This is a genomic window from Nonomuraea angiospora, from assembly GCF_014873145.1.
In the GTDB taxonomy this organism is placed as follows: Bacteria; Actinomycetota; Actinomycetes; order Streptosporangiales; family Streptosporangiaceae; genus Nonomuraea; species Nonomuraea angiospora.
Genome location: NZ_JADBEK010000001.1, coordinates 1,983,384 through 2,096,990 on the forward strand (window position 1 = coordinate 1,983,384; position 113,607 = coordinate 2,096,990).

The 113,607-nt window shown below is 72.6% G+C and carries 99 protein-coding genes and 1 pseudogene (2 of these 100 running past the window's edge); 40 read left to right on the forward strand and 60 right to left on the reverse strand.

Features of this window, described 5'->3' with window-relative positions; all coding sequences use genetic code 11:
- On the reverse strand, positions 1-481 hold the 5' portion of the coding sequence (gene uidA, locus H4W80_RS09065; protein WP_192784675.1) for a beta-glucuronidase. The gene continues 1,265 nt to the left of window position 1, outside the view; the window shows 481 of its 1,746 coding nt (coding positions 1-481); its start codon is at positions 479-481; the stop codon falls past the left edge of the window.
- Positions 481-1,671: a family 1 glycosylhydrolase gene (locus H4W80_RS09070; RefSeq protein ID WP_192784676.1), complete on the reverse strand. Its 1,191-nt coding sequence runs from the start codon at positions 1,669-1,671 to the stop codon at positions 481-483. Before H4W80_RS09070 ends, uidA begins: the two co-directional genes overlap by 1 nt.
- A gap of 85 nt (positions 1,672-1,756) precedes the next feature.
- Here H4W80_RS09070 and H4W80_RS09075 point away from each other — a divergent pair, with 85 nt between their 5' ends.
- From H4W80_RS09075 to H4W80_RS09090, 4 genes are all read left to right on the forward strand, one after another.
- Positions 1,757-2,389, forward strand: coding sequence for a TetR/AcrR family transcriptional regulator (locus tag H4W80_RS09075; RefSeq protein ID WP_192784677.1), 633 nt, complete (start codon positions 1,757-1,759; stop codon positions 2,387-2,389).
- Positions 2,390-2,583: 194 nt separating this feature from the next.
- Positions 2,584-3,921: a cellulase family glycosylhydrolase gene (locus tag H4W80_RS09080; RefSeq protein ID WP_192784678.1), complete on the forward strand. Its 1,338-nt coding sequence runs from the start codon at positions 2,584-2,586 to the stop codon at positions 3,919-3,921.
- Positions 3,922-4,002: 81 nt separating this feature from the next.
- Entirely contained in the window at positions 4,003-5,202 is a 1,200-nt protein-coding gene (locus tag H4W80_RS09085) for an ROK family transcriptional regulator (protein WP_192784679.1), read from the forward strand.
- 48 nt (positions 5,203-5,250) lie between these two features.
- Positions 5,251-5,976 carry a FadR/GntR family transcriptional regulator gene (locus H4W80_RS09090; RefSeq protein ID WP_192784680.1) on the forward strand — a complete coding sequence of 242 codons (726 nt, stop codon included), beginning with the start codon at positions 5,251-5,253 and terminating at the stop codon, positions 5,974-5,976.
- Here the strand turns inward: H4W80_RS09090 and H4W80_RS09095 are convergent.
- Both H4W80_RS09095 and H4W80_RS09100 read right to left on the reverse strand, forming a co-directional pair.
- Complete coding sequence (locus H4W80_RS09095) at positions 5,973-7,412, reverse strand: pectinesterase family protein (protein ID WP_192784681.1); 1,440 nt, start codon at positions 7,410-7,412, stop codon at positions 5,973-5,975. The two genes, H4W80_RS09090 and H4W80_RS09095, sit on opposite strands and share 4 nt — an antisense overlap.
- A gap of 65 nt (positions 7,413-7,477) precedes the next feature.
- Positions 7,478-8,953 (reverse strand): RICIN domain-containing protein, encoded by a 1,476-nt coding sequence (locus H4W80_RS09100; protein WP_192784682.1) that lies wholly within the window; start codon positions 8,951-8,953, stop codon positions 7,478-7,480.
- 375 nt (positions 8,954-9,328) lie between these two features.
- On the opposite strand from H4W80_RS09100, the gene H4W80_RS09105 reads away from it, so the two are divergent.
- From H4W80_RS09105 to H4W80_RS09115, 3 genes are all read left to right on the forward strand, one after another.
- The gene (locus tag H4W80_RS09105; RefSeq protein WP_192784683.1) at positions 9,329-13,168 is read left to right on the forward strand and encodes a Pls/PosA family non-ribosomal peptide synthetase; all 3,840 of its coding nucleotides are present in this window, start codon (positions 9,329-9,331) and stop codon (positions 13,166-13,168) included.
- On the forward strand, positions 13,165-14,436 hold the full coding sequence (locus H4W80_RS09110; RefSeq protein ID WP_192793365.1) for a M1 family metallopeptidase: 1,272 nt from the start codon (positions 13,165-13,167) through the stop codon (positions 14,434-14,436). The genes H4W80_RS09105 and H4W80_RS09110 overlap by 4 nt, the downstream gene beginning before the upstream one ends.
- A gap of 109 nt (positions 14,437-14,545) precedes the next feature.
- Positions 14,546-14,842, forward strand: a complete 297-nt coding sequence (locus H4W80_RS09115) for a DUF3817 domain-containing protein (RefSeq protein WP_318786770.1) — start codon at positions 14,546-14,548, stop codon at positions 14,840-14,842.
- Between the two features lie 16 nt (positions 14,843-14,858).
- Here H4W80_RS09115 and H4W80_RS09120 read toward each other — a convergent pair whose 3' ends face one another.
- Positions 14,859-15,902: a cation diffusion facilitator family transporter gene (locus H4W80_RS09120; protein ID WP_192784684.1), complete on the reverse strand. Its 1,044-nt coding sequence runs from the start codon at positions 15,900-15,902 to the stop codon at positions 14,859-14,861.
- A 310-nt stretch (positions 15,903-16,212) separates the two neighbouring features.
- Between H4W80_RS09120 and H4W80_RS09125 the strand changes: the two genes are divergently transcribed.
- Positions 16,213-16,782 (forward strand): DivIVA domain-containing protein, encoded by a 570-nt coding sequence (locus tag H4W80_RS09125; RefSeq protein WP_192784685.1) that lies wholly within the window; start codon positions 16,213-16,215, stop codon positions 16,780-16,782.
- 285 nt (positions 16,783-17,067) lie between these two features.
- Positions 17,068-18,216 carry a ZIP family metal transporter gene (locus H4W80_RS09130; protein ID WP_192784686.1) on the forward strand — a complete coding sequence of 383 codons (1,149 nt, stop codon included), beginning with the start codon at positions 17,068-17,070 and terminating at the stop codon, positions 18,214-18,216.
- Between the two features lie 214 nt (positions 18,217-18,430).
- Here H4W80_RS09130 and H4W80_RS09135 read toward each other — a convergent pair whose 3' ends face one another.
- Positions 18,431-20,413 (reverse strand): bifunctional copper resistance protein CopD/cytochrome c oxidase assembly protein, encoded by a 1,983-nt coding sequence (locus tag H4W80_RS09135; protein WP_192784687.1) that lies wholly within the window; start codon positions 20,411-20,413, stop codon positions 18,431-18,433.
- A gap of 183 nt (positions 20,414-20,596) precedes the next feature.
- Between H4W80_RS09135 and H4W80_RS09140 the strand changes: the two genes are divergently transcribed.
- On the forward strand, positions 20,597-22,558 hold the full coding sequence (locus H4W80_RS09140; protein ID WP_318786771.1) for a glycoside hydrolase family 84 protein: 1,962 nt from the start codon (positions 20,597-20,599) through the stop codon (positions 22,556-22,558).
- A gap of 44 nt (positions 22,559-22,602) precedes the next feature.
- Here the strand turns inward: H4W80_RS09140 and H4W80_RS09145 are convergent, their stop codons facing one another.
- Positions 22,603-24,513 (reverse strand): glycoside hydrolase family 35 protein, encoded by a 1,911-nt coding sequence (locus tag H4W80_RS09145; protein ID WP_192784688.1) that lies wholly within the window; start codon positions 24,511-24,513, stop codon positions 22,603-22,605.
- 83 nt (positions 24,514-24,596) lie between these two features.
- Here H4W80_RS09145 and H4W80_RS09150 point away from each other — a divergent pair, with 83 nt between their 5' ends.
- The 9 genes from H4W80_RS09150 to H4W80_RS09190 all read left to right on the forward strand — a co-directional run bounded on the left by H4W80_RS09150 (position 24,597) and on the right by H4W80_RS09190 (position 34,471).
- The gene (locus tag H4W80_RS09150; protein WP_192784689.1) at positions 24,597-25,610 is read left to right on the forward strand and encodes a LacI family DNA-binding transcriptional regulator; all 1,014 of its coding nucleotides are present in this window, start codon (positions 24,597-24,599) and stop codon (positions 25,608-25,610) included.
- Between the two features lie 205 nt (positions 25,611-25,815).
- Positions 25,816-27,138 (forward strand): carbohydrate ABC transporter substrate-binding protein, encoded by a 1,323-nt coding sequence (locus H4W80_RS09155; protein ID WP_192784690.1) that lies wholly within the window; start codon positions 25,816-25,818, stop codon positions 27,136-27,138.
- Position 27,139: 1 nt separating this feature from the next.
- The gene (locus tag H4W80_RS09160) at positions 27,140-28,045 is read left to right on the forward strand and encodes a carbohydrate ABC transporter permease (protein WP_318786772.1); all 906 of its coding nucleotides are present in this window, start codon (positions 27,140-27,142) and stop codon (positions 28,043-28,045) included.
- Between the two features lie 11 nt (positions 28,046-28,056).
- Positions 28,057-28,923: a carbohydrate ABC transporter permease gene (locus tag H4W80_RS09165; protein WP_192784691.1), complete on the forward strand. Its 867-nt coding sequence runs from the start codon at positions 28,057-28,059 to the stop codon at positions 28,921-28,923.
- 29 nt (positions 28,924-28,952) lie between these two features.
- Positions 28,953-29,132 (forward strand): DUF6903 family protein, encoded by a 180-nt coding sequence (locus H4W80_RS09170; protein WP_192784692.1) that lies wholly within the window; start codon positions 28,953-28,955, stop codon positions 29,130-29,132.
- Between the two features lie 20 nt (positions 29,133-29,152).
- A complete protein-coding gene (locus H4W80_RS09175; RefSeq protein WP_318786773.1) occupies positions 29,153-30,541 on the forward strand; it encodes an alpha-L-fucosidase in 1,389 nt (462 codons plus the stop codon).
- 146 nt (positions 30,542-30,687) lie between these two features.
- Positions 30,688-31,680, forward strand: coding sequence for a hypothetical protein (locus H4W80_RS09180; RefSeq protein WP_192784693.1), 993 nt, complete (start codon positions 30,688-30,690; stop codon positions 31,678-31,680).
- A complete protein-coding gene (locus H4W80_RS63485) occupies positions 31,677-34,049 on the forward strand; it encodes a discoidin domain-containing protein (RefSeq protein ID WP_192784694.1) in 2,373 nt (790 codons plus the stop codon). Before H4W80_RS09180 ends, H4W80_RS63485 begins: the two co-directional genes overlap by 4 nt.
- Positions 34,050-34,240: 191 nt before the next feature.
- Positions 34,241-34,471 (forward strand): hypothetical protein, encoded by a 231-nt coding sequence (locus tag H4W80_RS09190; protein WP_192784695.1) that lies wholly within the window; start codon positions 34,241-34,243, stop codon positions 34,469-34,471.
- Here H4W80_RS09190 and H4W80_RS60420 read toward each other — a convergent pair.
- A complete protein-coding gene (locus tag H4W80_RS60420; RefSeq protein ID WP_225963332.1) occupies positions 34,452-34,700 on the reverse strand; it encodes a hypothetical protein in 249 nt (82 codons plus the stop codon). The genes H4W80_RS09190 and H4W80_RS60420 overlap by 20 nt on opposite strands.
- Entirely contained in the window at positions 34,697-34,876 is a 180-nt protein-coding gene (locus tag H4W80_RS60425; protein ID WP_225963333.1) for a hypothetical protein, read from the reverse strand. Before H4W80_RS60425 ends, H4W80_RS60420 begins: the two co-directional genes overlap by 4 nt.
- An 89-nt stretch (positions 34,877-34,965) precedes the next feature.
- On the opposite strand from H4W80_RS60425, the gene H4W80_RS09200 reads away from it, so the two are divergent.
- The 3 genes from H4W80_RS09200 to H4W80_RS09210 all read left to right on the forward strand — a co-directional run bounded on the left by H4W80_RS09200 (position 34,966) and on the right by H4W80_RS09210 (position 37,021).
- Complete coding sequence (locus H4W80_RS09200) at positions 34,966-35,592, forward strand: TIGR04282 family arsenosugar biosynthesis glycosyltransferase (RefSeq protein WP_192784696.1); 627 nt, start codon at positions 34,966-34,968, stop codon at positions 35,590-35,592.
- A complete protein-coding gene (locus H4W80_RS09205; RefSeq protein ID WP_192784697.1) occupies positions 35,589-36,200 on the forward strand; it encodes a class I SAM-dependent methyltransferase in 612 nt (203 codons plus the stop codon). Before H4W80_RS09200 ends, H4W80_RS09205 begins: the two co-directional genes overlap by 4 nt.
- Positions 36,201-36,328: 128 nt before the next feature.
- The gene (locus H4W80_RS09210) at positions 36,329-37,021 is read left to right on the forward strand and encodes a glycoside hydrolase family 12 protein (protein ID WP_192784698.1); all 693 of its coding nucleotides are present in this window, start codon (positions 36,329-36,331) and stop codon (positions 37,019-37,021) included.
- 7 nt (positions 37,022-37,028) lie between these two features.
- Here the strand turns inward: H4W80_RS09210 and H4W80_RS09215 are convergent, their stop codons facing one another.
- Positions 37,029-37,655, reverse strand: a complete 627-nt coding sequence (locus tag H4W80_RS09215) for a TetR/AcrR family transcriptional regulator (RefSeq protein WP_192784699.1) — start codon at positions 37,653-37,655, stop codon at positions 37,029-37,031.
- An 84-nt stretch (positions 37,656-37,739) separates the two neighbouring features.
- Between H4W80_RS09215 and H4W80_RS09220 the strand changes: the two genes are divergently transcribed.
- Positions 37,740-38,942 (forward strand): cytochrome P450, encoded by a 1,203-nt coding sequence (locus H4W80_RS09220; RefSeq protein WP_192784700.1) that lies wholly within the window; start codon positions 37,740-37,742, stop codon positions 38,940-38,942.
- A 72-nt stretch (positions 38,943-39,014) separates the two neighbouring features.
- A complete protein-coding gene (locus H4W80_RS09225; RefSeq protein WP_192784701.1) occupies positions 39,015-39,914 on the forward strand; it encodes a CHRD domain-containing protein in 900 nt (299 codons plus the stop codon).
- 52 nt (positions 39,915-39,966) lie between these two features.
- On the opposite strand, the gene H4W80_RS09230 is transcribed toward H4W80_RS09225, so the two are convergent.
- The 23 genes from H4W80_RS09230 to H4W80_RS09340 form a co-directional block, all read right to left on the reverse strand.
- A complete protein-coding gene (locus H4W80_RS09230) occupies positions 39,967-41,262 on the reverse strand; it encodes a hemolysin family protein (RefSeq protein ID WP_192784702.1) in 1,296 nt (431 codons plus the stop codon).
- Positions 41,263-41,327: 65 nt separating this feature from the next.
- Entirely contained in the window at positions 41,328-43,865 is a 2,538-nt protein-coding gene (mgtA, locus tag H4W80_RS09235) for a magnesium-translocating P-type ATPase (RefSeq protein WP_192784703.1), read from the reverse strand.
- On the reverse strand, positions 43,849-44,211 hold the full coding sequence (locus H4W80_RS09240; RefSeq protein WP_192784704.1) for an ArsR/SmtB family transcription factor: 363 nt from the start codon (positions 44,209-44,211) through the stop codon (positions 43,849-43,851). The genes mgtA and H4W80_RS09240 overlap by 17 nt, the downstream gene beginning before the upstream one ends.
- 19 nt (positions 44,212-44,230) lie before the next feature.
- Positions 44,231-44,494 carry a Sec-independent protein translocase subunit TatA gene (tatA, locus tag H4W80_RS09245; RefSeq protein ID WP_192784705.1) on the reverse strand — a complete coding sequence of 88 codons (264 nt, stop codon included), beginning with the start codon at positions 44,492-44,494 and terminating at the stop codon, positions 44,231-44,233.
- Between the two features lie 82 nt (positions 44,495-44,576).
- Positions 44,577-45,281 (reverse strand): AfsR/SARP family transcriptional regulator, encoded by a 705-nt coding sequence (locus H4W80_RS09250; protein ID WP_192784706.1) that lies wholly within the window; start codon positions 45,279-45,281, stop codon positions 44,577-44,579.
- 263 nt (positions 45,282-45,544) lie between these two features.
- A complete protein-coding gene (locus H4W80_RS60430) occupies positions 45,545-49,540 on the reverse strand; it encodes an eCIS core domain-containing protein (protein ID WP_225964658.1) in 3,996 nt (1,331 codons plus the stop codon).
- Between the two features lie 2 nt (positions 49,541-49,542).
- A complete protein-coding gene (locus H4W80_RS09260) occupies positions 49,543-50,865 on the reverse strand; it encodes a DUF6519 domain-containing protein (protein WP_192784707.1) in 1,323 nt (440 codons plus the stop codon).
- Between the two features lie 10 nt (positions 50,866-50,875).
- Positions 50,876-52,942 (reverse strand): phage tail protein, encoded by a 2,067-nt coding sequence (locus H4W80_RS09265; protein ID WP_192784708.1) that lies wholly within the window; start codon positions 52,940-52,942, stop codon positions 50,876-50,878.
- On the reverse strand, positions 52,939-55,425 hold the full coding sequence (locus H4W80_RS09270; RefSeq protein WP_192784709.1) for a putative baseplate assembly protein: 2,487 nt from the start codon (positions 55,423-55,425) through the stop codon (positions 52,939-52,941). Before H4W80_RS09270 ends, H4W80_RS09265 begins: the two co-directional genes overlap by 4 nt.
- Positions 55,426-55,530: 105 nt before the next feature.
- Positions 55,531-58,116, reverse strand: a complete 2,586-nt coding sequence (locus tag H4W80_RS09275; protein WP_192784710.1) for a putative baseplate assembly protein — start codon at positions 58,114-58,116, stop codon at positions 55,531-55,533.
- Positions 58,113-58,481, reverse strand: coding sequence for a GPW/gp25 family protein (locus tag H4W80_RS09280; protein ID WP_192784711.1), 369 nt, complete (start codon positions 58,479-58,481; stop codon positions 58,113-58,115). Before H4W80_RS09280 ends, H4W80_RS09275 begins: the two co-directional genes overlap by 4 nt.
- Positions 58,478-58,822 carry a hypothetical protein gene (locus tag H4W80_RS09285; protein ID WP_192784712.1) on the reverse strand — a complete coding sequence of 115 codons (345 nt, stop codon included), beginning with the start codon at positions 58,820-58,822 and terminating at the stop codon, positions 58,478-58,480. Before H4W80_RS09285 ends, H4W80_RS09280 begins: the two co-directional genes overlap by 4 nt.
- Before the next feature lie 14 nt (positions 58,823-58,836).
- Positions 58,837-59,424 carry a phage baseplate assembly protein V gene (locus H4W80_RS09290; protein WP_225963335.1) on the reverse strand — a complete coding sequence of 196 codons (588 nt, stop codon included), beginning with the start codon at positions 59,422-59,424 and terminating at the stop codon, positions 58,837-58,839.
- A gap of 10 nt (positions 59,425-59,434) precedes the next feature.
- A complete protein-coding gene (locus H4W80_RS09295; protein WP_192784713.1) occupies positions 59,435-60,544 on the reverse strand; it encodes an ATP-binding cassette domain-containing protein in 1,110 nt (369 codons plus the stop codon).
- The gene (locus tag H4W80_RS09300; protein ID WP_192784714.1) at positions 60,534-60,848 is read right to left on the reverse strand and encodes a LysM peptidoglycan-binding domain-containing protein; all 315 of its coding nucleotides are present in this window, start codon (positions 60,846-60,848) and stop codon (positions 60,534-60,536) included. The genes H4W80_RS09295 and H4W80_RS09300 overlap by 11 nt, the downstream gene beginning before the upstream one ends.
- Positions 60,848-61,528 (reverse strand): hypothetical protein, encoded by a 681-nt coding sequence (locus H4W80_RS09305; protein WP_192784715.1) that lies wholly within the window; start codon positions 61,526-61,528, stop codon positions 60,848-60,850. Before H4W80_RS09305 ends, H4W80_RS09300 begins: the two co-directional genes overlap by 1 nt.
- Positions 61,525-61,758: a hypothetical protein gene (locus tag H4W80_RS09310; protein ID WP_192784716.1), complete on the reverse strand. Its 234-nt coding sequence runs from the start codon at positions 61,756-61,758 to the stop codon at positions 61,525-61,527. Before H4W80_RS09310 ends, H4W80_RS09305 begins: the two co-directional genes overlap by 4 nt.
- Positions 61,755-63,959, reverse strand: a complete 2,205-nt coding sequence (locus tag H4W80_RS09315; RefSeq protein WP_192784717.1) for an ATP-binding protein — start codon at positions 63,957-63,959, stop codon at positions 61,755-61,757. The genes H4W80_RS09310 and H4W80_RS09315 overlap by 4 nt, the downstream gene beginning before the upstream one ends.
- Positions 63,956-65,143 (reverse strand): Pvc16 family protein, encoded by a 1,188-nt coding sequence (locus H4W80_RS09320; RefSeq protein WP_192784718.1) that lies wholly within the window; start codon positions 65,141-65,143, stop codon positions 63,956-63,958. The genes H4W80_RS09315 and H4W80_RS09320 overlap by 4 nt, the downstream gene beginning before the upstream one ends.
- Before the next feature lie 67 nt (positions 65,144-65,210).
- The gene (locus tag H4W80_RS09325) at positions 65,211-65,882 is read right to left on the reverse strand and encodes a hypothetical protein (protein ID WP_192784719.1); all 672 of its coding nucleotides are present in this window, start codon (positions 65,880-65,882) and stop codon (positions 65,211-65,213) included.
- Positions 65,879-66,517: a hypothetical protein gene (locus H4W80_RS09330; protein ID WP_192784720.1), complete on the reverse strand. Its 639-nt coding sequence runs from the start codon at positions 66,515-66,517 to the stop codon at positions 65,879-65,881. Before H4W80_RS09330 ends, H4W80_RS09325 begins: the two co-directional genes overlap by 4 nt.
- An 11-nt stretch (positions 66,518-66,528) precedes the next feature.
- Positions 66,529-67,059, reverse strand: coding sequence for a phage tail protein (locus H4W80_RS09335; RefSeq protein ID WP_192784721.1), 531 nt, complete (start codon positions 67,057-67,059; stop codon positions 66,529-66,531).
- 25 nt (positions 67,060-67,084) lie between these two features.
- Positions 67,085-68,581: a phage tail sheath family protein gene (locus H4W80_RS09340; RefSeq protein ID WP_192784722.1), complete on the reverse strand. Its 1,497-nt coding sequence runs from the start codon at positions 68,579-68,581 to the stop codon at positions 67,085-67,087.
- Between the two features lie 154 nt (positions 68,582-68,735).
- Here H4W80_RS09340 and H4W80_RS09345 point away from each other — a divergent pair, with 154 nt between their 5' ends.
- Positions 68,736-69,212, forward strand: coding sequence for a DUF3592 domain-containing protein (locus H4W80_RS09345; protein WP_192784723.1), 477 nt, complete (start codon positions 68,736-68,738; stop codon positions 69,210-69,212).
- Positions 69,213-69,259: 47 nt separating this feature from the next.
- Here H4W80_RS09345 and H4W80_RS09350 read toward each other — a convergent pair whose 3' ends face one another.
- The 4 genes from H4W80_RS09350 to H4W80_RS09365 all read right to left on the reverse strand — a co-directional run bounded on the left by H4W80_RS09350 (position 69,260) and on the right by H4W80_RS09365 (position 72,298).
- Complete coding sequence (locus H4W80_RS09350) at positions 69,260-69,787, reverse strand: pyridoxamine 5'-phosphate oxidase family protein (protein WP_192784724.1); 528 nt, start codon at positions 69,785-69,787, stop codon at positions 69,260-69,262.
- Positions 69,788-69,902: 115 nt separating this feature from the next.
- Positions 69,903-71,270 (reverse strand): cytochrome b, encoded by a 1,368-nt coding sequence (locus H4W80_RS09355; protein ID WP_192784725.1) that lies wholly within the window; start codon positions 71,268-71,270, stop codon positions 69,903-69,905.
- A 170-nt stretch (positions 71,271-71,440) separates the two neighbouring features.
- On the reverse strand, positions 71,441-71,977 hold the full coding sequence (locus H4W80_RS09360) for a hypothetical protein (protein WP_192784726.1): 537 nt from the start codon (positions 71,975-71,977) through the stop codon (positions 71,441-71,443).
- Between the two features lie 75 nt (positions 71,978-72,052).
- Positions 72,053-72,298, reverse strand: coding sequence for a hypothetical protein (locus H4W80_RS09365; protein ID WP_192784727.1), 246 nt, complete (start codon positions 72,296-72,298; stop codon positions 72,053-72,055).
- Between the two features lie 57 nt (positions 72,299-72,355).
- Between H4W80_RS09365 and H4W80_RS60435 the strand changes: the two genes are divergently transcribed.
- Complete coding sequence (locus H4W80_RS60435; RefSeq protein WP_225963336.1) at positions 72,356-72,481, forward strand: helix-turn-helix domain-containing protein; 126 nt, start codon at positions 72,356-72,358, stop codon at positions 72,479-72,481.
- 10 nt (positions 72,482-72,491) lie between these two features.
- Here the strand turns inward: H4W80_RS60435 and H4W80_RS09370 are convergent, their stop codons facing one another.
- Genes H4W80_RS09370 through H4W80_RS09380 form a run of 3 tightly spaced genes read right to left on the reverse strand, consistent with a single transcriptional unit; the run spans position 72,492 to position 79,472 of the window.
- Positions 72,492-73,007 (reverse strand): hypothetical protein, encoded by a 516-nt coding sequence (locus H4W80_RS09370; RefSeq protein WP_192784728.1) that lies wholly within the window; start codon positions 73,005-73,007, stop codon positions 72,492-72,494.
- 31 nt (positions 73,008-73,038) lie between these two features.
- Complete coding sequence (locus H4W80_RS09375) at positions 73,039-79,089, reverse strand: NUDIX domain-containing protein (protein ID WP_192784729.1); 6,051 nt, start codon at positions 79,087-79,089, stop codon at positions 73,039-73,041.
- Positions 79,089-79,472: a YbaB/EbfC family nucleoid-associated protein gene (locus tag H4W80_RS09380; RefSeq protein ID WP_192784730.1), complete on the reverse strand. Its 384-nt coding sequence runs from the start codon at positions 79,470-79,472 to the stop codon at positions 79,089-79,091. The genes H4W80_RS09375 and H4W80_RS09380 overlap by 1 nt, the downstream gene beginning before the upstream one ends.
- 99 nt (positions 79,473-79,571) lie before the next feature.
- Between H4W80_RS09380 and H4W80_RS09385 the strand changes: the two genes are divergently transcribed.
- A complete protein-coding gene (locus tag H4W80_RS09385; protein ID WP_192784731.1) occupies positions 79,572-79,877 on the forward strand; it encodes a hypothetical protein in 306 nt (101 codons plus the stop codon).
- Positions 79,878-80,088: 211 nt separating this feature from the next.
- Here H4W80_RS09385 and H4W80_RS09390 read toward each other — a convergent pair whose 3' ends face one another.
- The 8 genes and pseudogenes from H4W80_RS09390 to H4W80_RS09420 all read right to left on the reverse strand — a co-directional run bounded on the left by H4W80_RS09390 (position 80,089) and on the right by H4W80_RS09420 (position 88,242).
- Positions 80,089-81,399, reverse strand: a complete 1,311-nt coding sequence (locus tag H4W80_RS09390; protein WP_192784732.1) for a serine hydrolase domain-containing protein — start codon at positions 81,397-81,399, stop codon at positions 80,089-80,091.
- 9 nt (positions 81,400-81,408) lie between these two features.
- The gene (locus tag H4W80_RS09395; protein WP_192784733.1) at positions 81,409-81,969 is read right to left on the reverse strand and encodes an SMI1/KNR4 family protein; all 561 of its coding nucleotides are present in this window, start codon (positions 81,967-81,969) and stop codon (positions 81,409-81,411) included.
- A gap of 38 nt (positions 81,970-82,007) precedes the next feature.
- Entirely contained in the window at positions 82,008-83,249 is a 1,242-nt protein-coding gene (locus H4W80_RS09400) for a metal-dependent hydrolase family protein (RefSeq protein ID WP_192784734.1), read from the reverse strand.
- Positions 83,246-84,052: an ABC transporter ATP-binding protein gene (locus tag H4W80_RS09405; protein WP_192784735.1), complete on the reverse strand. Its 807-nt coding sequence runs from the start codon at positions 84,050-84,052 to the stop codon at positions 83,246-83,248. The genes H4W80_RS09400 and H4W80_RS09405 overlap by 4 nt, the downstream gene beginning before the upstream one ends.
- On the reverse strand, positions 84,045-84,998 hold the full coding sequence (locus tag H4W80_RS60440) for an ABC transporter ATP-binding protein (protein ID WP_225963337.1): 954 nt from the start codon (positions 84,996-84,998) through the stop codon (positions 84,045-84,047). Before H4W80_RS60440 ends, H4W80_RS09405 begins: the two co-directional genes overlap by 8 nt.
- A 142-nt stretch (positions 84,999-85,140) precedes the next feature.
- Positions 85,141-85,728: pseudogene (locus H4W80_RS64445) on the reverse strand (ABC transporter permease); the annotation flags it as partial.
- Positions 85,715-86,731: an ABC transporter permease gene (locus H4W80_RS09415; RefSeq protein ID WP_192784736.1), complete on the reverse strand. Its 1,017-nt coding sequence runs from the start codon at positions 86,729-86,731 to the stop codon at positions 85,715-85,717. The pseudogene H4W80_RS64445 and the gene H4W80_RS09415, both read right to left, overlap by 14 nt.
- Positions 86,732-86,736: 5 nt before the next feature.
- Positions 86,737-88,242 carry an ABC transporter substrate-binding protein gene (locus H4W80_RS09420; RefSeq protein WP_192784737.1) on the reverse strand — a complete coding sequence of 502 codons (1,506 nt, stop codon included), beginning with the start codon at positions 88,240-88,242 and terminating at the stop codon, positions 86,737-86,739.
- Positions 88,243-88,532: 290 nt separating this feature from the next.
- Between H4W80_RS09420 and H4W80_RS09425 the strand changes: the two genes are divergently transcribed.
- Complete coding sequence (locus H4W80_RS09425; RefSeq protein WP_192784738.1) at positions 88,533-89,627, forward strand: Lrp/AsnC family transcriptional regulator; 1,095 nt, start codon at positions 88,533-88,535, stop codon at positions 89,625-89,627.
- A gap of 48 nt (positions 89,628-89,675) precedes the next feature.
- Positions 89,676-90,929, forward strand: a complete 1,254-nt coding sequence (locus tag H4W80_RS09430) for an amidohydrolase (RefSeq protein WP_192784739.1) — start codon at positions 89,676-89,678, stop codon at positions 90,927-90,929.
- Here the strand turns inward: H4W80_RS09430 and H4W80_RS09435 are convergent, their stop codons facing one another.
- A complete protein-coding gene (locus H4W80_RS09435) occupies positions 90,930-92,060 on the reverse strand; it encodes an acyl-CoA dehydrogenase family protein (RefSeq protein WP_192784740.1) in 1,131 nt (376 codons plus the stop codon).
- A gap of 136 nt (positions 92,061-92,196) precedes the next feature.
- Between H4W80_RS09435 and H4W80_RS63490 the strand changes: the two genes are divergently transcribed.
- Both H4W80_RS63490 and H4W80_RS09445 read left to right on the forward strand, forming a co-directional pair.
- Positions 92,197-93,654 (forward strand): PAS domain-containing sensor histidine kinase, encoded by a 1,458-nt coding sequence (locus H4W80_RS63490; RefSeq protein ID WP_192784741.1) that lies wholly within the window; start codon positions 92,197-92,199, stop codon positions 93,652-93,654.
- Between the two features lie 95 nt (positions 93,655-93,749).
- Positions 93,750-94,238, forward strand: coding sequence for a flavin reductase (locus tag H4W80_RS09445; RefSeq protein ID WP_318786774.1), 489 nt, complete (start codon positions 93,750-93,752; stop codon positions 94,236-94,238).
- 14 nt (positions 94,239-94,252) lie between these two features.
- On the opposite strand, the gene H4W80_RS09450 is transcribed toward H4W80_RS09445, so the two are convergent.
- Positions 94,253-94,885, reverse strand: a complete 633-nt coding sequence (locus H4W80_RS09450; protein WP_192784742.1) for a response regulator transcription factor — start codon at positions 94,883-94,885, stop codon at positions 94,253-94,255.
- A gap of 137 nt (positions 94,886-95,022) precedes the next feature.
- Here H4W80_RS09450 and H4W80_RS09455 point away from each other — a divergent pair, with 137 nt between their 5' ends.
- The 3 genes from H4W80_RS09455 to H4W80_RS09465 all read left to right on the forward strand — a co-directional run bounded on the left by H4W80_RS09455 (position 95,023) and on the right by H4W80_RS09465 (position 98,257).
- Positions 95,023-96,108 (forward strand): Gfo/Idh/MocA family protein, encoded by a 1,086-nt coding sequence (locus tag H4W80_RS09455; RefSeq protein ID WP_318786775.1) that lies wholly within the window; start codon positions 95,023-95,025, stop codon positions 96,106-96,108.
- Positions 96,105-96,512, forward strand: a complete 408-nt coding sequence (locus H4W80_RS09460; protein WP_192784743.1) for a gluconate 2-dehydrogenase subunit 3 family protein — start codon at positions 96,105-96,107, stop codon at positions 96,510-96,512. Before H4W80_RS09455 ends, H4W80_RS09460 begins: the two co-directional genes overlap by 4 nt.
- Positions 96,513-96,610: 98 nt before the next feature.
- Positions 96,611-98,257 carry a GMC family oxidoreductase gene (locus H4W80_RS09465; RefSeq protein ID WP_225963338.1) on the forward strand — a complete coding sequence of 549 codons (1,647 nt, stop codon included), beginning with the start codon at positions 96,611-96,613 and terminating at the stop codon, positions 98,255-98,257.
- Between the two features lie 78 nt (positions 98,258-98,335).
- Here the strand turns inward: H4W80_RS09465 and H4W80_RS09470 are convergent, their stop codons facing one another.
- Positions 98,336-99,271 carry an NADP-dependent oxidoreductase gene (locus H4W80_RS09470; RefSeq protein WP_192784744.1) on the reverse strand — a complete coding sequence of 312 codons (936 nt, stop codon included), beginning with the start codon at positions 99,269-99,271 and terminating at the stop codon, positions 98,336-98,338.
- A gap of 212 nt (positions 99,272-99,483) precedes the next feature.
- Here H4W80_RS09470 and H4W80_RS09475 point away from each other — a divergent pair, with 212 nt between their 5' ends.
- The 5 genes from H4W80_RS09475 to H4W80_RS09495 are packed head-to-tail and all read left to right on the forward strand — an operon-like array spanning position 99,484 to position 105,896.
- Entirely contained in the window at positions 99,484-101,052 is a 1,569-nt protein-coding gene (locus H4W80_RS09475; protein ID WP_192784745.1) for an ABC transporter substrate-binding protein, read from the forward strand.
- A gap of 14 nt (positions 101,053-101,066) precedes the next feature.
- Positions 101,067-102,014, forward strand: coding sequence for an ABC transporter permease (locus H4W80_RS09480; RefSeq protein ID WP_192784746.1), 948 nt, complete (start codon positions 101,067-101,069; stop codon positions 102,012-102,014).
- A 2-nt stretch (positions 102,015-102,016) separates the two neighbouring features.
- Positions 102,017-102,886 carry an ABC transporter permease gene (locus H4W80_RS09485; protein WP_192784747.1) on the forward strand — a complete coding sequence of 290 codons (870 nt, stop codon included), beginning with the start codon at positions 102,017-102,019 and terminating at the stop codon, positions 102,884-102,886.
- Complete coding sequence (locus H4W80_RS09490) at positions 102,883-105,021, forward strand: ABC transporter ATP-binding protein (RefSeq protein ID WP_318786776.1); 2,139 nt, start codon at positions 102,883-102,885, stop codon at positions 105,019-105,021. Before H4W80_RS09485 ends, H4W80_RS09490 begins: the two co-directional genes overlap by 4 nt.
- On the forward strand, positions 105,018-105,896 hold the full coding sequence (locus H4W80_RS09495; protein ID WP_192784748.1) for a sugar phosphate isomerase/epimerase family protein: 879 nt from the start codon (positions 105,018-105,020) through the stop codon (positions 105,894-105,896). The genes H4W80_RS09490 and H4W80_RS09495 overlap by 4 nt, the downstream gene beginning before the upstream one ends.
- Before the next feature lie 3 nt (positions 105,897-105,899).
- On the opposite strand, the gene H4W80_RS09500 is transcribed toward H4W80_RS09495, so the two are convergent.
- On the reverse strand, positions 105,900-106,694 hold the full coding sequence (locus H4W80_RS09500) for an IclR family transcriptional regulator (RefSeq protein ID WP_192784749.1): 795 nt from the start codon (positions 106,692-106,694) through the stop codon (positions 105,900-105,902).
- A 124-nt stretch (positions 106,695-106,818) separates the two neighbouring features.
- Between H4W80_RS09500 and H4W80_RS09505 the strand changes: the two genes are divergently transcribed.
- Positions 106,819-107,628, forward strand: a complete 810-nt coding sequence (locus tag H4W80_RS09505) for an alpha/beta fold hydrolase (RefSeq protein ID WP_225963339.1) — start codon at positions 106,819-106,821, stop codon at positions 107,626-107,628.
- On the opposite strand, the gene H4W80_RS09510 is transcribed toward H4W80_RS09505, so the two are convergent.
- The 8 genes from H4W80_RS09510 to H4W80_RS09540 form a co-directional block, all read right to left on the reverse strand.
- Positions 107,629-108,453, reverse strand: a complete 825-nt coding sequence (locus tag H4W80_RS09510) for an IclR family transcriptional regulator (protein WP_192784750.1) — start codon at positions 108,451-108,453, stop codon at positions 107,629-107,631.
- Between the two features lie 70 nt (positions 108,454-108,523).
- Positions 108,524-109,474, reverse strand: coding sequence for a quinone oxidoreductase family protein (locus H4W80_RS09515; RefSeq protein ID WP_192784751.1), 951 nt, complete (start codon positions 109,472-109,474; stop codon positions 108,524-108,526).
- The gene (locus H4W80_RS09520; protein WP_192784752.1) at positions 109,471-110,364 is read right to left on the reverse strand and encodes an alpha/beta fold hydrolase; all 894 of its coding nucleotides are present in this window, start codon (positions 110,362-110,364) and stop codon (positions 109,471-109,473) included. Before H4W80_RS09520 ends, H4W80_RS09515 begins: the two co-directional genes overlap by 4 nt.
- Before the next feature lie 13 nt (positions 110,365-110,377).
- Complete coding sequence (locus H4W80_RS62560; RefSeq protein WP_264085971.1) at positions 110,378-110,503, reverse strand: hypothetical protein; 126 nt, start codon at positions 110,501-110,503, stop codon at positions 110,378-110,380.
- Positions 110,500-111,348 (reverse strand): alpha/beta fold hydrolase, encoded by an 849-nt coding sequence (locus H4W80_RS09525; RefSeq protein WP_192784753.1) that lies wholly within the window; start codon positions 111,346-111,348, stop codon positions 110,500-110,502. The genes H4W80_RS62560 and H4W80_RS09525 overlap by 4 nt, the downstream gene beginning before the upstream one ends.
- 9 nt (positions 111,349-111,357) lie before the next feature.
- Positions 111,358-112,650, reverse strand: coding sequence for a M20 family metallopeptidase (locus H4W80_RS09530; protein ID WP_192784754.1), 1,293 nt, complete (start codon positions 112,648-112,650; stop codon positions 111,358-111,360).
- A complete protein-coding gene (locus H4W80_RS09535; protein ID WP_192784755.1) occupies positions 112,647-113,585 on the reverse strand; it encodes a DODA-type extradiol aromatic ring-opening family dioxygenase in 939 nt (312 codons plus the stop codon). The genes H4W80_RS09530 and H4W80_RS09535 overlap by 4 nt, the downstream gene beginning before the upstream one ends.
- Positions 113,585-113,607: the end of an aromatic ring-hydroxylating dioxygenase subunit alpha gene (locus tag H4W80_RS09540; protein ID WP_192784756.1), read on the reverse strand. The gene runs 1,192 nt beyond the window's last position; the window shows 23 of its 1,215 coding nt (coding positions 1,193-1,215); its start codon lies off the right edge, out of view; the stop codon is at positions 113,585-113,587. Before H4W80_RS09540 ends, H4W80_RS09535 begins: the two co-directional genes overlap by 1 nt.

Here is a 113,607-nt window from a genome sequence, read left to right on the forward strand (position 1 = left end):
GGCCCGCGTAGTTGTAGAAGTCGTGCAGGTACGTCTGCCTGCGCCGCCCGTCGGCGGAGACGGTGATCGTGCCGGGCGGGATCGTCGTGCCGGTCAGCTCGTTGTTGACCCCGATGGTGAGGCGGAACTCCTGCCCCCCGCGTACGTGCTCGGTGATGTCGGCCTCGAAGGGCGTGTAGCCGCCCACGTGCTCGGCCACCAGCACGTCGTCGACGTAGACCCGGCCCTGGTGGGTGGCGGCGTCGACGCGCAGGACGACGCGCTCGCCGGCCCAGCCGCGCGGCACCCGCACCTGCCGCTGGTACCAGGCCCAGCCCACGTGGTCGCGGATCGCGCTGTCGGTGAACAGGTCGTTGTAGCTGGCCGGGACCGCCGCCTCCAGCGTGGTGTCGAGCGGGCCGGGGCCGCCGTCGAGGGCGAACCGCCAGAGCCCGTCGAGGTTGACCAGCTCGCGGGTGGGGGTGGAGCGCGGCTTCAGCATCAGATCTCCCCTCGGCGGGCGACCTCGCCCAGCCAGGCCAGGCTCGGCTTGGGGTGGCGCTCGAACGTCGTGCGGTCGACCGCGATGAGACCGAAGGTCGGCTCCCAGTGGCCCCACTCGAAGTTGTCCAGCGCGGTCCAGTGGAGGTAACCGCGCACGTCGATGCCGTCGTCCATGGCGGCGAACAGGTGGCCGAGGGCCTCGGAGGTGTAGGCGATCCGCCGGGTGTCGTCCGGGGTGGCGATGCCGTTCTCGGTGACGAGGACGGGCGTGCGGCCGGTCGCCTCCCAGGCGTGCCGGACGGCGATGCCGATGGCGTCGGGCCGGTAGGCGTTGCCGGTCATCGTGTTGTCCGGGTGCTGAGGGTGCGGGACGACGCCGTTCTCGTCGACGGCCTGGCTGGAGTAGGACTGCACGCCGATGAAGTCGTCGCCGCGGGCGGCCTCCAGGTAGAGGTCCTCGCGGACGTGACGCACCTCGCGCAGTTTGTCCTCGTTGCCCGGGGTCGCGGTGAGCGCTTGGCAGGCCACCGTCCAGCCGACGGCCGCCCCGGTGTGCTGCTTCAGGATCGCGCGGGCCGCGTGGTGGGCCTCGGCCAGCCGCTCGCCTATCTCCGGGTCGGGGTCGGGGAGCACCGGCCGCGCGGCGCCCTCGACGGTGGGGCTCATCCACTCCTCGGTGGACCGGTGGGTGGCCTGCGCGTCCCGGGCCATTCCGATCATGAGGGCGAGCATGTTGGGCTCGTTCATCGTGCACACCCACTCGACGCCGTCGAGGATGCTCGTGGCCTGCCGCACGTACGTCTGGAAGCGCTGGACGGCGTCGTCGGCGAGCCAGCTGAACCAGCGCGGGTTCGTGAAGTGGTGCAGCGTGATGACGGGGGTGAGACCCAGGTCGAGAGCGGTGTCGATCATCCGGCGGTAGTGGGCGAGCTCGGCTCTGGAGAACTCCCCGGGGACCGGCTCGACGCGGGCCCACTCGATGCCGAAGCGGTAGGCGTTGAGCCCGGCCTCGGCCAGCAGGCGCATGTCCTCGGCGAAGCGGTGGTAGCTGTCGACCGCGTCGCCGCTGCGCTGCATGCCGGGCATCGCCTGTTCGAGGGCCCACCAGTCGCTGTTGACGTTGTTGCCTTCCACCTGGTGCGGGGCGGTCGCCGCACCCCAGAGGAAACCGGAGGGGAGCTGGGGCATGGTTGAGTTCCTTGCTCGAGACCATGGGTGTCGGCGACACGCTAGCATGAAAACCGAATCGCGATACTAATTTGGAGGGGCGCCCATGATGGCATCCGGCAACCGCGGCCCGTACGCGAAGACGGCGGCGGTGCGCCGGCGCGTGCTCCAGGCCTGCGTGGACGCGTTCGGCGAGACCGGCTTCTACGGCGCCACCATGAAGGACATCGCCAAGCGCGCCGGCATCAGCCACACCGGGCTGCTGCACCACTTCCCCCGCAAGGAGGACCTGCTCCTGGGAGTGCTGGAGCTGCGTGACGAACGCGGCACCGAGTTCCTGGAGGCGGCCAAGGTGCTGGACCCGGCCGCCGACCCCGTCGAGACCCTGAAAGGCATGATCGCCGTCATCGTCGACAACGAGCTGCAGCCGGGGCTCATGGAGCTGCACTGCGTCGTGTCGGGCGAGGCGACCTCCCCCGACCACCCCGCGCACGCCTACTACGCCGACCGCTACCGCAACCTGCGCCGCTTCTACGCCGACACCTTCACCGCCCTGGCCGAACGCGACGGCCTGCGCCCGGCGATCGACCCCGAGACGCTGGCCACCATGACCATCTCCCTCATCAACGGCCTGCAGGCGCAGTGGCTCTTCGACCGCGACTCCGTGAAGGTCGAGTCGGCCATCCGCGAGTTCTTCCTCTCGGTCATTCCGGGGCTGCCCCGCGCGGCCCTGTCATGAGCGGACTTATTTAACGGCTGAAACTTTCAGGCGATCCCCTGCCTCCCCCGGGCCGGTCGTCGCAGGCAGGGACGTGGATCGGCGCCCCGCGCGGGCCGGGCGTGATCCTCGGCGCTTCTCCGGCCCGAGGCGGCTCTATAGCGTGTGGGGCGCTTCCCGCCCCGGATGGCCGGGGCCCGACCACGAGGTAGGTCATGAGGAGAAGGCTTCTCGCGCTCGGCGTCGCCGTGCTCGCGGCCGTCGCGTCGGTCCTGGTGTACGTCCAGTCCGCGTCCGCGGCCGCGGGCCTGCACGTCAGCGGCACGAAGATCGTCGAGGCCAACGGCCGCGAGTTCATCATGCGGGGCGTCAACCACCCCCACGTCTGGTACACCGGCCAGACCAGCTCGTTCGCCAACATCAAGGCGCTCGGCGCCAACACCGTGCGCGTCGTGCTCGGCAGCGGCAAGCGGTGGGGCCCGTCCACCGACGTCGCCAACGTCATCTCCCTGTGCAAGCAGAACAAGCTGATCTGCGTGCTGGAGGTGCACGACACCACCGGGTACGGCGAGGAGGGCGCCGCCGCCTCGCTGGACGAGGCGGCCGACTACTGGATCAGCCAGAAGAGCGCGCTCGCCGGCCAGGAGAACTACGTCGTCATCAACATCGGCAACGAGCCCATCGGCAACACCAACGCCGCCCAGTGGACCGCCGCCACCTCCAACGCGATCAAGAAGATGCGCAGCAACGGCTTCGAGCACCTGCTCATGGTCGACGCCCCCAACTGGGGCCAGGACTGGCAGTACGTCATGCGCGACAACGCCCAGACGATCCTCGACGCCGACACCCGGCACAACACCGTGCTGTCGATCCACATGTACGCCGTCTTCAACACCGCCGCCGGCATCGTCGACTACCTCAACCGGTTCCAGGCGAACGGGTGGCCGCTGGTCATCGGCGAGTTCGGCTGGCGCTTCAGCTCCAGCGAGGTCGACCACGAGACGATCCTGGCCGAGGCGCAGTCGCGCGGCCTCGGCTACCTCGGCTGGTCCTGGAGCGGCAACACCGACCCGATCCTCGACATGGCGACCGGCTTCGACCCCAACCAGCTCACCACCTGGGGCCAGCGGATCTTCAACGGCGCCAACGGCATCAAGGCGACCGCCAAGGAGGCCACGATCTACGGCGGTTCGCCCGGGACCCCCACTCCCACCCCCACTCCCACCCCCACACCCACCCCCACGCCTCCCTCCGGCGCCTGCTCGGCCACCTACCAGGTGACCGGCCAGTGGGGCGGCGGCTTCCAGGCCGAGGTCCGGGTCACCGCGGGCAGCTCGGCGATCAGCGGCTGGACGGTGACGTGGACCTTCGCCAACGGCCAGACCGTCACCAACGCCTGGAACGCGACGGTCACCAGCAGCGGGTCCAACGTGACCGCCCGCAACATGAGCTACAACGGCAGCCTCGGCGCCGGAGCCACCACGGCCTTCGGGTTCCTGGGCTCGTGGAACGGCAGCAACAGCGTCCCCACGCTGACCTGCGCCGCCCGCTGACGGGACAACGCGACAGCGGCCCGGGCCGGGCACACCGGCCCGGACCCCGCTTTCTTCAGCACCCGAAGTAAGGGAGAGCGAGTGGCCGGGAGGCCGAGAACCCGCGGGATCGTGCTCGACCGCATCCGGGCGGCGCGCACCATCAGCCGGATCGAGCTCGCCGCCGAGTCCGGGGTCACGCCCGCGACCATCACCCAGGTCGTCCGCGAGCTCATGGACCACGGGCTGGTCGTCGAGGTCGGGCGCGGGGCCTCGACCGGCGGCAAGCCCCGGACGCTGCTGCAGCTCAACCCGCGGGCCCGGTACGCGGTGGGCGTGCTGCTGGAACGCAACACCTGCGTCGTCGTCCTCGTCGACCTGACGGGCCGGCCGGTCGCGCGGACCTCGTTCCCCGGCACGGCGCTGCTGCCTCCCGGGCAGGGCCTCCCGCTGGTGGCCTCGCGCGTGAACGCCCTGCTCGACACCGCAGGAGTCGATCGCGGGAAGGTGCTCGGGGTGGGGCTGGCGACGTACGGACCGCAGGACCGGCGGGCGGGCGTGCTGCTGACCCACCAGCCGACCGCCGAATGGTTCGGGCACCCGGTCGCGCCGCGCCTGTCGGAGATCCTGGGCCTGCCGGTGCTGCTCGACAACGACGCGGCGGCCGCGGCGATCGGGGAGTACTGGCTGGGGGCGGTGGAGACGCCCGCGTTCGGGTGCCTCTACATGGCCAGCGGAATCGGCGGGGGCGTCGTCGTCGACGGCGAGCTGTACCGGGGCAGCTCCTCCAACGGCGTCGAGATCGGCCACATCACCGTCGACCTCGACGGGGGGCCGTGCGGCTGCGGCAACTACGGCTGCCTCGGCAACTACGCCGACCCCACCGCGGTGGTCAAGCAGGCGCTGGAGGCGCCGGGCCTCGGCCGGCGGCTGGGGCTCGACCCCGGCGACACCGACGTCATGGCCGCCTTCGGCCGCATCGCGACCGCGGCGCAGGCCGGGGACCCGGCGGCGCGTACCCTCATCGAGCGCTCCGCCCGCCACCTGGGCACCGCCGCCGTCACCATGACGGGCCTGTTCGACCTCGACACGATCGTGCTCGCCGGGCCCAGCCTCGCCGCGGCGGCCCCGATCTACCAGTCGGTCGTCCAGGAGGAGGTGCGGCGGCGCACCTTCGCCCGGCGCGCGCACCCGGTGCGGGTGGTCTCCTCGGTCAGCGGCTCGGACGCGGCCGCCATCGGCGGGGCCGTGCTCGTCCTCCAGGGCGAGCTGGCCGCCCTGGAGCTGCACCCCCTCGATTAATATGATTACTTTTTGGTGCAGGCGGATCGGCATGGCATGATTTCCGGCATGGAGGAGATCGGAAGGGCCGGCGCCCACGACCGCGTGGTCGTCAGTCTCGGCACGGCCATCGTCAACGGCGGCATCGGCCCGGACGAGGACCTCGACGTGGTGGCGCTGCAGGAGCGGTTCGGAGTGAGCCGGACGGCGGTGCGGGAGGCGCTGCGCGTGCTCGCCGCCAAGGGGCTGGTGGGCGCGCGGCCCCGGCGCGGCACGTTCGTCGCGCCGCGCGAGCAGTGGGCTCTGCTGGACACCGACGTGCTGCGCTGGCGCTTCGCCGCCGGGGTGGACGAGGTGTTCCTCGACGAGCTGGGCGAGGTGCGCCTGACGATCGAGCCCGCGGTGGCGCGCATGGCCGCGCTGCGGCGTACCGACCGGGACCTGGCGGCGCTGGAGGACGCTCTGACCGTCATGCGCGAGGCCGCCGGCCGGCCGACCGGCGACCAGGTCGAGGCCGACCTGGCCTTCCACCACGCCCTGCTGCGCGCGGCGCACAACGAGCTGATGGCCCGGATGGCGACCGCGATCGAGGCCGGGTTGCGGCTGCGTGACCAGTTCGTGCACGCGACCCTCACCAGCGAGTCCGCCGACAAGCACGCCGAGGTCCTGCTGGCCGTCCGCCGGCAGCGCCCGAAGGCGGCCGAGACCGCGATGCGAGCGCTCATCGAGCGCTCGATCGCGGACGTCGACATCGCCAAGAAGATCCACGCCGAACAGGCCGGCCACGAGCGTTAGCCGGCGGGGTTCCAGCCGTCGCCCCCGGCCAGGTACTTCTGGGGCGTGTAGTTCGCCGCCTGGGCGTCGCTGAGCTGCGGGCGGTTGGCGTTGGCGGTCGCGCCGGCGCCGTTGTTGCGATATTCGAGGAAACGGGCGTTCTTCCAGGAGTTGGAGGACATGTCCGTCCACGGCTGCCCGGTCGCGATCGTCGCGCTCAGCGTCGACTCCCGGTAGAGCACCTGCGCGTCGGGGCGCCACGGCCGTCCGAGGGTGGTGGTGTTGTTCGTGGCGCCGGTGACGCGCGACTTGTAGAACAGGAAGCCGTACGTCTTGGCCGCCGCCGTGCTGGCCGCGGTGACGGGGCCGCCCGTGCTGCGCTTCTCGTAGATGTCGCAGCTGTGGAAGACGATCGTGCCGCCGCCGAAGATGAAGTCGACGGTCCCCTCGACGTAGGAGTTCTTGACGTACGCGCGGGCCGAGTCGTTGACGAGCAGGGTGTCCTGGTCGCCCAGGATGCGGACGTTCGTCAGCGTGGTGCGGTCGCCGTCCAGCCGCAGCGCGACGGCCTGCGCGCCGCTGGGGACGGTGCTCTCGTCGAGGTCGTTGGAGAACGTCAGGTTGGTGGCGGCGGCGTCCCGTGCCGAGATCAGCGCGGTGTAGCTGCCGGAGGTGCCGTGGGTGTAGGCCGAGCGGTTGTTCACGATGAGGGTGTCCGACGGCGACGAGCCCAGGCCCTGCAGCGTCACGTACGGCTTGTTGACGGTGACGATCTCCCGGTAGGTGCCCGGCTTGATGGTGATCACCACCTGGCTGGTGTTGCCCGACGGCACCGCGTCGATCGCCGCCTGAACGGTCCGGTAGCGGCCGGTGCCGTCGGAGGCCACCGTCGGAGTGGCCGATCCGGAGACGGAGGTGAAGGACCACTGCATGCGGGCGACGTCGGAGCAGGTCTCCTGGACGATCGGGTTGTTGCCCGCCGTCGAGCCGTCCTTGTCGCTCACGCACAGGCCGGTCGCGACGCTCTTCACCAGGTACTTGCCGGAGGCGGCCGACGAGGGCGTGAAGGTCCACTGCTGGTTGGTCTTGCCGCCGTCGCCGCAGCCCCACTGCTGCAACTGGGTGCCGGAGACCGTCGAAGCACCCGGCACGTCGACACACCGGCCGCTGCCGCCGTTGACCAGGTTGAACGCGCTCCCCCGCGCCACCGCCCTGAACTGCTGATCGGCGGCGGAGGCGGCGCAGGCGGTCTGGACGAGCAGGGCGCCGTTGTCGGCCGAAGCGCCCGTCACCTGGACGCACTTGCCGCTCGCCCCGGACGCCAGCGTGTACACGACGCCGTCGGCCGGGGCCGCCGCCTGCGCCGGTCCGGTGGAGACGGTCAGGACGGTGACGGGCACCGCCAGCACGACCGCGATCTTCGCGGCGCGTGACGGTGCGTGGATGCCGTGGCGCATGGTCGGGTCCTTTCCTGAGGTGGGGGGTGCCCCGGGCCGGCGCCGGGGCCGGCCCGGGGCGTGGGTCACAGGCCGATGTTGGCCTGCGGGCCCGCGTAGGTGCGAAGGAGCGCCGGGACCTGCGCCGCGGGGTCCAGCGTGTAGGAGTAGAAGGAGGACGGCGTGAAGGCGGAGCCGCCGGTCTCCCGCTGGCCCGTCGAGTTGACCACGATGCTGCCGCTCTGGCGGAGCTCGGCGGCATCGTCCCTGTAGTAGGGGTCCTTGACGTTGTCGTAGTAGCTGTTCTCGATCACCATCTTGGTGGCGCCGCGCGAGTAGTTGCCGTAGCCGGTGATGTTCTGCAGGTAGTTGTTGTACAGGTGGGCGTAGGCGACGTTGTCGGTGCTGGGGTTGCGCTGGTTGTTGTCGTGGATCCAGTTGTGGTGGATCGTCATCCGCGCCGTGACGTTGTCGGTCCAGCCGATGCCGAACGCCTTGTTGTTCTCCGACAGAACGTTCCAGGACACGGTGAGGTAGCTGGTGTCCTTGCGGCTGTCGATCAGCCCGTCGTTCATCCGGGTGATCGTGTTGTGGTCGATCCAGACGTGGTGGGCGGTGTCGAGCTGGATGCCGTCGTAGTCGTACAGCTTGTCGTCGGGGTCGTCGTCGGCCATCCGGGTGTCGCGGATGGTCAGGTTGCGGATGATGACGTTGCTGACGCCGGAGCCGAGGAAGAAGCCGCCGTTGACGATGTGGCCCCGGGTGCCGACGCCGACGATGGTCTTGTTGGAGGCGACCTTGATCTCGGTGCCGTACGGCGTGACGGTGACGGCGCCGTTGACCTCGATGACGTACGGGTCGGCGGCGGTGGCGTACTTCACCAGGTCGGCATAGGTGGTGACGGTGACCGTGGGGCCGGCCGCGCCTCCGGTGGTGGTCGTCAGGCCGCTGCCGCTGGTGGCGGCGAACCCGTCGGCGTTGTCGGACCAGACCCGGCCGCCGGACGAGGTGGGGTTGACCGACCATTGCATGCGGGCCACGTCGGAGCAGGTCTCCTGGACGATGGGGTTGTTGCCCGCCGTGGAGCCGTCCTTGTCGCTCGCGCACAGCCCGGTGGCGACGCTCTTCACCAGGTACTTGCCAGAGGTGGCGGAGGGGGTGAAGGTCCACTGCTGGTTGGTCTTGCCGCCGTCGCCGCAGCCCCACTGCTGCAACTGCGTGCCCGGGACCGTGGACGCGCCCGGCACGTCGACACACCGGCCGCTGCCGCCGTTGACGAGGTTGAAGGCGCTCCCCCGGGCCACGGCCTTGAACTGCTGGCCGGCGGCCGAGGGAACACACGCGGTCTGGACGAGCAGGGCGCCGTTGTCAGCCGAGGAGCCCGTCACCTGGACGCACTTGCCGCTCGCCCCCGACGCCAGCGTGTACGAGGCGCCGTCGGCCGGGGCCGCCGCCTGCGCCGGTCCGGCGGAGGCCACCAGCGCGGTGGCGGTGACCAGGACGGCGGCCGCGGGGACGCCGATCGATCGGGTGCGGCCTTTGATGGTTGTGAGCAGATTCATTGATCGCATCCTCGAAGGTCGAGAGGAATCTCCGCTTCGGACGAATCAGCGCGCTTGACAAAATCGCCGCCCTCCGCGTCAGTGCGCTGAGGTTACGACCGCGTTTCCGATTACGTCAATCCATGAAACAAACAGGTGACACCTGGTCGAACCCCTGTTTTCAGCGACGCTGACGCCCTGTCAGCCCGGCCTTCCGGCGTTTTTCGCTGGTCATTGCAGGAGCCGTGGCGTCGCCCGGGCAGACCGTCATCCGAAAAATTTCGACGATTCGGCGGTGCGCCGTCCTGAAACTTTCCCCGGCCCCCGGAGGGCCTGCTCCGCAACTTTGGGGGCGTACCCTGGCATGTCACCCGTCGTCCATCCAGGGAGCACCGCTTGCGCAGCAATCCGGCCGATTTACGCCTGAGGGCCGCGACCGCGGTCTACCCGGCGGGCGTTCTGGCACCGCCGCCCCGCACCCTCATCGACGTCCTCGACGAGACCGCGCGCCGCCACCCGCACGCGCCGGCGATCGACGACGGCACCGTGGTCCTCGACTACCGTTCGCTGCGCACCGAGGTGGACCGGCTGGTCGCCGGGCTGGCCGAGGCCGGGGTCGGCCGCGGCTCCCGCGTCGGCGTGCGCCTCGCGTCGGGGACCGCCGAGCTGTACGTGTCCATCCTCGCCGTGCTCGCCGCCGGCGCCGCCTACGTGCCCGTCGACGCCGACGACCCGGCCGAACGCGCGGAGACCGTCTTCGCCGAGGCCGGCGTGGACGCGATCGTCTCCGGGGAGCTCACGGTGACCGGCACGCCGGACCGGGCTCCCGCGCCGCCCGAGCCGGGCGACGACGCGTGGATCATCTTCACCTCCGGCTCGACCGGCAAGCCGAAGGGCGTCGCGGTGACGCACCGCTCCGCCGCCGCGTTCGTGGACGCGGAAGCGGGGCTGTTCCTCCAGGAGCGGCCGCTCGGCCCCGGCGATCGGGTGCTGGCCGGGCTCTCGGTGGCCTTCGACGCCTCCTGCGAGGAGATGTGGCTGGCCTGGCGGCACGGCGCCTGCCTCGTGCCCGCGCCCAGAGCCCTGGTGCGCACCGGGATGGACCTGGGCCCGTGGCTGGCCGCCCACCGGATCACGGCCGTCTCGACCGTGCCCACGCTGGCCGCGCTCTGGCCGGCCGAGCACCTCGACGGCATCCGGCTGCTCATCTTCGGCGGCGAGGCCTGCCCGCCCGAGCTGGCCGAGCGGCTGGCCGTGCCGGGGCGCGAGGTGTGGAACACCTACGGCCCCACCGAGGCCACCGTGGTGGCCACGGCGGCGCCGCTCACCGGCGACGGCCCGGTCCGCATCGGCCTGCCCCTCGACGGATGGGACCTCGCGGTCGTGGACGGCTCGGGCGAGCCGGTGGCCATGGGCGAGACCGGCGAGCTGGTGATCGGCGGCGTCGGCCTGGCCCGCTACCTGGACCCGGCCAAGGACGCCGAGAAGTACGCGCCGCTGCCCTCGCTGGGCTGGCCGCGCGCCTACCGCAGCGGCGACCTCGTACGCGCCGAGCCCGAGGGCCTCGTCTTCGCCGGCCGGGCCGACGACCAGGTGAAGCTGGGCGGCCGCCGGATCGAGCTGGGCGAGGTGGACGCCGCGCTGCAGGCGCTGCCCGGGGTCGCGGGCGCGGCCGCCGCCGTCCGCACCGCCGGCGGCGGCCACCAGGTGCTCGTCGGCTACCTCGTCACCGAGCCCGGCTTCGACCTCGGGCAGGCGCGCGAACGGCTCGCGGACACGCTGCCCGCGGCCCTGGTGCCGCGTCTGGCGCCGGTCGACTCGCTGCCCACGAGGACCTCGGGGAAGATCGACCGGGCGGCGCTGCCCTGGCCGCTGACCGAGCCGGCCGCCGCGCAGGTCGCGCTGAGCCCGGCCGAGGCGCGGCTGGCCGGCCACTGGACCGCGGTCCTCGGCGTGCCGCCGAGCGGCCCCGACGCCGACTTCTTCACCGACGGCGGCACCAGCCTGGCCGCGGCCCGGCTGGTGTCGGTCCTGCGCGCCGACCATCCGGACGTGGCCGTGGGCGACGTGTACGCCCAGCCGACGCTCGGCGGGCTGGCCCGGCTGCTGTCCGGCAGGGGCGAGGCCGAGCCGGACCGGCCGCCGGTGACCCCGATGCCCGGGCGGGCCGCGCTGGCCGAGTCGGCGCTCATGGTCGTGCTGCTGAGCGCCGGCGCGGTGCGCTGGATCGTGCTGCTCGCCGCGCTCGGCAACCTGCTCGCGCCCCCGTGGGCCCCGGCGTTGTCGTGGTGGTGGGTGGCGCTGGGCGCGCTGCTGTTCGTCACCCCCGCGGGGCGGATGGGCCTGTCCGCGGGCGTGGCCCGGCTGGTGCTGCGCGGCGTGCGGCCCGGCGCCTACCCGCGCGGTGGCGGCGTGCATCTGCGGGTGTGGTTCGCCGAGCGGTTCGCCGAGCGGCTCGGCGTGCCCGACCTGGCCGGGGCGCCGTACATGGCGTGGTACGCCCGGCTGCTCGGCGCCCAGGTGGGCGCCGACGCCGACCTGCACTCGCCGCCGCCCGTCACGGGGCTGCTCAAGCTCGGCAGGGGCGCCTCGGTCGAGCAGGAGGTCGATCTCAGCGGCTACTGGTACGACGGCGACCTGCTGCGCGTCGGCGAGATCCGGATCGGCGCGGGCGCGACCGTCGGCTCCCGCTCGACGCTGCTGCCCGGCACCAGGATCGGGAAGAACGCCCAGATCGCTCCCGGATCGGCGGTCGCCGGCACCGTACCGGCGGGACAGCACTGGGCCGGCGCGCCGGCGTTCCGGCAGGGCAAGTCCCGCCGCTCGCGCCCGGCGGAGCGGCCCGCCCGCTCCCGCTTCTGGGCCGCCGTGTACGGCGTGAGCGCCATGGTGCTCAGCCTGCTCCCCGCCGTCGCGGCCGCGGCCGGGCTCGCGGTCCTGGCCGCGTTCGCCGGCGACGCGTCCACGATCGGTGCCGCCCTGGCCGCCGCCCTGCCGGGCGTGCCGGCCGCGACCCTCGCGGGCATGGCGGCCTTCGCCCTGGTCACGCTGGTCAGCGTGCGGCTGCTCGGGCTGGGCCTGCACGCGGGCCGCCATCCGGTGCACAGCCGCCAGGCGTGGCAGGCGTGGGCGACCGGAAGGCTGATGGCCTCGGCGCGGGTCTGGCTGTTCCCCCTGTACGCCAGCGTCCTGACGCCCGTGTGGCTGCGGGCGCTCGGCATGAAGGTGGGCCGCGGCGTCGAGCTGTCCACGGTGCTGGCGCTGCCCACGATGACGTCCGTCGGCGACGGCGCGTTCCTGGCCGACGACACGATGGTGGCCCCGTACGAGCTGGACGGCGGGTGGATGCGCATCGCCTCCGCGCGGATCGGCAAGCGCGCCTTCCTCGGCAACTCGGGGATGACCGCGCCCGGCCGCAAGGTGCCCAAGGACGGCCTGGTCGGCGTGCTGTCGGCGACGCCGAAGAAGGCCAGGTCCGGCTCGTCGTACGTGGGCATGCCGCCCATGGAGCTGCGCCGCACCGCCGAGGACGCCGACCGCAGCCGCACCTACGACCCGCCCGCCCGGTACAAGGCCGCCAGGGCGCTGGTCGAGGCGTTCCGCGTCGTGCCCGCGATGTGCGCGGTCGCGCTCGCGGTCCTGGTGGCCGCCGCGTTCGAGTGGCTGGCGGCGAGCCACGGCTTCGCCCTGACGCTCGCGCTGGGCGGCGTGGTGCTGCTGGTCGCGGGCGTGGCCGCCGCCCTGGTCGCGACGGCCGCCAAATGGGCGCTGGTCGGGCGGATCCGGGCGGGCAGCCAGCCGCTGTGGAGTTCGTTCGTGTGGCGCAACGAGCTGGCGGACAACTTCGTGGAGGTGCTGGCGGCGCCGTGGTTCGCGCAGCCGTGGCTGGGGACCGCGCCGCTGAACGTGTGGCTGCGTTCGCTCGGGGCGCGTATCGGGCATGGGGTCACCTGTGACACGTACTGGCTGCCGGAGGCGGATCTGGTGACCCTGGGTGATGGCGCCTGCGTCAACCGGGGCTGCGTCCTGCAGACCCACCTGTTCCACGACCGGGTCATGAACATGGACACCGTGACCCTCGACGCGGGCGCGACGCTGGGCCCGCACGGCGTGGTGCTGCCCGCCGCGCGGGTGGGCGCCGACGCCACGATCGGGCCGGCCTCGCTCGTCATGCGGGGGGAGTCGGTGCCCGGCCGTACGCGCTGGTTCGGCAACCCCATCTCGGCGTGGCGATGACCCCGTACTTCGCCGGGCACGGCGACCACCGCTACATGGTGTCGCGCTACGACCTGGCGCTGAAGTACCGGTTGGCGAACAACCGGCTCGAGGGCACGGCCCTGCTCACGGTGACGGCCGCCGAACCCCTCAGCGTGCTCGACCTGGACCTCGGCCGCTTCCGGGTCGAAGGCGTCACCGTGGACGGCATTCCCGCCCGCCACGCGCACGGCCAGGGCAAGCTGCGGATCACGCTGCCCTGGTCGCTGGCCGCGGGCGCCGTCGCCGGGGTCGAGGTCCGCTACGCGGGCAGACCGGTGCCGGTGGCCAGCCCGTGGGGCGGGCTGGGCTGGGAGGAGCTGTCCGACGGCGCGCTGGTCGCCGGGCAGCCCATCGGCGCGCCGTCCTGGTTCCCGTGCAACGACCGGCCCGGGGACAAGGCGACGTACCGGATCTCCGTGACGACCGCGTCGCCGTACCGGGTCATCGCGAACGGGGTGCTCACCGAGCAGCGCCGCGCGGGCGGGAACACGACCTGGGTCTACGACCAGGCCGAGCCCATGGCGAGCTATCTGGCCAGCGTGCAGATCGGGCGCTACCGGGTCGCGGAGGTCGCGGGCACCCAGGTGGCGCATCCGGCGCGCCTGGCCACCCGCATCCGGCACGACTTCGGCCGGCAGGGCGAGATGATGGCGGTCTTCACCGACCGGTTCGGGCCCTATCCGTTCGGCGGCTACGTCGTCGTCGTGACCGATGACGAGCTGGACATCCCGGTCGAGGCGCAGGGCATGTCGATCTTCGGCAGGAACCACGTGGACGGGCGGCGCGGGTTCGAGCGGCTGGTGGCGCACGAGCTGGCGCACCAGTGGTTCGGCAACAGCCTCACGTTGTCGCGCTGGAGCGACATCTGGCTGCAGGAGGGGTTCGCCACCTACGCCGAATGGCTCTGGTCGGAGGCCTCAGGCGGGCAGCCCGCCGCCGCCCACGCCCGGCGCTGGCACCAGCGCCTCACCGCCCTCCCGCAGGACTTCGTGCTGACCGACCCCGGGGTGGGCACGCTGTTCGACGACCGCGTCTACAAGCGGGGGGCGCTGACCGTGCACGCGCTGCGCCGGACGCTGGGCGACGAGGTCTTCTTCCCCATGCTGCGCGACTGGACGGCGGGGCGGCGGCACGCGAACGTCACCACCCCGGACTTCGCCGCGCACGTCCAGCGGCACGCCGGCCGGCCGGTGGGGCCGCTGCTGGCGGCCTGGCTGCACGACAAGCCCCTGCCCCCGCTCCCCTGACGGGCTCCCCGCGTCCTTCCGGGACCTTCCGGGACCTTCCGGGACCGATGATCAGGCTGTGCTCTACGACCTGTAGAGTAAGCGCGATAATCGGACGAAAGGGTGGATTGTGCTGCGCTGGTTTCGACTCGTGGCGGTGGCCGAGGCGTGCTCGTGGGCGGGGCTGCTGGTCGGGATGTTCTTCAAGCACGTGACCCAGACCGGCGAGCTCGGCGTGAAGGTGTTCGGGCCGATCCACGGCGCGCTGTTCGTGCTGTACGCGGCCGGGGTGATCCTCTCGGCGCGGGAGGCGGGCTGGAGCCGGGGCGCCGTGGTGCTGGGCCTGGTGTGCGCGGTGCCGCCGTTCACCTCGGTGTGGTTCGAGCGGCGGATGGCGGCGCGTACGGCGGCCGGGCAGCTCGCCTGACCGCCGGCGGCGTCCGTCACTCTCCCGGCGCCGTGCATCGGTGGCCGGTGCGGCCGTCGCCGGCCGCCATCTCGTCACGGCGCAGGGAGTGGTGGGTGGGGCCGTGCGGGTCGGCGCAGTGCTGCACGAGCCGGCGCAGGGCGCCGTCGTCGTCGAAGGCGTGGCTGCCGGGCGAGGCGTGGTCGACCTGCAAGGTGGTGTGCATGATGCCGGGGCCCTCCCGGAGCAGGCACTCGGCCGCCAGGCGCGCGGCGTGGCAGTCGGCGCCGGGGGTGACCAGCACGTGCGCCGACAGGGCGGCGTACCCGGAGGTGACCTCCCAGATGTGCAGGTCGTGCACCTCGACCACGGTGTCCAGGGCGGCGATCTGGCGGCCGACCTCGGCGGGGTTCACCTCGGCCGGGGCGGCCTCCATGAACACCCGTCCGGCGGCCCGCACCAGGCCCCATCCCGCCTTGGACATCAGAGCGGCGACCATCAACGCGGCGATGGCGTCGGCGCGGGCCCAGCCCGTGAGCCAGACGATTACGCCGGCCAGCGTGGTGGCGATGAAGGCGTACAGGTCGTTGAGGATGTGCTGGAAGGCGCCCTCGACGTTGAGGCTGGAGCGGTCGGCCCGGGACAGCAGCCAGGTGGCGGCCACGTTCACGGCGATGCCGGCCAGCCCGGTGACCACCACGAACAGCCCCTCGACGTGCGGCGGCTCGATCAGGCGGCGGACGCCCTCGACGGTGAAGTAGGCCGCGAGCAGCAACAGGGTGATGCCGTTGGCCTGGGCGGAGATGATCTCGGCGCGCTTTAGGCCATAGGTGAAACCGTCGCGCGGCGGACGGGCCGCGATGCGCATCGCGACCAGCGCCAGCACGATCGCCATCGCGTCGGTGAGCATGTGGCCGGCATCGGAGATCAGCGCCAGCGACCCGGCGATCACCCCGATCACGACCTCGACGGCCATGAAGGCGGCGATCAGGGCGAGCGCGCCGCCGAGATGGCGCCGGTCCGCGTGCGCGCTGACGCCGTGCCCATGGCCGTGCCCGTGGTGCCCGTGGTTATCAGACATGCGCCGAGCTCCTTCCTCTCCTCGCTTCTACACATGAACATCTGATCAGGTGTTTAAACCGAATGTAGCGTGTCAATTACTCTGCGTATAAGAGAAGGGAATCGCGATGACCACCGACCCCCACCACCATCACGACGAGGCGGCCTGCCCGGCCCACCCGGACGAGCCTGCGGACGAGAGCGCGGCCTGCTGCCACGACGATCACGACCCCGACCAGGAGTAGCCCCCCGCGGGTGTGCCCGCCGCCACGGCGGCGGGCACACCCCGCCGCTTCCAGCGCCCACGGCGAAAGGTTCGGTGACGGCCCGCCATGCATGTCACACACGAAGAGCACGACCACGGCCCCGTTCTCCCCCACAGCCACGCGTCGGCCGGCGGAGCGCCCGTCCCGCTGCCCGTCCAGGGGAACGTGCCCGGCCAGTTCGCGCTGCTGACCGCCCCCATGGTGCACCACCAGGTCTTCACCGTGGTACGGCTGCGTTCGGGCTACGACCTGGCCGAAGTGGACACCTTCCTGGCGCACGTGGAGACCACGCTCAGCCTGCTCTGGCAGGACAACGCCCGCCTGCGCGAACGGCTGTCCACGCCGCCCACCGGCGTCGGGGGAGAGACGATCGCGGCCGCCCGGCGGGAGGCCCGGCGGATCGTGGCCGCCGCCCACGAGGACGCCGAACGGCTGCGCGGCGAGGCCGCGGCGGCCGCCGACGCGCTGGCCCAGGCCGCCCGCCTGGCCATCGGGGAACGGCTCGACGGCGTGATCGCCGACCATGGCCGGCACCTGCACGACACCCTGCGCGCCCTGCTGGACGACATCGTCGCACCCCCACCCGGGGAAACGGCGGCCGTACGCGCGCATGACGACCCCGCCGAGCCCGACTGACACCGGGCCCGACCGACACCGCCCCTGACCGACACCCCGCCTGACCGACACCGCCCCTGACCGACACCCCGCTCGACGGACACCGCCCCTGACCGACACCGGGCCCGACCGACACCGGGCCCGACCGACACCGGGCCCGACCGACACCGCCCCTGACCGACACCGGGCCCGACCGACACCGGGCCCGACCGACACCGGGCCCCGGCCAGAAGTCGTCTCCTTTCCGCAGCGCTGTCACCTCGCCCGAAATGAGCACCGCTGTCACCTCGCCAGAAAGGCTGCGCCATGTTCGTGCCGCTCGCAGGCCCGGCATCATCGGTGGCCACGCAGGAGCCGATGCCGGGCTGGGCGACCTGGGCCGCCGTGGCCCTGGTCGCGCTGTCCACGCTCACCGGCGCCTACCTGGCCCGGCGCAACACCGCGAGCGTCAGTGTCTGGCTGGCCGTCGCCTCGGCCCTGATGCTCGTCACCGCCCTGGTCGACCTGCTGCCCGATGCCTGGGAGGAGGCCGAGGCCACCGGCGTGCCGCTGTGGGTGGTGGGGCTGGCCGGGGTGTTCGGGTTCGTGGTCATCACGTACTTCACCCGCAAGGGGTGCGGCCACCAGCACGACGAGGGCGGTTCCGGCGGCCGGCACGCGCCCGGCGTGCACCGGCGGGTGAGGCAGGCCGTGAGCGCCGCCGTCTACGGCGGGGTGGGGACCGCCGCCGCGCTGTCCCTGCACCGCATGATCGAGGGCGCCACCCTGGCGCTGGCCGCCTCCGCCGTCGTGGTGGCCGCCCTGGTGGTCCACTCGGCCAGTGAAGGGCTCGCGCTGACCGCCCTGCTCGACCTGGCGCGCAAACGGCTCGCACCGTGGCTGACGGTCTCCTGCCTCGCCCCTGCGACCGGCGTCGTGCTGGCCACCGTGGCGCCCCTGCCGCCGCAGAGCGTGCCGATCCTGCTCGGCATGATCACCGGCGTGCTGCTGCGTACCGCGCTGATCGGCCTGACGATAGCCCGCGACAGCCGGCGGCTCTCGCGGCGGCACCTGATCCTCGCGGCCACCGCCGTGGCGGCCATAGGCGGCCTGTTGGTTTCGGCGCAGGCCCTCCTGTCCGCCGGTCGCTCCGAGGGGGCGGCGCCCGTCGCCGCCGCTCCGCTGCCGCGCCCGAGCGCGGCGCCGCTCTCCCGGCAGCTGACCCCGGCCGAGCTGCGCGCCGCGGTCGCGACCGGACGGATCGGCCTGGAGTCCCTGCTGTCCCGCAGGGACGCGACCACCATCGGGGCCGACGCCGCGACCCTGCTCCGCGTCCTGCCGGGGCACGCCCCCGACGAGATCACCGAAACCCTGCGGAAGGCGAAGATCGACGGTGGCGCCACCATCGGCGACCTCACCCTGCGCCAGCGTCACCTCCTCCTCGCCGCCCTCAGCGACGCGCCGCCGGCCCGATGACCCGAGGCCGAGGTGATGACGCGAGGTTGAGCTGTTGACCCGAGGCCGAGCCAATGACGCGAGGTTGAGCTGTTGAGCCGAGGCCGAGCTGTTGGCCGTCGGACCGGGCGACAGCCCGAGGTCCAGGGCCTGGAGCGTGCCGCTGACGGCCGCCCGCCGTCGAGTCCTGCGTCGCCACGTGGTCGCCGGCCCGCTTGAGCTCCGAGCACGCGCGTCACGGCCTTGGAGCGTGCCGCGCCAGGCGTACGGCCAGGAGGGCGAGCGGGAGCAGCGGGACGAGCAGGTGGACGGCCCCGGCCAGCTGCTGGTCGGTGAAGAGGTCCGGCGCGCCGTCGGGGCCCACCAGGTAGAACCAGTCGGCCGCGACCGGCGGGCCGAGCAGCAGGTACGCCCCCACGGCCAGCTGTACCAGCAGCACGCCGCCCAGCAGCCCGGCACGCAGCGGCCGGGAGACGGGGCGCGGCACCGGGTCCGCGCCCGCCAGCACCCAGAAGACCAGCAGCCCGCCGCCCAGGAACAGGGCCATGGTGAGCAGGTGAGCGGCGTGGCCGGCCAGCGACCAGGCCAGCCAGCCGGTGCGGTACAGCAGCGGGAACGCCACCATGTACGCCGCCGGGAGAAGGGCGAGGAAGCTCAGCCTGCGCTTGCGGAGCCAGGCGCCGAGGTCGCCGTACTGGGAGGACTCCGTGGTGGCCCGGGCGGCGAGGGTGAGCGGGGCGCCGAGGCAGAGTAGGAGAGGCGCGACGACGGCCAGCACGACGTGCTGCAGGGCCTGGACCGACAGCATCGCCCGCGCGTAGCCGCCGATCCCGGAGAGCAGGACCAGCGCCAGGAGGGCCAGGCCCGCGTACCAGGCGAGCGTGCGGCCGAGCGGCCAGTCCCCCGCGCGGCGCACGCCGACCAGGTATCCGACGGCGGGCAAGGCCAGGCAGAGCAGGATCAGCGGGTCCGGGCGGAGCTCGGTGAGCAGCGCGCCAGGTGTGAAGGGCGGCAGGTCGTACTCCAGCAGGCGCTCATGCGCGTCCGCGACGCCCGGGGGCGGGGGCGGCGGCGGAGTGCGGGACAGGCCGACGGCCAGGCCGATGGCCGCCATCATCACGATCAGCTCACCCGCCGCCAGCCGGACGAAGACGTGGCGCACGCTCCGATCGGCGACGTGCGCGACTGTACGGCTCCGGTCGGCGACATGCGCGACCGTACGGCTGCGGTCTGCGATGTGCGCGACCGTACCGCTGTGGTCGGCGACGTGCGTGCCCGTGCCGCTACCGTCGGCGACGCTCGCGACCGTACCGCTGCGGTCTGCGACATGCGCGACCGCACCGCTACCGTCTGCGGCGCGCGCGACCGTGCGGCTGCGGTGGGTCCAGCCGAACAGGCCGAGCAGCACGAGTGCGGCGGTCTTGGCCAGCAGGAACTGCCCGTACTCGGTCCGCCAGAGGTCGGACACGGCGCTCAGCCGCACCCACGCCCCCACCGCCCCGGAGACGGCCACCGCCGCGAAACAGCACAAGGCGATCGTGCTGAACCGGGACAGCACGGCCCGCAGGTCGCCGGCGCGGCGGAAGTGGATGAGGACGGCGCCCAGCCCGCCGACCCACAGCGACACCGCGATCAGGTGGACCGTCAGCGCGGAGACCGCGACGTCGTGATCGGCGGCCGAGGCGGCGTGCCCGACGTAGGCGGGCGGCAGCAGCCCGAACGCGGCGATCGCCAGCGCGACCCACCCGGGCAGGCGCGGCAGCCGGGTGGCCAGGACGACCATGGTGATCGCGCCCAGCACCGGCAGCAGGGCCCGCGCCTGCGGGATGGTCAGGCCGTATTGCAGCAGGCCGGGATCGGCGAGCAGGTCCGTGACGGGCAGCGGCAGCACGTACGACATGGTCAGCGGGTAGCTCAGGGCGGCGGTGACCGCCCATCCCAGCGCCCACCACCGGGCCGCTCGCAGGCAGGCCCCCTTCTCGGGCGAGCCGGCCGGAGCCAGGACGACGGCGGCCAGCAACGTTCCCAGGGTGGCCACCGCGCACAGGTCGTAGCAGAGCTTGACCAGCGGCAGGGCCCACTCGGTGACGGGGCCGGCGGTGGGCAGCCCCGCGATCGCCGGCTCCGCCCCGGCACCCCCGAACCGCACCGCCGCGACCAGCACCACGACGCCCGCCGCCACCACCGAACCGGCATAGACCCGCGTCGCTGCCCTCATATTCATCGGATACGCGGAGGGGCGCAGACCGGTTCATTGGCAGGGTTTGCCGGACATGTCCCACATTGCAACTCTTGACAGTAAAGATCCGGATATTAGGGTGATGATCAGGTTGCCGGTCTAGACCGCGCGGAGAAAGGCGCGCCCCGACTCCCCCATGGGTATAGACCAGTGGAGACTTTCGTGAGAAGACGCAAGATCACCCCTGCGGCGTGCCTCGCGCTGGCCGCGACCCTGTGTGCGGGAGCGCTCCTGCCCGTCCCCGCGGCCCAGGCCGCTCCCGTCCCGCCCTTACCCTCGGTGTCGCCCACCCCGCAGTCGCTGACCGGCACCGGCGCCGCCGCCGTCGTCACCGGCCGGGTGCTCGTGGTCGCCGACGGCCAGACCGACCCCGCCGCCCGCGACCGCCTCGTACGGGAGCTCAGGGCGCACGGCGCCGACCGGGTGGACACGGTAGCCCCCGACAGGATCCCCGCGGGCACGTCCGGCCTGCTCAAGGTCCGCCTCGGCCCCGGGGCCCGCCCCGACATCGCGCAGGCGCTCGGCGGCGCGGTCGTGCCCGGCCAGGCCGAGGGGTACGCGTTGCGGGTCTCGGGCGGCACCTCGCGCCAGATCGCGCTCGGCGGCAAGGACGCCGCGGGCCAGTTCTACGCCGTGCAGACACTGCGCCAGCTGTTCGTCCCGTCCGGCGGCGGCTGGAAGGTGGCGGGGGTCCAGGTCAGCGACTTCCCGTCCATGCCGCTGCGCGGCACCATCGAAGGCTTCTACGGCGCGCCGTGGACCCACGCCGAACGCCTCGACCAGATGGACTTCTACGGCGACGTCAAGGCCAACACCTACATCTACGCCCCCAAGGACGATCCCTACCACCGGGACAAGTGGCGCGATCCCTACCCGGCGGACAAGCTCGCCGAGCTGGGCGAGCTGGTGGCGCGGGCCGGCGCGAACCACGTCCGCTTCACCTTCGCGCTCTCCCCCGGCGTGTCGATCTGCTACTCCGACCGCGCGGACCGCGACACCCTCAAGCGGAAGCTGCAGGCGCTCTACGACCTGGGCGCCAGGGCGTTCTCCATCCCGCTGGACGACATCAGCTACACCCGCTGGAACTGCGCGGCGGACGAGACGGCCTACGGCGCGGCCGGACGCACCGCGGCCGCCAAGGCCCAGGTCGATCTCCTCAACGACCTGCAGCGCGACTTCATCGCCAGCCACGAAGGCGCCCGGCCGCTGCAGATGGTGCCCACCGAGTACGGCGACCTCACCGACACCACGTACAAGCAGACCCTGCGGGCCTCCCTCGATCCCTCGGTCGAGGTGATGTGGACCGGCACCGACACCGTGCCGCCGGAGATCACCAACGCGCAGGCCGAGAAGGCGGCGCAGCTGTTCGGGCGCAAGGTCTTCGTCTGGGACAACTACCCGGTCAACGACTACGGCAACACCAGTGGCCGGCTGCTGCTGGCGCCCTACGACAAGCGTGAGGGCGGCCTGGCCGCGCACCTGTCCGGCATCGTGGCCAACCCGATGAACCAGCCGTACGCGAGCAAGGTCGCGGTCTTCGGCGCCGCGGACTTCACCTGGAACGACAGGGCGTACGACGCGAGGAGGAGCTGGCCGCGCGCGATGGCCTATCTCGCGGGCGGCGACCAGGCGGCCACGGCGGCCCTGCTGGTCTTCGGCGACCTGGAGCACCTGGCTCCGACGTTCGGCGGCACGCCGTGGCAGACCCAGGCGCCCGAGCTCGCCGCGCGGGTGGCGGCGTTCTGGCAGGCGTGGGACGCCGGGCGGCGTACCCAGGCGATCAGCGCGCTGAGGCCGTACGCGAAGGCCATCGCCACGGCGCCGGCCACCATCCGGGGCGGAGCGGTGGAGAAGGGCTTCACCGACGACGCCGCGTCCTGGCTGGACGCCACCGAGCTGTGGGGCCGGGCGACGGTGGACATGCTGGACGCGCTCCAGGCCCGGGAGGCCGGGGACGAGGCCAAGGCGGCCGCGTTGCTCGCCGAGTCGCGCGAGCTGCAGCGGCAGGCCCGCGCCGTGCGGGTCAGCCCGCCGCGCAACCGCTGGGGCGCGGCCCAGCCCCAGGTGGGCGACGGGGTGCTCGACGTCTTCCTGGCCGCGGCCGACGCCCGGCTCCAGCGGTGAGCGGCGCGGGTCGGCCGAACTCCTCACGGTGAGCGGCCCTCGGGTCAGCCGAACTCCTCGACGTACTCCTCAGGAGGGCCCAGCTCGGGGCGGTCGCGCAGCTCCAGGGTCGCGCCGAGCCGTTCCAGCTCGAGGACCGTCACGGTGTTCTCGCCCGCGCGGAGCAGCGGCGCCGGGCAGTACAGCGTGACCTGCGGCCCGATGTCCCAGTAGCGGCCGAGCAGAAAGCCGTTGACCCAGACGAGGCCCCGCCGGGATCCCGGCAGGGCCAGGAAGGTGTCCGCGGGCGTCTCGACGTCGACGGTGGCGACGGCGAACCCGGCCCCGGCGTGCTCGGACGCGGGGCCTGTGTGCTCGGGGGCGGGGCCCGCGTGCTCGGACGCGGGGCCTTTGTGCTCGGGGGCGGGGACTGCGGCGAGGGCGTGGGTCAGTTCGGCGGTGGACCACTCCTGCAGGGCGATCGGCGTGCTGTCCCAGCCCTGCACCATCCGCCGGTCCACGAGGACCGGGCCGCGCAGGCCCTTGTGCCGGCCGATGCCGGGCCCGTAGTTCACCCGGCCGAGGCTCTCGACCAGGACCTCCAGGTGGACGGCGGCGCCGGTCCCGCGTACCGGCAGCTCCGGATGGTCAGGGCCGGCGACGCCGAGGAAGGCGCCATCGGCGAAGACCAGGGCCCGGTCGCGCACGTCGGTGAGGACGAGCCGGTGCTCGCCCGCCGGGACACGCGGGCGCGCGCTGTGCAGGACCATGCCCGCGTCGAGCCCGAGCCGCTCGAACGAGGCCGGGCGCGGCCCGGTCGAGGTGGGCGCCGGCACGGCACGCAGGCCGGCGAGCAGACCGGCGCGGTGGACGAGCGGGACGGACGACGGCGGCAGCGTCGGCGTCCGCGCGGGCATCCGCACGGGTCCGCGCGCGCCGAGCGCCTCCCGCACGGCGAAGAACTTGGCTGTCAGCGTGCCGTCCTCGGCCACCGGCGCGTCGGAGTCGTAGCTGGTCACGGTGGGCTGCAACCGGCCCTCGTGCTCGTTGGCACCCGCCCAGAGCCCGAAGTTGGTCCCGCCGTGCGCCATGTAGATGCTCACGCTGCCGCCGTCGGCGACGATCTGCTTCAGCGCGTCCACGACGCTGCCGGGCTCGCGAACGTGATGACGCTCGCCCCAGTGGTCGAACCAGCCGTTCCAGAACTCGGCGACGACGAACGGCTCCTCCGGCCGCCGCTGCGCGAGCAGCCGCCGGGCGGCGTCGGGCTTGGAGCCCAGGGTGACGGCCGCCAGGGTCCCCGGCAGGGTGCCGCCGTCCAGCATCAGCTCGGTGGGCCCGTCGGCGGTGAACAGCAGCTCCCCGATGCCGCGCTCGACCAGGGCCTCGCGGTTCCAGCGCAGGTACGCCTGGTCGTCGCCGAAGCTGCCGAACTCGTTCTCCACCTGCACCGCCACCACGGGCCCGCCCTCGGCGGCCTGGAGCGCGGCGATGCGCGGGACCAGCTCGTCGAACCAGCGGCCGACCGCCGAGGTGAACGCGGGGTCGGAGCTGCGGATCGCGACGTCGCGGCCGGTGAGCCAGCTCGGCAGGCCGCCGTTCGACCACTCCGCGCAGATGTACGGGCCGGGCCGGACGACGACGTCGAGCCCCTCCTCCCCCACCGTGCGGATGAACCGCTCGACGTCCCGCCACCCGTCGAAGCGCGGCGCCTCGTCCTCGCGCGGCTGGTGGAAGTTCCACGCGACGTACGTGTCCACCGTGTTGAGCCCGAGGTCGGCGAGCCGGCGGATGCGGTCCCGCCAGAGGTCGGGGTGGACGCGGAAGTAGTGCAGCCCCCCGGACAGGATGCGATGGGGTACGCCGTGCCGGTACAGGCGGCCCGCGCGCCAGGTGAGCGCGCTCTCATCAGCCAGGGAGGCGGTCGTGGTCGTCGTCGGGGCCGGCGAGAGGTCCGGCGCGGGCAGCTCGATCACGGTGGCAGAGCCTATGTTATCGATGCCATACGTAACAAGGGCGATAGGATCCTGCTGACAGCAGGCCGCAAGAGGGGAGCGCCATGACGAAAGCCACCGAGCGGCCCACGAGGCAGCCGAGCATGGCTGACGTGGCCAGAGCCGCCGGGGTGTCGGCGCAGACCGTCTCGCGCGCCCTGCGCGACTCGCCGAACGTCAACCCGGAGACCAGGAAACGCGTGCTCGCCGCCGTGGAGCGGCTCGGCTACCGCTTCAACAACGCCGCCCGCGTGCTCTCCTCCGGGCGCAGCCACACCATCGGGCTCGTGCTGCTGCAGTCCGGCGGCTACTACTCGCGCTCGGCGGTGACCGCCGGCGTCGAGGCGGCCGCGGGCGCCGCCGGCTACGCGGTGAGCATCGCGACCATCGCCAGGCTCGACACCGGACTGATGGAGCGGTCCCTGTCCAAGCTCGCCGACCAGGGCGTGGACGGCATCGTGATCGCCGTGCCGCTCATCTCGGTGACGCAGAAGATGGAGGACATCACCCGGGACATCCCCACCGTCACGCTCGACGGCTCCCGCACCGCGAGCGCCCGGGTGCTCGGGATCGACCAGAAGGAGGCGGGCCGCCTCGCCACGCGGCACCTGCTCGACCTCGGGCACCGCCAGGTGTGGCACGTGTCCGGCCCCGACGAGTGGATCGAGGCGCGCCAGCGGCGGCAGGGCTGGCAGGAGTGCCTGGCCGCGGCCGGGATCCAGGCGCCGCCCCCGCTGGAGGGCGACTGGTCGCCCGACTCGGGATACCGGCAGGGTCAGGTCCTCGCGATGATCCCGGACGTGACCGCGGTCTTCGCCGCCAGCGACGAGATGGCCTTCGGGGTGATCCGCGCGCTGCGCGAGCACGGCCGGTCGGTGCCCGGCGACGTGTCCATCGTGAGCGTCGACGACATCGCCCTGGCGGCCTACTGCCACCCGCCGCTGACGACCGTGCGCCAGGACTTCTACCGCTCCGGCGCGGCGGCCGTCGCCCTGCTGCTGGGCGGCGAGGCCACCGAGGCTCTCGCCACCGCGTCACTGTCGGTGCGCGACTCCACGGCGCCGCCGCGTCGCCACTGAGCCATGTCGCGGTTGTCCGCAAAGTGCCTCTTGCGCCTTCATGTTATCGATGCCACTGTAACAACGTCCGGACCCTGCCGAGAGATCCACATCCCCGGCCGGCGGCGCGGCGCCCCGTCGTCGTGACCCCGGCGCCGCCGTACTCCGGACTCGTTCCTCCGCCCCACCCAGGTGGGCAGCCGTCCACGGGAAGGACCCCAGAACCATGAGGAGATCACTCGTCCTCGTGAGCGCCGCGATCTCGGCGCTCGGACTGCTCACCGGCTGCTCGGCCGACGGGGACGGCTCGGGCTCCGGCAAGACGACCCTGAGCGTCGCCGCCCTCGAAGGCGGTTACGGCCGGGACATGTACGCCCAGGTCATCGAGGCGTACAAAGCCTCCCATCCCGGCGTCGACGTGCAGTTAAAGATCTCGAAGAGCATCGAGGACGAGATCACGCCGAACATGAAGGCCGGGCGCTTCCCGGACGTCGTGGTGCTCGGCCAGGGCCGCAAGGCCGCGCTCACCGAGACGCTCATCAAGGACAAGGCCCTCGAGGACCTGACGCCCGTGCTCAAGGCCAAGGTCCCCGGCGAGGACAGGACCGTCGGCGACAAGCTCATCGACGGCATCGTCGGCAACCTCAACACCAACCCGTACGGCACCGGCCAGACGTACACGATGCCGATGTACTACGCGCCGAGCGGGCTCTTCTACAACAAGGGACTGTTCGCCCAGAAGGGCTGGAAGGTCCCGGCCACCTGGGACGAGATGTTCGCGCTCGGCGAGAAGGCCAAGCAGGAGAAGATCTCGCTGTTCACCTACCCGACCGCCGGATACCTCGACGCGTACTTCTTCGCCCTCCTCGCCGACGTCGGCGGGGAGCAGTTCTACACCGACGTCATGACGTACAAGCAGGGCGTCTGGCAGACGCCGCAGGCCCGGCAGGCGCTCGACCTCACCACCCGGCTGCTGAAATACGCCGCGCCGACCACGGTCGGGTACGCCAACGAGCAGGACTTCACCAAGAACCAGCAGTCGATCCTCGACAACAAGACGCTGTTCATGCCGAACGGAACCTGGGTCGTCGGCGAGATGAAGGACGCCCCGCGCGCCGCCGGCTTCGAGTGGGGCCTGACGCCGCTGCCGCCGGTCACCGTGGGCGGCAAGCGCTACATCACGACGTCGGTGGAGTCGGTCTGGGTCCCGGCCGCCGCCAAGAACAAGGACGCGGCGAAGGAGTTCGTCGCCTACCTGTACTCCGACGAGGCGGCGAAGATCTTCGCCAAGTCGAACGCCATCCAGCCCATCAAGGGCATCGCGAGCGGCCTGTCCGGGGAGAACGCCGAGTTCTACAAGGTCTACGACGAGACGACGGTCGAGGCGCTGGTCGGCGGCTTCGCGAGCACCGCGCCCGTCGAGGGCGTCGACATCAAGGCCACTCTCTTCGACACCGCCAACAGCATCATCAGCGGCGACAAGACCGAGGACCAGTGGCAGGCCGCGCTCAACGACGCCAGCGAGAAGCTGCGCCAGGCGGGTGGGTGAGGTGACCGAGAGCAGCCCGGCGCGGCGGCGCGGCAACGGCGTCTTCGTGCTCGCCTGCCTCCTGCCCGCGCTCGTGCTCTTCGCGGTGTTCATGATCGTCCCGACCCTGAACGTGTTCCGGATGTCCCTCTACACCTGGAGCGGCTTCTCCCCTGACATGCGTTTCGTCGGGTTGGGCAACTTCGCCCGGCTGCTCGACGACGCGCAGTTCGTCCGCGCGTTCCAGAACACCGTCGCGCTCCTGGTCGTCGTGACCGTCGTGACGATGGGCACGGGCCTGTTCCTCGCGGCCATCATGACCCGGCAACGGCTGCGGGGCCGGACGGTGTACCGGTTCGTCCTGTACGTGCCGAGCGTGCTGTCCGTGGTCGTGATCGCGGCGATCTTCTCCGCGATCTTCGACCAGAAGAACGGCCTGCTCAACGGCACCCTGCGGCTGCTGTCGCTCGACGGCCTGCAGCAGATCTGGCTCGGCGACCAGCAGCTCGTGCTCTGGTCCGTCGCGATCGCGATGGTCTGGCAGTCGCTCGGCTACTACATGGTCCTCTACATGTCCGGCATGGCGAGCATCCCGGAGGAGATCTACGAGGCCTCCGCGCTCGACGGCGCGTCCGCGGGGCGGCAGTTCTTCGCCATCACGCTGCCGCTCATCTGGCAGAACCTGCGCACGACGCTGACGTTCTTCGTCATGAGCGCGGTCAACCTCAGCTTCGTCCTGGTCCGCGCGATGACCGGCGGCGGGCCCGACGGCTCCTCCGAGGTCCTGCTGAGCTACATGTACAAGCAGGCGTACACGAACTCGTCGTACGGCTACGGCATGGCCATCGGCGTCGCCGTCTTCGCCTTCTCGTTCTTCGTGTCGCTGCTGGTCAGCCGGGCGACGCGGCGCGAGCCCCTCCAGTTCTGAGGACCGCCACCATGACCACGATCAAGCGCGCCGGAAGGCCGCTGACCTACGTCCTCGTCACCGCGATCGCCCTGGCCATCGCGGTGCCGGTCGGCTGGGTGCTGCTCGCCTCGCTCAAGGAGAAGGGCGAGTTCTACGGCAGCCCCTGGACGCTGCCGGAGGGCCTGCACCTCCAGAACTACGCCGACGCGTTCGTCACCGCCCGCATGGGCCAGTACTTCTTCACCTCGGTGCTGGTCACGGTGCTCGGGCTGGTGTTCGTCGTGGCCGTCTCCGTCCCGGCGGCCTACGTCATCGCCCGGTACGAGTTCCGCGGCCGCGGCCTCGTCGAGCTCGCCATGCTCGCCGGGCTGTTCGTCAACGTCAACTACATCGTCGTGCCGATCTTCCTCATGCTCGTCGGCTGGGACCGCGCGCTCGCCGGCGTGTTCCCCGACGGCTTCTTCATCGACAACCCCGGCGTCCTCTCGCTCGTCTACGCGGCCACGTCGATCCCGTTCACCATCTACCTGCTCACCGCGTACTTCCGGTCGATCCCGGCCGACTACGAGGAGGCCGCGGCCCTGGACGGGGCCTCCCGCCTCCAGGTCATGGTCAGGGTGATGCTGCCGATGGCGCGGCCGGCGCTCACCACCGTGATCCTGTTCAACTTCCTGGCCTACTGGAACGACTTCATCATCGCGCTCACCCTGCTACCCGGCGAGGGCAAGACGCTGCAGGTGGGCCTGCTCAACCTGATGACCGCGCAGAAGGCGGCGGCCGACTACGGGCGGCTGTACGCCGGCATGGTCATCGTGATCGTCCCCGTCCTCGTCCTCTACGCGCTGATCCAGCGCCGGCTCATCGAAGGCATGGCATCCGGCGGCGTGAAGGGCTGACCGGCCCGTTTCCCAGAGAGGAAACCGTCTTGAAGGATTCGACGCGCAGCGTGCTGCTCGTCACCGCCCGCACGCTCGTCGCGGCCGGCTGCGTCGCCGTCGTCGTCGCCGCCCGTACGACGGCCGGGTGGGGCAGCCTCGCGATCATGCTCGCGGCACTGGTCGGGCTGCTGGCCGTGCTGGCCTCGTACAACCGGCGGTTCCGGTGACTACTCGGACACTGGCGGCGGTGCGGCCGAGCGAGCGCCAGCTCGCGTGGCAGGCGATGGAGTTCTACGGCTTCGTCCACTTCGGCATGAACACGATGACGGACCGGGAGTGGGGCGAGGGCCACGACGACCCGGCGGCCTTCGACCCGGCCGGGCTCGACGCCGACCAGTGGGTCAGGGCGCTCAAGGCCGCCGGGATGACCGGCGTGATCCTCACCTGCAAGCACCACGACGGCTTCTGCCTGTGGCCGAGCGACGTCACCTCCTACTCGGTCGCCGCGTCGCCCTGGCGCGGCGGGCGCGGCGACGTGGTCGCGGAGGTCTCGGAGGCGGCGCGGCGGCACGGCCTGCGGTTCGGGATCTACCTGTCGCCCTGGGACCGCACCGAGGCGTCCTACGGCAGCGGGAGCGCGTACGACGACTTCTACGTCGCCCAGCTCACCGAGCTGCTCACCCGGTACGGGCCGGTGTTCACGGTGTGGCTGGACGGCGCGAACGGCGAGGGCCCCAACGGCAGGCGCCAGGTGTACGACTGGGAGCGGTACTACGCGGTGGTCCGCGAGCTGCAGCCGGACGCGGTCATCAGCGTGTGCGGGCCCGACGTCCGCTGGTGCGGCAACGAGGCCGGGAGCACCCGCCCCGACGAGTGGAGCGTCGTCCCGCGGGCCCTGCTGGACGCCGAGCGGATCGCGGACCGCTCGCAGCAGGCGGACGACGGCACGTTCGCCCGGCTGGTCCGCAGTGACGACCTCGACCTCGGCAGCCGCGCCGCCCTGGCGGGGCACGAGGACGACCTGGTCTGGTACCCGGCGGAGGTGAACACCTCGATCCGGCCCGGCTGGTTCCACCACCCGGCCGAGGACGGCATGGTCCGCCCGGCGGAGGAGCTGTTCGGCATCTACCTGCGGGCCGTCGGCGGCAACTCCTGCTTCCTGCTCAACGTCCCGCCCGCCCGCGACGGGCTGCTGCGGGACGCCGACGTGGCGGTGCTGGAGCGGCTCGGGCGGCTCGTCGAGGACTTCCGGGCGCGGCGCGTATCGGCGACCGCGACGGTGTCGTCCGGTACGGCGGGCGACGTCGCCACCGCGTGGCCCGGCGGGGGCGGTACGCCGTGGCGTCCGGACGCCGCCGACCCCCTGCCGGGCGTGCGGCTCGAGTTCGCGCGGCCCCGCACGGTCGAGGCGGTCGTGGTGGGCGAGGACATCACGGAGGGGCAGCGGGTCGAGCACGTCGTCGTGCGGGGCCGCCGGGACGGGCGGTGGACGACGCTCGCGCAGGCGAACGCGGTCGGCTACCAGCGCATCCTGACGTTCCCGCCGGCCGAGGTGGACGCCGTGCTGGTCGAGATGCCACAGGCCCGGGACACCCCCGTCGTCGCCCACGTGACCGCGATCGGAGCAACGCCATGAAGGCCGTCCTCACGAAGAGCCCCGCTGGAAAGGCCACCGCCGGAAGGGGCACCGCCGGAAGGAACCCCACCCGAAGGAACGCCGCAGGAAAGGCCCCCGCAGGCGCTCGTAGGCGGTCACCCCGCGCGGCCGTCCTCCTCGCCGCCGTGGTGGCCGCCCTCGCCGCGCTGGTGCTCGGCGGCGCGGCGCTCGCCCAGCGCACCGACGAGGTCGCCTCCCTCGACGGCCACGCCGTCACCCGCGACGAGCTGCTCTTCCACATGCGCCGCCTCACACCCCAGGTGGAGAACGAGTTACGCAACCAGTACCGGCTCCAGGGCGCGATCGACTGGAACGCGAAAACCGGCGACCAGACCGCCCTCCAGCGGCTCGCGGCCCGCGCGCTCGACGAGATCCGGCGGGACAAGACGGCGCTCCTCCTCGCCCAGGAGCAGCCCCTGATCGGCTCCGTCGACCACGCGGGCTTCCTCGCCGAGCTGGCCGCCGAGAACGAGCGGCGCGCCGACGCCATCGCCAGGGGCCAGGTCGTCTACGGCCTGGCGGAGTTCTCCCCCGAGGAGTACTACACGCACCGGCTCACCGGGCTCACGACGGGCCTGAAGCAGCGGCTCAGCGCGAACGGCCCGCTCCGGGTGGGCGACGCCGAGGTCCGGCGGGCGTTCGACGCCGACCGGGACTCCTGGAGCGCCAACGCGACCACGTACACGTACGCGAAGCTCGTGGTGCCGGTGCCCGACGGCGCCTCCGCCGGCTACCCGGCCCGGCTCCAGCGGCGGGTGGCCGCCGCCGGCCGGCTGGCGGAGCTCGCGGACCGCGAGCCCGGCGCCAGGCTCACGACCGCCACGCAGCACGGCGGCGGCTCGGCCGCCCACGACCAGGAGCTCATGGCCGTGCTGGGCAAGCTCGCGCCGGGCCAGGTCTCCGGCCCGGTCCCGGGCACCGGCCAGATCACGTACTACCAGCTCAACGGCAAGACCGTCGACGAGGACGCGGCGTTCGCCGAGTACTCGCGGCGGATCCGGCAGTCGCTCATCGAGGAGAAATTCGACCAGTTCCTCCAGCGCCGGGTGGACAGCAGCGTCTTCAAGGTCGACACGGCGGCGGTGGACGCCATCAACGCAGAGGATGTTCAACAGTGAAACCTGTCGGTACCGCACCCCCCGCCCCATCGCCCGCGCCGGCCCGCCGGCGGCCCGTGGCCCGGGCGCTCCGCGCGGGCCTCACCGCCCTGTTCTCCGCGCTGCTCGCCGTGCTGCTCGCGGGATCGCTCGCGCCCGCCGCGAGCGCCGCCAAGACCCCCGACCGCTCCTCCCCCGCCGCCGCCAAGAAGGCGGACTTCCCGGGCAACACGCCGAACCCGACGGGCGGCAAGGACTACTTCATCGACGCCACGACCGGCCGCGACAACGCGGCCGGGACCTCGCCGCAGACCGCCTGGCGCACCCTGGCCAAGGCGAACGCGACGACGTTCAAGCCCGGCGACCGCATCCTGCTCAAGGCCGGCGAGCAGTGGAACAACGAGCAGCTGTGGCCGAAGGGCTCCGGCGGCGCGGGCAAGCCGATCACCATCTCGGCCTACGGCGACCCGCGCGCCCGCCGGCCCTACATCGCGACGAACGGCAGGGTGCCGAGCCCCTTCCGGGCGGACGGCACGAAGAACCCCGACACGGTCGGCCGGACCGGCGCCATCGTGCTGCGCAACCAGCAGTACTTCGAGATCGACAACGTCGAGCTGTCCAACGACGACAACTTCGCCACCGACATCACGACGGGGACCTACGTCCGCGACGGCATCATGGTCTCCATCAACGCCGACCTGCTGCCGGCCGGCGCGGACAGCGTCATGGACCACTTCCGGATCTCCAACGTGTACGTCCACGACCTCGACGGCCCGAGCACCTGGCAGAAGATCCACTACGGCGGCGTCAACTTCCAGGTCTTCGGCAGCAAGAGCTACAAGTCGTACGGCACCGGCGGCCACCACTTCAAGGACGTCCGGATCGAGAACAACACCTTCGTGAAGGTCGAGCTGCACGCCGTGCAGTTCTCGTTCAACTGGTTCGCCGCCGACGGAGCCGACGCCGGCCAGTACGACGAGAGCGGGAAGTTCCACGAGGGCTGGGAGCAGCTCTGGGTGCGGACCCGCGACCTGTACAGCCGTGACGTCTACATCGGCCACAACTACGCGGAGAGCGTCGGCCAGGGCGCGTTCCAGTTCGCCAACGCCAAGAACATGACCGTCGAGTACAACGAGGTCAACGGCTTCCTCAAGCGCTACAACGCGGTGTCCTGCGGCCTCTACCTGTGGGCGGGCGCCGACTCGGTCATGCAGTTCAACGAGGTCTACGGCGGCCCGGACAACGAGTACGACGGCACCCCGTGGGACCTGGAGTACACCAACTTCAACGTCACCTACCAGTTCAACTACTCGCACGACAACGCCGCGGGCTGGATGGCGTACATGGGCAACAGCTCCAACTCGGTCGCCCGCTACAACCTGAGCGTCAACGACAACGGCGTGCTGGTGAAGAACATGTTGTCGACGAACTACTCGCCGACCTACTTCACGAACAACACCTTCGTGTACGACGGCGCGGACCTCGACTACGTGCACGACGAGACGTTCCTGAGCACCGTCTACTTCCTCAACAACATCTTCTACAACACCTCCGCGACGAGGCCGACGCCCTGGTACCGCCGTACCGGCGCGCTGCGCCAGGCGGTGTTCTCCAACAACGACTACTACGAGGCCGGCGGCACCCACTCCACCCAGGAACCGGCCGACCGGGCCGGCCTGCGCGCCGACCCGAGGTTCGTCGGCGACCCGGCGAAGTACGTCACCGGAGCGGGCGTGGACCGGATCCGGACGGCCGCCGCGCACTTCAAGCTCCGCGACGACTCCCCGCTCATCGACGCCGGCCGCTACAACCCCCACCTGGGCACCGAGGACTTCCTCGGCACCCACATCTACTACGGCAACGCGCCGGACATCGGCATGGCGGAGAGCCCGATCGGCGAGAAGGTCGCCAACCCGGTGGACGACGACCCCATCGAGAACGAGCCCGGAGACGGCCGGGTCAACCTGGCCCTCGGCAAGCCGGTCACCGCCGGCTCGACCCACCCCGGCCAGAACGGCACACTCGTCGCGAGAAACCTGACCGACGGCGACCCGGCGACCCGCTGGGCGGCGGCCGACGACGCGACCTACCCGATCACGCTCGACATCGACTTCGGCGCGGCCACCACCTTCGACGAGGTCTACCTGGACGAGTACACCGATTCGGGCACCAACCCGCGGGTCCAGACGTTCGACCTGCAGCGGTGGGACGCCGGGACCGGCGCCTGGGTGACGTTCGCCAGTCGCGCCGACGGCATCGGGCACGACCGGTCCGTGACCGGCTTCGGCAGCGTCACGACCTCCCGGCTCCGGGTGTCGCTCACCGGGAAGGTGCCGGGCGAGGTGTACACCCCGACGATGACCGAGATCGCCGTCTACCACGCCGCCTAGCTGTGGTGACGCGGGCGGGTGGCTGCCACCCGCCCGCTCGGATCGCAGACCGCGACTGCGGGACCCGGGCGCGCAGGCGCCCCGGGCATAGGCCCGCAAACCCGGACACCTTGCCTGACCTGCAACAACACTCCGAACAACCACCGACAACCGAGCATCAAACCCGGCAGACCACAACACCGGGGAGCACCATGAGAACTGGAACGAGAGCAGCCCTCGCCGTCATCACCGGCGCCCTCACCACCACCGCCACGTTCCTCGTCACCGCCGCCCTCAGCCCCGTCCCGACCCCCGCCCGGCCCACCCTCCAGCCGCCCAGGCCCCACTGCGCCACCGGCCACGGCACCTGGCACCCCATCAAACGGGCGTGCCGCCGCGACCCCGTCGGCCGGGTTCGCGAACTCAGCCCAGCTCGGCCATGACCCGCCGCATGTCGGCGACGGCCCGCAGGGTGCCGCGCACGGTTCCGGTCACTTTGGAACGTCCGGTCCTGGGCAGGTAGTCCACGTCCACCTCGGCGATCCGCCAACCGGCCGCGGCGACCCTCAGGACCATCTCCAGCGGGTAGCCGAACCGGCGGTCCGTCAGCCCCAGCTCCAGGAGCCGGCTGCGCACGGCCGCCCGCATCGGCCCGAGGTCGTGCAGCCTCACCCCGGTGCGGCGGCGCAGGGTGTGGGCGAGGGCGGCGTTCCCGAGCCGGGCGTGCCAGGGCCAGGCGCCCGCGCTTCGCGGCCGGCGGCGCCGAGGACCAGGTCGGCGTCACCGCCGAGGACGGGCGCGGCCACGCCGGGAAGCCGGCGGGGGTCGAGCGAGGCGTCGGCGTCCATGAAGCAGACGACGTCGCCGGCCTGGTCGAGCGGCGGCTGTCAGCAACTCGTAAGGATTGAGCATGTCACGCCGCCCTACTGTCGATCACATGGCCCAGATCATGATCATCGCCAAGGAGCCGGTGGCCGGGAGGGTCAAGACCCGGCTGACCCCGCCGTTCAGCCCTGAGCAGGCCGCCCGCCTCGCCGAGGCCGCTCTCCACGACAGCCTCATCGCCGTCTCGGGAACACCCGCCGGCCAGCGACTGCTCGCCCTGGACGGGCTGCCGGGCAGCTGGCTGCCCCCGGGATTCGTGGTGATCCCGCAGCGCGGCTCGGGCTTGGACGAGCGTCTGGCGGCGGCGTTCTCGGACGCCTACCGGCTCCGGCCGGAACCCGTCGTACTGATCGGCATGGACACGCCGCAGGTGACGCCCGCTCTGCTGGACGAGGCGGCGCGGGCCTTGGACAGTCGCGACGCGGTGTTCGGCCCGGCCTCGGACGGCGGCTTCTGGCTGCTCGGCCTGCGTGAGCCGGACGCCTCCCTGCTGCTGGGGGTGCCGATGTCGCACCCGGAGACCGGCAAGCTCCAGCTCGACCGCCTCGATCGGGCCGGGCTGTCCGTCCATCTGCTGCCCGAGCTGACCGACGTCGACACCCCTGCGGACGCCCCCGAGGTGGCCGCGCAGGCACCCGATTCCCGCTTCGCCGCCGTACTGCGGGAGACGGGCCGATGATGGGGCAGATCTACGCCGACGCGCTCGCCGGGGCGGCCGCCGAGATCGAGTACGTGGACGGCACCCGCGTCGTGCTGGAGGCCACGCGCTGGTTCGAGCCGATCGAGGGCGACGAGTCCCTCCTGCGCAGGTGCGCAGGCCCGGCCCTGGACATCGGCTCGGGTCCGGGCCGGCTGACCGTCGCGCTGAACCGCCGCGGCGTGCGCGCGCTGGGCATCGACATCACGCCTCGCGCCGTCGCCCACACCCGCAGAGCGGGCGGCTTCGCCCTGCTCCGGGACGTGTTCGACGAGGTCCCGGGCAGCGGCCGGTGGGCGACGGCGCTCCTCGCCGACGGCAACATCGGCATCGGCGGCAACCCCGAGCTGCTGTTGCGCCGGGTGCGGCAGCTGGTCCGGCCGGGCGGCACGGTGCTGGTCGAGGTCGCCCCGCCGGAGGTCAGGAGCCGCGTCGACCGGGTGCGGCTGCACCACGGCGCGCTCGTCGGCGACTGGTTCGGGTGGGCGGTGGTGTCGGTGACCGACATCCGCCGTGTGGCCCGTGCCGGTGGGTTCCCGGCCGTGGACTGCTGGACGTCTCACGGTCGCTGGCTGGCCTGCCTGAGCTAGCGTCCCCGGCGGCCAGGGCGACCTCCTCCTCAGCGAAAGTTTCACCCGGGGTTGACTGAAGGAGTCAGAATGCTTTTTAGTTTGGATGCCAGCCAAACTAAAACACAGGCAGGCAGAAGGGATCCAGCATGCGCAAGATCGTGCGTTCCGCCGTCCCCGTTTGCGTACTGGCGATGGTCACCGTCCTCTTCGCCCCGCCCGCGCTGGCCGCCACCTGGTCCTCCACCGACCGGTGGGGCACCTGGTCCAACGGCGGCTACACGCTCTACAACAACATCTGGGGCAGCGGCGCCGGACCGCAGACCATCTGGGCGAACTCCTACAGCAACTGGGGCGTGTGGGCCAACCACCCCAACACCGGCGGGGTGAAGTCGTACCCGAACGCCACCAGGTACGTCGGCAAGCGCGTCAGCGCCCTCGGCAGCGCCACCAGCAGCTTCAACGTCACCGTGCCGAACGGCGGCTCGTACACGACGGCGTACGACATCTGGGACTCGGCCAACGCGTACGAGATCATGCTCTGGATGAACAAGCACGGCGCCGTCGGCCCAATCGGCTCGCGCCAGACCGGCGCCACGGTGGGCGGCCACAGCTGGGACGTCTACCGCGGCAGCAACGGCGCCAACCAGGTCTTCTCCTTCGTCAGGACCGGCAACACCAACTCCGGCACCGTGGACATCAAGGCGGTGCTCAACTGGCTGCGCACCAACGGCTGGATGGGTGACGTGACGCTCGGCAACGTGCAGTTCGGGTACGAGATCACCTCCTCCAGCGGCGGGATGGACTTCGTCACCAACAGCTTCTCGGTGTCCGCCGGCTGACCGATCCCTACGCCTGGGGGCGGTCGTCCCCGCGGTAGACGGCCATCAGCAGCGGGCGGGTCAGGTCCGCCATCTCGGCGGGCGAGCGCGGGCAGCCGTGCTGGAGCCAGTCGGTGGCCACGCCGATGAGCGCGCCCGCCGTGAACGCGGCGGGCACGTCATGCGGGGTCTGCACGGTGTAGTCGGTCGGGGTGTCGTCTCCGGTGGCCTTGCGGCGCGCGCCGACGTAGGCCGCGACGGTGGCGTGGCGGCGCACGTGGTCGATGACGCGCGCGCTGCCCTGCGGCCCGAGCACGCTGCGGTAGAGGCCGGCGTGCTCGTCGAGGTGGGCGAAGAAGGTCAGCAGCGTGTCGGGGGCGTCGTCCGGGACGTCCCGGACACCGGGGTCGGGGATGGCCTCGATCAGGTCGTCGATCATCGTGGTGCACGCCGCCTCGGCGAGCTCGTGCACGTCACGGTAGTGGTCGTAGAACGTGGAGCGGCTCACCCCGGCGCGTTCGGCGACGTCGGCGACGCTGATCCTGGACAGGTCGCCGTCCTGGACGAGGCCGATCAGCGTGCGTTGCAGGGCCGCCTGGGTGCGACGCACCCGCGGGTCGCTCAGGTCGCTCTTTCTGTCTCTGGTGGGGGCCACGCCTCAGTGTACTGTGCCCTACATCTGTAGGTTAGCCTACAGATGTAGGGAAATTTGGGAATGGCACGCTGATTGGGGACAACCGTGACCTCTGACTCCGCTGAGACGCTCCAGATCACCCGCACCTGCCCGTACGCACCGCCCGAGCAGCACCTTCGCCTCCTGCGTGAGCAGCCGGTCACCGAGGTCACGCTGCCCGGCGGTTCGAGCGCCTGGGTCGCCGCCCGGTATGAGGACATCCGTACGGTCCTGAGCGACCCGCGTTTCAGCGCCGACCGCCGCCATCCCAACGCCCCCAGGCTGAACGGCGAGACGGCGCCCGGCGAGTCGCCGCTGCCCAAGATGATGCTGGAGATGGACCCGCCCGAGCACGGTCCGGCGCGGCGCGCCGTGATCGGGGAGTTCACCCTCCGGCGCATCGCGGCCCTGCGGCCGCGCATCCAGCAGATCGTGGACGAGCACCTCGACGCCATCCTGGACGGCCCCCGCCCGGTCGACCTGGTGCGGGCGTTCGCCCTGCCGGTGCCCTCGCTGGTGATCTGCGAGCTGCTCGGCGTGCCGTACGAGGAGCACGACTTCTTCCAGACGCACTCCGCCCAGTTGCTCAACCGCGCCGCCACGCCGCAGGAGCGCCAGCACGCCTCCTTCGAGCTGGCCGTCTACCTGGACAAGCTGATCAGGGCCAAGGCGGAGGACCCGACCGACGACCTGCTCGGCCGCCAGGTGGTCAAGCAGCGCGAGAGCGGCGAGGTGGACCATGGCGCGCTGCTCAGCCTGGCGTTCCTGCTGCTGATCGCCGGGCACGAGACCACGGCCAACATGATCTCGCTGGGCACGTACATGCTGCTGCGCCACCCCGACACGCTCGCCGCGCTGCGCGCGGACCCCAGCAAGACGCCGGGCGCGGTCGAGGAGCTGCTGCGGCACTTCACCATCGCCGAGTTCGCGATCATGCGGGTGGCCACCGAGGACGTGGAGCTCGGCGGCACGGTCATCCCCGCGGGGTCAGGAGTGCTCACGCTGGCCAACGCCGGCAACCGCGATCCGGAGGTGTTCGCGGACGCCGACGCGTTCGACATCGAGCGTGACGCCCGCAGCCACCTGGCCTTCGGTTACGGCCCGCACCAGTGCCTGGGCCAGAACCTCGCCCGCGTGGAGCTGGAGATCGTCTTCGACTCGCTGTTCAGGCGGATCCCGGGGCTGCGGCTGGCCGTGCCCGCCGAGGAGCTCTCGTTCAAGGACGAGGCCAGCGTCTACGGGATGCACGAGCTGCCCGTCACCTGGTGACGCGTTGAACCAAGTTCATGAATCGGCCCGTACCTCCCAGGAGTAAGCAATCACCTAACCAAGGGCCGATTCATGAACAAGCGCACCCTCGTTCTTCCTGGCCTGGCCGTCACCACCGCACTGGTCGCCGCTCCCGTGCCACCGGCCGCCGCGCAGACCAGTACTCCCGTCTACCTGGCCGCCAGCCTCGCCGGCAAGCACGAAGTGCCCGCACCCGGCACCAAGGTCGGCGATGACGACGGCAGCGCGCTCGCGGTCTTCCGCATCCACGGCAACCGCGTCGACTACGCCGTCCGCTGGAGCAACGTCAACGCCCCCAGCGGCTTCCACATCCACAAGGGCAACGCCGGCCAGAACGGCGAGGTCAAGATCCCCTTCATCACCACCGCCCTGCCGCCCCAGCTCCACGCCATCAAGGGCACCGTCATCGTCAAGGACCTCAACCTCCTCGGCCGCATCCTCAACAACCCCCAGGGCTGGTACGCCAACCTCCACAACGCCGACTTCGCCGGCGGCGCCGTACGGGCCCAGCTCCAGCGGATCCGTCCCGTCGCCCTGGAGAGCATCCTGGCCCACGGCTTCGGCCGCACCCTGACCACCCGCGCCGACGGCAAGCAGGAGATCCCCGCCCCCGGCACCAAGGTCGGCGACCGCGACGGCCGCGCCGCCTGGCTCGTCCAGCCCGAAGGCGACCGCGTCTGGTTCGCCGCCACCTGGAAACACGTCGCCACCCCCACCGCCGCCCACGTCCACCGCGCTCCCAAGGGCAAGAACGGCCCGGTCGTCGTCCCCTTCTTCGAGGCCAAGGACGGCCTGCCGCCCAGCGTCAACGGCCTCGCCGGCAGTTCCAAGACCGACACCGCCACCGCCCGCCGGATCTGGAACAACCCCAAGAACTGGTACGCCAACCTGCACAACGCCAAGTTCCCCGGCGGAGCGGTCCGCGGCCAGCTCTACCGGGGCGACTGGTAGAGGGCTTTCCTCGGCCCGGCGCGGGTGCGCTGGGCCGAGAGGCCGCTCCGGCCTACGCGTCCTGTTCCGCGGCGTCGGGCACGGGGACCGGATGCAGGCGGACCTGCGTGATCGCGTGGCGTTCGACGCCGAGGACCTCGATGCGCCAGCCGGCCACGGTCACCGACTCGCCCGGCGCGGTCGGCACCCGCCCGAGCTCGGCCAGGACCAGGCCCGCGACGGTGGTGTAGTCGCCCTCCGGCTGCCCCTCCAGGTGCACGCCCACGTCCGGCAGGTCGTGCACCGGAAAGCCGCCGGGCATCGTCAGCGTCCCGTCGTCGCCGTGCTGGACGGTCTCCAGGTCGCTGTCGGTCTCGTCGTAGATCTCGCCGACCACCTCTTCGAGGAGGTCCTCCAGGGTGACGATGCCGTCCACGGCGCCGCGCTCGTCGACGACGAGGGCGAACTGCTGGCGTTCGGCCTTGAAGCGGCGCAGCGCGTCGGAGACGTGCAGGCTCTCGGGCAGGACGAGGGCGGGCCGGGCGGCGTCCGCGGCGACCTCGGCGTCCTGGGTGAGCAGGTCGCGCAGGTTGGCGATGCCGAGCGTGTCGTCCAGGTTACGCCCGCGCACGACCGGCGCGCGCGAGTGCCCGGAGGCCGCCAGCTCGGCCGCGGCCTGCCGGAGCGGGGTGCCGGCCTCGATCGCGAACACCTGGCGCGGGGGCACCAGGACCTCGCGCAGCACCCGCTCGGTGATCTCGACGGCTCCGGAGATGATCAGCCGCTGCTCCGGGGTGAAGCCGCGATGGACGCTGACCAGATCGCGGATCTCCTCGGGGCTCATCTCCTCCCGGTGCAGGTCGGGGTCCCCGCCCATCAGCCGGACCGTCAGGTCGGTGGACTTGCCGAGCGCCCAGATGACCGGCCGCGAGATGCTCCCCAGCACGCTCAGCGGACGGGCGACCAGCAGCGCCCAGGTCTCCGCGCGCTGCATCGCCACCCGCTTGGGCGCCAGCTCGCCGAACACCAGGGTGAGGAACGTCAGCACCAGGGTGACGAGGATGATCGCCACCGGTCCGGCCGCGCCGCCGAGGAAGCCGAGCAGCGGCACCAGGGGTTCGGACAGGGTCACCGCCGCGGTGGCCGAGGCGAGGAACCCGGCCAGCGTGATGCCGATCTGGATGGTCGCCAGGAACTGGTTCGGGTCGCGGGCCAGCTTGGCCAGCACCCGTCCTCCGCTGCTGTGCTGCTCCAGGCGGCGCAGCTGGCCCTCCCGCAGGGAGACCAGCGCGAGCTCGCTTCCCGCGAACGCCGCATTGATCACGATGAGGACCGCGACCAGGGCGAGTTGCACCCAATAACCATCCACGAAAGGGGTTCCTCCAGACGCCATGACACTTGCCGTATTGCGCAACTATAAAACAAGTGCGGCGTTCACGGCGTTCGGCGGCCTCTGTCCCTGAATCTCCGGCGGGTGATGACCAGCAGCGTGCCCCCGTACAGGACGACCACCGCCAGCAGCCACAGGTAGCTCGTGGCGGGCAGCGCGACCAGCCCGAACGCGTCCGCCAGCGGCGAGAGCGGCAACAGCAGGCCGACCGCGGCGAGCGCGCCCGTCGCCAGCCCGAGCGGGCGCGACACCCCGCTGATGGGGCGCAGCAGCAGCATGATGACGGCCTGGGTGAGCATGTTCTCGATGAACCAGCCGGTGTGGAAGGCCGGCGCCCCCTCCACGCCGAGGACCCAGGTCAGCACCGCGAACGTGACGAGGTCCGCCACGGCGTTCAGGGCCCCGAACCCGGCGACGAAGCCCAGGAGGGCACGTGGCCGGAGCCGGAGGGGGCGGCGCAGGACGTCCGGGCCGGCCCGGTCGAAGGCGAGGGCGAGCTGCGCGGCGTCGAAGCACAGGTTCTGCACCAGCACCTGGACGGGCAGCATCGGCAGGAACGGCAGCGCCAGCCCGGCCGCGAGCATCGCGATCACGTTTCCGAGGTTGGACGACAGCGCGATGCGCAGGTAGGTGACGATGTTGCCGGTGCTGCGCCGCCCGGCGACGACCGCGTGGTCGACCGCGGCGAGATCCTTGGCCGCCAGCACGACGTCGGCCGCCTCCCGCGTGACGTCCACCGCGCCCCTCGGGCAGATGCCGACGTCGGCGGCGCGCATGGCGGCCAGGTCGTTGACGCCGTCGCCGAGGAAGCCGACCGTGTGGCCGCGGGCGCGCAGCGCGCGTACGACCCGCGCCTTCTGCTCGGGGGTGCAGCGGGCGACCACCGTCGCCCGGCCGACGGCCTCGGCCAGCTCGGCGTCGGACAGGTCCGCCAGCTCGCCCGCGTTGACCACCGCGCCCACGCTCAGGCCCAGGTCCCGGCAGGTACGGGCGGCGGTCGCCGGATGGTCGCCGGTCAGCACCTTGGGCGTGATCCCCCGGCGGGAGAGCGCCGCCAGGGCGCCCGGCGCCTCCGGCGACGGCTCGTCGGCCAGCGTGACGAAGCCGGCGAAGCGGAGCCCGCGCTCCTCGCCCAGGCGGTGGACGGCGGGGCGATCGGCAGGGCGGTCGGCCGTGGCGACCGCGAGCACCCGCAGCCCCTCCTCGGCCAGCCGGTCGGCCAGGCGGGCGGCACGCAGGCGGTCCGGCGGGCTGAGCGTGCAACGTTCCAGCACCGGCTCCACGGCGCCCTTGACCACGACGCGGTGCGCCTCGCCGTCGCGGACGAGCGCGCACGAGATGCGGCTCACCGGATCGAACGGCGAGGCGTCCACGCCCTCGACGTCCCCCTGGTCGGGCGCGCCGAGCAGGATCGCCTCGTCCAGGGAGTCGGGCACCGGCGGGTCGGCCAGGTGCAGCGTCCAGAAGCTGTTGATCGCGGCCCAGCGCAGCACCTCGGGATCCGGGCCGCCGTCCGGGCCGATGGAGTCACGGAGCACGGGACGGTCTCGGGTGAGAGTGCCGGTCTTGTCCATGCACAGCACGTCGATCGCGCCCACGTCGTGCAGCGCGGCCAGCCGCTTGACGATCACGCCGCTGCGCGCCAGCAACGCCGAACCCCTGGCCAGGGCGGTGGTCACGACGACGGGCAGCATCTCGGGCGTGAGCCCGACGGCCACCGCGACCGCGAACGGCAGCGCCTCCAGTCCCCGGCCGCGCAGGACCGCGCCGGCCACCAGCGCCACCGGCGGGATGATCACCATGAGCCGGACCAGCGTCCAGGAGATGCCGTTCACCGAACGGTCGAACGCCGACGGCCTGCGCGCCGGCGCGGCGGAGGAGCCCGCGAGCATCGTGTCCGCGCCGGTGGCCGCCACCACCGCCAGCGCGCTCCCCGAGACGACGCTGCTGCCCTGCCGGCACAGGTGATCGTCCCCCTCGGGCAGGTCGAGCGCCCGCTTGGGAACCGGGGCCGACTCCCCGGTCAGCGGCGCCTGGTGCACCGTCAGACCCCTGGCGCGCAGCAGCCGCACGTCGGCCGGCACCAGGTCACCCGGTCCCAGCTTGACCACGTCGCCCGGTACGAGCTGATCGACCGGGATCTCCCGCTCCCACGGCTCGGCGTCCTCCGACGCGCGCCGCCGGACCGTCGCCGTGGTGGCCACCAGCTCCCGCAGCGCCGCGGTCGAGCGGTCGGCCCGGTATTCGCCGTTGGAGCGCAGCACGCAACTGGCCACGACCAGGAGCACGATGACGCCCGCCGTGCCCCAGGACGCGATCAGCGCCGACACCACCCCCAGCGCGAGCAGCACCATCGTGAACGGGTCCCGCAGGCTGCGCGCCAGCCGTCGCGGCCACGACACCGGGCGCCGGCCGGGAAGGACGTTCTCGCCGTGGCGGAGCAGCCGGGACTCGGCCTCCGCCTCCACGAGGCCGCGCGGCCCGCTGTCCAGCAGCCGCAGCACCTGCAGCCTGCTCAGGGCCGCGACCTCGTCCCCGGCCGGCCGGGACGGCGTGCTCGGCGCCTCAGGCGCCCAGACCATGGGCCTGTCCCCCCGGGCGGCCAGCCCGCTCGGCGAGGCGCCCCACCAGGACCTGGACCGTGGCGACGATGTCCTGATCGTCGATCAGGTAGACCACCCGGCGCCCCTCGCGCCTCGACCGCACCAGGCCGGCCAGCTTCAGCTTGGCCAGGTGCTGGCTGACCGCCGGAAGCGCGCCGCCCACCCGCTCGGCCAGCCCGGTCACGTCGCACTCGCCCTGCGCCAGCGCCCAGACGATGTGCAGCCGCGGCGGCGACGACAGCAACCCGAAAGCGGCCGCGGCTTCGGCCAGCACGTCGGCGGGCGGGTCGCCGACCTCTCCCATCGCCACTCCTCCTGCGGACATAGCCGCCCAGTCTAGGCCGTCACGGCTTGGCCTGCCCGTCCTCCCGAACGCTCGCGCGCAGCCTGGCCGCCTGCTCCTCCAGCCGCCGCGCCTGCTCCTCCAGCGACGGGCCGGAGGCGGGCGGCCCGGCCGGCTCGTCGTCGTGGAGCTTGCCGGCCTCGGCCTTGAAGATCCGCAGGGAGCGGCCGACGGCGCGGGCCGTCTCCGGGAGCTTCTTCGCGCCGAAGAGCAGCACGAAGACCAGGGCGATGATGAGGATTTCAGCCCATCCGAGATCCTGCATGAGGAGTCCTAACGTTGCTCGGATGCGCAAGTATAGGAGTGTCCAGGTAAGGCGAAGGACGCCACCTGCGGGTCGAGCGCGGTCAGCTCGGCGCCGGAAGCTCGACCAGGCCCGTGAACTCGGCACTGGGCCGGACCTGGATCTCCTCCCACAGCAGCTCCGTGAACGCGCGCACGGCACGGACCGCCTCGACCAGGTTGCCCTCGGCGAGGTGGATGCGGACGACCAGGCGCTGGGAGCTCTCGCGCAGCGGCTCGTACTCGACGGCGGCCAGCGCGAGGTCGAGTGCCCGGCCGTAGGCGCCCCGGGCGAGCTGCCGTTCGGCCACGGCCTCCAGGGTGTGCAGCTGGAGCTGGCGGACACGCTCGCGGACGGCGACGACCCACTCGTCATACCAGCCGGGCAGCAGCACGCCGCGCGGCGGCACCCACGAGCCGTCGTCCTCGGCCTGCGCCGGTCGCCGCACGTGCAGCCGCCGGCTCAGCGCCCGCAGCTCGTCGACGTCGACCGAGACCCGCGAGTCCAGCCGCATGGCCGGCCCGCCCGTGACGATCAGCCCCGGGCAGGCCCGGCCGGCCCGCCAGAGCGTGGTGCGGAGGTCGGCCTGCGCGTGGGCCTCGCTGGAGTCGGGCCACAGACTGCCTGCGGCGAAGTCACGGGTCGCGGTGCCGTGCAGGCCGAGAAAGGCGACCAGCCGCCGAGCGCTGTGCGGGAGCTCGCCCCACCGTGCACCGCCCGTTTCAGCGCGTGCCGACACCTCGAAGGTGCCCAGCAGACGCAGGCTCACCGACCCCTCCGGCCGTGCATCGTACGCCGCGACAGCAGAAGTGCTGTCCATCGGGCGCCCCTCCTATGCACGAACAGATCCCCCTGGGTTTTATGTTGCCCGCAGATGATCTGTCAATAGGGCGCCATCAGACGGCAATCTTGGGATGGAATTCAACTGCCAAATCGGCCATGAACTGGGCTTTTGAGCCACACTCCGGCGACCGTTAAATTCATCTTGAAACTGCCGAACATCCCATTCACCGTCGAAACACCGGCAGTTATTCAGCCGTATTTGGTGAGTTCCGGATGGCGGCGCAGCGCCTCGTAGGTCCTGCGGTCGGGGGCGTAGCCGTCGGCGCGCGACCCGTCCTCGCCGCGTTCGCGGAAGACCTCGCGAAGCCGGTCGACCAGCGGGTCCCACTGCGTGTAGACCGGCTTGAGCTTGTTCAGCGACTGAATGGCGGCGATGACATCCGGGCCCCGGTACCACGGCGGGTGCTCGAGCTCCTTGCGCACCTCGGCGAAGACCGCCCTCTCCTGATCGCGCAGCGTCAGCAGGGCCGGGATCAGGCTCCGGATCCTGGCGTTGCGCTCCTCCATCGCGTCGGCGTCAGGAGCGGGCGCGGGCGGAGGCCCCACCGTCTCCTTCTGCGCGGGCGCGGGCGCCAGTGCCGTCTTGAGCCTGCGCAGCTCGGCGCGGATCTCCGTCTGCCGGTCGCCGATCCTGCGCAGCATCTCGGCCACCGCCGCCACGTCGGTGAACTGCTCGGAGGCGGCCGTGATGGCCCTGGCGGCCCTGTCGAGCCTGAGGTTGTCGGCCTTGAGGCCCGCCTGGGCCTCCTCGAAGGCCCCGGCCGCGGCGCGGGCCCTGAGCTGGGCGACCCGGTCGCCCACCACGATCGTCTCGAACGCCTCCCGCTCCTTGGCCAGCTCGGCCGGCCAGTCGTAGCGCACCCCGCCCTCAGCTTGGCCCTGCGGCCGGACCACCGCCTGCACGGCGTCGGACGCGCCGTCGTTGTCACTGGCGTACTCGGCGAGCGCGCGGCTCATCGCCTCCCGGTCCCCGCCGGCGGCGGCGATCCTGCGGCCGAGGCGCTGCCAGTCCTGGAAGCTCGCGATCCGGCCGCGGAAGGCGTGGTTCCACCTGCCGGGTTCCCGGGAGATCGACGCGATGGCCGCGAAGTCGTCGTCCGACAGCTTCATCCCGATCACCTCGGTGCGGGACTGGAGCAGCTTGCTGCCGCCGGTGGCCAGCTTGAGCGCACTGGCGATGGGTGACTGGTCGGCGGCGGAGGCCAGCGCGCGGGCCGAGACGCCCAGGTCGGTCTCCGAGGTCGTGGTGCTCACGTCGCCCGTGGCCTTGTTCCCGGGGCCGACGGCGGCGGTGACGGCCTGCTCGGTCTGATACTCGAGCTGGGGGCCCGACGCCGCCCCAGCCTTGAGGCCGCCGCCCGTCGCCCCGGCGAACAGCCGGTGCGTGCCCGTCTCGTCGGCGACCGTCTTCTCCGAGAAGGAATGGGTGGTCGAGATCGACGCCTCCAGCCCCGCGACGCCCACCTTGGGGGTCAGCGTGGTGGACCAGCCGCTGCCGGTCTCCGTACCCGCCACCCGGGTGGGGTCGGCGGCGGCCAGGGCGGCCAGTTCGGCCGCGCCGTCGACCGCGAGGATCCGGTCGAACCTGTTCTGGTAGTCCGGGTCGCCCGGGTTCAGGCGGAAGGTGACCGCCCGGCCTTCCGACGTCGTCCTGCCGTAGCTGAGGCCGCCGCTCACGGCGCCCGACGAGCCGGACGCGCCGATGGACTTCGCGCTCTCCGACACCACCTCGACCGTGACGAGCACGGCCCCGCCCCTGCGCGCCACCGTGCGCTTGAGCGACCTGCTCCTGCTGTAGGAGACCTCGGCACCGACCGGCGATCTGCCCGCGCCGCTCACGCCGAGCGAGCCGCCGAGGCCCTTCCTGGCCTCCAGGCTCGCCTGGTCGCCCTCGCCGAGCCTGGCCGCCTCGGCGGCCGACAGCGGGGCCGCCAGGGTGGTGAGCAGCTGCCGCGCGTCGTCGACGCCGCCGCGCGCGACGAGGTTGACGATCCGCAGCTCCTGCTCCGCGCCGCCCGACCCGTCGCGGGCCAGGTCCCCGAGGTAGCGCCTGGTCTCCTCCTCGGTGAACCGGTGGACGAACGTCCCGGTCACCGACCCCGTCACCGACAGCGACGCGTTCGCCGTGCCCTTCCGTCCCGCCCCGCCGCCCACCGTGCCGGACGCGCCGATCGTGACGGTCACCATGAGCTGGTACGCCGGCGGCTCCGTCGCCTCCACCCGCGTGGCCTTCACCACCACGCGGGCGTTGCCCGCGACGGACTTCGTCGTGGTGAAGCCGTTGCCGTACGCGGTGGTCCGCTGCGCGCTCGCCGCTCCCTGCCCGCCGAACCCCTCGGGACCGGCGACGAGGCCGGCGCTCGCCTGGCCGGCGGTCCGGGTCCCCTGCTGGAGCCTGCCCTGCTCGTCGAACGTCCCCGTGCTGGTGTCCTTGCTGCGGGTGAGGGTCAGGCTGCCCTCGTTCCGTGCCACCGTCGTCGTTCTCGTGCTCTTGGACGTGGCCTCAGTCGCTTTCGGCGCCGTACCAGGCGCGGGCGCGGGGGCGGGCGCTGGGGTTGTGGGGGTTTTCGGTGCCGTGGTGGCGGGTGCCGGGGGCTTGGCCGGTTCGGGGGCGGGGGCCGCCTGAGGAGCTTCCGGTTTCGGCCTGGCCTTGGGCGCCTTCGGCTGGGTCTGTGCCTGCTGGAGGATCCCGTCGTCCGCATCGGCCGGGACCGGGAGGCTCACGATCCTGCGCCGCGGCTTCGGGGGCGGGGGCGCCTCGGGACGGGCCGGGCGGCGCTGCTCGACGACCGGTTCGGGCCGCGGCGGCTTGCGCGGGAGCTTCTTGATGGCCTCCAGAGCCGGGGAGAGGTTTGCGGGCACGTGCTCGCGCAGCGGGTCCTTGGCCCGGCCGGTGCCGGTGGTGGCGCCGGCCAGCCCGAGCTTGGCCGCGCAGTGCGGGCAGATCAGCGAGCTGGCGCCGACCGCTATCAGCTTGAGGCCGTGCTTGGCCGCGTGGGCCACCAGCCTCGCCTCCGCGTCCTTGCGCGCCTGCTCCGCCGTACGCCTGCGCTTCGGCTCGTCCGCCTCGGACGTCTCGCCTTCGGCGGTCCCGCCCTCATGCTGGTCCACGAGACGCGGTCCCGGCTGGGACGCCGGAGCGGTCTTCGGCACGACTCCCGACAGCGGCACCGGTTCGGACTTCGGCACCACTCCCGACTCGGGCACCGGTTCGGACTCGGGCGCGGGTTCGTGGGCGTGCGCGAGCGCCGACCCGGGCGCGGGCACCGGTACGGGAGCGGGCGAAGGCGCGGGCTTGGCGGCGGGAGCCGGTCCGGCGGGCTCGTGATCGGGAGCCTCCGGCTGCTGCTTCTTCAGGCGGACGGCCTTGACCCACGTCTCGCTCGGCCCCAGGTCCACGAGCTTGCGGCGGCTGCCTTTGCTGGTGGTGACGAGCTCGTGCAGGTTGCCCTGCTCGTCCACGGCGTAACCCACGGTGACGGTTACATCTCCCCGGATGGAGCCCTCCGCCGCCTCGCGACGCTCCTCAGGAGTGCGTTCGTCCACCGGCGGCGGCTTGCCCTCCTTCTCCGCCTTGGCCGTCTTCGCCGCCTGGCCCGCCTCCCACCGGGCGAGGCTCTTCCGTACGACCCCCTCCATCAGCTCGGTCGCCCGCAGGTCGGCGGCGTCCTGGAACTCCCGCAGCCGGCCGAGCGCCTCGACGTCCTCCGGGCTCGCGGGTCCCCCCGTCTCCTCCGCCATCGCCAGCCCGACCGACGCGCTGCCGCCCACCGCCACCGGGCCGCTCTCGTGGGCCATCGCGTCGGCCGCCGCGTGGGCCGCGGCCTCGAGCCCGGCGTGGCGGGTCGGCCGCGGGCCCGCGCCGCCGCGCTGCTGGATGACGTGGGCCAGCTCGTGGGCGAGCAGGTGCCTGCCGTCGGGGGTGTGCGGCGCGAACCTGCCGGGGCCGAAGACGATCCGCTCACCGACCGTGTACGCGCGGGCGCCCAGCTCGCGCGCCGATCTCCCGGCCGGGCCGTCGGAGTGCACCCTGACCTGGCTGAGGTCCTGCCCGAACCGCTGCTCCATGGCCGTACGCGTCGCCCGGTCCAGCGGCTCGCCCCTGCGCGCCAGCTCCCTGCGGGCCGCGGCGGGGACGGGCGCCGAGGCCCGCGCGGATTCGGCACGCCGGTCGCCGGCCGCCATCGTCACAGGCCGTGCGTGAGCGGCAGCGCGAACGACGTCCGCCAACCGGTGACCGCGTCGCCCTCGACGACGGCCAGCGGCGCGTAGTGGTAGGCCACGCCGTGCGGGCCGCGCCCCTGGGGATGGTGCCAGATGACGTCGCCCAGGGTGCGGCGCGCGGGGAAGACCCAGTAGTCGCCCGTGCGGTAGCGGTGCGGGTTGCCGCGCTCGCCGGTGAGGAAGCGCACCTCGACGCCCCGCTCCAGCGGGATCCACCCCGCGTCCTTCCTGGCCGCCTGCGCCTCGGTCACCGGAACGGCCCCGTCGGGGGACTTGCCGGGCGGCGTGTGGTCCCAGCGCCGCAGGTACGGGTGGCGACGCCGGTCGATCGCGGGCGGCGGCGCGTCCAAGGTCACGGTCGACAGGTCCACGTCCACGTCGACCACCTGGCGCAGCGGCGCGGCAGGACGCGGCCGGCCCAGCTCGCGGCGCAGCGAGACGGCGTCGTCCACGGCCTCCACCCACTGGCCGACCTCCAGCGTGGTGTGCCGGTCGCGGCCCAGAGTGCTCACCTGGACCACGGGCCCGTCGCTCGCCAGGACCGGGTAGATCACCGAGCCGTTGTCCCGCGACCAGGCGAAGCTCGCCCCTTCCCGGGCGGTGCCCCCGCTGCGGATCTCCACCCGGTAGAGCTGGTTCTCCCCGGTGTATCCCGCGTCGGACGGCGCGGTGCACGGGTCGTCGTCGGCTTCGTGCGGGCGCGTGGCGCGTACCTGGAGCACTCCCCGGTGCTCCGTCGACGCGGCGGCGGCGATCCAGTCGGCGACCCAGGTCTCCACCGGCACGTCGCCGGTCGGCACGGGCACGGCGCGCGCCTGCCAGACCACCTGCGCGCGGCTGCTGGTGTCCGGGTGGTGCGGGCCGAGCGCGGGCTCGTGCAGCGTGGGGTCCTCCACCTCGGTGACGTGCCGCTCCCAGACCTTCAGGTAGACCAGGTAGCTGCCCTTGGGCAGCCGGTCGGCGCCTCCGACGTCCAGCACGGCGTGCGGCTGCTTGGCGTAGGTGGTCTCGGCCGGGTTCTCGACGCCGATGCCGTTCACGTAATAGCGGCCCGCCCCGATGGTGAAGTCCGCCACGGCCGGGTCGGCGACGGCGAAGCCCAGCGCGGGGCCCGCCGGCCCGGCGTGGGGGCCCATCAGGTCGGCCAGCGCGCCGCGCAGCTGGTGCAGCAGGAGCGCGGTCTGCTCGTTGCGGTTGGCGTCCAGGCCGACCCTGCCCTGCAGGGCGAAGACCGCGGAGTAGCCGCGCTCCGGCGAGAAGGTGATGTTGGAGAAGTCTCCGTGCACTGCGCTCTCCCTAGGTGGCGTTGATGACGGCGGCATCGACACCGAGGGGGACGAACCCGTCCAGGTGGTCGACGAGGTTGGCGAGTCTGCGCGCCTCGAACAGGTCGTGGAAGGCGCCCAGCTCGGCGCCGTCCTCCGCTCCTGCGCGGATGGCGTCGGCGCAGGTCTCGTGCAGCCGGCCGTAGCCGGGCGTGCCGTACCTGACGCCGGCGAACCTGGGCCGCAGCCGGTGGTCCGAGTCGGGCGGGCACCGGTAGCGGGGCGGGCCGCCGTGGCAGGCGTAGGAGAGGTAGGAGTAGCGCGCGCAGCCGGCGTCGCGCCTGGCCACGTGGACGCAGCCGGTCACGATGCTGTCCTCGGCGAGCCTGAGCAGGTAGACGCGCACCTGGCCGAGCACGGTGCAGCGGCGCAGGGTCAGCTCGGCGTAGGCGTTCCTGGCGTCCACGCCGGTCACGGCGGCGAGCTCCCGGCCGGTCGCGTCGATGATCGAGTCGTACGCCTCGACGATGAGCGGCTCCCCCGCGGTCTCGTCCTGGTCGACGAGGATCGTGCCGACGATCGACCGTTCGACGCGCAGGCGGGCGGTGGTGCGGCGCAGCTCGATCGACGGCTCCTCGCCGTGGCGGGGCTCGCACCGGTCGTCCAGCTCCCAGCCGGGCACGAGGGTGCAGTGCCTGATCGTCACCTCGCCCACCTGCCCGGTGATGTCGACGCTGCGGCCGGAGATCACGAGCCCGTCCAGGAGCAGGCGCGGGCGGCGCGCGGAGGGCGGCGGGCAGTCGGCGTCGCCGCCCGGCGGCGGGGTCTTGGAGCGGGCGCGCACCGAGAGCGCGTCGAACCTGTTGGCCCGCTGGTTGAGCAGCCTGATGACCGGCCGCTGGTACGGCGCCGCCCGCAGCTCCAGCCGCTCGTCCGGGTCCAGCTCGACGCAGAGCGCCTCGGTGTAGTCGGCCGAGTCGACGATCTCCACGAGCGCGTCGCGCAGCGACGGGTCGGCCTCCTTGTCCTCCTGCCACTGCCGGAGCGCGGCGGTGATCGAGCCGAACCCGTCGCCGCCGACGACGTACCGGCGGCGCTCACCGGCCGGAGCGGTCGCCCTGGCGTAGGCGCCGCCGCCCATGCGCTCGCTGAAGCCGTAGCACCAGCTCACCCACACGCCCTCCTCCGGCGCCTCGTCCGGCGGGAAGGCGATCCGGCCCAGCACCGGGTCCACGACGACCTGGCCCGGCTGGGGCCGGTAGCGCCAGTCGCTCAGGTCGGCGCCGACGATCCGGCTCGCGGGGACGGGGTCGTCCAGGCTGTCGCGCCAGATCCGCAGGGCGCGGCCAGGACCGTAGTACTCGGTCACGGCCGCGGCGAACTCCTCGCGGCCGATCGGCTCCGGCAGGTCGGCGGGTCCCGACAGGTGGGCGGCCTTCGGTCCGGTCCCCTGCGGGGCGAACAGCTGGGTGTCGATGCCCAGCACGTTGACCAGGTAGCGGCTGTAGCGCTGGTCGACGCAGAACGCCGGGGCCCGGGTGACGGGGAAGGACAGCAGCCGCCACACGTACAGCGCCAGGCTGGGGATGTTGGGCAGGCCCCTGGTCAGCTCGCTGTTGATCCGGCGCACATCGGGCAGCCTGGGGGCGGTGTCGAAGGGCCCGCCGACGCGCTCGCAGGCGACGAGGTCGCGCACGTCGAAGGTGGCCGGCCGGTCCGGCCGCAGGTGCCGCAGGTGCTGGTCGCGCACCAGCAGCCGGTACGTCTCCACCGCCCGCGCGGGCCGGCCGGCGACGTCGAAGGCGAGCTGTTCCAGCGCGGCGGCGGTGCCCTTGCGGCGGCGTACGGCCACCGCGTCCGCCACCTCGGCGCGGGAGACGCCCTCCCGCTCGATGCCGACCAGGGCCGCCAGGTACGGCACGATCCACTCGTCGCAGGTCTCGACGAACCAGTTGGCGTACCAGGTGTCGAGGTCGTCCTCGATGACGCGCACCTGCTCCTCGATGACCCGCAGCAGCGCCCGCAGCGGGTGGCCTTGCTCCTCGTCCCTGCTGCGGTGGATGGCGGGCAGCAGCGCGGCCAGCTCGTCGCGGGTCATCGGGCCACCTCCACGTGCAGGACGACGAACCCGTCCAGGCCGGGTGTGATCAGGACGAGCTCGGCGGGATCGACGCGGACGCCGTCGGCCCCGGTCCTGGCCGCTCTCGCGGGTATCCGGTCGGCCACGCCGGTGACGGCGGCGGCGTCCTGGGCGGTCGTGCCGAGGGTGGCGCCCAGCCGTACGACGTCGGCGAACGCGACGCCGGGCACGCGCTGGAGCGCCGCGACGACCTCGGACAGGTACACGCCGCGCCCGAGGGTCCGCGCGTCGAACCCGAACGCCGACTCCAGGGCCGCGCGGGCCTGCGGGCCGACCAGGTCGGGGGCCCGATCGGGGGCCCGGTCGGGGGCATGGTCGGCGTCGATCCACACGTTCGCCTCCAGGACGACGTTCCACAGGGTGCGCGGCGCCGCGGCGACCGGCACGCCGGGGTCGCCGTAGCGGCGGCAGGCGGCGAGCAGGCCGCGCAGGAGGTCGGAGTCCGGCTCGATCGGCGCGTCGTCCACGCCCGCGACGGTCAGGTGGACCAGTTCCCTGCCGCCCGCGCTCAGGCGGGTCGCCACGGCCTTGCCGACGCCCGCGCGGGCCAGGGCGAAGTCCGCGTAGTCGCGCAGGCCCACCAGCCGGTCCATGGCCAGCGTGGGCAGCGGCGCCCGGCCGCGCAGCGCCGGGTCCGCGTCGTGGCCGGTGCCGCCGCTCGCGCGCAGCGGGTTGGTCACGGCGCTGACGCCCAGCGGTTTGGTCTGCAGCTGGCTGAGCTGCCCGGCGCGCACGTTGCCCGCCGTGCCGATGCCCACGCGGTAGGTGAAGGCCACGTTGCCGGTGCCGGTGGGCAGCCGCGACCCGCGCCTGCCGTCGCCGAACTCGACGGTCGCGCCGCCCGCGGCGTCCACGCTCACCTGGTAGGCCCGCTCGGGCGGCCCCGCCCAGGCCAGCTCGGGGACCTCGTGCCAGGCGATCCCGCCCACCCTGACGATCAGCTCCGCCTCGGCGCCGTCGGCGTCGGGGGTGGCGACGTAGGTCAGCGGCTGCTGGCCCAGGGTGAAGCGCTGGCCGGCCGTGCCGGCGTCGCCGCTGCCCGCCGCGGGTTCGAGCTTCGTCTCGCCGTTGGTGGCGCGGACGACGTTGGCCCAGACGGTGACGGTGGAGCGGCGATAGCTGCCGCGCAGCGGGGCCGCGAGGTCCAGCACGGTGTGGTCCGGCACGCTCCCCGACGAGGAGACCCGCCGGGTGCCGATGACCCGCGCGACCTCGCCGCCCGGCGGGGTGAGCGGGCCGGCGTCCTGCGGCATCCCGGACACGACGATCGTGCGGCCGGTCGGCAGGTCCCGGATCACCACGCCGAGGTCGATCGAGCCGCCCTCGACGGGCCCCGTGATCGGCTCGTCGGCCAGGGCGAGGGGCTCGGCCTGGACGTAGAAGGTGTAGCCGCGCAGCTCGGCCAGAGAGCGCCCGGCGTCGCCCCGCTGCTCGGGGAACCAGGGCGCCGCCAGCACGAGCGCGCTCACCCTGCCGGAGACGCCGTAGCGGGCCAGGCCCAGCGTGCGCACCTCTTTGACGAGGTTGACGTGCGTGAGGCCGTCGCCGGAGACCACCACGATCCAGCTCCCCGGCAGGATGCGCGGGTAGTCGGCGTCGAGCGGGAGCAGGGTGCGCGCGCCCGCGTCGGAGCCGTACAGGCTCTCGTCGAGCTCCCAGTCGGGGTCGTCCGCGGCGGCCTCGCCGATCACGCCGCCGCGCGTCGCGGGCGGGAGCGGGGCGGCGGCGCCGAACGTGGCCGCCTTGGCCCGCAGGACCTCCAGCCGGACGAACTCCGTCTCCTCCTCACCGTCCTCGGCCACCCCGGCCGGGGACAGCTGGAGCCTGGCGGCGGTCACCTGCGCGTCCAGGTCGGTCTCCACCGACTCGACGATCCTCAGCAGGGGCGACCCGTCGGTGAAGTGGAAGAGCAGGCGGTCGTTGGGCGCGAGCCCGGTGGCGACCCCTTCGACGTGCACCACCCGCAGGGAGGCCGCGCGGCAGCGGGTCAGCCGCGTGGGTCGGCGCAGCCTGGGCGGCAGCGCGCCCCACGACGAGCGGGCCACGAGTTCCCCGGCCGTCTCGAAGATCTGCGGCTTGGCGCCGGGGTCGGGCACGCTCTGCACCCTGGCGCCCGCGGGCACCCGCACGAGCGGGCCGGCGGGGTCGGGGTCGAGGGTGTAGGCGAGCCAGGCACTGGCCGCCAGCCCGGGCCGGGGCCGGTAGCCGACGAGCGCGGCCAGCTCCACCAGCGAGCGCCGCTCCTTGGCCGTCGCGAGGTAGCCCTCGTCGGCGATGCGTTCCTGGTAGAAGGTCAGCACGTCGCCGACGCAGGCCCACGCGTCCAGCAGCGCCAGCGCGGGGTCGTCGGGCGCGCGCGTGGTCAGCCTGGCCAGCTCGGGATGGTCGGCGGAGGCCAGCCGCCCGATCATCCTGGCCAGGAACGCCGCCCGGGTGCCCACCCGGACGCTCAGGCTCGACCGCCCCGGCGGGTTGGCCGTTGGCGATGGTGTGCCCGAAGCGCACCGACCGCAGCATCCCGCCGTTTCACCGCAGCTCATACCGGCTCACCGCCCTCCCACGAGATCCAGCGTCAACGTCCCGGCCGAGGGGATCTCCAGCGGGCCGAACGCGAGCGCGCCGCCGGCGGGCACGGGCGGCCCGGTGGAGACCGTGCGGGCCAGCCGGACGACGCTCGCCGACACCACGCCCGGCACGGCCATGGCCTCGGCCAGGATCCGGCTCACGTACAGGCCGGTGCCGAAGGTGAGGCGGTCGGGGTCGAACATGCCGCCCGGCGCGTCGCCGAGCCTGGCCCGCAGCGCGACGGTGACGGCCGAGCGGGGCGCGGTCGCCGCCAGGCAGAGGCGCAGCCCGAGGTCGACCGCGACAGGCCGGGGCGGGCCGGCCCGCAGATCGTGCCCGATCCGCCGGGCCTGCTCCAGCCGGGTCCGCACCGCCTCCAGGGGGAACTCCTCGCCGCAGCGGCCTCGCAGCGGGTCGATCGCCACGTCGGCCTCGTACCAGCCGCCGGTCCAGGCCAGGTCGGTGGCCGCGCCCAGGACTCCCGGCTGGGCGGCGGCGATCGTGGCGTAGTCCTCGGCGGTGACCGCGCGTACCAGGCGGTGCCGGTAGGCGGTGGGGCCGAGCAGGCGGGCGTCGGCGACCGGTTCGGGGTCGATGCCGCCCGTGGCGGCCAGCGGGTTGCGTACGCCGGTCACCGGCACCGCGACGGGGCGCGCGGCCACCAGGTGGGCCACCGCCTCGGGGCCGACGTTGCCGGCCGTCCCGTTGCCGACCCGCAGGCGCAGGTCGAACCGCTGGCCGGGGCGGACCGCGCGGCCGTGCCCGCCGTCGCCGAAGCGCAGGTGCGAGCCGCCCTCGTCGTCCACCTCGACGACGACGTGCCGGTCCTCGGGGCCGCTGCCGATCAGGTCGGCCCGCACCGTCCACCTCTCGCGGTCGGAGGTGAGCCACAGCTGGGCCAGTGCCGTACGCGGGTCCTGGGTGAGCGCGGCGGCGGCGGGACCGGCGGCGACCGGCTCGGCCGGGTCGAGCCCCGCGCCGGCGCCCCAGGTGGCGGCCACCTCGGCCGCGTCGGCGGCGTCCAGCGGCAGGCCGAGGCGGGCCTGGGCGGTCAGCCGGGCCAGCCTGGCGGCCTGACGCGGCCGCGTGTCGGCGGGGATCCGGGCCAGCGTCAGGGCCTGGCCTTCCGCGACGGTCTCGGGAGCGGGGTAGGGCGCCCGCCGGGTGAGGGGCGCGTGCGGCAGCACGGGCTCGAAGCGCACCCGTACGGGGTCGCGCTCCGGGCGGCCGAGCCCCTCGCACCGCACGGGACCGGGCTCCCCTCCGGGCACGGTCAGCGTGCCGGTCTCGGTGGCGCCGTGGTCCACGAGGACCACGTTCGCCCTGGCCACGCTCACGTCCTCGAACAGGCAGCACTCCTCGCCGCCGACGGCGGCCAGGCACAGGTCGAACGTCAGCGCGTCGGCGCACGCCCAGCGCACCCGGAGCAGCGGCTGGTCGTACACCGGGTCGTCGAGCTCCTCGACCTCGGTCAGCCGGACGGCGTGGCGGTGGGTGAGGTCCGCGTCGCCCGGCACCCCGGTCAGGGGGCCGCGTACCTCCTCGAAGATCACCACGTCGCCGGGGCAGAGGCCGAGCAGCCGCTCCGACCGCTCCTCGTCGCACCAGCCGTCCACCAGCGTCGCGGCCGTCGCGCCGCGCGGCAGGCAGCACTCCTCGCCGCCCCAGGTCCACAGCCGGATGCGGTTGCGGGCCGGGCTGACGGCCACGTCGTGCGCCGTCACCGGCTCGTACACCTGGTAGCCGCCGCCGGGCGCGAGGCGGCGCAGCTCGCCTTCCGAGACCATCGGGCGGCCGCCGAGCGCGGGGACCGCCGTCACGAACCGGTAGGCGCCCGCGTGCAGGACCCCGGGCTCCTCGACCTCCAGGTGCACCCAGGTGCGCGCGTTGCAGCCGTCGTGCATCCGGTAGTCGACCAGCCGCAGGTGCCGCCGCACCGACGTCCGCAGCCGGGCCGTGTTCAGGTAAGCCTCGGTGGCCACCGCGTCCTGGCGGTAGGAGAGCTGGTCGCCGACGTAGGCGAGCAGTTCGACGAGCGTGACGCCCAGGTCGGGGATCTGCCGATCGGTCCAGGCGGGGGAGGTCAGCGCGAGCCGGTCCAGGATCAGCCGGCGGAAGCTCGCGTAGTCCTTGGCCAGGTAGTCGATGACCGCCGGGTCCTCCTCGCCCGGCGGGCAGGGCACCGTCGCGCCGCAGTCGCTCTCCTCGCCGCAGTCGCCGGCGAAGGTGAAGGCGGCGCGGGCGTAGCGGGGGTCGAGGTCCTGGACGCCGGCCAGCTCCACCTCGTACGGCGAGCGGTCCCCGAGCCGGTCGAGGTGGACGACCAGCTCGTCGTAGCGACCGGCCCGCGCGGCGGCCACCTCGACGTGGACGGCCCGCACCACGCGCCCGGGACCGGTGATGGCGACGTCGTCCGCCTCCGGCGCGGGCTCGGGGGCCTTGCCGAACAGCAGCAGCCGCAGCGTGCGCGCCTCGTTGTCGACCTGCACGCCCGCGATGCCGCCCCATCCGCGGGCGCGGTCCCGTTCCCGCCGCGCGCGGGGCGGGCAGCCCTCGTCGGCCGTCATGGCCCGGTCCTCCGTTCGACGGTGACCGAGGTGAGCTCCCCGGTCAGCAGCAGCACGTACGCCACCGACACCAGCAGCGCCCCCTCCTCGGCCCGCACGTCCACGCGCTCGACCCGCAGGTCGTCGGGCAGCCACTGCTGCAGGGCGGCCTGGAGGGTGTACTCGACGGCCCCGGCCAGCTCGGGGCTGTTGGGGGCGAAGACCAGCCGCAGGACGCCGGTGCCGAAGTCGGGCCGGTTGACCCGCTCCCCCGGGATCGTGAACAGCAGCTGCTCGACCATGTCGCGCACGTGGTCCTCGTCCGTGGTGGTGGCCGACCTGCCGTGCGCGTCGACGTGGAACGGGAAGTCCAGGTGGGTGCTCATGATCCCGCCGCCCTGACCTGCGTCGAGGTGATGACCGGCGTGCCCTGGGGGGCCTTGGCCGCCGACTGGCTGACACCGGCGCCGGGCCCCGCGGGCTCCAGGACGACCGGTTTGCCGAGCACGAAGACCCGGGTGGAGGCGGCCAGGGCGAAGTCGACCGTGACGCAGGGGCTCGGCGGGGTCGCGCCCGACAGCGAGCAGCCCGCCACCGCGACCACGTCGGCGACGGTCACCACCGGCGCGCCCCCGGCCAGCACCGCGCTCTGGCCGGGGACGATCGTGGCCTTGCCCTGGTGCAGGCAGGTCACCTGGGAGGCGACGGTCAGCAGGAAACCCGGCATCGTCGGCACCCCTCTCAGGCCGGCTTGACGACGAGCGCGCCGTTGTTGATGTTGACGAGCCCGACGAGGTTGATCGCCGGCGCGGTGATGGTCACGCCCGAGGTGTCGACCGTGATCGCTGCCGACTGGGACTGGAGCAGCACGCCGCTGCCCTTCATCGGGGCCACCGGGGTGTCGGACAGGGCGATCTTGCTCTTGCCGGTGGTCTCGATGAGGAGCGCGGGCGCCTTGGGGGTCAGCAGCTTGGCGGTGGCGGGCGGCTCGGCCGGGCTGCCCCAGAAGAAGCCCACCCAGATGGGATGATCGGGGTTGCCTTGCTCGAACTCCACCCAGACCCCCGCACCCGGCGGCGGCACGGCGAAGACGCCCATCTGCAGCCCGGCCAGCGGCACGCACGGCATCGCCCACGACGACGGCAGCAGGCCGAGCACGTCGGGCACGCTGACCAGCAGCCGCCCCTTGCCGAGGGGGTCGTAGTTGTCCAGCACCGCGCCCCGGTACTTGCCGTAGAAGCGTTTGGTGCCCGGCGGCTCGGCGTCCTCGCGCTCGGCGGGGCCGAAGAAGCCGGGGGACTCGACGTACCCGAGCTCGTCCATGGTCATGGCAGGGTCCTTACGGCAGGGGGAGAAACGCGTTGCGGGTCAGGGTGAACTGCTGGGTGTAGGCGCCGCGCGTGATGTCGTGGGTGACGCTCTTGACGAAGTACGTGCCGTCGTAGCCGGGGCTCGCGCCGCGCACGGTGACGGGCCTGCGGGCGCGCAGCGGCCGGCCGTAGCGCAGCACGTCCAGCGTGCCCTGCCCGCCGATGACCTCGTAGCCGTCGGCGGCCCTGGCCAGCGCGACCCCCGCCGCCTGCAGGGGCGACAGCTTGGCCAGGCCCCTGACCACCGACGCCTTCAGCGGCAGCGGTTTGCGGGCGCCCATCGGCGGGTTGACGGGGGTGATGTCCGGGATCGGGACGGGGACGGGGAACTTGGTGACCGGCTCCTGGATCAGCGCCACGTACTGCGTCGCGGAGAACCCGTCGAAGGTGAACGTCAGCGTCTCGACGTTGGTGGTCGCGTCGGCGTTGGCCCACAGGGCCGGCTGCGGCGGCCCGGCCTTGACCAGCGGGCCCCAGTACGCGAAGTTGACGCCCGGCGCCGGTCCCGGCTCGATGGAGAAGTGGTAGCCGGCCTGCGCCGCGAGCGCCTTGACGTAGGCCAGGTCGGTGCCCTGCTGGGCGGGTACGGACTCCAGCGGGTTCGGGGTGGCCAGGTAGACGCTCGGCACGATCTTCGGGACGAGCCCGTACATCGGATATCTGGCGCAGATCATCGCGACCCGCGCCTCCGGCGGCAGGCCCACGTACGGGACGCCGGTGAGGTCGACGATGTCCATCATCCGGGAGACGTCCTCGCCGGTGAGCGTGAGCCGCGCCTGTCCGGGCTCGGCGGACGGCGTCACGTCGTGCCGCGTGACGACGCCGTCCATCAGCACGGTCGCCTGGCCTCTGATCGTCACGACGATCTGCGCCCTGGCCGGCGGGTCGAGCGCCCCCGAGGGCAGCAGCTCGCGGAACAGCAGCGACCGCTTGCCCATGCCGAACGACAGCCGGAACCCGCCCGGCTGGCCCACGCCCTCGCTCACCTGCACCGACAGCAGCGCGTCCACGACCTCGCGCGGCACCTGCTCGGCCAGCACCGCGCCGAGCCTGAGCGACAGCAGCAGCTCAGAAGCCATGCGGGCTCCCGGTGGTCGCGGTGGGCAGGGCGACGTCGAGCCGCCGCCCCGGGCGGGCGGTGAGGTCGGCGGGGTCGAGCACGGGGTTGGCGTCCGCGATCTGCCAGAAGCGCTCGGGGTCGTCGAGGTGCAGCGCGGCGATCCGGTCCAGGCGGTCGCCGTCGCGCACCACGTGCACGGCGATCACGGTGAGGCTGCGCCGGTCCGGCAGGAACCTGCGGCGCACGTACGGGATCGGCTCCCCGCCCTCCGGCCGGTGGGCGGCGATCTCGATCCCCTGGTAGCGGCTGGTCGCGGTGAACATCAGGTGCCTCCTGGTGGGCCGTCGAGGCCGAGTGCGCGCAGCTGGTCGGACGGGTGCAGCGCGGCCAGCTGCTCGCGGCGCCGCTGGTGGCCGATGAACAGGCCGCTCCCCCGGTGGGTGAACCCCAGGTCGTCGACCGTGAGGACGCGCATCGACAGCGACACCTTGGCCCTGATCGGGTTGAGGTTGGAGTCGAACGCCTCCTCCGTGACGGTGAACTCGGTGAGCCTGACCGGCACCACGCGGTCGCGGCTCCACACGAAGACCGTCAGCGGCGACTCGACGGGGACGATCTCGAAGGCGCCGTTGCGGGCCGCCTCGTCCTGCGCGATCAGGGCGCCGGCCGTCGGGTTCACCAGCAGGTCGAGCGTGGCCAGGACGGGCAGCAGGCCGTACGCGGCGACGGCGTCGTTGCCCGGCGCGAAGGGGTCTTCGAGCTGCGTCGTCGCGTCGAGCTCCGCTTCGAGTTTGATGGTCTCGTGCGCGGGCCCGCGCAGCCGCAGCGCCTCGCTGCGGTCGCCGGGTTCGGCGCCCACGCCCTGGGGCTGGAGCGTGCGGGTGATGGTGTCCGGGTTGTACTGCAGGGTGATGACCCTGAGCACCGTGCCGTCGGCGGGGTCGAGCAGGACGAGCCCGCCCCTCGGCACCACGGGCGTCCCCGGTGCGAACTGCGCGCTCACCGCTGCCCGCCTCCCGCCAGTCCGCGGATCCCGGCGACGACGGCCTGTGCCAGCCCCGGCGTGGAGCCGTCGGCGGCCTCCACGCTCAGCCGCCGCCGGCGAGCGGGTCCCGCGGGCCCGTCCGCCAGCTCCCGCCGTACGGCCTCGGTCAGAGCGTCGATGAGCTCCTGCCGGGAGTGGCCCGCCGACTCCAGCACGACCCTGTCGATGTGCAGCACGATGCGCGTCACCGGCCCACCCGCTCGGGGTGCGGGACCGTCAGCGGCAGGCCCAGCTTGCGGAACTCCGTCCGCGCCGCGGCGAGCACCGTCGCGGTGTCCACGGGCCCGCCGGCGTCCGCGGCGAGGAACGCCGCGCCCAGCGCGATCGCCTGTACGGCGGCGCCCGTGACCGGCAGGTCCACGAGCGCGTCGAGATCGAGGTCGCCGAGCGGCACGCCCGCGGGGAAGGCCGCCGACCACAGCCGTCCGCGCTCCTCCCGCCCCGGCATCGGGAAGTCGACGACGAACCGCAGCCGCCGCAGGAAGGCCGGGTCCAGCGCGGCACGCAGGTTGGTGGCCAGCACCGCCACCCCCTCGTAGGCCTCCATCCGCTGGAGCAGGTAGCTGACCTCGATGTTGGCGTAGCGGTCGTGGCTGTCGCGCACCTCGCTGCGGCGCCCGAACAGCGCGTCGGCCTCGTCGAACAGCAGCAGCGCGCCGCCGTCCTCCGCCGCGTCGAAGACCCTGCGCAGGTTCTTCTCGGTCTCGCCGATGTACTTGTCGACCACGGCCGACAGATCGACGCGGTAGAGGTCCTGGCCCAGCTCGTGGGCGAGCACCTCGGCCGCGAACGTCTTGCCCGTCCCGCTCGGGCCGCTGAACAGCGCGGTGACGCCGTTGCCGCGTGCCCTGCGCTCTCCGTACCCCCAGGCGGACATGACCGTGGCGCGGTGCCGCACCTGGGCGACGAGCCCGCGCAGCAGTTCCGTCTGCTCGCCGGGCAGCACCAGGTCCTCCCACCTGGCCTGCGGCACCGTCCGCCGGGCCAGGGCCTCCAGCCTCGGCCTGGCCGAGGTGCGGCAGGCCGCCCACAGGCGCGCCCGCCCGTCGGGGGCGTCGATGACCGGCCGCAGGGCGGTGGCGATGCGGTGGACGGCGGGCACGCTCAGTCGGAACTGGCCGGCCAGCGTGCGCGGCACCCCCTCCAGAGGCAGCCCGGTCGCGGCCGCCCACAGCTCGGCCTGCTCGGCGAGCGTCGGCCGGCTGACGTCCACCACCGACGTGGCCCGGTCGGTGACCGGCCACACCTCGCGCGTGGCCAGCAGGACGAGCCCGCCCGCCTGGGACAGGAAGCGCCGCAGCGCCGTGGCCGTGGCCGGGTCGGCCAGGTCGGCGTCCACGGCGTCGAGCAGCAGCGCCATCGGCAGCAGCAGGCTTTCGCGCTGCCACAGCCTGGCCACCAGGTCCTGGTCCGTCCCCGCCGCCACGAGCGCGCCGACCGGCAGGTGGTACAGCTCGCGGTTGAGCAGCGCCATGGCCCGTACGGCGACCAGCTCGCTGCTCGGCTCGTCGCCGCCGAGCAGCTGGATCACCGGGAAGCGGCCATCGGGCGTGTCGGTCAGCGCCGCGCCGACCAGGGCGTCCACCGCGGCCTGCGACGAGCGGGGCAGCCCGAGGCCCGCCGCCGGGTCGGGACGGTGCTCGACCAGCCCCGTCAGCCGCTCGTCGAGCCGGTTGAGCCCTCTGATCAGGTCGACGATCCGGTCGTCGGCCCGCAGCGGCACGGCGGCCAGCGGCTGGGCGCCCGCGCCCACGGGCTCCACCAGCCGCCAGAACCGCAGGCCCCGCTCGGGCGAGAGCACGTCCCAGCGGGCGTCGTCGAACAGGCGCAGCGCCAGGGCGAACGTGGGGGCGGGCTCCCCCTGCGCCGCGGCGATCAGCGCGGTGATGCCGGGCTCGATCGCGGGGGCGGCGCACAGCAGCAGCACGTCCCGTTCGAAGTCGCTCAGCCCCAGCCGCTCGGCGATCTGCGCCAGGGCGGGCGCCCCGAGGCCCGCCATCGCCCGAGCCGCGGCCTCCCGCGCGCCCGCCATCGCCTCGGCCGCCCCCTGCCGCCCGCCCGCCGTCACCTCGGCCGCCCCCTGCCGCGCGCCCGCCGTCGCTTTGGGCGTGCTCTGCCGCGCGTCCGCCGCCTGCGCCGCTCCTCGCCGCGCGTCCGACGGCGCCGCGGCCTCTCGCGCTGCCTCTGCGCCGGTGGAGGGCGCGTCAGTGGCGGAGCGATCACGGGGCCTTCGCCACCCCCACTTCGACCCGAGCGGCTCCGGCTGAGATGGCTGAGCGGCGGGACGCAGGGGCGGCGGGGTGAGGCCGGCGAGCCGGACGGCCAGCCAGTCCAGGGACGCCTTCAGGTAGGCGCCGTTGGCCTGCTCCCAGGCGGGCGCGTCGGTCATGGGATCACCACCTCGGCCGTGGGGCCGGTCTTGAAGGCGCCCGTGGCGCGGTCGACGATGTCGGTGTCCACGCCGTCCACGCGGACGCGGACCTTGTACGTGCCCGGCGGGATCGCGGCGACGACCGACAGCGTGCCGGTGCCGGCGGTCAGCAGGGGCACCGGCAGGTGCAGACCGCCCACGAGGACGGCCGCCTGCTGGCCGACCAGCACCGGATCGGCGACGGTGGCGGTCACCGTGGTCCTGGCCGGGGTGCCGCCGGCCGGGGTGGCGGCGAGGGCGACGATCTCGGGGGCGACGGCCAGGGGGACCTCGTTGGTGGGCACCCCGCCGGACGCGGGCGTCAGGGAGATCGCCCACGGTCCCGCGGGCAGCCCGGTGGCGGGCAGCGCGACGGCGACCTCGCCGGCTCCCGGGGACGGGAGGTGGACCTCGGCCGTGGCCGGCACCCGCAGATGACGCAGGTGGGCGACGAGCGCGCCCGCGGGCAGGTTGCGCACGCTCAGCGTGACGGTCTCGCCGGGCAGCGCGACCGGGCTGCCCGGCACGCCGTACCGGATGCCGGTGAGCGCCGGGAACGGCGAGGCGGCGTCCGGGTGGGCGACCGGCGACCTGCCGTCGGGGCCGCGCTTGAGCACGGGCAGCGGCGCGGCGCCGGGCGCGGGGTTGTCGATGAGCACCGCCGAGACCTGGTAGGACGCCGAGACCCGGTACGGCGTGGCGAACGCGGTCCACATCTTGGCGATGTCGTCCTGGCTCAGCGACTCGAAGCTGACCTTCACGTTCTCGAGCTGCAGGTGCAGGTCGCTGCCGGGCAGCGGGATCGCCGTGGCGGCCTGGATCTCCTCCCCCGGCAGGATCGGGGTGTCGTGCAGGGCCAGCATCGCCGCGCCGAGCAGCTCGTGGGCGGTGCCCTCGTCGTTGCTGTAAGCGGCCAGCAGGTAGTGCAGGACCAGCGGGAGCAGCGGCCTGGGCGACTCCCCGGGCGGCGCGCCGGGCGGGTCGGCATTACGGAAGGAGGGGTGCATGTCGGTGCGGTACAGGAACAGGTTCACGTGGTCGCCGTTGACCTCGTCGGGCGCGCGGTCCGGCGGCACGACGGTCACCTGCGGTCCGCCGAGCCGGTTGAAGATCCTGGCGCGCAGCGCGGCGGTCACGGCGGCGATGGCGAGGGAATTGCTCATGCGCCCTCCTTCGTCGGTCGCATGAGCAACAGTTGGCTGTGTTTGATGGGTCGCTCGCTTCGCTCGCTCATGCCAGCTCCCCCTTGCTCCGGCCGCGCAGGTACCTCTGGAGCACCGAGGCGTGGTCCTTGCGCGGCGGCCTGGCCTGCGGGGCGGCCTGGGCCTGCGGGGCGCGTACCTCGAGCCGGCCGATCGAGATCTCGACCACCGGGGGCGCGGGGGCGTCCTGCGCCGTCTGTGCCCGCGAAGGCCGGGCCGGGGCGGCGAGCACGGGGCCCGCGGCGACCCGTAGCAGGGGTGCGCCCGCCGCGCGCCCGGCTTCGGCGAGGCCGGGGAGCGGCGAGTCGGGCCGGTCAGCGGGGAAGTGTGGCCGCGGCGGGGCGGCGGGGGCGCGGCGCGCGGCGCGCGCCGCCCGGACCGCGCCGGCCGGGTCCGCCGCCTCGGGCTCGGTCAGAGGCGGCGTCCGCTCGTGGCGGGCTTCCCGAGGGGCGCGCGGGGACCGTTCCACCTGGATCTCGTGCTCCGCGTACACGTCCGCCTCCTGCGCCGCGGGTCGCTGGAGTCTCGTCGCGGGGACGCCGGTCGGCCGGGCGGGGTCCGGCGCGTCGAACAAGGCGGGCGGTTCGGCCTGGGCGCGGGTCATCGGCGGTTGGTCCTCGTACAGCGAGGCCGGGCGGGGGCGGATGCCGGTCACCGGCTCGCGGCTGCGCGCGATCAACCGCTGGACCAGGCCGCTCACGATCTCACCAGCCCCAGGTAGCACTGCCGCCGCCAGGCGCTCAGCGCGAGGACCTGCGGCTCGGTCCAGCCGTAGGCGGCGGCCAGGTCGTGCACCTCCAGCAGGGTTCTGCGGCACCAGCCGTCCAGCTCCGACCACAGATAGCTGACGATGTCGAAGGACTCGGCCCACTCCCGCCCGCAGTCGGGGCACGACAGGCACAGCTCGACGTCCACCAGCGGGTCGGCCGCGGCCCAGGCCGCGGCCGTCTTCTCGGCGTCCCCCGCTTCGGAGCAGCGGCCGAGGAGGGCTTCGCACGGGTCGCGCTCGGACAGCGCGGCGGAAAGGTCGGCGCTGGTGGGCAGCCGGCACGGCGCCGAGGCCGGCGGGTCGAGCAGTTGCTCCTGGTCGAAGGAGACCTCCACGTCCGTGCCGCACTCCGGGCACGTGGACACGCCGTCCAGGCTGGAGCCGAACAGCGCGGCACGCAGCTCGAACAGAGCCCGGTCGCGCTGCCCGACGGTCAGGTGGGCCAGCTCGCCCGGGGAGCGGCCCGTACCGGCCGCGAGCAGGGCGAGGCCCCGCTCCAGCGGCGTGCGGTCCCAGCCCGCCTCCCACGCGTCGAGCAGCTCAGCGGCACCGGCCACCACTGTCACCGGACCGCCCCTCAGGAGTCCTGCTCGGTGGGCTCGGTGACGCTCAGGTCGCGCACCCATCCCTCGTTCTCCAGCTTCAGGTGCTGGATCGCGATGGCGTTGGCGTTGGCGTCGAGGTCGGGCAGCGCCTGGAACTCCGAGACCCAGCACCGGAAGACCTGGTACGCCAGCACCTTCTGGCCCGCCTCGTTGAAGACCTCGATGACGAGGTCCTTCCTGAAGGAGGCCAGCGCCACCTCGCGGTCGCGCTGGTCGGGGCCGGCCTGGGCGTTGGCGTAGTTCCACACCTTGTTGGCCCACTGCTCGAACTCGGGGTCGTGGGTGACCCCGCGTTCCAGCGTGATCGGCTCGTACTTGGTGCGGCCCGGCGACTTGCGCGAGCTGGAGTGGTCGCCGCCGTCGCGGTGCTCGACGACCTCCGTGGTCCGGCGCAGCGCGCTGACCTTGCTGATCCCGGCGACGTACTTGTTGTCCCACTTCACCCGGAACTTGAAGTTCTTGTACGGGTCCAGGCGAGTGGTGTTGACGGAGAACTGAACCATGTCGCTCCTTGGGACTGGCCGATCGTCAGGCGTCGGGACGCTTCTGCTGGATCCGGATGCGCACGAACTCGGCGGGTTTCAGCGGCTGGAAGCCGACGTCCACGTTGACGACGCCGACGTCGATGTCGGCCTGCGGGTTGTTCTCCCGGTCGCACTTGACGAAGTACGCCTCCCTGGCCGTCCTGCCCTGGAAGGCGCCCTGGCGGAACAGGCCGTCCATGAAGGCGCCGACGTTCAGCCGGATGGAGGCCCACAGCGGCTCGTCGTTGGGCTCGAACACCACCCACTTGGTGGCCCGGAACAGCGTCTCCTCGATGAACAGGGCGAGCCTGCGGACGGGCACGTACTTCCACGGGTCGCCCACCTCGTCGTTGCCCCGGCAGGTCCGCGCCCCCCACACCACGTGCGAGTAGACAGGGAAGGTGCGCAGGCAGTTGACGCCCAGCGGGTTGAGGCCGCCGTTCTCCGCGTCGGTCAGCGCCACGGTCGCCGAACGTACGCCGGCCAGCGCCGCGTCCACCCCCGCCGGCGCCTTCCACACCCCGCGCAGGGTGTCGGTACGGGCGAACACCCCGGCCACGGTGCCGATGGGCCCCACGGTCAGGTCGGGGCCGCCCGCCGGGTCGGAGATCGTGAGGCGCGGGTAGAAGACGGCGGCGTTGCGCCCGGCGACGCCGGTGACCGGCAGCCCCGCGCCCGCCCCCGAGGTCGCGTCGGCGACGCTGGTCCAGGAGAAGGGCGGGTCGAGCAGCAGCATCGCCCTGCGGTCCACGCACAGCCGGGCCGCCGCGTCGATCACCGGCGCCCAGCGGGCGTCCCTGTCGTCGGTCCCGGACGTGGGGGGCGCGAGCTGCGGCGGGATCACCAGCAGGTTGAAGATCGGCACGTCGAGCAGGGCCTGCATGCCGGTGCGCCGGACCGGGTCGCCGATCACGTCGACGAGGTCGAGCGTCACGTCGGCCGCCTGGGTGGCGGTCTTGTCCCCTTCGGCGGGCCGCTTGTCGACCGCGCCGCCGTCGGCCGGCCCGACCAGCCGGGAGGTCTCCAGCGCCCGGTCCAGCCACCTGCCCCGCAGGGCCGGATCGACGGAGACCTCGTACGTCTCGGCCGTCCTGCCGGAGACCTTGATCGTCAGGGTGTAGTGCTTGCTGTCGGCGGCGTCGTGCTTGACGGTCGCCGTCAGCGTGTTGCCCGCCGTGCCCGGGGTCCTGGCCCGCAGCTTGACGCCGTCGCCGAGGTCGATGGCGGCGTACTGGGTGTCGCCGCCGACCCGTACGACGATCGCCTTGGCGCCGCCGTTGAGGAAGAACTGGTAGACCGCGTAGCTCAGCTCGCTGCCGGTCCACAGCCCGCCGAAGGTGCTGTCGTAGTCGGTCCAGCTGTTGATCGTCGTCGGCGTGCGCGGCCCCTCCAGAGCCAGGCCGACGAACGCCGCCACGGACGTGTCGACGCCGACGATCGGCCGGACCGCGCTCTCGATCTCCTCAAGATAGACACCGGGATAGGTGAATCTCGTCGCCATCGGCCTTCCTCGTCCCGTAGCCGCAGAGCCCTCTGCCGGTAGTGTCGGCCCAGGCCATAACCCGGCCGTCACCCCACCGTCACTGCGCCATCACTGCGGCCCGCGCGATGCGCCTCCCGCCGGCCTCGTGGGGACGATCGGGCACACTCGTCCTATGCGTAACGGACGGCTCTTCACCATCGTGGGCGGGATCTTCGGTCTGATCGGGCTGGTGCTGCTCTGCGTCGGCATCGCGCTCGCCGCCTCCACGGCGGGCTTCCTGGCCTCGGCCGGACGGACCGACGGCACGGTGGCCGGGCTGACCGCGCGGACCAGCACGACCCGGAGCTCCGACGGCCACACGCGCAGGACCACCTTGTGGTACCCGACCGTGGAGTTCACCGTCGGCGGCAGGCGGTACGCGTTCCAGAGCTCCACCGGCAGCAACCCGCCGTCCCATGAGAAAGGCGAAAGCGTCCCCGTCGCCTACGACCCGGACGATCCGTCCGACGCGCGGATCGCGTCGTTCTGGTCGGCGTTCCTCGCTCCGCTGATCGTCGGCGGGCTGGGGGTGGTGTTCACCCCGATCGGGACGGTCCTGTTCGTCAAGGGACGGCGGATCACCCGGCCGCGGACCCGGATCGCAACCTGATCGACCTGGACGCGCTCCCGTCCCCCGCCCCGTGACCCTCGCCCGGATCAGGGCCGGGGCGTCGTGGTGAGCTTCGCGATGTCGGGGGCGTAGACGGTCATCCAGTGCGGGTGCAGCCGGTAGTAGACCACGTCGTCGACCCAGTCGAAGGCGTCGTCGCCATAGAAGTCCTTGAAGTACGCGAGCAGGTCCGGCCAGTCCGCGGCCGGCTCGCCGTCCAGGGGGTTGAGGATCTCGACCGTGCCGTGGGTGAACACGCCCAGGTCCTCCCCGCGCATATGCGCGACGCTGGCGGCGGGGCGGGCGGCGAGGTGGCGGGCCTTGGCGGCGTTGCGCGCCGTGCCGAAGTGCCACTTGCCGTGCAGGAAGTGCCCGTCCGCGCCGCTGATCCGCGGCTCGCCCTTCGCCGTCACGGTGGACAGGGCGAGCGTGCACATGCCGGTCAGGATCCGGGTGAGCTGCTCCGCGGTCAGCGTGCGCTCGGTGACGATCGAGCGGAGGTGCGAGGTGGAACGGGAGAGGGAGGCTTCGAGGAGAGCCTGGAGTTCTTTGAGCTCTTCGGGCGTTTCGCGCATGGAGGTCCTTGTCTCTGTCTATTCGTGAACCGGTCGGCGTCAGCCGTCGACGCCGACCGGAGAATCCATGCTGGACCCGAAACCCGACACCTTATGTCGTGTTTTTTTGCCGTTCTCATCGTCCCGCGGTGATCGCCGGCGCCTGCCGTTCGTGGAATCCGCCGTCCGGGGAGCGCACGATGATCCCGGTCTCCACCCCGTGCTCGGCCACGTGGCGATCCTCCTGCTGAAGGGCCAGGCAGATCCATCGGGTGACGACGAAGGCGATGACGGGGCCGACGACCACGGCGAACCTGAAGAAGATCGTCACAGCGTCGACCGTGAGGTGGAACTGGTGGGCGAACTGGTCGTTGGCCGCGGCGGCCCACAGCAGGCCGTAGAACGTGACGCCGGCGACCGCGACGGCCGTCTTCACCGGCGTCTCGCGGGGCCGGTCGAGCAGGTCGTGCGCGGGCGTCTCGCGGGCCATGCGGGCCGTCGTCTTCGGCCGGCCCTGGGCGTCGCGGCGGGCGCGCCGCGCGGCGAGGAAGCGCTCGGCCGTCGGGTAGGCGGCCAGGACGGTGAAGAAGAGCCCGGGGATCACCAGCGTGGGGACGATGACCGCGAGGCTGAGCGTGTAGTCCCCGATGGCGAGCTCCCATCCGGGCATGATCCGGAGTGCGCCGTCGAGGAAGCCCATGTACCAGTCGGGAACCGAGCCCGCCGAGATCTGCGTCGGCGTGGCCGGGCCGTACAGCCAGATGGGGGCGATCTGGAACCCGAACCCGAGGATGATCAGCATGCCGATCGTCGCGAGCGCCATCGCCGGGCGTGCGCTCCGCCGCGCCGGCAGCGAGACGACGAACCGGGAGTGGCCGTGCCGCCGTACCAGCAGCTCGCGGGCGATCAGCAGCGCGGCCATGACGACCGCGACGAGCAGGTGGCCGCCGTACATGACCGGAATGACCCTGTCGCCGGGGAAGTCCGGGCCGAACAGCAGTGACAGCGCCCAGGTGCCCACCACGGGGACGGACTGCGCGACCGACTTGATCAGCCACAGGCTCCCGCCCGACAGCAGGTCGTCCGGCAGGGCGTTGCCGGTCTCGCCCGCGGCCATGCCCAGCGCCAGCAGCGTCACCCAGATCAGCCACTGCCCGGTGCGCGGGCGGCGGAACGCGCCGGTGAGGAAGAGGCGCAGCAGCTGCGCCACGACGGCCGCCACGAAGACGAGCGCCGCCCAGTGGTGGACCTGGCGGATGAGCAGGCCGCCGCGCACCTCCAGGCTCAGGTGCATGGTCGAGTCGAAGGCCCTGCTGACGAGGAGTCCACGCAGCGGGCCGTATGAGCCGTCATAGGTGACCTGGGACATGCCCGGGTCGTAGAACACCATCAGCACCGCGCCGGTCACCGCCAGGACGACGAACGACCAGACGGCGATCTCCGCGAACATGAACGACCAGTGGGAGAACTGAAACGAGCGGCGCTTGGCCGGCAACGAACGCATGTGAGCCCCCTAAACGTGCCTCACCCACAAGACGGATTCGGGGCGCGAGGTGTGACACTGGCGAGGCTCCGGTGACGGTGATTCGCGTCACCGCGCGGCGGGTGATGCGGGCCCGCCGCGCCGCGCGCTTCGGAAGGAGACCGCCGCCCGCTGACTCCGGCCGGCGGCGATCAGGCCGGGTAGTCCTTGGGGTTGATCTGCGTGGCCTGCGCCTTGCCGCCCTTGACCGGGTGGAGGGTGATGGTCCAGATGCTGTACGAGGTGGCGGTGGTGACGAACTTCAACCGGTCGGTGAAGCGCTGGTAGCTGGCCCCCACGGCGAACCTGCGCTTGCTGGTGCTGAAGCGGGAGCCGGTGGTGAAGTAGATCCGGTACGAGCCGTCCCTGACGTCCTTGATGCTCGCGGAGGACTTCGCGCGGACGTAGATGCTGATCGCCTTGGTCCTGCCCTTGACGAGGGTGACGACGCCGTCCCTCGACGTGCCGTTCTTGATCTTGAGGACGCCGCGGCCGCCGCTGAGGCCGTCGTAGATGATCCTGCCGTTGGCCGGGCGGGCCGCGGCGGCGGCGCTCTGCGAGGCCGGGGCGGCGGCCTGCGTGCCGGTCGCGGCGGTGGCGCCGGCCGGGGAGGCGGTCAGCAGGCCGGCTGTCAGCGCGACGGCGACGGCACCGGCCCGCAGGGCGGCTCCTTCGAGGGGCTTCTTCACGACGAACACATCTCCTTGGGCGCATGGTCACGGCCAGGGACAAACATAGAAGAAACCGGGCGGATCGCGTACCTATTATGTCCCAGGGGTGCCCTTCACGAAGTCGCGGAGGTCGCCGGACAGCTCCCGCAGGCTCGCCTCCACGCTGTACATCATGTGGCCCCCGGCGTAGCCGGCCGTCCGGACGCGTTCGCGGGGCCAGGCCGACTGGCGTACGGCGTGCCGGGCGGCGCCGATCGTCGTCGTGAGGTCGAACAGGCCGGTGCAGATGAGCAGCCGCATCGCCGGCGCCCGCCGCATCGGCCGGGCGAGGGAGTCCATGTAGGGCCAGTCGCCGAAGGGGGACGTCGCGCCCCACCGCCAGACGTCCGCCGGGGCGTGGCCTCCGGCGTCGACGGGCGGCTCCATGCCGGCGCGGTGGACCAGGCGGCCCAGCGGCTCAACGTCAGCCGCTTCACGGTCTGCAACTACCTCAACGAGCTCCAGGCCGAGACCGTCGAGTGAACGTCCGGCCTCAGGTGTCGCCCCGCGCCCCCACGACGATCATGCCGGTCGTGTGCAGGCTGGTCAGCAGGGCCCAGTCGTCGGCCGGGTCGAGCCAGACCTGGAGCTCGGCCGGCCCGGACGGCCGCGGCAGCGTCCCGGCGGGCTCGTAGAAGGCCGAGACCAGGACCAGGGGCACCGGCGCCTCCCACCGGGAGGGGGCCGGCGGCTCGTGCCGGCCGCCGAGCAGGACGGCGCGCTCGGCCTCGTCACAGGCGACCAGCTCCGGTCCGGCCGCGAGCTGGGCCTGCAGCCTGACCTGCAGGTCTATGGCGAGAAGGACCCGAGCCGCGGCGCGCTCGTCATCGGTGGCGAGCGCGGCGTAGCCGGGGATGAGCATCCCGGTCAGCTCGGCGGCGTCGTCGGCGTAGCCGCGATAGGTGCCGCCCGCGTAGATCATCTCGTAGCGGTACGGCCGGCCGTCGCCGTTGACCGGGGCGGCCGGGGGTGGCTCCGCCGCCGAGGAGTTGCGGATGATCACGGCCACCGGCCGGCCTCCCGTTCCGTGGTGAGGTCGTTCATGTCGCGGGCACCCAGCGGGTGGCGGCGAACAGGGCGGTGAGCTGCTCCTTGTCGGCGGCCCGCCAGAACAGCTCGTCCATCAGGACCCGGAAGGACATGCTGCCCCGCTCGGTGAGGTCCAGCCCGGGCTCCAGCTTGAGGAGCTCGGCGTGGGTGCCCAGCCGGTCGACCTGGCCCAGGTTGGGCAGATCGCCCAGTGTCGCGTTGCGGAACGCCGCCTCGACCAGCGCGAGCGACACCTTCACCTGAGACTGGATCACGGCGGCGTCGAGCGAACCGTCCCACAGCCGGAACTCGATGTGGTCTTTCACGGTCCGTTTCATGCTCTCCATGTTCACCGCGGACTTGCGGGTGTTGAGATTGCGCACCCGCGCAATCGACTCGTAGCCCGGTGCCGGCAGCCGGTTGGGCCGGCACTGCTCCACGCCTCGGTGGCTTTCCCGTTCCGGATTGTGCCCGAGTCTGAACAGGGTGTCGGTGTGATGACCCGCGTAATTCAGCACGCTGGTGTAGTTCTCCGGGATGTGGTCGTAGTCGTGCGTGCTCACGTGGACGTGCCCACCGGCCGAGGCGCCGGCCGTGCCCCCGTGCGAGCGGATGATCTCGATGGCGACGCGGAGGTTCTCCCACGTCGCCGGCTCGTCGTACAGGATGGGCGAGACCAGCTCGCCGTCGACCGTGCCGTCCTTTTCCAGCCTCCACAGACCGCGCCCGCCGTTCTTGCCCGACCGGTAGCCCTCGCCTTGCATGGTGTGGTAGTCGTGCACCTGGTCGTCGCCGGTGAGACCGGCCGCGTGCAGCGCACGGGCGATGGCCCGCAGGGCTTGGTGACGGTTGTGCTTCGGCAGGTCGAACTCGATCTCCAGCCCGAACCCGCGCCCGCCGTCCCTGGCCGCCAGGGACGCGGTGGCGTTCTCCAGCAGGTAGGGGATCACCGGCTCTCCCCTGACGGCGCGTTCCACCGCCTGGTCGTAAGCCCGTCGATACGCCGCGAAATCCCCGGTGAACGACACTTCAGGGCGCTCCGGCCAGCGCTGCCACGCACGGGTGCGGGCCTCCAGCGAGGCGACCAGCTCCTGCTTGGCCACGGCCAGCGGGTCGTTGGCGACCAGGCGCGACACGGTGCGGCGCAGGGAGGACTGGTGGAAAGCCTGCCTGGCCTGCGTGTGCGCGTCGGCCGCGGCCTGCCGGGCGTCCCGGACGGCCGCGGGCGACAGGTCGTGCAGGCCCGGCGGGACCTGCTGCGGGTCCGGCCGCGGGACGACGTTCACGCGCAGGGCGTCGAGCACCACCTGCCTGTCGACCGGCCCGACGAGGTCGACGACGTGCGGCAGTGCCACGGCGGCCTGCCGCACCAACTGCTCGACGGAATGGTGGTAACCCGCGTCCCCCGCCAACCGGCGCAGCGGATCGAACACCCACATCCGGGACGGCGACTCGGAGCCGGTGCTCTCGGCGAGGCGCGAAAGGACGCGCGCCTCGTCGTCGCTCAACCGCGTCAGGCCGCGCTCGGCCGCGATCCGCCGCCCGTCCCAAAGGTACGGGTCGCGCGCCCGGTAGGCGCCGAGGCGGCCGACGAGGTCCTCGCGGTCGGCCGCCCGCGCCAGGTCGGCGCCGTCCGCCTGCGCGTCCGCGGCCAGGCGGACGAGCTGCTCGGCGGAGCGTCCCATCCCGAGGTCGCCGGCCAGGCGCTCCAGCGGCGGGACGGTGTCACGGCCGGAGTTCGAGACGATCTCCTCCAGGCGCGCGGACAGCCGCGCGATGGGGTCGCGCAGCTCGGGCAAGGAGTATCTTTCGGCGAGCAGCACCCCGTTCCACAGGTACGGGTCGTCCTGCCAGAACCGGTCCATGGCGGCGCAGAACTCCGCCTCCCCGGCCGTCCCAGCCGGGAAGTAGCCCCTCTCGTGGGCCGCCCGGACGACCGGCAGCAACTCCTTGACGTCGCCGATGCCGTACCGGTCGAGCACGGGTTTGACGAAGCTGCGGACCTTGGCGGAGGTGATGGGCTCCCCCATCATCTCGGCCATGAGCCCGATCGTGCGTGCCTGCGCGGCGGTCGCCTCGGGGAGGGAGAACCGGGCCTGGTACCGCTGCCCCGTCCAGCGATAGGAGTCCGCCGCCATGGCGTTTCTGAGAGCGTCGACCAGGTTCGTACGGCTGGTCGTGCCGTCCGGGTTCAGGCCGGATCGCCGGGCATTCTCGTAGACCTCCACCAAGGCGTCGAGATCGAGGTCCAGGCCGAGTTCGGAGGCCAGGTCGTGCAGGGCCCTTCGCGGGTTCGGCCAGTTGAGGGTCCGGCTCATCGAGGCCAGGGCTCTTGCCGTCGTGTCGCCCCCGTCGATGACGGGCAGCTCCTCCACCAGGCGCCGGCCCTCCAGGAGGACCTCGTCCGGCTCGGCCGGGGGGTTGCTCAGCAGCCGCTCGATCCGGTTCGGCGGGCCGTCCTGGCCCGAGCCTTCCTGGCGCGAGCCGTCGTGGTGCGAGCCCTCCTGACGCGAGCCCTCCTGACGCGAGCCGTCGTGGTGCGAGCCGTCGTGGTGCGGGCGGTCGTTGCCGGGTGCCCAGCGGTGGACGATCGCGGCGGCTTCGGCGAAGTTGCGGGGCCGCGGATCCGCGATCGGCGAGAACCCGTCGATGTCGAGGAGGCCGGGCGCCTCGTGCGGGTGCGGCGCGTTCGCCGGGTTCGCCGGGTGCGGTGGCCGGGGGCCGGTGCCGGGAGCCGCCAGGACGCGGTCGAGTTCGGTGCGTACGTCGGGCCAGGCCCGCGCGAGGTCGGGGTGCAGGTTGAGGCCCGGCACCTCCTCCAGCGGCACCCATACGTTGTCGAGCGACTCGCGGGAGGCGGGCCAGACGTCGGCCCGGTGGGACATCTCGCCGATGACGGTGTCGTACGCCCAGCCGCCGTGGTCGTCATGGTGGACCCCGCGCACCGTCACCTCACTCGGGTCCAGCCTGTTCTCCTCGCCGGCTTCGCGGAAGCCGCCGTCGACCGGATCCTCGCCGCGGTGGAGGGCGCCGCCGGGCAGCCCCATCGTCCCTCCGTGCTGCGTCTCCATGGAACGCAGCTGCATGAGCACGTGGACCTCACCGCCGGGAGCGCGGTGGAAGAGCAGCAGACCGGCCCCGCCTTCCGTGCCCCAGTGCCGGTGACCCTGCTCGCACTGGATCCATCCGTCGGTGGGCTTGGAGACCTGCCAGCCGGGTGGAAGGTCGGAATAGGCGGCGGGTGTCTCGGTGACGTGCGGCGGCCGCAGCACGGTGACCTCGCCGGGCGTGGCGAGCACGACGAACTCGTTGAGAGGCAGCTGCCCCATTCCCGTCCACGGCGTGGACAGCACCTGGGAGGCCGGGAAGACCGCCGCCATGACCGCCCCGTCCCCCAGGCCGGTGTACCGCTTGGCGACCCCGGGCATGGCGCTCCACGACTGCAGCGGCAGCGCCGGCGGGGCCGGTACGACGTCCCCGTTCGCGGCCTCCGCCAGGCCGGGGACCGGATGCCGACCGAAGGTGATCCCCCGGTAGAGCACCAGCTCCTCGATGCCGCGGCTTTCGAGCTCGCGCTGCGTCTGCGCGTACTGCTGCCGCAGGAAGTCGCGCAGCATGTCACCGGAGCGGGCGTGGACCTTCGCGGCCGTCCTGGCGCGGCTGGGATCACCGTACGCCGACAGGTCGAGAACCCCGGTCAGCCCGAACTCGTCGAGCGCGGCCATGTGCATGGCCAGCCGCTCCGGCAGCATCTCGCTCGCGCCGTAGCCCCAGGTACGCAGCAGCTCCTCGACGGCCAGCCGTCGCGCCGTCCGGTGCGCTTCGGGCGAGTCGAACGGCAGCCGCTGGATGATCCGGCGTTCGCCTTCCGCGTACCTGCGGGCGCCTTCCACGAAGGACGGCAGGTCGCTCCGTTCGACCGCCTGCCAGGTCCTGATGGTCTTTCCCATGACGCGGACCTCGCTCTGGACGAGGTCGCTCGCGGGGTCGCCGACCGCGGCCTGCAGCGTTCGTTTGCGGCCCACGCCGAGCATGTCCTTCGTCGAGGACCGCATCGCGTCCGCCAGCCGATCCACCGTGGCGGAATGGGCGGCCTCCCAGGCGGGACCGCTGATCGGGTCGTAGGCGCCGTCCCGGCTGAGCAGGTCCGCCACCTGGCGCGTCACCGGCTCGATCCGGCGCGGGTTCTCGGGCAGCGGGCTGGACCTGGGCATGATGGTCTGGCCGCCCTGGAGGTCCGTATGCGCGTGTTGGGGCGTCTCCGGAGAGACTACCGGCGCCCGCTGATCGGTCGCAGGCGGATCGGTCGCAAGCGGAGCGGTCGCAGGCGGCTCGCTGCGGTCGATGCCATCGCTGCGGTGGCTGCCGTCGCTGTGGTCGCTGCCGTCGCGCGGCGAGGGGGCGGATTCATCCGTGTGCCGCTCCTGGACGGTCGGCGCCGTTTCGGTGGTTTCGGGAGGCGGGCTGTCCTGCGCCTGGCGGTGGTTGGCCTGTTCGCCGGAGCCGGGGGCGTCGGGGGTCGGGGTGATGATCGCCGGGACCGTGGCCGGGAGCAGCGACGTGCGAGGGAGGCTGCCCGGAGTCGCGGGCTCGGCCCGCGGGACGGTGGGGACGGTGTCGCCGATCGGGGCTCGGGCGGCGGGCAGGTTCTGCTGGGGTGGTGGTGCGAGGGTGCCGCCCTGCTCGGCCCTGTCTCCGACCGGAGTGTGCAGAAGCACGTCCTGGCGCCGGGTGACCTCGCCGACGATCACCTGGCCCTGGTGCGGCTGGGGGAGGTTGGTCCCCGGTTCGGGCTGCTGCCGGTTGATCAGGGTGGCGACGTCGGCGTGCTGTTCGGGCCCGGGGTGGTGCTGCGCCACGGCGGTGGCGTCGCGCCCTGCGGGCAGCGGGGCGGCGGTGTGCGGTACGGGCGGAGCGGTGGCATCAGGCGGTACCGGCGGAGCGGCGGCGTCAGGCGATACCGGCGGAGCGGTCGCGTCAGCCGATATGGGCGGAGCGGCGGGGTCGTGCGGTACGAGTCGGGGCGAGGACAGGGGCTGGCCGCCGGATGAGGGCGGCGGGTCGGCATGGGGGGACGAAACGGGCGGGGTGTCCCCGAGCTCCGCGACCGCCCGCATCGGGATGAAGCTCACCCGGGCCGAAGCGGGGATGTCGAGGCCGCCCGCGACACCGGAGATGAAGGTGTACGCCAGGTGCTCGCCGTCGAGTTGCCCGCTGAGCGCCAGCCCCGGGACGGCTCCGGCGGTGCCCGCCGCTCCGCCCAGCAGCGCCTGGCCGTACATGCTCTGCGCGATCGCCGCGATCTTGTCGCGTACCGCGAGCTCGGCCTCGGACGCGACGTACACCATCTGCCGGCTCAGCAGCCGTGACAGGGCCGCGTTGGCGCCGGCGAACAGGGCACCGGTCAGCGCGCCGCTGCCCAGCGACATCGCCAGGGACGCCAGGTCGAAGTCCCCCGCCTCGCGATCCCCCCAGATCTGCTGCGCCACCTGCACGCCGAGGTCCAGGCCGCCCATGATCCCGGCGAACTTCAGCATGTTGACCAGGACGAGCCGCTTCAGCGTCTGGATGTTCACCTGGGTCAGCAGCGCGTTGTGCTGGATCAGCCGGAGAACGGCCGGGCCGTTGACGTAGATCCACACCAGCAGCTTGACGATCATCGCGCCGAGCAGCGCGAGCGAGGCGTAGATCATCCACTCGGTGTGCTGCATCCGCACGCCGTGCTCGCGCAGGGCCGCCGCCTCCTCCCGGAGCGACTTCTCCAGGAGGTCGATCAGCGTCTCGTCCGAAGGGGGGCCGTCCGCGTCCGGCTGCCCGCCGAGCACCTTGAAGACCTGCTCGAACGTCTCCTTGGCGGCGCCCTGCCATTGGTGGTCGCGCAGCGACCGCACGACCGCGGCGGCGTCGTCCGACTTGATCGTGGCCAGCAGGTCCGCCAGGTTCTCCAGCACCTGCGCCTCGGCGATGACGCCGTCGACATCGGTCTCCGGAAGTGCCCCGCCCGTCAGCGGCAGCGCCAGCGGCCGCACGATCTCGGGCACCAGGCTGAGATCGAGTCCCATCACCGCGGCTCTGGGGTACCGGGCCGTGGCAGGAACGACTCGAGGTTCGTTCCCTCGCCGAACAGGTCCTCGAACGGGAGGTCCGGCATGCCGAAGGGCTCCATCAGCTCCTTCATCTCGGTGGAGACCTGCCTGGTCGCCCGCCCGATCTGCTCGACGACGGAGGCGGACAGCTCCGACGGGGACAGCTTGCGGTAGACCCGGGGGTCGAACTCGATCGTGCGCACCTCACCGCGGGGACCGACGGTCACGGTCACCATGCCGTCCTTGGACTTCGCCGTCGCCGACAGCTCCCGTACCTTCTCCTGCATCTTCTTGAGCTGTTCGGTCTGCTGGTTGACCTCCTGAACGAGTTGCTCCAACAGCCGCCACGGCTCGTCCATCGTCACCTCCGTCCCTCACAAGCACCAAAAACCTCAGAAACACCATTCTTTCCCGATTCTTCCACCGATGTCTTCACTTCCCGGCTAGGCTCCCCAGCCGTGGAGTACGACGGCGTCGTCTACAGCAAGACCCACCTCCACCGGCTGGCGAGCGCGGCGGACGGCATGGCCGGTGACGTGTCCGGCGCCCACACCCGGTTCGAGGCGGCGTCGAGCGTGGCCCGTACCGCCCTGGGCGACGACGACTACGGCCGCGCGTACTGGCAGGCGCGGGGGCAGCGGATGGAGAGCATCGGCAGAGGGCTCGGCCTGCTCGCGTCCGCGCTCAAGGAGCAGGAGAACCGGCTGCACCTGGCGTCGAAGACGTACAAGGCCGGCGAGGACGCCAGCACCCTGCGGAGCTGAGAGCTTTCGTCCCGACCGGGGAAGGCGGCTAGGACGACCGCCATCCTCCCGGGGGCGAATCAGGAGCCGATCAGGGTCGGCTCGGCACAGATCGCTTGCCGCGTCCCGGCGCCGTCCTGTAATGCCAGGCGTATTTGCTGTTGCCGGTGGAGTGGCGTTGTCATCAAAGGTCTCGGCACCTCCCCGACCGGCCACTCGCCGGCGCTGACCATCAGGCGATCCGGTAGGCGGCGGCGCCGTTGTGCAGGAAGCGGGCGCGGCCGTGCCCGTCGGAGCCGACCAGGGACAGGACCTGGTGGCCGTCCGACTTCGGTTCGGCGGTGATGACCGAGCTGTCGTTGAGGCGGACGACCTCGACGCGGTTCTCGGACCCGCCGAGGACGGACTCGGCGAGTTCATTGCGTGCGCGATAGATGAGGAACGCGCGGTCGTGCTCGCTGGTGAGGGTGATGTCGTACAGGGTGGAGCGGTAGGTGCCGCACATGCGGTCCGCGTCGATCTGGATCGGGTTCAAGGGCGGCACGGGGAGTGGTGCCGTCTCGACGCCGGCGAGGTCCCTGAGCACCGCATCGAAGATCTCGTAGGCCAGCGGCGCACCGCCCGCGCTGTTGGTCAGCACGGCGACCGCCACACCCGCCGATGGGACGACGCGTAGCCATGCCTTCTGCCCCTTGGCGACACCGGTGTGGCCGACGACGCCGTCCTGGTAGAGCATCCAGCCGAGTCCCCAGCCGATGACGCCGCCGCCGAAGTCCGGGACGGATTCGACCTGGGGTTCGCGCAGTGCCGCCAGCGCGGGGTCGGTGAGGTGCAGGCGGACGAACTCCAGCAGCTCGCGTGCGCTGATCGCGAAGTGCGAGCCGCTGGGCGCGGAGTAGTAGGAAACCGCCCACGCTTTCACCGGGACGACCTCTCCGCCGCTCTGGACGTGGCCGACCGCGGCGCGGTGCAGGATCGCCTCGTAGGTGTCGGTGGCGGCGGTGCGCAGGCCCAGTGGTGTCACCAGGCGCTCGCGGAGCACGTCGTGGAAGGGCTTGCCGCGTAACACCTCCACCAGCCTGCCGAGCACCACGTACCCGCTGTTGGAGTAGGACAAGACGGTGTCAGGCGGGAGGAGCTGGTCCGCCTCGGCGAGGGTGGCGACGAACTTCTCGATCGCGTCGTCGTTGCGACCGGTGTCGATGAAGTGGTTGCCGTCGATACCGCCGGTGTGGGTGAGCAGGTGGCGGGCCGTCAGCGACTCGGTGGCGGCCGGGTCGCTCAGCCGGAAGCCGGGCAGGTAGTCGCGAACGGGACGGTCAAGATCCAGCACACCGTCGTCGACCAGTTGCTGGATCAGCGTGGCTGTCCAGATCTTGGTGATCGAGCCGATCTTGAACACCGAGTCGGTCGTGGCCTCGACCCGGGTGCGCAGACTCAGCACGCCCGCGGCCTCGTCCTGGATTTCCCCGTTGACCAGCACGGCGACCTGTGCGCCCGGTACGTCGTACTTCGCGACAAGCTCGCCCAGATTCCACTCCATCCCGCCAGGCTAGTGGCCCTTAAGCCTGCGGTCCTCGTACTCCATGAGGTCCCAGAACGACCTGTAGCGGTTGGCGCCGGGGAGCCAGGGCGCGTGGAACCAGGCCTCCCATTCGCCTTCGGCGGTCTTGACGCGGGGATTGAGAAGGGTCCACCCGTCGTCCCAGTGCCCGACCAAGAGGAGGTCGGGCAAGTATTCCTCCCTGAGGTTGATGCAGTCCTGCTTCTCGCTGTAGTCGAAGTAGAGCTCGTCGGGCACGCTCCGGGGCGTGTGGCCCTCGGGTGAGCAGTATTCGACGAACCAGGGCTCGAGGTCGCGGAACCAGCCGGCGGTCGCGGTGGACCGCAGGCAGTATTCGTCGTCGGCGTCGCCCCAGCCGTCGGCGAACAGGAGGAACTGCCGGTAGCTCGGCGGCAGCTCCATGCCCAGCCGCTCTTCGAGCCGGCGCACGTCCGCCTCGCGGGCCGGGGGGCGCAGGGCGTACGTGTCCGTCAGCGACGGGTCAGAACCTGCGGGTACCCGGTCCCCCACCTCCGGGAAGAGGGTGGACCACGCGTACGGGGTGCTCATGGTGGGTGAAGATATCCAGCACGACCGACGTTTCCGGTTCACGGCCCCAGGCGGGCGAGGTCCTTGACGATGGCGCCCCCCTTCATGACGATCTCGATGTGCGCGGGGTCGGCCAGCGCGTGGATGTCCCGCAACGGGTCGGCGTCGGTGACCACGAGGTCGGCGAGCTTGCCCGCCTCCAGCGTGCCCACCTCGCCGGAGATGCCGAGCAGCTCGGCCGCGGTACGGGTCCCGGCGACGATGGCGGCCATCGGGGACATGCCGAGCCCGACGAGGTGCCCGAGCTCGCGCAGGTTCTCCCCGTGCGGGCACACGCCGGCGTCCGTGCCCAGCGCGATCCTGGCTCCGCGCGCGATCGCGTGGCCGATGTTCCTCTTGGTGATCTCGGACCACTTCACCTTCTTGGCGTAGTGGTACGGCTGCATCGTCTCCTTGTTGACGGCGAACACGGTCGACAGCGTCGGGACGAGGAAGGCGCCGCGCTCCTCCAGGAGGTCGAGTCCTTCGTCGTCGATGCCGTACCCGTGCTCGACGCTGGTCACCCCGCCCCGCAGGGCGGTCAGGATCCCCTTGCGGCCCTGCGCGTGCGCGGCGATGGGCTTGCCGCCGTGCCGGTCGAGCTCGTCGGCGATGGCCCGGACCTCGTCCAGGCGCAGTCCCTCGTCGTCGGGGTGGTCGTGCCTGCTCCCCATGCCGCCGGTGGTGCAGATCTTGATGAGGTCGGCTCCCTGGCGCAGCACCCGGCGCGTCGCCTTGCGGACCTCGTCGACGGTGTCGGCGATCTCGATCAGCTCGGGCATGGTCGGCGTGATCGTCCCGCCGTACAGGTGCATGTCCCCGTGCCCGGCGGTGTGGCTGATCGGGCTCACCGCGAGCTTCAGCCGCGGGCCCGGGATCAGCCCGCGCTCGATCGCCTCGCGGAAACCCGAGGACAGCCCGCCGAGGTCGCGCGCGCTGGTGACGCCGGCCTCGAGGGTCGCCCGGAGCCGCGCGGCGGACTCGAGTACGGTCAGGGCGGGATCGTTCTGGAGGGCGTGGAAGGGGCCGTTCGCCAAGGAGAAGCCCATATGCACGTGGCAGTCCACGAACCCCGGCAGGAGCGTCCGGCCGCGCAGATCGCGGACGTCCGCGCCGTGGACCTGCGGGGCCTCGGCCGCCGGGCCGGCGAAGCCGATGGCGCCGTCCGGGGTCACGTCGAGGACGCCGTCCTCGACGGGCGGCGCCCCGGTGCCGTTGATGATCCTGACGTTGGCGAGGCGGAGCTTTCGGTGGGTGGTCAAGCGGAGTCCTTCTGACGGGGTTCGATGTCGAAGCCTGGAGCGCCCGGGACGGAATCGAGCAGGGTGCGGGTGTACGCGTGCCGCGGACTCCCGTAGAGGTCCGCGGCCGGGGCGTGCTCGACGATGTCACCGTGGTAGAGCACCACGACCTCGTCGCTCACGTGCCGGACGACCGCGAGGTTGTGCGAGATGAAGAGCATGGTCAGGTTGAGCTCGCCGCGCAGCTTGGCGAGCAGGTGGAGGATCTCCGCCTGGACCGAGACGTCGAGCGCGGAGGTGATCTCGTCGGCGATCACGACCTCGGGCCGGATCATCAGGCCCCGTGCGATCGCGACCCGCTGCCGCTGCCCGCCGGAGCACGCGTGGGGGTAGCGGTCGATGGTGTCGGCGGGCATCCTGACGGCCTCGAGCCACTGGACGATCTCGTCCCGGTGCCGCCGCACGTCCGCCCGGCGCGGGTCCACGGCCTCGGCGAGCGCCTCGCCGATCGTGCGCCGGGGGTCGAGCGACGAGTACGGGTCCTGCGGGATCAGCTGGACCTTGCGCCTCAGCGCCCGGCGGCCCGCGCCCCGCGCGGAGGAGATGGGGACGCCGCCGATCCGGACGCTCCCGGCGGTCGGACGGACGAGCCCGACCAGCGCCTTGGCCAGCGTCGACTTCCCCGATCCCGACTCGCCGACGATGCCGACCGTGCGGCCCCGGGCGACGTCCAGGGTGATGCCGTGCAGGACGCGCGTCGCGTTCTTGCCCCAGCCGTAGCCCACCTCGAGGTCGCGTACCTCGACGGCCGTCTCCTCATCCATGCGAGTGCTCCTTCGTGCGCGGCGGCGTCCACGACGCGTCGATGTCGGGGGTGGCCTCCAGCAGGGCCCTCGTGTACGGGTGGCGGGCGGTCTCCACGGTGAGCTCCGCGGCGACGACCTCCTCGACGATCTCGCCGCGGTACATCACCAGGACGCGGTCGCACAGCGCGCGGACCACCCCGATGTCGTGCGAGATGAACATGATCGAGGCGCCGAACTCGCGGTTGACGCGCTTGAGCTCGCGCAGGATCTCCGCCTGGACGGTGACGTCCAGGGCCGTGGTCGGCTCGTCCGCGATGATCAGGCGCGGCTCGACGGCCAGCGCGGCGGCGATCATGGCGCGCTGCCGCATGCCGCCAGAGAGCTCGTGCGGATGCTGCTTCATGCGCTGCTCGGGCCTGGTCAGGTGGACCACCCGGAGCGCGTCGAGGATGCGCCGCGCGGCCTCCCGCCCGCCGAGGCGCTTGTGGGTCCGCAGCACCTCCGTGAGCTGGGTGCCCATGCGCAGCGCGGGGTTGAACGTCGAGCCCGGGTCCTGGTAGATCAGGCTGACGGCCTCCGCCATGAGGGCCGGCGGGACGGGCCGGCGCAGGTCCAGGTCGCCGACCGCCATGCGGCTCGCCGTCGAGGTCAGGCCGTCCGGCAGCAGCCGCGCGAGCGACATCGCGGTGAGGGTCTTGCCCGACCCGCTCTCCCCCACGATGCCGACGATCTCGCCGCGCCCGATGCCGAAGGAGATGCCCTTGACCAGCGGCGTGTCGCCGGCGTGGATCCACAGGTCGCGCACGTCGGCGAGCTGGTCGCTCGTCCCCTCCTGCGCGGCCGGGGGTGTTCCGCCACGGACCCGTGCGGTGTGCCCGCGCGGGTTCGCCGCCGCCGCGAGGCCGTCGCCGATCAGGACCGCGCCCAGCCCGGTCAGGACGATGAGGAACGCCGGGCCGGCCATCTGGAAGGGCCGCTCGGCCAGGAGCGAGGGCAGGGCCTCGTTCAGGAGCTTGCCCCAGTCGTAGGAGGGCGACTGGACGCCGAGGCCCCACGAACGACAGCGCGGAGATGGCCGTGAGCGTGGCCGCGAACGTCGAGGCCGTCAGCACGAGCAGCGGCTCGGCCATGTTCGGCAGCATGTGCCTGGTCGCGATCCGGGCGCGGCTCACGCCCAGCAGGCCCGCGGTCGACACGTAGTCCTGCTGCGAGACCTTCGCGGCGAGGTTCGCGGTGAGGCGCGCGAAGTAGGGGATGCCGGACAGGCCGATGGCGATCACCGCCGAGGAGCCGCCCGCTCCGAGCACGGCCGCCACGACGAGCGCGAGCAGGAGCCCGGGGAAGGCCACCATCGCGTCGATGACGCGCAGGCAGACCTCCCTGACGCGGGGCCGCACGAGCCAGACGCCGGTGCCCAGGACGACGCCGAAGACGACCGACATGGCCGTCGCGCCGACGGTCATCAGCAGGGTGAGGCGGGTGGCGACCAGGCTGCGCAGCAGGACGTCGTGGCCGGCCGCGTCGGTGCCGAGCCAGTGCCCGGACGAGGGCGCGGCGAACCGCGGGCCTAGCACGGCCGCCCGCTCCGTGAACAGGATCGGGGCCAGCACGGCGATCAGCGCGACGCCGCCCAGCAGGACCAGGCCGAGCACGAGCCCGGGGTTGCGGCGGCGGGGCCGGCTACGCGGAGACATGCGACCCTCCGAGGGTCCGCTGGTCGATCAGCCCGAGCAGGACGTCGACGAGGAGGTTGACGAGCGCCGCGATCATGCCGATGACCAGCACCATGCCCTGGATGACCGGATAGTCGCGGTCGAGGATGGCCTTGATGATGCCGCTGCCCAGGCCGGGCAGCGCGAACACCGACTCGATGATGATCGCGCCGCCGATCATGCCGGTCAGGATCAGCCCGCTCAGGGTGAGCGTGGTGGTGAGCAGGTTCGGCAGCGCCCACCGTACGTGGCGGCGGGAGGCGGGCAGCCGCCAGCCGCGGGCCGTGCGCATGTAGTCGGTGTCGAGCACGACCGCCGTCTCGCGGCGGACGACCCGGGAGATGGTGCAGATCGGGCCGATCACGATCGCCGCGACCGGGAGCACGAACGACGCGGTCCCGAAGCGGGGCGCGTAGGCCGGCGGGAAGAGCGGCACCAGCCCGATGCCGAGGGCGAACATGACGACCAGGAACGACGCCATGATGTAGCCGGGGATCGAGTCGAGGAAACCGGTCACCACCCCGAAGGCGGTGTCCAGCCACCTGCGCCGGCCGCCGCGCGTGAGCACGCCGATGAGCATGCCGAGCGGGACGGCGACCAGCAGGACGACGACGATTCCCGTCACCGCGATGGTGGCGGTGAAGGGGAGACGGTTCATGATGATCGTCTCCACCGGCTGCCGGTACATGAACGACGTGCCGAGGTCGCCGGAGAAGACGCCGCCCGCGTAGACCAAAAACCGTTCCCAGATCGGCCGGTCGAGCCCCAGCTCGGCCCTGACCCGCTGGACGTCGGCGAGATCGGCGTTGGCCCCGGCGACGCCGACCGCCGGGTCGCCGGGAATGAGCTGGACGATGAGGAACGACACGACCAGCAGCGCGATGAAGATCACGACCAGGCTGGTGAGCCGCCGCAGGGCGAACCCGGGCCAGGCGGAGGAGCCCCGCGACCGGACGCCCGGACCGGGCGTGGAAAGAGAGGTCATGTCGGCTACTTGATGATGCGCAGGGTGGCGGGGTCGAGGTAGTCGTCGAAGGTCCGGATGGCGAACCCGCCGGCGACGACGGTGGTGGTGGGCAGGGTCGACAGCGGGATCGCGTCGACCCGCTGGAGGAACGACTTCTGCGCGGACTGCAGGGCGGCGCAGCGTCCGTCGTCGTCGGTCACGCTCATGGCCTCGGTGACGAAGCCGTACCCCTTGTCGTTGACCGATCCGGTCTTGTTGCGGCCGCCCTTCTCCGTCACCGGGCCCATCACCCGCAGCAGGGAGGAGGTGAGGGTGCCCAGCTGGTTGTTGTCGCCCTGGACGTTGATGTCCCAGTCCGAGCCGCCGGCCGTGGTCACCGTGGCCCAGTTGGCGTTGTCGAGGGAGCTGACGGAGACGTTCGCGCCGGCGTTGCGCAGCGCCTCGCCGATGTAGTCGTTGCCGCCCTGCAGCAGGGTCGTGCCGACGATGCGGACGCGGACCCCGGCCAGTTTCTTGGCGGCGGCGGCGGAGTCCTGCGGGACCAGCAGCGACCGGTCGGTGTTCACGCAGGGGAGCTTGGCCGAGCCGACGGACAGGATCGTGCTGCCCCGCTTGCCGCTGATGATGTCGCTGAACGCCTGCGGATCGACGGCCTGGGCCACCGCGGCGCGCAGCTCGGGCTTGTCGGCGAAGGCCGTTCCCGGACGCTCGTTGAACAGCAGGTACGTCGTGGTGTTGGAGGCGCTCGACGTGGAGAAGCGGGCGTTGCCGTCGAAGCGGGCCACGTTCTCGTCGGAGACCACGCCGACGTCCAGGCTGCCGGCCAGCAACTGGGTGGCGATGGTCGCGTAGTCGGTGATCGGCGTGAGGTTCAGCTGCTTGGCGGGCACGCCTTCCAGGGGCTTGGCGAACGCCGGCCAGGCCGCGTAGCCGTCGCGCAGCGTCAGCTGGTAGGAGACCGCCGCCTGGGACGAGGTCAGCGCGTACGGGCCGGAGAACGCCCCGGCGGCCTTCCCGGCGGCGAGTCCCTTGAGGTCGCTCAGGCCCGCCGGGCACACGATCCCGGCCTGCGGCAGCGTCAGCCCGGTGAGGAAGTCGGACCACGGGACGGACAGGGCGGCCTTCACGGTGCCCGTCTTGTCGTCGGCGGTGAACGTCGCGGTGCCCGACCCGAGCGCCAGCGTGCGGCCCGAGGAGCCCGTCTCCTTCGCCGCGAACCGCGTCAGCGAGGCGGCCACCACCGACGGCGTGATCGGTTTGCCGTCCGAACAGGTCAGACCGCTACGAATGGTGAACGTGTAGTGCGCCGCGTCCTGCGCCTGCCACGCGGAGGCGATGCCGCCGACGAGGGAGTTGCCCGAGTCCTTGCGCACCAGCGTGTCGAACAGCAGCCGGGCCACGGTGAAGTCGTCGCCGCCCTTGGCCAGCGCCGGGTCGAAGGTCGCCGGATCGGTGTTCAGCGACATGTTGATGGTGTCGGTCGCCCCCTCGGCGACGCCGCATCCGGCCAGGCCCACCACGAGCGCCATCGCGAGAATGGAATTGCGAAACACTGATCCTCCAGCGCACTCGCGAGAATGAATGGCGCCGAGCCTAGGTGTCGCCTGCCGGTTCCAGGCCTTTCGCGACGCAGAGCGCACGGAATTGAGTGATATCGGGGCCCGGGCGCACGATCCTTCCCGCGGGCTTCGCCGGAGGTTTCCCTCGCGTTACGGCTCCCTGCACGGAGCCGTGTCTCTGACAGCCGATCCTACGCCGCGGTCCGGCAGGCGATACACCGTCATGGGCGGATCGGTCCTGTCCGTGCAGGATGAGGCGCATGGTCGACGGGCTGGACTTTCAGATCATCAACGCGCTCCAGATCCATCCCCGGGTCCCGTGGGTCCAACTCGGGAGGATCCTCCGGGTGGACCCCTCGACGATCTCGCGCCGCTGGTCGGCCCTCACCCAGCAGCGGCAGGTGTGGACGAGCTGCTTCGAGTGCGAGCCGCGCACCGGCCAGAAGGAGATCTCGGCCCTGGTCGAGATCCGATGCGCGCCCGGCCAGCGCGGCGACGTGATCGCCGAGCTCAGCCGGCAGGGCCCCATCATCAGCGTGCACTGCACGTCGGGTGCCCGCGACCTCTATGTCATGATCTCGATGCGCACCCTGCTCTCCATGGACCGCTACATCGACGAGCACATCGCGGGCGTCCCCGGCATCGTCGGCACCCGCACCCACTACCTGCGCAGGATCTTCCTGGAAGGGTCGGGCTGGCGGCTCAACGTGCTCTCCGACGAGCAGGCCCGCGCGTTGCACCTGCTCCGGCCGTCCGAGCCGCCCGAGCACCGCAAACCCGCCCACCTCGACGTGATCGAGGCGCTCAGCACGGACGTCCGCCGCACCGCCGCCGACATGCAGCGGGAGCTGGGCCGTTCGATCTCGGTCATCTCCCGGGACATCGACGCGCTGCTCGCCGCGGACTGGGTCAGATGGCGCGTCGACTTCGCGCACACCCTCCTGGGCTGGTCGGCGGGGGCGGTGCTGTGGCTCGACGTCAAACACCCCGACCTGGAACGCCTCATCGCCTCGCTCCGGCTGCTCTGCCACGTGCGGATGTGCGCCTCGGTGACCGGTGAGGCCAACCTCGCGGTCTTCCTGTGGCTGCGCAACCTGCAGGAGCTGGACGAGATCGAGGGCCGGCTGTCGTCGTTGTTCCCGAAGCTGCTGGTCAAGGACAGGTGGATCGTGCCGAGGATCGCCAAGCGCACGGGCTACATCCTCGATCTCGACAGCCGGCGCCTGCGTTACGTGCCCGTCGGGGGCCAGCCGGTGTTCGACGAGCAGCTTCGTGCGGGCTCGGCCCGAAAATCCGATGTTTCATGCGGGATCAACGCCGATCGACGCTCATTCGCGGCGCCTTTCCTAGCCTGAGCGAAACGACCGCCCGGCCGTTGATCAGTGCGCAGAGAAAGAGGTCGCGTGGACATCGAGGAGCTCAGGGCATTCCGGCGGGAGCTGCATCGCCATCCGGAGCCCGCCTTCGTGGAGATCGGGACGGCGGCCCGGATAGCGCGGGCCGTCGAAGACCTGCCGGTGACCGTCCTGACCGGGAAGGACGCCCACGACCTCGCCCCCGTCGTGAACTACCCGTCGCCGCGCACGCTCGCCGAATGGGCGGCCCGCGCCGTCGATTCCGGCATCCCGCCGGAGCGGGCCAGGTACTTCCAGGAGAACGGCACCGCGCTGGTCGTCGACCTGGCCGGGGCCCGGCCGGGGCCGCGATGGGGCCTGCGCACCGACATCGACGCGCTGCCGATCCGGGAGTCCGCCGACCCGGCCCACTTCCCGGCCGCGAACGGCTTCGCGGCGGTGAACGGCGCGATGCACGCCTGCGGCCACGACGCGAACGCCACCATCGGCGTGGGCCTGCTGCACCGCCTCGCCGACCGCGACTTCGCGGGCTCGCTGCGGGTGCTGTTCCAGCCCGCCGAGGAGGGGGTGCGCGGTGCGCAGACGATGATCGACGCCGGGGTGGCCGACGACATCGACGTCATGCTCGCCGTGCACATGGCGGGCGAGCTGGGCGTCGGCCACGTCGTGGGCAGCTTCACCGGCGGCATGGCCACCCGCAAGCTGAAGGTCGACTTCACGGGCCGGGCCTCGCATGCCGCCGGCTCGCCCGAGTCGGGGCGCAACGCGCTGCTCGCCGCCGCCATGGCCACGCTGGCGATCATGGCGCTGCCCCGCTACGGGTCCGCGGACACCAGGCTCAACGTCGGCACGCTCGTCGCCGGTGACGGCGTGAACATCGTCCCGTCCTCGGCGGTGATGACCTGCGAGGCGCGCGCCACCGACGACGAGGTCGTGGACGAGCTGGTCGACCGGATCCGCTCCATCGTGGACGGCGCCGCCCGCGCGCAGGGCGTCGAGGCGGCGCTGGTCGTGACGGGCCGCTCCGCCACCGTGACCCCCGACGACGACGTGGTGGACCGCATCGTGGACGTGGCCGCGGCGCACCCCGGCGTCGCGGAGGTGACCAGGACCCAGGCGTTCGCCGGCAGCGACGACGCCAACCTGCTCATCCGGCACGTCCAGCGGCGCGGCGGCAAGGGCGCGTACCTGATGATCGGAGGCGGCAGCCCGGGGCCGCACCACAGCGCGGACTTCGACGTGGCGGAGGAGTCGATCCCGATCGGGATCGACCTCCTCGAATCGCTGATCCGGCGGGGTTGATCAGCGGAAGGCGGGGACGGTGGGCGGCAGGCCCATGAGTACGGCGCCCGCGGCGTCGTACATCGCCGGGCTGAGGAAGGCGTGCTCCTGCGGCACCAGCGCGTCGCCGAGCAGGGCCGGCAGCGGGTGGTCCTGGTAGATCGCGGCGGTGCCGGAGAGCGAGACGACCTTGTGGACCACCTCCGACGCGGTCCGGGCGAGGTGCGCGGCCGACAGCCGCAGGTGCGCGTTCTGCTCGTCGCTGACCAGGTCGCCGGCGACGAGCGTCTCCCACGCCTCGTCGGCGGCCTCGTAGAAGTAGGCGCGGGCGGAGCGCAGCGCGGCCTCCGCCTCGGCGATGCCGGCGCGGTAGTAGGCGCGGTCGGCGAGCTTGGGGGCGCCGGTGATGCTGTCCCGGCCGCTGCCGGCCCCCTCGGCGAAGTCGAGGGCGGCGCGGGCGACGCCGGCGGAGACCACGGAGAGCGACTGGGCGACGTACGTGATCGCGGGATAGCGGTAGAGCGGCTCGTCGACCACCGGCTCGCCGCCGCGGATGAAGGTCCACTCCCGGTCGACCTCGACATCCTCGGCGATCAGGTCGAAGGAGCCGGTGCCCCGCATGCCGACGACGTCCCAGTCCTGCACGATCTCCAGGCGTTGCGGACGTATCAGCGCCCCGCGCGGCTTGCCCGAGGTCAGGTCGTCTCCGGGGATGCCGACGCAGACGATGTCGGCGGCCATGCAGCCGCTGGCGAACTTCCACCGGCCGTTGACGAGGAAGCCGCGCTCCGTCGGGGTGGCCCGCTGGATCGGGAACAGCGCCCCGGCGAAGACGACGTCGGGGCCGCCGGCGTACAGCTTGGCCTGGGTCTCCAGCGGCAGCGAGCCCAGGTAGACCAGCTGGGAGCCGAAGCTCGCGACCCAGCCGGTGGAGCCGTCGACGGCCGAGATCCGCTCGATCTTCTTCAGGAACTCGGCGGGCGGCATCGTCTCCCCGCCGAACCGCTCCGGCGTCGCGCACCGGTACAGGCCGAGCCGCTTGAGCCGGTCGACGAAGTCTCCGGGGACGTAGCGCTGCTCGCGGAACTCCTGGCGACGCTCGGCCAGCTCGGCCAGCATCGCGTCGAACGCGGCGGGATCGTCCTGCGCCATCCTTGCTCCTCATGGGTCTGACGGTGTGCTCCGAGGTTAGGAAGAACGCTCCCGCCCGTCAGTCGTCATTTCCTCACCTTGACGTAGGGGATATCTTCATCCCCCGCCCCTCCGCCGGGTGACCTACCCTGTGTCGGTGCGAGTAGATCCGCGGGCCCCCGAGCTCGTCGCCGCGGACTTCGTCGCGATGATGAACGCCTCCCGGATGTGCGTCCTCATCCACGACGCGGCGACCAAGGACATCCTGTGGGCCAACCCGGCGGCCTGCGAGCTGCTGGAGTTCGGCCTGAGCGAGATCCGGCCGCTCAAGGCCGACCACATGAGCAGCTCGGCGCAGCAGTACGACCGGGTCATCGGCCGCGCCTGGCTGCAGGACGCCGTCGAGAAGGGCGCCAGCCGGATCGAGTGGCACTACCGCTCCAAGTCCGGCCGGGTGATCCCGACGGACGCGCTCGCGGTGCGGGTCGAGCTCGCGCGGGGGCCGGCGGTGATGGTGCAGTTCCGCGACATCGAGCGGGAGCAGCGGGTGGAGCGCGAGCTGCGGCTCACCACGTCGTACGTCGACGCGCTCGCCCACTACACCTCGACCCTCGCCCTGATGCTGGACGAGACCGGCAAGATCAGGTTCGCGACGGATACCGCGCTCGCCGCGATCGGGGCTCCAGTGGATGGCCCGATGCGGCCCTTGACGGCCTTCGCCCGGCTGCGGCTCGACGGCCGCGAGGCGAGCTGGGCCGACGTCCTCGCCCGCGCCGCCCCTGTCACCCGCGTGCAACTGGAGGCGGGCCGCGTGTGGCTGGAGGGCTCGCTGGAGCGGCTGCGGGAGGAGGACGCCACCGCGCTGCTGATGATCCTGCACGATGTCTCCGACCGGGTTCAGGACCAGGTCCGCCGGGCCCGGGAGCTGCACCGGGAGAACTACCTGGCCCGCTACAACGCCATGGGGGACATGGCGATGGCGATCGCCCACGAGCTCGGGCAGCCGCTGGCCGCCGCCGCCAACTTCCTGGCCGGCGTGCGCACCCGGGCCGCCCGGCTGCCGGAGGCCGGCGGGCTGGCCCAGGGCGTCGCCAGCGCGGTCAGCCAGATCGAGCGCGCCGCGGCGATCGTCAGCTCGGTGCGTGCCTTCGTCGGCCACCTTGAGCAGGTGGAGCAGGTGGCCGACCTCAACGACGTCGTCGAGGAGTGCCTCTACTTCGTGCGGCTGCGGGCGGCGCCGCTCGGGGTCGAGGTCCGGGTCCGGCTCTCCCCCGAGCCGGTCCTGGTGCGCTGCGAGCGGGTGCTGACCGGCCAGGTGGTGCTCAACCTCTGCTTCAACGCCGTCGACGAGATGGGGCAGTCACCGGCGGCCGAGAGGCGGATCGACGTGGCCACCGCCCCCGACGGCAGCTTCACCGTCGACGACCGGGGCCGGGGGCTGCCGCGCGACCCGTTCGCGGAGTCGTTCACGTCGAAGGAGCACGGCAGCGGGATCGGCCTGGCGCTCAGCCACCGGATCATCACCCGCCAGCACGGCACGATCCGGGCCGAGAGGCGGGAGGGGGGCGGGTCGCGGTTCGGGTTCACGCTGCCGCCGGCAGAGCCGGGCGCGTAGGGGAAATCCTCAGCCGGCGTGGATGAAGTCTCGATTTCGGCGCCGGGGGGCGCGGCCTAGGTTCGGAGGCAGCCGATCACTTTCAGGAGGCAGCCGTGACCGAGGCGCAGCGCCGTTTCCGGGCCGCGATGGCGAACCTGTCCGCCGCCGTCAACGTCGTCACCACCGACGGCCGTCACGGCCGGGCCGGGGTGACCGTGAGCGCGGCGTGCTCGGTCACCGACTCCCCGCCGACCATGCTGGTCTGCGTCAACCGCTCCAGCAGCTCGCACGACATCGTCATGGCCAACGGGCGGGTCTGCGTCAACGTGCTCGGCACCGATCAGGAGGAGCTGGCGATGCACTTCGCCGGCGCCACGAACGTGCCGACCTCCGAGCGGTTCGGCGCGGGCTCCTGGGACTTCGCCACCTACGGCGTGCCGGTGCTGCGCGACGCGCTCGCCTCGGTCACCGGGCGGATCGTCACCAGGCGCCGGCAGGGCTCGCACACGGTGGCCTTCGTCGAGATCGACGCGGTCACCTCACGGCTGGACAGCGGTGCCCTGGTCTACTTCCAGCGCCGCTTCCACAGTCTCACCGCCTGAGGCCGCCGGGCTCGTCAGGGCTCGATCCGGCACTGGAGCACGTCGCGGACCAGCGCGCCCAGGCTGTCCGCGCCGGTCTTGGCCTTGATCCGGGCCCGGTGCACGTCGACGGTCTTGACGCTGGTGCCGAGCCGGCGGGCGATGAGCTGGCTGGGCAGGCCGTCCACGACCAGCCTGAGCACCTCGCGCTCCCGCGTGGTGAGCGACTCGACCCGCTCGCCGACGGCCCGCCGGTGGGCGTGCTCGCGGAAGCGTCGCTCGGCCTCCCGCAGCTGTTCCTGGACGACGTCGAGCATCTGCTGCGGTTTGTACGGCTTCTCGAGGAAGTTGACCGCGCCCTGGCGCATCGCCCGTACCGACATCGCGATGTCACCATGGGCGGAGCAGAAGATGATCGGGGCGGGATAGCCGAGTCCGAGCAGCCGCTCCTGCAGCTCGAACCCGCTCAAGCCGGGCATCCGCACGTCGACGATCAGCACGGCGGGCTCGGCGGCGTCGTACTCGGCCAGGAACGTCGCGGCGTCGGGATAGGTGAGCGCCTGGACCCCGACGCTCTCGAAGAGGAAGACGAGCGAGCGCCGCAGGTCGTGGTCGTCATCGACGATGTGCACCACCGGGCCGGCCACGGCCGATTCGGTCCCGCTCATGCCCGCACTATGCGCGACCCGCCGGAGCGGGGCAATCCGGCCGGTTCGGCCAGCGGACTGGCGGGCTTGGAGAGCGGGCCGCGCCGGACGTTGACTTCCCTCGGTCCCCGTACGCAATCAGAAGGACGGAATATCACGTGCACCACCGCATCGGCATCCTCGGCACCGGCAACATCTTCGGCCGCTACGTCACCGGCCTGGCCCGCTACCCGGAGCTGGAGATCGTCCGCGTCGGCGACATCGACGTCGACAGGGCCAAGCGGGCCGCGGAAGAGCACGGCATCCCCGCCTGGGGGGACGGCGACGAGCTCTACGCCGACGACTCGATCGACATCCTGGTGAACCTGACCCCGCCGGCCCACCACGCGAGGACCGTCATCCGGGCCCTGGAGTCCGGCAAGCACGTCTACGTCGAGAAGCCGCTCGCCGCGACCGTCGCCGAGGCGCGGGAGGTGCTGGCGGCGGCCGAGGACGGCGGGCGCGTGCTGGGCTCCGCGCCGGACACGTTCCTGGGCAGCGCCTCCCAGACCGCGCGCAAGGCGCTCGACGACGGGCTGATCGGCGAGCCCATCGGCGTGTCGGCGTTCATCCGGCACAGCAAGGCCGAGACCTGGCATCCGGACCCGCGATTCCTCTTCCAGCGCGGGGGCGGACCCGTGCTGGACATGGGGCCGTACTATCTGGCCATACTGGTGAACCTGCTCGGCCCGGTCAGGTCCGTGGCGGGGGCCGCCCGCGTCGGCGCGCCGGTGCGCGCGGTCACCGCGCCGGACCGCGTCGTGGACCGGATCGACGTCGAGGTGGCGACCCATGCCTCCGCCGTCCTCGTCTTCGATTCCGGGGTCATCGGCACCACGCTGATGAGCTTCGACGTCTGGGACAGCGAGCTGCCCGCCATCGAGGTCTACGGCACCGAAGGGACGCTCACCTTGCCCAACCCCAACCACTTCGACGGCGACGTACGGGTGCGACGGCACGGGGACGCGGACTGGTCGGTCCTGCCGCCCGTCGTCGGCCTGTTCGGCGCGGTCGGCACCAAGGAGCAGACCCGCCGCGGGCTCGGCGTGCGGGATCTGGCCGACGCGATCGAGGGCGGCCCCCACCGCGCCAACGCCACGTTCGCCTTCCACGTGCTCGAGGCCCTTTCCGCGATCGACGGGCCCGGCCAGGTCGTCCGGCTGGAGAGCACGTGCGAGCGCCCGGCCCCCCGATTCGCGCAGTGACCCCGGGGCAGGCGGCGACGCTGGGCGCGGTGGTCGACACGATCGTCCCCGCCGACGACTACCCGAGCGGCACCGAGGCGGGCGTCCTGGACTACCTCGCGGGGCAGTTCGGCCGCGACCTGGCCGACCTGCGCGCCTATTACGGGGCGGGACTCGACGCCGTCGAGGCCGAGGCGCGCGAGCGGCACGGCGCCGGCTTCCCCGAGCTCCCGCCCGGGCGGCGCGAAGAGCTGCTGCGGGCGCTGGAGTCGGGCGACACCCGCGTGCCGTGGCCGTTCGACGCGGCGGCGTTCGTGGAGACGGTGGTCGGGCACGTCATGGAGGGCTTCTACGGCGACCCGGGCAACGGCGGCAACCACGACGCCGTCTCCTGGCGGATGATCGGATTCGAGGTAGGAGACTGATGCGCGGGCGGACGCGGGCCGTGATCGGATGCGGGGTGCAGGGCTGATGCGGGCCGTGACCGGATGCGGGGTGCAGGGCTGATGCGGGTCGTGACCGGATGCGAGGTACGGGGCTGATGCGGGTGGACGCGGTCGTGATCGGATCGGGCGCCGGGGGCGGGGTCGCCGCCGCGGTCCTGGCCGAGGCGGGCAAGCACGTGCTCGTGCTGGAGCGCGGCCGCGACCTCACCTTCGAGGAGATCGGCCGCGACCACCTGCGCAACCACCGCCTCACCCGCTATCCGCACCGGTCCGGGCCCGACTACGAGGACGGCCCGCGCGTCGTCGTCGACGCCACGGGGGGCGAGAAGGTGGTACGCCCGCACGAGCCGGGCTTTCACGGCAACGCCACGCTGGTCGGCGGCGGCACCCGGCTCTACGGGGCCCAGGCGTGGCGCTTCCTGCCCGCCGACTTCACCATGGCGAGCACGTACGGCGTGCCCGCGGGCAGCAGCCTCGCCGACTGGCCCATCGGCTACGACGACCTGGAGCCCTACTACGAGCGCGCCGAGTGGGAGATCGGCGTCTGCGGCGACCACGCGGCCGGCAGCCGCCACTGGAGGCGCGCCAGGCCGTACCCGATGTCCCCGCTCCCGGAGGGGCTGCAGGCCGCCGCCCTGCGCAGGGGCGCGGCCGCCCTCGGCTGGGACGTGCTGCCGGTGCCGCTGCTGATCAACTCGGTGCCGTACGGCGGGCGGGCCGCCTGCACCCGCTGCCAGCACTGCGTCGGCTTCGCCTGCCCGGCCGACGCCAAGAACGGCTCGCACAACACCGTGCTGAGCCGCGCGCTCGCCACCGGCCGCGCCCGGCTGCTGCCGGAGGCCGTCGCCGAACGCCTCGAATGCGACCCGTCGGGCCGCGTGACCGGCGTGCGCTGGGTGGATCGCTCGGGGGCCCGCCACGTCGCCGAGGCCGAGGTGGTGATCTGCGCGGCCGGCGCGATCGAGACGGCCCGGCTGCTGCAGAACTCGCCGACCCGGCGCGAGCCGCACGGGCTGGGCAACAACCACGACCAGGTGGGACGGCACCTGCAGGGCCACGCCTACGCTTGGGCGCTGGGCGAGATGGACGAGCCCGTGCACGACGGGCTGGGCCCCGGCGTCTCGCTCGCGACGCTCGACTTCGTCCACTACAACGACGGCGTGATCGGCGGGGCGATGCTGGCGGACGAGTTCACCGTGCTGCCGCTGGCCTTCTGGGCCCGGAACCTGCCGCCCGGCCTGCCCCGCTGGGGCGCGCGCAACAAGCAGTACATGCGGGACAACTACCGCCGTGTCATGCGGGTGGGCGGGCCGGTCCAGGAGATCCCGAACCCGGAGGCGAGGACGCGGCTCGACCCGCAGGTGCGCGACCGGTGGGGCATCCCGGTCGCCCGCCTGTCCGGCGCGACCCATCCGGAGAGCCTTCGTACGGGCGACTTCATCGCCGGCCGCGCCCGTGAATGGCTGCTCGCCTCGGGAGCGCGCCGGGCGTGGGCGGCGCGGGCGCCCCTGACCCTGCACGCCGGGCAGCACCAGTCGGGGACGTGCCGGATGGGTGACGACGAGCGGACGTCGGTCGTGGACCGGTGGGGCCGGGTCCACGGGCACGACAACCTCTATGTCGCCGACGCCTCCGTACACGTCACCAACGGCGGGGTCAATCCCGTGCTGACGGTCATGGCGCTGGCGTTCCGGACGGCCGAACGGCTGTGCGCCGACTGGTGACGCCTGTTCAGGACGGCCGGGTGACGCCTGTTCAGGACAGCGGCGTGGCACCTGTTCAGGACGGCGGGTGGTGACTGTTCAGGACGGCCGGGTGGTGACGTCGAGCACCACCTTGCCCGTGGCGTGGCCGTCCTCCACGAGCGCGAGCGCCTCGGCGGCCGCGGCGAACGGGAACACCCGGCCGACCCGCGGATCCAGCTTCCCCGCGACCACCAGCTCGGCCAGCGCCGACAGCGTCTCCGGGCCGCCGACCCGCGAGACCGGTCGCGCGCCGAAGCGAGCGGCGATCTCCTCGCCGGCCACGGTGAGCACCCGCGTCCCGGCGGTGAGCACCTCCGCGACACCGTGGAGGGCGTCGCCGCCGACGAGATCGAGTACGGCGCCGGCGCCCTCGGGAAGAAGCTCCCGCAGCCGGCCCGCGACGTCGTCGCGATCGTAGGCGACCGCCGTGGCGCCCAGCGATTCGACGAACGCGTGCTTCGCCCCGCTCGCCGTGCCCACGACGCGTACCCCGTCCATGACCGCGAGCTGGGCCGCGGCCGTGCCGACTCCCCCGCCGGCGCCCAGGATCAGCAGCGTCCGCCCGGGGGCCGGGGCGAGGGCGGCGAGCCCCTCGTAGGCGGTCCCGGCCGCGATCGGCAGCGCAGCCGCGTCGGTGAAGCTCAGCCCGTCCGGCATGCGCGCGGCCCGGTCCTCCGGCAGCACCGCCAGCTCGGCGTAGCCGCCGCTCCCGCCGGCCGTGCTGCCGAAGACGGCGTCCCCGACGGCCAGCCGGGTGACCCCCGGTCCGGTCCGCACCACGGTCCCGGCCACCTCGCGCCCGAGGATCGCGGGCAGGCGCAGCGGCAGGAAGACACGTTGCATGCCGGCGCGGACCTTCCAGTCCACCGGGTTGACGCCGGCCGCGCGCACCTCGACGACCACCTCGCCACGCTGCGGCTCGGGTGCGGGAACGTCGAGGAAGCGCTGGACATCCGGACCGCCGTAGTCGATGAACCCGTAAGCGAGAGGCATGGTCAGGGACGCTACCGACCGGGCGGGGGCCGGGGTGAAGGGCTGTTCCGGTCAGCGAACCGGCGCGGGGGCCGCCCGAATCCTCCGGCTCTAGGGTTTGAGGCCACCACCTGAAGAACGGTGACTCCGCGTACGGCAACAATTCGGGCAATTAGTACGATGCCCGACACCTCGTTACACCGCACGCCCCCAGATTGTCTCGAGGAGTACCTATGTCACTGACGAAGCCAGTATGGCGCCGTCGTCTCGCCGCGGGCGCCGCCGGCGCGGCCATGCTCGCCTCGGCCGCGTGCAGCGCCGCCAGCCAGGGCGCCATCGGGAACTCCGCGGGCGCGAGCACGGGCCCGGTGCGCGGGGGCGGCACCCTCGTCGTCGCCCAGACGAGCGACGCCGACCCGGGTTCGTTCCTCAAGACCTCCTTCGGCAACGTCGTGGCGGAGTACGCGGTCTTCGAGACGCTGACCCTCATCGACGGCAAGACCGGGCAGCCCAAGGGCGTCCTGGCCGAGTCGTGGACCCTGGCCCCCGACGGCAAGAGCCTGGACCTCAAGCTCCGCGACGACGTGACCTTCCACAGCGGCCGCAAGCTGACCGCGGACGACGTCGTCTTCGCCCTCCAGAAGGTCCAGGACCCGGCCACCGGCGCGGCCAACCAGTCGATCGCCGCCCAGATCTCCGACATGAAGACCAAGGGCGAGCACGAGCTGACGCTGACGTTCAAGCAGCCGCTGCCGAACATCTTCGACCTCTTCGAGACGATGCCCATCCTCAACAAGGACTCCTACGCCGACTACGCCGCGGGCACGAAGGTCGACGGCACCGGGCGCTTCACGTGGAAGTCGTGGACCCCGGGCGGCAAGCTGGTGCTCGGCAAGTACGCGGGCTACCGCGACGCGGCGGGCACCCGGCTCGACACCATCGAGATCAACCTGATCAAGGACCCGACGGCCATGGTCGCGGCCATCCGCAGCGGCCGCGTCCAGTACGGCGTCGGCATGGCGGCCCTGGACGCCAGGACCCTGAGCCAGCAGCCCGGCTTCTCCCTCGTGACCTCGGGCGGCGCGGCCGTCCCGCTGGCGTTCGACGTGACCAAGCCGCCGTTCGACAACAAGGCCGTGCGCCAGGCGGTCCACTACGCGATCGACCGCGACCGCATCGTGCAGCAGGTCATGGGCGGCCAGGCCGACCCGACCAACGTGCCCTGGCGGGCCTCGACGGTCGGCTACGACGCCGCCCAGGCCAAGCAATACACCTACCAGCCGGACAAGGCCAAGCGGCTGCTGGCCGAGGCGGGGGTGAAGGACGTCTCGTTCGACGTGCTCACGCTGAACTCGCCCGAGGCCACCGGCGTCTTCCAGATCGTCAAGAACAACCTGGCCGCCGTGGGACTGAACGCCAACCCGGTCGTCGTGCCCGTGGCCGACTACGACGCGAGGATCGCCAAGAAGGACCTGGGCGCCCCCGCCTTCCTGATGCAGAACAGCAACGGCCTGTCCCCGGCCACCGCCGTCGTGAGCCGGCCGGAGCTGCTGGCGGACGGCAACGTCTCCCACTTCAAGAGCCCCGAGTACACGAAGCTGGTCAAGGCGGTCACCAGCGCCAGCACCACGGAGGACCAGCAGAAGGCCCTGCGCGACTACGACGCCTACTTCATCGACCAGGCGTTCGTGCTCCCGCTGGTCACCCGCCCCACCCTCACCCTGCGCGCGAACTCCGTGAACGGCATCAGGTCCACGCAGATGGGCTTCCTCGACGTCAGCCAGGCCTGGCTGTCCAAGTAACCGGAGGCGGGACGATGGTCCGGTTCCTGATACGCAAGCTCCCCTCGCTGGTGTTCGTGCTGCTGGCCAGCTCGATCGTGGCCTTCGCCCTGCCCCGCCTGGCGCCGGGCGACGTGGCGGTCACGCTCGCCGGAGCGGACCCGACCGCGGCCAACATCGCCGCGATCCGCCGGCAGCTCGGCCTGGACCGCCCCCTGGTGATCCAGTACGCGGACTGGATGGCCGGGCTGCTCCAGGGCGACCTCGGCCAGTCCTACCTGCTGCGCCGCAGCGTCGCCAGCCTCATCGGCGACCGGCTGGGCAGCACGGTCGAGCTGGCCGCCCTGGCCACGCTGCTGGTCATCGCGATCGGCACGGCCCTGGGCGTCCTGGTCGGCTCGGTCCGCGGCCGCTGGGCGCGGGCCGGCCTCGACCTGGTCAACAGCTTCCTCGTGGCCGTCCCGTCGTTCGTCACGGGCCTGGGGCTGATCCTCGTCTTCGGCGTGCTGAACCGCTGGCTGCCCGTCAGCGGCGAGGTCGCCTTCCTCGACGACCCGGTGATCGGCTTCCAGTTCCTGATCCTGCCGGCGATCGCGCTGGCGCTCCCGCCCGCGGCGGTCGTGGCCCGGCTGCTGCAGGCGGAGATGCTGGTCGCCAGGAACGAGGACTACGTGGACCTCGCGCTCAGCAAGGGAGCCTCGGGCGCCCGGATCACGATCCGCCACGTGCTGCGCAACAGCGTGGGCACCGCGGTCGTCGCGGTGGGCCTGCAGGTCGGCAACCTGCTCGCCGGAGCGGTCATCATCGAGGCCATCTTCAACCGCAACGGCCTCGGCCAGCTCGCCGTCTCCAGCGTGCAGACCCGCGACTTCACCGTGCTGCAGGTGCTGATCCTGGCCGTCGTCTTCGTGGCGGTGATCTGCCAGATCCTCACCGAGATGATCCTGGCAGCACTCGACCCCCGGATCACGTTGGGAGCGTAGGCATGGCAGACATTCCACTCGAAGGGGGAATCCCGCGCGCCCGCCGGCTGAACCCGACGCTGGCGCGCTACCTGTCGGCGTTCCGCACGCCGAAGGGCGTCATCGGGCTGTCGATCCTCGCCGTCATGAGCCTGGCCGCCCTGCTCGCCCCCGTGCTCTTCCCCGGCGGGTACGACGAGCAGGGCCGCGAGGCGCTGACCGGGATCTCGGCCGCGCACGTCTTCGGCGTGGACGAGTTCGGCCGCGACATCTTCGTCCGCAGCATCTACGGCCTGCGCATCGACCTCAGCCTGATCTTCACCGCGGTGCCGCTCAGCATGGCGATCGGGGTCCTGCTCGGGCTGAGCGGCGCGCTGTCGGAGCACCTGGGGTCGGCGGTCCAGCGGCTGCTCGACGTGATCATCGGCTTCCCCGGCCTGATCCTGGGGATCTGCCTGGTGGCCATCCTGGGACCGGGCTGGCCTGCGCTGTTCCTGACCATCCTGATCAGCGGGCTGCCCACCGCCGGCCGGCTGGCCCGCGGCGCCTGGCTGGCCCAGCAGAGCAGGGAGTACGTCCTCGCCGCCCGGGTGCTCGGCGTCTCCCGCCCGCAGCTCCTGGTCCGGCACGTCCTGCCGAACGCCATGGACTCGGCCGTCGTCAACGCGGCCGTGTGGATGGTCGTCGGCGTCTACATCGAGGCCGGGCTGAGCATCGTCGGCCTCGGCGTCCAGCCGCCGACGCCCTCGCTCGGCGTGCTCCTGAACAACGGGCTGCGGTTCGTCACCCAGTCCCCCACCTACATCGTCGGCCCCGCCCTCCTGCTGCTCCTGGTGGCGGTGGCCTTCAGCCTGGTGTCCGACGCGCTCAACGAGGCGGTGAACCGCCGGTGACCTCCACCGAATCCCTGGCCCCCGAGACGGCGAAGGACGTGCCGCTGCTGCGGGTCGAAGGCCTGCGCACCGAGTTCCGTCTGAAGAACGGCGGCGTCAAGGCCGTCAACGACGTCAGCTTCGACATCTACCCGGGCGACGTGCTCGGCATCGTCGGCGAGTCCGGCTCGGGCAAGTCGGTGACGGCGCGCTCCATCATGCGCATGCTGCGCCCGCCGGGCGAGGTCGTGGCCGGCTCCGTACGGCTCGGCGGCGAGGACCTGCTCGCCCTGCCCGAACGCGAGATGCGCCGCCGCCGCGGCAGCAAGGTCGCGATGGTCTTCCAGGACCCGCAGGCCGCGCTCAACCCCGTCATGAAGGTGGGCGACCAGATCGCCGAGGCCATGACCCTGCACGGGGCCGACCGCCAGACCGCGCGCAGGCGCGCGATCGAGCTGCTCGACCAGGTCGGCATCCCCGACGTCCGGACGAAGATCGACCATTACCCGCACCAGTTCTCCGGAGGCATGCGCCAGCGCGTCGTCATCGCGATCGCCCTGGCCAACGACCCCGCGCTGCTGATCGCGGACGAGCCCACGACCGCCCTCGACGTGACCATCCAGGCGCAGATCCTGCGCCTGCTCGCCCGGCTGCGCACCGAGCTCGGCATCGCCATCGCGATCATCACCCACGACATGGGGGTCGTGGCCGAGCTCTGCACCGACGTCGTCGTCATGTACGGCGGCCGCACGGTCGAGAAGGGCACCGTCGAGCAGGTCTTCGAGCAGCCGCGGCACCCCTACACCGCCGCGCTGCTGGCGGCCATGCCCCGCCTCGACGACGACCGGATCGGACAGCCGCTGCCCGCGATCCCGGGAGCGCCGCCCGACCCGGCCGCGCCGCCCCCCGGCTGCCCGTTCGCCCCCCGGTGCCGCTTCACCGAGGACGTCTGCGAGCAGGAGCCGCCGGCGCTGCTCCAGATCGGCGCCGGCGGGCAGTCGGCGGCCTGCTTCGTCGCCCAGCGCGCCACCACCGACGTCTCGGTCCGCGACCCCCAGCCGCCCACCGCCGACGCCTCCGCCCTCCAGCCGCCCACCGCCGGCGTCTCCGTCCGCGCGCCCGAGCCGCCCGCCCAAGTCGGGAAGCCGGACGCCGCGACGCCCGTCCTCGAGGTGCGCGACCTGCGGATCGACGTCGGCTCCCGGCGGCGCGGGCTGTTCCACCGCGACCCGCCCGTGTACGCGGTCGACTCGGTGAGCCTGTCGGTGCACGCCGGCCGCACGCTCGGCCTGGTGGGCGAGAGTGGCTGCGGCAAGTCGACGCTGTCCAGGAGCATCGTCGGGATCAACCGGGTCTCGGGCGGGTCGGTCCTCGTCGACGGCGCCGACGTGAGCACGATGGGGCAGGCGGATCTCGGGCGGGTCAGGTCCTCGGTGCAGTACCTGTTCCAGGACCCGTACGCGTCGCTGAACCCGCGCCGCACCATCCGGCAGTCGCTGTCCGAGGCTCTCGCGTTCAGAGGCGTCGGCCGCCGGGAGCGCGAGGAGGCGGCGCGGTCGCTGATGGCGCAGGTCGGGCTGCGCGCCGAGCACCTCGACCGCTACCCCCACGCCTTCTCGGGCGGCCAGCGCCAGCGGATCGGCATCGCCCGCGCGCTGGCCAGGCAGCCGCGCGCGCTCATCCTCGACGAGCCGGTCTCCGCCCTGGACATGTCGATCCAGGCGCAGATCATCAACCTGCTGGAGCAGCTGCAGAACGAGCTCGGGCTCGGCTACCTGTTCATCGCCCACGACCTGTCGGTGGTGCGGCACCTCAGCGACACCGTCGCGGTCATGTACCTGGGCCGGATCGTGGAGTACGGCGACGCCGCCGCCGTCTACGGCAACCCGCAGCACCCCTACACCGCCGCCCTGATGTCGTCCTCCCCCGTCCCGTCGGTCTCCGCGCGCACGCGCGAGCGCATCGTCCTGCCCGGCGACCTGCCCAGCCCCGCGAACCCGCCGTCGGGCTGCCGGTTCCGCACCAGGTGCCCGATCGGCCCGCTGGTCAACCCGGACCGGACGATCTGCACGGAGATCGACCCCCAGCTCACCCTCACGGCCACCGGCCAGCGGGCCGCCTGCCACTTTGCCGAGAACGGAAAGGAAACCGAATGACCGCGAAGATCGCGCTCAACCCGATCCAGTGGATGGCCAGCGCCGACGGCTGGCTGGACCCGTCGCTGGCCCCCGCGCCGAAGGAACTGCTGACCCAGATCAAGCGGGCCGGGTTCGACCACGTCATGTCCGACGTGCCCGCCGGCTTCGACGTCGAGCGGTACCGGGCGCTGCTGGACGAGGTCGGCCTGTCGCTCGCGCCCGGCTACTTCCCCTGCCGCTCGGACGGCAGGGACGGCAACGAGGGCACCGTCGTGGCCACCGCCGCCGAGGTCGCCCGCACGCAGGCCCGGCTCGGCCTGACCGAGATCGGCCTGGGCCTGGGCATGGGCAAGGAGGCGCCGCGCGTCCTGAACCCCGGGCAGGGGCACGACGCCGACCCCTCCCGCCTCGAGGCGGTGACGGAGCTGATCGGGCGCATCTGCGACGCCATGGTGGCCGAGGGCGTCCGGCCGTGCCTGCACCCGCACGTCGGCACGTGGGTCGAGACCGAGGAGGAGGGCCGGGCGGTGCTCGACGCCCTGCCGGACTCCCGGCTCGGCTTCCTGCCCGACACCGGTCACCTGGCGTGGGCGGGCGCCGACGTCGCCCGGCTCGTGAAGGACTACGCCGAGCGGATCCCCTTCGTCCACGTGAAGGACTGCCGGCTCAGCGTCGCCGCCGAGGGCCGCGAGAAGGGGTGGGACTACCGGCGGACCGTGCTCGCGGGGCTCTGGGTCGAGCCCGGCCGGGGTGAGCTCGACCTGACCGGCATCATCGGCAACCTGCCCGAGGCGTTCGACGGGTGGCTGATGGTGGAGGTGGACCGGCCCGACATCGCCGACCCGTACGAGAGCGCGCAGGCGTCGGCCCGCTGGATGCACGGCGCCTTCTGAGGTTCAGCGCTCCCGTTCGACGGCTCGGGAGATGCCGTCGGCCGCCGCGAACAGCCCGGGCAGCAGCCGCTTGGCCACCAGGCGGGACAGCGGCGCGGCGGCCGACACGGACGCGAGGACCGTTCCATCGGCTCTCCTGACCGGGACGGCGATGCTGCCGAACCCCAGCAGGATCTCCTGCTTCTCGATGGCGTAACCGCGTTCCCTGACGACCGCGAGCTGCCGGCGCAGGTCCTCCACGGACGCGACGGTGCGCGGCGTCAGGCGCGGCAGGCCGGTCAGCGCGAGGCGGCGCAGCCGTTCCTCGAGGTCGGGGAGGTTCGCGAGCAGGGCCTTGCCCGTCGCCGTGCACGCCGCGGGCAGGCGCCCGCCCACCCGGGAGTGGGTGTTCACGTTCGCCTCGCCGGCCACCTTCTCCACGTAGAGCACGTGACTCCGGTCGAGGACCGCCAGGTGGATGGTCGCCCTGGTGGCGGCGAACAGGTCGGTGAGGAGGGGCCGGGCCACGCGGCGCAGCACGGCGGAGACCGGCACCCGCTGGCCCAGCTCGAACATGCGCATGCCGAGCTGGTAGGAGTCCCCCTTGCGCTCCAGCAGCCCCCATTGCACCAGCTCCTGCGCGAGCCGGTACGCCGACGCCTTCGGCACCCCCGAGCGCCGGCTGAGCTCGGTGAGCCGGAGCCGGACCGCCCCCGACTCGAACGCCCCGAAGATCAGCTGGGCCTTGCCGAGCACCGAATTGGGGTATTCCTCCTCATCGGGGCCGGCCGACGCCGCCACGAACACCTGTGAGGACATCGGAACTCCCCTCGCGACCACTTCCATTTGTCCCATGAATAGTGCAGAACGTGTGGAATGTATAGATTTGGCCGGGCGGTCCGATGTAAAGATCAGGTGACGACCCGGCGTGAGGGAGGACCCCTTGGACATCACGGCGCCGCCGCGCTTCGGGTACGCGGACTCGCCCTTCGGCCAGCTCCACTACGCCGAGCAGGGCTCGGGCCGGCCCCTGCTGCTCCTGCACCAGACTCCCAGGTCGTGGGACGAGTTCCGCGAGCTGATGCCCCTGCTGGCGCCGCACCGTCGCGTCCTGGCCATGGACATGGTCGGCTTCGGGGCCAGCGCGAAGCCCCCGGCGCCGCACACGATCGAGCTGTTCGCGGCCGGCGCGCTGGCGCTGCTGGACGCCCTCGGCATCGAGCGGGCCGACGTGCTCGGCCACCACACCGGCGGCGCGGTGGCCGTCGAGCTGGCGGCGTCCGCGCCGGAGCGGGTGGGGCTGCTGGTGCTGTCGTCGGCCCCGTGGGCGGACGCCCGCTACCGCGCCTCCCACGCGCACGGCCCGGGGGTGGACGAGGCCGAACCGTCACCGGAGGGCGGCCACCTGGTCGAGCTGTGGCGGCTGCGGCAGCCGTACTATCCCGAACCGGTCACCGGCCTGCTCGACCGGTTCGTCCGCGACGCCCTCGCGCCGGGGGTCGATCCGGCGGAGGGCCACCGGGCGTGCGCGCGCTACGTCATGGAGGAGCGGATCGGCCTGGTGACGGCGCCGGTGCTGCTGCTGGCGGGCGCCGCCGACCCGTTCGCGCTGCCGAACCTGGCCCCGCTCCGGGAGCATCTCACCGGGGCGGCGAGCGTGACGTCGGCCGTCGTCGAGGGCGGCACGATCCCGCTCATGGAGCACAAGCCGGCCGAGGTGGCCGCGGCCGTGGCGGCGTTCCTGACGGCCTGATCAGGTCCGGCCGCCGTCGGCGGCCATGATCGACTTCGTGATGCGCCTGCTCACCATGCTGAGCAGGCCCACGTACTTGTTGACGTCGGCGCGGAAGGTCGGCGCCGTCACCGACAGCGCGGCGACCATGGTCCCGGTGGCCCCGGTGAGCGGGATCGCCACGCTGAGGTAGCCGACCCGGGTCTGCTCCCGCTCGACGGCGTACCCGGACTTCCTGGCCTGCTGGATCTCCTGGGCGAGCAGCTTGGGGGCGGTGACCGTGCGCGGCGTCACGCGGGCCAGCGGGGTGGCCACGACGTCGCCGAAGAGGGCCGCCGGGCCGAACGCCAGCAGGGCCTTGCCGGTCGCCGTGCAGTGCAGCGGCATGCGCCCGGCGACGCGCGACGGCCTGGACACCTGGCCGTGGCCGGAGACCTTCTCCAGGTAGATGACCTCCAGCCCGTCCAGCACCGCCAGGTGGATGGTCTCCCCCGTCGCCTGGTAGAGGTCCTCCATGAAGGGCCGCGCCGCCTCCCGCAGGATCCGCTGGCGCGGCACGCGCTGCCCGATCTCGAACAGGCGCATGCCCAGCCAGTATTCGGACCCGCGCCGCTCCAGCAGGCCCCACTGCAGCAGCTCCTGGGCCAGCCGGTGGACCGACGCCTTGGCCACGCCGGTGCGGCGGACGATCTCGGACAGGCCCAGGCTCTCGTCGTCGGGGCCGAAGGCCTCCAGGATCAGCCGCACCTTGCCCAGTACGCTGTTGGCCGCCGCGTCGTGCTCGGGCGAAGGGACGATGGCCAGGGGCTTGACGTCAGGTGACGACGGGGAGTGCATGAGAGCCATTGACCGATGATGGGGCCCGTGTCCGTTCCGGACAACGGCCCTGTCCCGGTGAGCGGAACGGGCCCGGCTGCTATCCGAACGTGACGACCGCACGCCCGCGTACCCTGCCCTCGCGCAGCAGCTCCAGGGCCTTGCCGATCTCGGCCAGGTCGAAGCGCTCGACCTCCACGCCGAGCTCGCCGGAGGCCAGGCGGCCGACCAGCGACGGGGCCACCTCGCGCGCCCGCCGCTCGTGCCGGACCATGTTCACGGGCAGCAGCGCCACGTCGTCGAGCAGCCACGACGGGAGATCGACCGTCACGGACGCGCCCAGCACGTACCCGATGACGACGGCCCGGCCGCCGGGGCGGACCCAGCGCGTGCGCTCGACCAGGCCGGCGCCGCCGAGCGTGTCGACCAGCAGGGACGCCGGGCGCGCCGAGGCCAGCTCCGCGAGCGCCGCGGCGTCGTCGGCCGCCACGCCGCGCACCCCCTCGGGCACCCGATCGAGCTGGTCGGACCGCCCGACCAGCCCGGTCACCGTGGCCCCGGCCAGCCGCGCCTGCTGGGCGACCATCGCGCCGACCGCCCCGGTGGCGCCCGTCACGACGACCTCCTCCCCCGGCTCCAGGCGGGCGATGTCGTGCAGGGCGACGTACGCCGTCGTGGCCGGGACGAAGAACGACGCGGCCACCTCGTGCGGCAGCGGCTCCGCCAGCGGGCTGACGGCCTTGGGGCTGACGCTGACCCGCTCGGTCCAGCAGCCGTCGCGCAGCAGGCCCAGCCCGCCCCCGCGCAGGAGCACCTGCGTGCCGGGCGCGAGGTCGTCGGCTTCCAGGACCACCCCGCTGGCCTCGACCCCGCCCACGTACGGGAGGGCGGGCTTCATCGCGAAGGATCCGGTGGCCACGGTCAGGTCCAGATGACCCAGCGCCGCCGCCCTGACCTCGACCAGCACCCGTCCCGGCGCGTACGCGGGTTCGGGGACGTCCTCCACGACAGGGGGCGCGCCCCACGCGTGGAAGCGAGCCGCGCGCGTCATCGGCCCGACACCCGGCCGGAGATTCGGCCCGAGAAGCCCGCTGCCGAGCTCTTGGCCAGGAAGGACAGGCTGAGCGGGTTGTAGCGCGCGGCCTGCTCGTGCTGGGGCCAGTGGCCGCACTCCTCGAACAGCTCCAGCTGCGAGCCCGCGATGGCCTCGTGCATGGCGGTCGCCTCCGGCACGTCGCCGAACGGGTTCTTGCGGCCCCAGACGATCAGCGTCGGCTGGGAGATCTCGGCCAGGTCGCCGGGGCGCAGGATGTTGCGCTGCCGGGTCTCCATGTCCTGCAGGCAGAGCAGGTTGTCGACGCCTGCCACGAACGCGGGCTCGTGGTAGATCGCGTGCCGCACCTCCACCAGCTCCTCGGTGGCGTCGGCCGGGTCGGCCATGAGCAGCCGCAGCCGCTTGCGGGTGAGCTCCACGTCGTCGCTGAGCACGGCCTCGCGCGTGCTCGTCCTGATGCGCTCCATGACCTGCGGGTTGGCGACGGTGCCGCCCGCGCAGAGCAGCTGCAGGCTCGCCACGCGGTCGGGGTGGTCGATCGCGGCGCGACCGCCGACCCAGCCGCCCAGCGACTCGCCCACGATGTGCGCGCGCTCGATGCCCACCGCGTCGAAGTACGCCAGCAGGTGCTCGACATAGCGCGGGATCTCGTACGGGTAGTCCGGCTTGCCGGTGTAGCCGTGGCCCAGCATGTCGATGGCGTGGCACTCGTACCGCTCCGCGTGCGCGGCCAGGTTGCGGGTGAACGCCTCCAGGTGCCCGCTGGTCCCATGCAGGAACACCACGGGCTCGCCCGATCCGGCCCGCAGGCTGCGGGTCGGCACTCCCCCCGCGTCCACGTACGAGACGCTCAGGCTCAACGGGCTCAACTCGGTCCAGATGGTCATCGTCACGTCACCTTCAACGGTCGAGGGAGGGTTTGTCCTGGTTGATGCGGTGTACCTGGGTGTTGCTGCGGGCCGCCAGCAGGCGGGCGAGGAGCACGGCCAGCGCGACGGCGGGCGCGGCGATCAGCAGTCTCTTCATCGGCCGACCCCTGTCAGGAATCCGGTGACCACGGCGTGGTAGGCCTCGGGACGCTCCTCCTGGAGGTGGTGTCCCGCGTGGTCCATGACGTACAGGTTGCCCCGGGGCACCATGCGCGCCAGCATGAGCGGATAGTCGGGCGTCAGGAACGCGTCCTGCATGCCCCACATGAACAGCGCCGGCGCCTGGATCCCGGCCAGCTCGGCGGTGAGGTCCTGCCATTCGCCGCGCGGCGAGTCGGACATGGCGGCCAGCGCCCTCTCCTGCGGATCCAGGCTCTGCTCGTAACGCAGGTCCAGCGTGGACTCCGGCAGCCGGTCGCCGTCGTACCACTCCAGGCGGGTGATGAGGTCGCGCATCTTCTCCCGCGTGGGCCCCTCGCCGCCGTAGTAGACGTCCCGCGCGTTGCGGCCGCGGCGGCCGCCCTCGGGCAGGGGCGCGAGCGGGCCGTGGAAGACCGGCATGCTGCCGGTGATCACCAGCGAGCGCACCCGGCCGGGGTATCGGGCGGCCAGGCACAGCGCGATGGTGCCGCCCCAGGAGTTGCAGACGAAGTCGGCCCGCTCCACGCCCAGCGCGTCCATGAGCGCGACCGTCTTGGCCGCGTGGAAGTCCCACATCGGGCCGGTGATGACGCACTTGTCCGACCTGCCGTACTGCAGGATGTCGACGATCAGGCAGCGGCGCTCGGCGGCGAACAGCGGCGCCACCGGGCCGAAGTCGCTCCACCCGGTGCAGCCGGGGCCGCCGCCGTGCAGGAAGATCGTGTCCGGTCCCGACCCCAGGTCGAGATAGTGGTATTTGACGCCGTCGGCGTCGGCGTACGAACCGCTGGGCGGTTCCATCGCGCCTCCTCAGTCGTTGGTCTCGTCGATCTCGGCGCGCGTGCGCGTGACGGTGCCGGCCGCCACCCGCAGGAGCACCTCGCACAGGCGGCGCATGGCCCTGACGTCGACGGTGTTCATGCCGAGGGCGAAGTCATCGGATACGGCCTTCGGCATGCCCACGCGGGCCGTCGGGATCCCGCGCGCCCGCAGGATGTTGGCGTCGGTGGCGCCGCTGTTGCCGTCCACGGGCTCGTGCGGGCGCCCGTTCACGCTCTCCCAGGCGCGTACGGCGCTGCGCACCACCCAGCTCTCCGGCGGCGTGCGGGTGCCCGGGATGGCCAGCACCATCTCGACCGCGAGCTCCGTGCCCAGCTCCGCCGACACCTGCCGGACGTACGCCGCCAGCTCCCGCTTGGCCTCCAGCGGAGTCGTGCCGGGCGCGATGCGCAGGTCGAGGCGGATGCGGCAGGCCGCGGGCGTGACCGCGAGCATGCGCTCCCAGCCGCCCGCGATCGACCCGACGATCCCCTGCGGGGCGGCGGTCGCGGTGCGGTGCCGCTCGGGGTAGTCCGCCAGCCACCGTTCCAGCCGCGTCACCACCTCGGCGGCGGTCACGATCGGGTTCCGGTACGGCAGGCGGTGCCGGCTCCCCGCGTACGTGTGGGTCCCCGGGACGACGATCTCGAACCAGCACAGGCCGACCTCGTCGTGCGCGACGAAGTCCCCCGGCTTGGCGATCACCGCGTGGTCGGGCTGCCAGCCGCGTTCGAGCAGGAACGAGCAGCCGGCCCCGTGCCCCGTGTTCGCCCGGCCGTCCGGGGCGATGGCGTTGGTGGGCATGCCACCGGCCCCGAAGGCCACCAGCAGATCCCCGGACAGCCGGGGGCGCAGGGCGGCCAGGGCCTCGCCCACGACCAGGACGCACGCGGCGTGGCCCTTGGGGTTGCTCGCGCCGAGGCCGCTGACGTAGGGGCCCTCGCAGCGGGCCTCGGCCCGCATGTCGGGGCGCAGCTCCGGGCCGATCCAGGGCACGTCCAGGTCCGGGTCGCCGGTGGTCAGGGTGTCGATCGGGGCGTACAGCATGAGGTCGGCGCCCGTGCCGTCGCCCTTCAGCCGGCCGACCGCGTTGGCCTGGCCGTCGTCGATGCGCTGCGCGTGCGCCTCCAGGCCCGCGGCGGCGAGCCGGTCGGCCAGCCACCGGGCCAGCGGCGCCTCGCCGCCCGTGGGGCTGGCGATGGAGGTGACGTCCACCGCCGCCGCGCGCAGGCGGTCCTCGGTGATCGACGCGAGGGCCTTTCGCACCAGATCGTCGCGGTTCATGACGCCGGCTCGATGACGGCGACCCCCATGCCGGTCAGCCACTCCGGCATCGGCTCGTACGCCAGCGTCCGACCGGGCGCGAAGCCCAGCGCCGCCGCCATGGCCAGCCACGACCGCAACTCCTGGCCACCGTTGCCGGCCGCCTCCTCGATCCGCTCGGTGGACAGGCCGGCGTAGCGCTCCAGCTCGCCCCGCTCCAGCGCGGCCAGGAACTCCTCGTCGAACTCGGGGAAGATGACCGGCCGCGCGGCGGTGATGATCTGCCGGCGGCGCGCGTCGTAGCGCTCCCAGTCGCCCCGGCCCTCCCGCCAGGCCTCCACCAGGAACTCCTCGTCCGGCCCGTGCGGGTCCTGCCAGCGGCTCGGCCACGGCAGCCGGTGCGAGAGCCCGCCCGAGGCGATGACCGCCACCCGCAGCCCCTCGGGCAGCGCCGCCACCGCGGCGGCGAGGTTGCGCCCCAGCTCGGCGCAGCGACTCATCAGCGGCAGCGGCGTGGCGAACACGTTCACCACCAGCGGGATCACGGGCACGTCGAGGTCGCGAAGCAGGTACTGGACGGCGTGGCTCTGGCCGTGGTCGATCTGCAGCCTCGCCGAGATCGCCACCTCGGTGCCCGCCTCGACGAGGGATTCCGCGAGGCTCTGGGCGAGGTCGGGGCGGGTGCGCTGCGGGCCCGACGGCGTGCCGGACTCCCCGGACGCGATCACCTCGTCCACGCCGAGGGTGAAGGCGGGGATCAGGTCCAGCCAGAAGCCGCGGAAGTGGTTCGACCCGATGATCATCGCCACGTCGGGACGGGCCGCGGCGAGGGCGTCGCGGGCCGTGCCGAGCGCGGCGCGGAAGCGTTCCGCGCGGTCCTTGTGCTCGACCTGGTCCCAGTGGGTGTTCATGAGCGTCGAGTGGGACGCGCCCACGCCCAGGACGATCTCGCCCATCAGCCGAGGTCCCCAGTGATCT

What these genes read in the sequence shown, in the direction of transcription:
- H4W80_RS09070 (WP_192784676.1), bottom strand. Translation starts at nt 1,671, where the DNA reads ATGCCCCAGCTCCCCTCCGGTTTCCTCTGGGGTGCGGCGACCGCCCCG.
- H4W80_RS09075 (WP_192784677.1), top strand. Translation starts at nt 1,757, where the DNA reads ATGATGGCATCCGGCAACCGCGGCCCGTACGCGAAGACGGCGGCGGTG.
- H4W80_RS09080 (WP_192784678.1), top strand. Translation starts at nt 2,584, where the DNA reads ATGAGGAGAAGGCTTCTCGCGCTCGGCGTCGCCGTGCTCGCGGCCGTC.
- H4W80_RS09090 (WP_192784680.1), top strand. Translation starts at nt 5,251, where the DNA reads ATGGAGGAGATCGGAAGGGCCGGCGCCCACGACCGCGTGGTCGTCAGT.
- H4W80_RS09095 (WP_192784681.1), bottom strand. Translation starts at nt 7,412, where the DNA reads ATGCGCCACGGCATCCACGCACCGTCACGCGCCGCGAAGATCGCGGTC.
- H4W80_RS09100 (WP_192784682.1), bottom strand. Translation starts at nt 8,953, where the DNA reads ATGAATCTGCTCACAACCATCAAAGGCCGCACCCGATCGATCGGCGTC.
- H4W80_RS09110 (WP_192793365.1), top strand. Translation starts at nt 13,165, where the DNA reads ATGACCCCGTACTTCGCCGGGCACGGCGACCACCGCTACATGGTGTCG.
- H4W80_RS09120 (WP_192784684.1), bottom strand. Translation starts at nt 15,902, where the DNA reads ATGTCTGATAACCACGGGCACCACGGGCACGGCCATGGGCACGGCGTC.
- H4W80_RS09125 (WP_192784685.1), top strand. Translation starts at nt 16,213, where the DNA reads ATGCATGTCACACACGAAGAGCACGACCACGGCCCCGTTCTCCCCCAC.
- H4W80_RS09130 (WP_192784686.1), top strand. Translation starts at nt 17,068, where the DNA reads ATGTTCGTGCCGCTCGCAGGCCCGGCATCATCGGTGGCCACGCAGGAG.
- H4W80_RS09135 (WP_192784687.1), bottom strand. Translation starts at nt 20,413, where the DNA reads ATGAGGGCAGCGACGCGGGTCTATGCCGGTTCGGTGGTGGCGGCGGGC.
- H4W80_RS09150 (WP_192784689.1), top strand. Translation starts at nt 24,597, where the DNA reads ATGACGAAAGCCACCGAGCGGCCCACGAGGCAGCCGAGCATGGCTGAC.
- H4W80_RS09155 (WP_192784690.1), top strand. Translation starts at nt 25,816, where the DNA reads ATGAGGAGATCACTCGTCCTCGTGAGCGCCGCGATCTCGGCGCTCGGA.
- H4W80_RS09165 (WP_192784691.1), top strand. Translation starts at nt 28,057, where the DNA reads ATGACCACGATCAAGCGCGCCGGAAGGCCGCTGACCTACGTCCTCGTC.
- H4W80_RS09190 (WP_192784695.1), top strand. Translation starts at nt 34,241, where the DNA reads ATGAGAACTGGAACGAGAGCAGCCCTCGCCGTCATCACCGGCGCCCTC.
- H4W80_RS60425 (WP_225963333.1), bottom strand. Translation starts at nt 34,876, where the DNA reads ATGGACGCCGACGCCTCGCTCGACCCCCGCCGGCTTCCCGGCGTGGCC.
- H4W80_RS09200 (WP_192784696.1), top strand. Translation starts at nt 34,966, where the DNA reads ATGGCCCAGATCATGATCATCGCCAAGGAGCCGGTGGCCGGGAGGGTC.
- H4W80_RS09205 (WP_192784697.1), top strand. Translation starts at nt 35,589, where the DNA reads ATGATGGGGCAGATCTACGCCGACGCGCTCGCCGGGGCGGCCGCCGAG.
- H4W80_RS09210 (WP_192784698.1), top strand. Translation starts at nt 36,329, where the DNA reads ATGCGCAAGATCGTGCGTTCCGCCGTCCCCGTTTGCGTACTGGCGATG.
- H4W80_RS09225 (WP_192784701.1), top strand. Translation starts at nt 39,015, where the DNA reads ATGAACAAGCGCACCCTCGTTCTTCCTGGCCTGGCCGTCACCACCGCA.
- mgtA (WP_192784703.1), bottom strand. Translation starts at nt 43,865, where the DNA reads ATGGTCTGGGCGCCTGAGGCGCCGAGCACGCCGTCCCGGCCGGCCGGG.
- H4W80_RS09240 (WP_192784704.1), bottom strand. Translation starts at nt 44,211, where the DNA reads ATGTCCGCAGGAGGAGTGGCGATGGGAGAGGTCGGCGACCCGCCCGCC.
- tatA (WP_192784705.1), bottom strand. Translation starts at nt 44,494, where the DNA reads ATGCAGGATCTCGGATGGGCTGAAATCCTCATCATCGCCCTGGTCTTC.
- H4W80_RS60430 (WP_225964658.1), bottom strand. Translation starts at nt 49,540, where the DNA reads ATGGCGGCCGGCGACCGGCGTGCCGAATCCGCGCGGGCCTCGGCGCCC.
- H4W80_RS09265 (WP_192784708.1), bottom strand. Translation starts at nt 52,942, where the DNA reads ATGACCCGCGACGAGCTGGCCGCGCTGCTGCCCGCCATCCACCGCAGC.
- H4W80_RS09275 (WP_192784710.1), bottom strand. Translation starts at nt 58,116, where the DNA reads ATGACGGCCGACGAGGGCTGCCCGCCCCGCGCGCGGCGGGAACGGGAC.
- H4W80_RS09280 (WP_192784711.1), bottom strand. Translation starts at nt 58,481, where the DNA reads ATGAGCACCCACCTGGACTTCCCGTTCCACGTCGACGCGCACGGCAGG.
- H4W80_RS09285 (WP_192784712.1), bottom strand. Translation starts at nt 58,822, where the DNA reads ATGCCGGGTTTCCTGCTGACCGTCGCCTCCCAGGTGACCTGCCTGCAC.
- H4W80_RS09290 (WP_225963335.1), bottom strand. Translation starts at nt 59,424, where the DNA reads ATGACCATGGACGAGCTCGGGTACGTCGAGTCCCCCGGCTTCTTCGGC.
- H4W80_RS09295 (WP_192784713.1), bottom strand. Translation starts at nt 60,544, where the DNA reads ATGGCTTCTGAGCTGCTGCTGTCGCTCAGGCTCGGCGCGGTGCTGGCC.
- H4W80_RS09300 (WP_192784714.1), bottom strand. Translation starts at nt 60,848, where the DNA reads ATGTTCACCGCGACCAGCCGCTACCAGGGGATCGAGATCGCCGCCCAC.
- H4W80_RS09315 (WP_192784717.1), bottom strand. Translation starts at nt 63,959, where the DNA reads ATGACCGACGCGCCCGCCTGGGAGCAGGCCAACGGCGCCTACCTGAAG.
- H4W80_RS09320 (WP_192784718.1), bottom strand. Translation starts at nt 65,143, where the DNA reads ATGAGCAATTCCCTCGCCATCGCCGCCGTGACCGCCGCGCTGCGCGCC.
- H4W80_RS09335 (WP_192784721.1), bottom strand. Translation starts at nt 67,059, where the DNA reads ATGGTTCAGTTCTCCGTCAACACCACTCGCCTGGACCCGTACAAGAAC.
- H4W80_RS09340 (WP_192784722.1), bottom strand. Translation starts at nt 68,581, where the DNA reads ATGGCGACGAGATTCACCTATCCCGGTGTCTATCTTGAGGAGATCGAG.
- H4W80_RS09345 (WP_192784723.1), top strand. Translation starts at nt 68,736, where the DNA reads ATGCGTAACGGACGGCTCTTCACCATCGTGGGCGGGATCTTCGGTCTG.
- H4W80_RS09350 (WP_192784724.1), bottom strand. Translation starts at nt 69,787, where the DNA reads ATGCGCGAAACGCCCGAAGAGCTCAAAGAACTCCAGGCTCTCCTCGAA.
- H4W80_RS09355 (WP_192784725.1), bottom strand. Translation starts at nt 71,270, where the DNA reads ATGCGTTCGTTGCCGGCCAAGCGCCGCTCGTTTCAGTTCTCCCACTGG.
- H4W80_RS09365 (WP_192784727.1), bottom strand. Translation starts at nt 72,298, where the DNA reads ATGGACTCCCTCGCCCGGCCGATGCGGCGGGCGCCGGCGATGCGGCTG.
- H4W80_RS09375 (WP_192784729.1), bottom strand. Translation starts at nt 79,089, where the DNA reads ATGGGACTCGATCTCAGCCTGGTGCCCGAGATCGTGCGGCCGCTGGCG.
- H4W80_RS09380 (WP_192784730.1), bottom strand. Translation starts at nt 79,472, where the DNA reads ATGGACGAGCCGTGGCGGCTGTTGGAGCAACTCGTTCAGGAGGTCAAC.
- H4W80_RS09390 (WP_192784732.1), bottom strand. Translation starts at nt 81,399, where the DNA reads ATGGAGTGGAATCTGGGCGAGCTTGTCGCGAAGTACGACGTACCGGGC.
- H4W80_RS09395 (WP_192784733.1), bottom strand. Translation starts at nt 81,969, where the DNA reads ATGAGCACCCCGTACGCGTGGTCCACCCTCTTCCCGGAGGTGGGGGAC.
- H4W80_RS09405 (WP_192784735.1), bottom strand. Translation starts at nt 84,052, where the DNA reads ATGGATGAGGAGACGGCCGTCGAGGTACGCGACCTCGAGGTGGGCTAC.
- H4W80_RS60440 (WP_225963337.1), bottom strand. Translation starts at nt 84,998, where the DNA reads ATGGCCGGCCCGGCGTTCCTCATCGTCCTGACCGGGCTGGGCGCGGTC.
- H4W80_RS09415 (WP_192784736.1), bottom strand. Translation starts at nt 86,731, where the DNA reads ATGACCTCTCTTTCCACGCCCGGTCCGGGCGTCCGGTCGCGGGGCTCC.
- H4W80_RS09420 (WP_192784737.1), bottom strand. Translation starts at nt 88,242, where the DNA reads ATGGCGCTCGTGGTGGGCCTGGCCGGATGCGGCGTCGCCGAGGGGGCG.
- H4W80_RS09425 (WP_192784738.1), top strand. Translation starts at nt 88,533, where the DNA reads ATGGTCGACGGGCTGGACTTTCAGATCATCAACGCGCTCCAGATCCAT.
- H4W80_RS09435 (WP_192784740.1), bottom strand. Translation starts at nt 92,060, where the DNA reads ATGGCGCAGGACGATCCCGCCGCGTTCGACGCGATGCTGGCCGAGCTG.
- H4W80_RS09450 (WP_192784742.1), bottom strand. Translation starts at nt 94,885, where the DNA reads ATGAGCGGGACCGAATCGGCCGTGGCCGGCCCGGTGGTGCACATCGTC.
- H4W80_RS09465 (WP_225963338.1), top strand. Translation starts at nt 96,611, where the DNA reads ATGCGAGGTACGGGGCTGATGCGGGTGGACGCGGTCGTGATCGGATCG.
- H4W80_RS09470 (WP_192784744.1), bottom strand. Translation starts at nt 99,271, where the DNA reads ATGCCTCTCGCTTACGGGTTCATCGACTACGGCGGTCCGGATGTCCAG.
- H4W80_RS09475 (WP_192784745.1), top strand. Translation starts at nt 99,484, where the DNA reads ATGTCACTGACGAAGCCAGTATGGCGCCGTCGTCTCGCCGCGGGCGCC.
- H4W80_RS09480 (WP_192784746.1), top strand. Translation starts at nt 101,067, where the DNA reads ATGGTCCGGTTCCTGATACGCAAGCTCCCCTCGCTGGTGTTCGTGCTG.
- H4W80_RS09485 (WP_192784747.1), top strand. Translation starts at nt 102,017, where the DNA reads ATGGCAGACATTCCACTCGAAGGGGGAATCCCGCGCGCCCGCCGGCTG.
- H4W80_RS09495 (WP_192784748.1), top strand. Translation starts at nt 105,018, where the DNA reads ATGACCGCGAAGATCGCGCTCAACCCGATCCAGTGGATGGCCAGCGCC.
- H4W80_RS09500 (WP_192784749.1), bottom strand. Translation starts at nt 106,694, where the DNA reads ATGTCCTCACAGGTGTTCGTGGCGGCGTCGGCCGGCCCCGATGAGGAG.
- H4W80_RS09510 (WP_192784750.1), bottom strand. Translation starts at nt 108,453, where the DNA reads ATGGCTCTCATGCACTCCCCGTCGTCACCTGACGTCAAGCCCCTGGCC.
- H4W80_RS09515 (WP_192784751.1), bottom strand. Translation starts at nt 109,474, where the DNA reads ATGACGCGCGCGGCTCGCTTCCACGCGTGGGGCGCGCCCCCTGTCGTG.
- H4W80_RS09520 (WP_192784752.1), bottom strand. Translation starts at nt 110,364, where the DNA reads ATGACCATCTGGACCGAGTTGAGCCCGTTGAGCCTGAGCGTCTCGTAC.
- H4W80_RS62560 (WP_264085971.1), bottom strand. Translation starts at nt 110,503, where the DNA reads ATGAAGAGACTGCTGATCGCCGCGCCCGCCGTCGCGCTGGCCGTGCTC.
- H4W80_RS09525 (WP_192784753.1), bottom strand. Translation starts at nt 111,348, where the DNA reads ATGGAACCGCCCAGCGGTTCGTACGCCGACGCCGACGGCGTCAAATAC.
- H4W80_RS09530 (WP_192784754.1), bottom strand. Translation starts at nt 112,650, where the DNA reads ATGAACCGCGACGATCTGGTGCGAAAGGCCCTCGCGTCGATCACCGAG.
- H4W80_RS09535 (WP_192784755.1), bottom strand. Translation starts at nt 113,585, where the DNA reads ATGGGCGAGATCGTCCTGGGCGTGGGCGCGTCCCACTCGACGCTCATG.